The following is a 115343-nucleotide window of genomic DNA, read 5'->3' on the forward strand; positions in this document are numbered from 1 at the left end:
TCAGCATGCCCATCCGCTGTTGGCCGCCTGGGGCAAACAAGGCCGCGACTACATCAGCCTGCTGGACAGCTACGACGACCCAAACAGCTACCGCGCAGCGTTCCGCGATGGCCGTATCGACCTGTTCAGCGACAGTGAACCCACCACGCTGCTCAACCAACTCCAGGACGACATTCTGGAGTTGCGCCCACTCAATGAAACCCGCGACCTATGGCCTGCTGTGGATCTGGAGCATGACACGTCAATCCGCTTCCACATCGCTCACAGCGCCCAACGCGAAGTGGAAATACTCCACGACCAACTGCTTCAGCGTTTCAGTGCCGACCCCACGCTGCGCCCGCGCGACATCATCGTCATGGTTCCCGACGTCGACAGCTACGCGCCGCACATCCGCGCTGTGTTCGGCCAGCTTGAGCGAAATGACCCCCGCTTCATCCCGTTCACCCTCACTGACCAAGGCCAACGCGGCCGTGACCCACTGCTGATCGCCGTCGAACACCTGCTGAAACTCCCGGACAGTCGCTTTCCCGTCAGCGAAATCCTCGACCTGCTCGACGTCCCCGCCTTGCGAGAACGTTTCGCCATCAAAGAGCGCGACCTGCCCACGCTGCACCGCTGGATCGGAGGCGCTGGCATCCGCTGGGGGCTCAACGCTGAACAGCGCGCGGGCCTCGGCCTACCCAGTGAACTCGAACAAAACAGCTGGCGATTCGGCCTGCGCCGCATGTTGCTGGGTTATGCCGTCGGCACCGGTATCGCGTGCGACGGCATCGAGCCCTACGACGAAATCGGCGGCCTCGACGCCGCCCTGATCGGCCCGCTGGTTGCGTTGCTTGATGCGCTAAACGACGCCCATCAGGCGTTGTCCCAACCTGCCACGCCCTTGCAATGGGGCGAGCGCCTGCAACGTCTGATGCAACTGTTCTTCCTGCCCAGCAGCGAACACGACGACTACCTGTTGAGCCAGCTCGAACAACTCAGGGAAACCTGGCTGGAAACCTGCGAGTCCGTTGGTTTGCAGGATGAGTTACCGCTTACCGTAGTCCGTGAAGCCTGGCTCGCCGGCCTGGACCAGGGCCGCCTGTCCCAACGCTTTCTCGCTGGAGCTGTCAATTTCTGCACGTTGATGCCCATGCGCGCTATCCCGTTCAAACTCGTCTGCCTGCTTGGCATGAACGACGGCGACTACCCGCGCGCCCAACCTCCGCTGGACTTTGACCTGATGGGAAGCGACTACCGCCCCGGCGACCGTTCACGCCGTGAAGACGACCGCTACCTGCTGCTCGAAGCCCTGCTGTCCGCCCGCGACCAGCTGTATATCAGTTGGGTGGGCCGCAGCATCCGCGACAACAGTGAGCGCCCGGCGTCTGTGCTGATCGGCCAACTGCGCGACCACCTCGCCAGCGGCTGGCACAATGCACACACCGACGAGCCATTGCTGGGAGCGATGACCCAAGAGCACCCACTCCAGCCGTTCAGCGCACGCTACTTCCACGAAGGCGACCCGCTATTCAGCTACGCCCGCGAATGGCAGTTGCTGCACGAAACGCCTCACGCCCTTGCAGCAGAAGACGAACTGGCGCAGCACCAACAAGAAGAGCCGCTGACCCTCGGCCAATTGCAGGACTTCCTGCGCAACCCGGTCAAACACTTCTTCAGCCAGCGTCTGAAAGTGTTCTTTGAAGCCGCCGAAGTGCCGCTCGCCGATGAAGAGCCCTTCGTCCTCGACGCGCTGCAACGCTACAGCCTCAGCGACAGCCTGCTCAACGCCGCACTGAGCCAGCCCGATCACGCCGACCAGGCCCTCAATGCCCAGGCTCTGCGCCTGCAGGGCAGTGGCCTGCTGCCAATGGTGGGTTTTGGTGAGTGCTTGCGCAACGAGTTGATCGAACCGTTACCCGACCTGCTGCAACGTTATCAACATTTACTCGCACTCTGGCCAACGCCACATCCCACAGCTGAACCGATCAGTTTTGAGCATCAAGGTCTCCAGCTGGAAGGCTGGATCAGCGGCCTGCATCGGCGCAGTGATGGCGGATTGTTAAGCGTCACCACCATTCCCAACAGCATCGGTTCGATCAAGACGCGCAAGTGGCATCGCCTGATCCGCCCTTGGGTCAACCACGTAGTGGCCTGCGCCTGTGGCTTGCAACTCAGCACCGGTTTGGTCGCCAGTGACGACACGTTGTTACTGGCCCCGCTGGATAAATCCGTCGCCCGGGAAATCCTCAGTAACCTGCTCTTGGCCTGGCACACCGGCATGCGCAAACCGCTTCCCGTGGCGGTGAAAACCGCCTTCGCCTGGCTCGGCCAAACCGACCCCGCCAAGGCGCACGCCGCAGCCAGTAAAGCCTACGAAGGTGACGGCATAAATACCGACGGCGAGCGCCGCGAAACCCCGGCGCTCACCCGCCAATTCCCCGAGTTCGCCACGCTCATCGCCAGCGAAGAATTCGAAGGCTGGGCCGAAACCCTGTATCGCCCCCTGATCAACGCCCCTTGGCGATCACTCACCGGCGAGGAGGCCAGCGCATGACCCGCAAACCTTTAGCCCTGGCCTTCCCGCTGAAGGGCAGCCAACTGATTGAAGCCAGTGCTGGCACGGGCAAAACCTTCACTATCTCCGCCCTGTATTTGCGCCTGGTGCTCGGCCATGGTGGCGACGCATCCGGCTTCGGCCGCGAACTGCTGCCGCCGCAAATCCTGGTGGTGACCTTTACCGACGCCGCCACCAAGGAGTTGCGTGAGCGCATTCGGATCCGGCTGGCCGAAGCCGCACGTTTTTTCCGCGACGAGATCGAACAGCCCGACGCCCTGATTGCCAACCTGCGTGATGAATACGCCGCCGAGCAATGGCCCGCCTGCGCCAACCGGCTGGACATCGCCGCGCAATGGATGGACGAAGCGGCTGTTTCCACCATCCACAGTTGGTGCCAGCGCATGCTGCGCGAACACGCGTTCGACAGCGGCAGCCTGTTCACCCAGACCCTGGAAACCGACCACAGCGACCTGCTTGGCGAAGTGCTGCGCGACTACTGGCGCCTGTTCTGCTACCCGCTGCACGACGACGCGCTCAACTGGGTGCGCAACAACTGGGGTGGCCCCGCAGCGTTGATGCCGCGGGTGCGCGCACTGTTCAGCAGCGAACGGCCAACCGATGAAACCCGCGAGCCTGCCGAGCTGATTACGGCTTGCCTGCAAGAGCGCCGCGAAGCGCTGACAACCCTCAAGGCCCCATGGCAACAATGGGCCGCCGAGCTGCGCGACATCTGCCTGCAAGCCGTGGCCGCCAAAGCCGTCGACGGCCGCAAGATGCAGGCCCGCTATTTCGAGCCGTGGTTCGAAAAGATCAGCGCCTGGGCCGCGGACGAAACCCTCGAACAGCTCGACATCGGCACCGGCTTCACCCGCCTCACGCCGGACGGCATGGCCGAAGCCTGGAAAGGCGAGCCGCCGCACCACCCCGGTATCGACGCCATGGCCGGCCTCAAAGCCAGCCTCGACGCCTTGCCGACGCCCGACGCCGCCGTGCTGCAACATGCCGCCGGTTGGGTCGGCAAACGCTTCGAAGAAGAAAAACGCCGTCGCGCCGAAATGGGTTTCGACGACATGCTCATCCGCCTCAACGCAGCCCTGCAGTCAGACGGCGGTGAGCGCCTGGCCAGTGTGATTCGCGAGCAGTTCCCGGTCGCCCTGATCGACGAATTCCAGGACACCGACCCCGTGCAATACAGCATCTTCGACAGCATTTACCGCATCGAAGAAAACCACCTCGACAGTGGCCTGTTTCTGATCGGCGACCCCAAGCAGGCGATCTACGCCTTTCGTGGCGCCGACATCTACACCTACCTGCGTGCGCGCCAGTCCACCGCAGGCCGTCACCACACGCTGGGCACCAACTTCCGCTCCAGCCACGCGATGGTCGAAGCGGTGAACCATGTGTTCCAGCGTGCTGAAAAAGGCCGTGGTGCGTTCCTGTTTCGCGAACCGAATGGCGACAACCCGGTGCCGTTCCACTCGGTGTTGTCCCAAGGCCGAAAAGAGCAATTACAGGTCAACGGCCAGACACTGCCGGCGATGCACCTCTGGCACTTGCCCACCGATCAACCGATTTCCAACGCGGTGTATCGTCAGCAACTGGCCGCCGCCTGCGCCACGCAGATTGTTGAATTGCTCAACGGCGGGCAGCAGGGCGCAGCAGGCTTCCTGCGGCCTGACGCCAGTTTCAAGGGCGTGCTCCCGTCAGACATCGCCATCCTCGTTCGCGACGGCAAAGAAGCCCAAGCCGTGCGCGCTGAACTGGCCGCCCGTGGCGTACGCAGCGTTTACCTGTCCGACAAGGATTCGGTTTTCGCTGCCCAGGAAGCCCATGACCTGCTGGCCTGGCTCAAAGCCTGCGCCGAGCCGGATGTCGAGCGCCCGCTGCGCGCCGCCCTGGCCTGCGTCACCTTGAACCTGTCACTGCCGGAGCTGGAGCGCCTGAATCAGGATGAACTGGCGTGGGAAACCCGCGTCATGCAGTTCCGGGGTTACCGCCAGATCTGGCGAACCCAAGGTGTGCTGCCGATGCTGCGTCGTCTGCTTCACGATTTCAGATTGCCGCAAACCCTGATCGCCCGCAGCGATGGCGAGCGTGTGCTGACCAACCTGCTGCACCTCAGCGAATTGCTGCAGCAAGCCGCGTCGGAACTCGACGGCGAGCAAGCACTGATCCGTCACTTGGCCGAACACCTTGCACTGTCGGGGCAGGCTGGTGAAGAACAAATCCTGCGCCTGGAAAGTGATGAGCAACTGGTCAAGGTCGTGACCATCCACAAGTCCAAAGGCCTCGAATACGACCTGGTATTCCTGCCCTTCATCTGCTCGGCCAAGCCGGTAGACGGCAGCCGCTTGCCGCTTCACTACCATGATGAAAACGGCAAATCCCAGGTCAGCCTGCGTCCGACCGCCGAGTTGATCGCCAGGGCCGACGACGAGCGTCTGGCCGAAGACCTGCGTCTGTTCTATGTCGCACTGACCCGCGCCAAACACGCGTGCTGGCTCGGTATTGCCGACCTCAAGCGCGGCAACAGCAGCAGCTCGGTCTTGCACCTGTCGGCCTTGGGCTATCTGCTTGGCGCCGGAGCACCGCTGGGTGAATCCGCCGGTCTGGCACGCTGGCTGCTGGACGTGCAGGAAGGTTGCCCGGCCATCGATTACGCTACCGTACCCGACGCTCAAGACATCCTGTTCCACCCGCCACGCAACACCGCCACGTTACTCGCGCCCTTGCTGCCCAAACGCAAAGCCGCTGAAAACTGGTGGATTGCTTCCTACAGCGCTCTACGAATCGGCGACAGCATGAGCGCCTCCACGCTTGAAGCGCCGGAAAGCCCACAAGCCCAGAAGCTGTTCGACGACGAACGTCTGGACCCCGACGCACCGCGCGAAGTGGCGGCGTCCGGCGGCGACATTCACCGTTTCCCACGCGGTCCGAACCCCGGCACCTTCCTCCACGGCCTGCTGGAATGGGCGGGCGAAGAAGGCTTCAACGTCACGCCCGAGGGCATCGAAAAAGCCGTGGGCGCGCGCTGTAACCGGCGCAACTGGGAAGGCTGGATCGTCACCCTCAGCGGTTGGCTCGGCCACCTGTTGCAGACCCCATTGCCGGTGGACAACGACGCCGTCACCCTCAGCGGCCTGCAGCAGTATCAGATCGAAATGGAATTCTGGTTCGCCAGCCATAAAGTCGACGTGCTCGCCCTCGACAAGCTGGTGTGCCAATACACCCACAACGGCGTGTCCCGGGTGGCTGCCGAACCGGTATTGCTCAATGGCATGTTCAAGGGTTTTATCGACCTGACCTTCGAGCATGACGGCCGCTATTACGTGGCCGACTACAAATCCAACTGGCTCGGCCCTGACGATTCGGCCTACACCTGGGAGGCCATGGACCAGTCGATCCTCGATCATCGGTACGACCTGCAATACGTCCTTTACCTGCTGGCCCTGCACCGTCAACTGAAGGCACGCCTGCCGGGCTACGACTACGACCGCCACGTCGGTGGCGCGCTGTACCTGTTCCTGCGCGGCACGCAATCCGCGACCCAAGGTGCCTATTTCACCCGGCCACCACGGGAGCTGATCGAAGGTCTGGATTTGTTGTTCCAGGGCAAGCCCATCCCGCCCAAGGTTGAGCCCGCCTGGGAACAAGGAGTGTTGTTATGAGCCTCGCACCGTTACCGCTGGAGGCGCTGCTGCCTCTGAGCCGCGCCGCTGACCTAGTGCAACTGCTGGAACGTTGGGTTGATCGCGGTTGGCTGCGCGCCCTGGACAAAGCCTTTGTCGGCTTCCTGCACGAACTCGATCCGCAGGCCGATCCTCTGGTGCTGTTGGCCGCGGCGTTGACCAGCCATCAACTGGGCCACGGCCATGTGTGTCTCGATCTGTTCGAAACCCTCAAGGCACCCGATTTCGCCCTGTCCTTGCCACCTGAAGGCGACCTGCAAACCGGCGCCATGCTGCTGCCATCGCAACTGCTCGACGGCCTGGATGGCGCTCACTGGTGCCACGCGCTGGCCGCCAGCCATTTGGTCGCGTTGGCCGTCGATGGCAGTGAGTCGGCCCACAGTCGCCCGCTGGTGTTGTCGGGCAAGCGCCTGTACCTGCGCCGCTACTGGACCTATGAACGGCGCATTGACCGTGCTTTGCGTCGGCGCCTGGCAACACAGGAAAACGTCGCCGCCGATTTGCCGCAACGCCTCAACAGCCTGTTCGACCAACCGCCACCGGAGGGTGTGATCGACTGGCAAAAACTCGCCTGTGCCTTGGCGACTCGCGGTGCCTTCAGCATCGTCACCGGCGGCCCCGGCACCGGTAAAACCACCACCGTGGTGCGCCTGCTCGCGTTGCTCCAAGCACCCGCCGTGGACGCGGGCAGCCCATTGCGCATCCGCCTCGCCGCGCCGACCGGTAAAGCGGCTGCGCGCTTGACCGAGTCCATCAGCCAGCAAGTGCAGTCGCTGACAGTGCCCGACAGCGTGCGGGAAAAAATCCCGACCCAGGTCACCACCGTTCACCGCCTGCTGGGCAGCCGCCCGGGCACGCGGCATTTTCGCCATCACATCGCCAACCCCTTGCCTTTGGATGTGCTGGTGGTCGACGAAGCCTCAATGATCGACCTGGAAATGATGGCCAACCTGCTGGACGCCTTGCCGCCCCACGCGCGTTTGGTGCTGCTGGGCGACAAGGACCAACTCGCGTCGGTGGAGGCTGGCGCCGTACTCGGTGATTTGTGCCGCGACGCCGAAGCCGGCTGGTATAACCCGGCTACGCGCCAATGGCTGCAAGCTGTCAGTGGGGAAAACCTCAGCGCCAGTGGCCTGCAAGAAGACCTCGACGGCAGCCATCCGCTCGCGCAACAAGTCGTCATGCTGCGCTACTCGCGGCGTTTCGGCGAAGGCAGCGGCATCGGTCAACTGGCGCGCTGGGTCAACCAGCAAAATGCCGAAGAAGCCCGCAAACTGCTGGCCGCACGCAGCCATGACGACCTGTTTTGCGTCAGCCTCAAAGGCGAACACGACCACGCCCTTGAACGTTTGGTTCTGGACGGGCAGGGCGACGGTGCCCAGGGTTATCGCTTCTACCTGAACCTGCTGCAAAGCGCGCGCCCGGCCTTCGACACCCCGCGTGAAGACCCGGCCTGGACCCACTGGGCGCAGCAACTGCTGCAGGCTTTCGACGCTTTCCAATTGCTCTGCGCCGTGCGCAAAGGCCCGTGGGGCGTAGAAGGGCTGAACCTGCGCATCACCGCCGCGTTGCGCAAAGTAAAGCTGATCGAAGGTGACGACCAATGGTACGAAGGCCGCCCGGTCTTGATGACCCGCAACGATTACGGCCTGGGCCTGATGAACGGTGATATCGGCATCGCCCTCAAACTGCCCGAAAGCGATGGGGGCTCCCACGTGCTGCGTGTGGCCTTCCCACGTAACGATGGCCAGGGTGGCGTGCGCTTTGTACTGCCCAGCCGCCTGAATGACGTGGAAACCGTGTACGCCATGACCGTGCATAAATCCCAGGGCTCGGAGTTCACCCACACTGCGCTGATCCTGCCGGATGCCCTCAACCCGGTGCTGACCAAAGAGCTGATCTACACCGGCATCACCCGCGCCAAACGCTGGTTCAGCCTGATCGAACCGCGTAATGGTGTGTTTGAGGAGGCGGTTCGGCGCAAGGTCAAACGCCTGAGTGGGTTGATGCTGGAATTGGATGTTGTTTCTGAAGAAACTGACTGACGGGTCATGGAATATTTCTGATCCAGTTGCCTGATTTTTCTGAAAAAATGGCGGCCCCCGCGAAACCCTGGCTTCGTGGGGTTTTCCGCCGCTGTGCTATCGTTGCGGCATCACCCTGAAAAACACCTGAGAGTATTGCTGCATGAACGTGGCTGTCTCGCCCACAGAGCGCAGTTTGAGCTGGAGACGCATGTTACTGGTGGCGGTGCTGTGCCTGTTCGCGTCCCGCGCATTAGCCCAGACGCCCAGCCTGGCAGATCACCGTGCGCAGTCGGTGACGCAAGTGGTGCTCGGTATTCTCAGCTACGCGCGTTGGCCGGTTGAGCCCGCACAACTGCGGTTGTGTATCGTCGGCCCGACCCAATACACCGACGATCTGATCAAAGGCACCACCCAGGCCACCGGGCGCCCGGTGGTGGTGCGGCGTTTGCTGGCCGACAATCCCGACATCGTCAGTGCTTGCGACGCCGTGTACATCGGCAAACTCTCCGATGATGAGCGCAGCCGCCTGTTCGCGTCGTTGATCGGCCACCCGGTGTTGAGCATCAGCGAAGGCGGCGACCAATGCACCGTGGGCAGCCTGTTCTGCCTGCGCGTGGCGGATGAACAAGTGTCGTTCGAGGTCAACCTGGATTCCGTCGCCCGCAGCGGCGTGCGCATTCACCCGAGCGTGCTCCAGCTGTCGCGACGTCGAGCGCCTGCGCCATGAGCACTGCAAAAGCGCGGCCGACGCTGCGTTCGGTCATTGGCCGTGGGCACCTGATCCTGGCGTTGGTGGCCGTGACCCTGGCCAGTGTGTCGCTGACCCTGCTCGGCGTGCTGGCGCTGCGGGTGTATGCCGAACACAACCTGCATTTGATCGCGCGCTCCATCAACTACACCGTGGAAGCGGCGGTGGTGTTCGACGACAGCTCAGCGGCCACCGAAGCCCTCAGTTTGATTGCCTCCACCGAGGAAGTGGCCCAGGCCGAAGTGTTCGACGCCAATGGCAAGCTGCTGGCGCAATGGGTACGGCCAGACACCGGAATGTTGTCGCAGGTTGAACTGGCATTGGCGCATACCCTGCTCGAACAGCCAATCAACCAGCCGATCCTGCACCAGGGCAAAACCATCGGCAGTATCCATGTGGTCGGCCACGGCGGCAGCCTGCTGCGCTTTCTGCTCAGCGGCCTGGCCGGTATTCTGATCTGCACCGCCCTCAGCGCCTGGGTGGCCTTGCACCTGGCGCGGCGCCTGCTGCGCGGCATCACCGGCCCGCTGCAAAAGCTCGCCGCCGTGGCCCACGCCGCCCGCAGCGAGCGCGACTTTGACCGGCGCGTGCCACCGGCGCAGATCGCTGAACTCGACAGCCTGGGCAGTGACTTCAACGCCTTGCTTGGCGAGATGGAGGCCTGGCAAAGCCATTTGCAAAGCGAAAACGAAACCCTCGCCCACCAGGCCAGCCACGACAGCCTGACCGGCCTGCCCAACCGCGCATTCTTCGAAGGCCGGCTGATCCGCGCCCTGCGCAGCGCCGCCAAGGTCAATGAGAAAGTGGCCGTGTTGTTTCTCGACAGCGACCGCTTCAAAGACATCAACGACAACTTCGGCCACGCTGCCGGTGATGCCGTGCTGGTCGCCGTCGCCGAGCGTGTGCGCGCGCAACTGCGTGAAGACGACCTGGTGGCGCGTCTGGGCGGCGACGAATTCGCCATCCTGCTGGCGCCGTTGCACAAGGCCGAAGACGCCCGGCGCATCGCCGACAAGATCATTGCCAGCATGGACCTGCCGATCCCGGTGCCCGGCAACACCCAAGTGTTGACCTCCCTCAGTATCGGCATTGCCATCTACCCTGACCATGGTGCCACTCCCGGCACCTTGCTCAACGCCGCCGATGCGGCGATGTACCAGGCCAAGCGGCTGTCTTCGGGCGGCCAGCATACGGCGGAGGCGGAGCCTACCGCTGCCAACGTTCAACACAGGAGTTGACCCCTTGTTCACTAATGCGCGTTTTATGTTTATCACTTTGCTGGTGGCCTTGCTGGCCCTCGGCGGCTGTCAGACCGCGCCGCCCAAGGGCCTGACCCCGGCGCAAGTGGCGGTCCTCAAACAGCAAGGCTTTGAGTTGACCGACGAAGGCTGGGCGTTTGGCCTCTCCGGCAAAGTGCTGTTTGGCAGTGACGTGGAAAGCCTTAACAAAGCCAGTACCGACATCGTTGAGCGCATCGGCAAAGCTTTGGTCAGCGTGGGTATCGAACGGGTGCGCGTGGACGGCCACACCGACGCCTCGGGCAAAGAACCCTACAACAGGCAACTGTCCCTGCGCCGCGCGAAAAGCGTGGGCAAAGTGCTGACGGGTGTGGGGATGAAGGAAGAGAACATCCAGCTGCGCGGCCTGGGCAGCAGCGAACCGGTGGCGCCGAACACCACGGTGGCGGGGCGTACCGAGAATCGGCGGGTGTCGATTGTAGTCATCGCCGACTGAGCAACCCGCCCGCTCCACCGTGAAATGCAATTCAATGTGGGAGCTGGCTTGCCTGCGATAGCGGTCTATCAGCAAAAAATCTGCTGCCTGACCCACCGCCATCGCAGGCAAGCCAGCTCCCACAGTTATTTATGCAAGGCCTGAATTGTGCGGCTTACCCAGTTCAAGTGTGGGAGCGGGCTTGCTCGCGAATGCGGTCATTCAGCCAAGAATTTATTACCTGACCCACCGCCATCGCAGGCAAGCCAGCTCCCACACTTATTGGTGGAAGGCCTGGATTTTGCGGCTTACACAGCTCAACTGTGGGAGCGGGCTTGCTCGCGAATGCGGTTATTCAGCCAAGAATTTATTACCTGACCCACCGCCATCGCAGGCAAGCCAGCTCCCACACTTATTTGTGGAAGGCCTGGATTTTGCGGCTTACAAAGCTCAACTGTGGGAGCGGGCTTGCCCGCGATGGCGGTCGTTCAGTCAAGAATCCATTGCCTGACACGCTGCCATCGCAGGCAAGTCAGCTCCCACAGTTATGTGTGGGAGGCCTGAATGTTGTGCCCGGCGCAGTTCAAGTGTGGGAGCGGTGTTCGCTTAATTGCGCGGCGCCATCGCCTGCGTCAAGTTATCCACCGGTGCCTTGCTCATCTCGCGCTAAAGCGGGCCCTTTAATCCGCAAACCGCATCTCACGCGTCTCCCCCATCAACAACCCCTGATTCTGTTCCGTCACTTCCCTGATGTAGTCCCACAACAACGTAATCCGCTTCAACTTCCTCAGATCCTCCCGGCAATACATCCAAAACTGCCGCGTAATCGAAATCTGCTCCCCCAGCACCGGCAACAACCGCGGGTCCTGCGCCGCCAGAAAGCACGGCAATATCGCCATCGACCGCCCCTGCTGCGCCGCCACGTACTGCGCGATCACGCTGGTACTGCGCAAACTTGCGCTGGCGCCGGGCACTACGTTCGCCAGGTACAGCAACTCCGAGCTGAACGCCAAATCATCCACATAACTGATAAACGGATGCTCGGCCAAATCCGCCGGTTTACGGATCGGCGGATGTTGGTCGAGGTATTCCTGGGTGGCGTACAGCTGCAATTTGTAGTCGCACAGTTTGCAGCACACATACGGCCCGTGTTCCGGGCGTTCCAGGGCGATGACGATGTCGGCTTCGCGTTTGGACAAACTGATGAAGTGGGGCAGGGGCAGGATGTCGACCGAGATCGCCGGGTAGGTATCGACGAAATGGCTCAACTGCGGGGTGACAAAGAAGCTGCCAAACCCCTCGGTGCAGCCCATGCGCACATGCCCGGACAACGCCACGCCGGAGCCGGACACCTGCTCGCAGGCCATGTGCAAAGTGCTTTCGATGGACTCCGCGTACCCCAGCAAACGCTGGCCTTCTGTGGTCAGCACAAAGCCGTTGGTCCGGGATTTTTCGAACAGCAACGTGCCGAGGGACACTTCCAGTGAGCTGATGCGCCGCGACACGGTGGTGTAGTCCACCGCCAGGCGCTTGGCAGCCACGCTGGCCTTGCGGGTGCGGGCCACTTCGAGGAAAAACTTCAGGTCATCCCAGTTCAGGGAGCCCAATGACGTGATGTTTTTTTGCATATTGGACCGGCTTTTATGTGCGTTCTTATTAGAGATTTGCACATCTATACTCGAAAAACAGTCCGAACGCCTCATTTCCAAGGCGATTCACGCGCCTTGTCTCTGCATAACTACAAGATTGGAGACCACATGAACGCTTCTGCCGATATTTCCGTGCAACAGGTCAAGTTGCTGATCAATGGTGAATGGGTCGAATCCAAAACCACTCACTGGCAAGACATCGTCAACCCGGCCACCCAAGAGGTGCTGGCCAAAGTCCCGTTTGCCACCGCCGATGAAGTCAACGCCGCCATCGACGCCGCACACCGCGCCTTCCAGACCTGGAAGCTGACGCCCATCGGCGCGCGCATGCGCATCATGCTCAAGCTGCAAGCCTTGATCCGCGAACATTCCAAGCGCATTGCGGTGGTCCTCAGCGCCGAGCAGGGCAAGACCATTGCGGATGCCGAAGGCGATATTTTCCGTGGCCTGGAAGTGGTTGAACACGCGTGCTCCATCGGCACTTTGCAGATGGGTGAATTCGCTGAAAACGTCGCCGGTGGCGTCGACACCTACACCCTGCGCCAACCGATCGGTGTGTGTGCGGGCATCACCCCGTTCAACTTCCCGGCAATGATTCCGCTGTGGATGTTCCCGATGGCCATCGCCTGCGGCAACACCTTCGTCCTCAAACCGTCCGAACAAGACCCGCTGTCGACCGTGCTGCTGGTGGAGCTGGCGCTGGAAGCCGGCGTACCGCCAGGCGTGTTGAACGTGGTGCACGGCGGCAAAGACGTGGTGGATGCGCTGTGCACCCATAAAGACATCAAGGCTGTGTCGTTCGTCGGTTCGACTGCCGTTGGCACTCACGTGTACGACCTCGCCGGCAAACACGGCAAGCGCGTGCAGTCGATGATGGGCGCCAAGAACCACGCCGTGGTGCTGCCGGACGCCAACCGCGAACACACGCTGAATGCTCTGGTGGGTGCCGGTTTCGGCGCGGCGGGCCAGCGTTGCATGGCCACCTCTGTGGTGGTGCTGGTGGGCGCATCCAAGCAGTGGCTGCCGGACCTGAAAGCGCTGGCGCAGAAACTCAAGGTCAATGCCGGCAGCGAAGCCGGTACCGATGTGGGCCCGGTGATTTCCAAGCGCGCCAAGGCACGCATCCTGGAGCTGATCGAAAGCGGCGTGAAAGAAGGCGCCACGCTGGAGCTGGACGGTCGCGACATCAAGGTGCCGGGTTTCGAGCAAGGCAACTTCGTCGGCCCGACGCTGTTCTCGGGCGTGACCACGGACATGCAGATCTACACCCAGGAAATCTTCGGCCCGGTGCTGGTGGTGCTGGAAGTCGCGACCCTCGACGAGGCCATCGCACTGGTCAACGCCAACCCATTCGGCAACGGCACCGGCCTGTTCACCCAGAGCGGTGCGGCGGCGCGCAAATTCCAGAGCGAAATCGATGTGGGCCAGGTCGGCATCAACATCCCGATTCCGGTACCCGTCCCATTCTTCAGCTTCACCGGTTCGCGCGGCTCCAAACTCGGCGACCTCGGCCCGTACGGCAAGCAAGTGGTGCAGTTCTACACCCAGACCAAAACCGTCACCAGCCGCTGGTTCGACGACGACACGGTCAACGATGGCGTCAACACCACCATCAACCTGCGCTGATTTCGGGAGACGACCATGAAGATTGCATTTATCGGCCTGGGCAACATGGGCGCGCCTATGGCCCGCAACCTGATCAAGGCTGGCCACGCGCTGAACCTGTTTGACCTGAACCAGGCAGTGCTCAAGGAACTCGCCGAGCTGGGCGGCAGTATCAGCGGCTCGCCGCGTGATGCGGCCAGCGGCGCTGAACTGGTGATTACCATGCTGCCCGCCGCCGCCCATGTGCGCAGCGTGTGGCTCAATGAAGACGGCGTGCTGGCAGGCATTGGCCAAGGCGTGCCGGCGGTGGATTGCAGCACCATCGACCCGCAGACCATTCGCGATGTGTCCGCCGCGGCGGCCAAACAAGGTGTGGTCGTAGCCGATGCGCCCGTCTCCGGCGGCACCGGCGGCGCGCAGGCGGGCACGCTGACCTTCATGGTCGGCGCCACCCCGGAACTGTTCGCCACGCTGCAACCGGTGCTGGCGCAAATGGGCCGTAACATCGTGCATTGCGGTGACGTCGGCACCGGCCAGATCGCCAAGATCTGCAACAACCTGCTGCTGGGCATCAGCATGGTCGGCGTCAGCGAAGCCATGGCCTTGGGCGACGCACTGGGCATCGACACTCAGGTGCTGGCGGGGATCATCAACAGCTCCACCGGGCGCTGCTGGAGTTCGGACACTTACAACCCTTGGCCGGGCGTGATTGAAACCGCGCCGTCGTCCCGGGGTTACACAGGCGGCTTCGGTGCCGACCTGATGCTCAAGGATCTGGGGTTGGCTACCGAGGCTGCACGCCAGGTGAAACAACCGGTGATCCTTGGCGCCGTGGCTCAGCAGTTGTACCAATCGATGAGCCAGCGCGGGGAAGGCGGCAAAGACTTCTCGGCCATCATCAACAGCTATCGCAAACCCCAATAGGGGATTTTCCGGGGGCCCGCGTCGGGCGGGTCCCCGGGTTTTTGGTTGATACAGCGCTCCTCCCTCATTCAAGGCCATTCTGCGCCCGCCGCTCGCCCCGTCTTTTTTTGAAAATGACTTCCTCTTCCGCTAATGGCGGAGACATCTTTGCGCCCTGAAATTAATACACCCTATATACCTATATAGGTTTCAGTTATTACTAACCGACTAACTAGTTGGCGTGAACTTTTAGGCGCTGAATGTATTGCTGAAATATGATTTTACAAGTTTGTAATATTGATGAATTGCGCCTGTTTTTTACAACGGTCTCGTCACTCGGTGCGCAGGGGGAGAGTGCGTCGTTATCATGCTGTGATAATGAATTAATACATGATGTGCGATCAATGTGCGGTGAGTGCTTTGTTTAAAGACGCATGTTTAATGTGTGTTTAGTTTTCCCTTTGATGTTGACTATCGCCTCGTTAGTATCGGCCTCGCGGGCGTTGTCGGCGGCGTCATGCCTCGAGAGTTCCCGCTCAATCGCTGTACTTTTTAAAGTTGTGCAGGTGTGTCAGAGATGGCTAACGAAAGGAATCGTACATCGGGTATCCCCGGGCACTCGGCTACATCGGCCGACGCTGCCCGGGAGCTTGAAAAGGCCCGTCTCGCGGCCCGCCATCTCTCCCGATTACTTGATCTCTGGGCTTGCGGGCATACCAGCCCCTCTCCTGAATCCGCGCCAACACGTTGCACGTCTGAGTGGGTCGACGTGCAACCGCGTGAAGAAACCGGCGTGGGTTGATCTGCGCGGATTCTGAACAGCCCTTAAATAACGCAACAACACGTTTAGTGCTCGGCGGTCATGACCGCCGTGGGCATTCGCTCGCGCTGAACTCTGCGTGTCCATCGATAGAAACGGGTGAAAGATGAAAAACATAACAATTGTCGACAAGGCGACGGGGACGGCGACGGAACATGCCTTTGGCAATGCCAGCCTTAAAGGAACCAGTATTGTAAAACTGCCCTTCGGACCGGAAAGCGTTCAAACCTTTCAACAGTCCGGCCAGAATTTGGTGGTCACTCTGAAGTCCGGAGAAACCGTCACTATTCAGAACTTCTTTGTGGTGGGCGCCGACGGCGCGACGAACCAACTGGTTCTGGAGAACGCCGACGGAACACTGTTGCTGGGCAACTATTCCACCCCGTATTCGGGCTTCAACTTTACCCAGATTTCAACCCTTGACGACTTGGGCGTTGCCGCCATCGCCGCCGACAGTTCGATCCCGAGCTGGGTGCTGTGGGGGCTGGGGATTCTTGCTGTGGGCGGTGCCGCAGCGGCCATCGGCGGTGGTGGCGGTGGGGGCGGTCATCATGATGCGCCGCCGCCCGTCACACCGCCCGCGACCCCGCCAGGGGCGGCGAGCGGGTTGTCAGTGAACAGCGCGGGCACGGTCCTCAGTGGTAAGGGCCAGGGTGGCACCACCGTGACGGTCAAGGATGCTGCCGGCAATGTGATCGGCACCGGGACTGTCGGTGCCGACGGTAATTTCCAGGTCAACCTGGGCACGCCGCAAACCAATGGCGAAACCCTGCAAGTCGTCCTTAAGGATGGGCAGGGCAAAGAATCACCAGCGAGCATCGTGGACGCGCCTGATACCACCGCGCCTGCCGCCGCGACTGCGCTGGAAGTCAGCCCCGATGGCACCATTCTCATCGGCAAGGGCGAACCCAATGCCACTGTCACCATCACCGACGCCAACGGCAACGTGATCGGTACCGGCACGGTGGGGGCTGACGGCAACTTCCAGGTCACCCTGACTACGCCACAGACCAACGGCGAAACGCTCAACGTCGTCCTCAAGGATGCCGCCGGCAATGAATCGCCCGCCAGCCCCGTTGTGGCCGGTGACACCACCGCGCCCGCCGCACCAACCGACCTGACGATCAGTGCCGACGGCGCAACGGTCAGCGGTAAAGGTGAGCCCAACACCGCAGTGACCATCAAGGACACCGGCGGCAACGTGATCGGCACCGGGACTGTGGGTGCAGACGGCACCTTCCAGGTGTCACTCAGCACTCCGGCGACCGAGGGCGAGAGCCTGCAAGTCACCCTGACCGATGGCGCCGGCAATCAATCGCTTCCCGGTGGCCTGCTGGTTGCAGACATCGAAATACCGCTGGCGCCCAGAAACCTGTCGATCAGCGAAGCGGGCGACACCCTCAGCGGCGAAGGCTCGGCCAATCACGACGTCACGGTGCTCAACGATGCCGGCGAAGTGGTCGGCACGGGCACCGTGGGGGATGACGGTACCTTCGTACTTCAACTCAATTCATTGCATGTCAACGGCGAGCGCCTGAGGGTTTTCCTCAAAAACTTTTCCGGCAAGGAGTCGCTGCCAGGCACCGCGTTCGCGGGCGACACCATCGCTCCCGACGCCCCGACCAACCTGGCGGTCAGCCCGGAAGGCACCACCGTCAGCGGCAAGGGCGAGCCCGGCGCGACCGTTACCGTCAAGGATGCCGACGGCAACGTCATCGGCACCGGCACCGTGGGTGACGACGCAAACTTCCAGGTCACCCTGGACCCGCCTCAAGTCAACGGCGAAACCCTCAGCGTCACGCTGACGGATGCGTCGGGGAACGAGTCTGTTCCGGCTACCGTGGTTGCGGTTGATATAGACGACAACGACGCTGATGCTGATGCTGATGCTGATGCTGATGCTGATGCTGATGCTGATGCCGATGCTGATGCTGATGCTGATGCCGATGCCGATGCCGATGCCGACGCTGATGCTGATGCTGATGCTGATGCTGATGCCGATGCCGATGCCGATGCCGACGCTGATGCTGATGCTGATGCTGATGCCGATGCGGACGCCGACGCCGACGCTGACGCTGACGCTGACGCTGACGCTGACGCTGACGCCGATGCCGATGCCGATGCCGATGCTGATGCTGATGCTGATGCTGATGCTGATGCTGATGCTGATGCCGATGCGGACGCCGATGCTGACGCTGATGCCGATGCCGATGCCGATGCCGATGCTGATGCTGATGCTGATGCCGATGCCGATGCCGATGCCGATGCCGATGCGGACGCCGATGCTGACGCTGATGCCGATGCCGATGCCGATGCCGACGCTGATGCTGATGCTGATGCTGATGCGGATGCCGATGCCGATGCCGATGCTGATGCGGATGCGGATGCCGATGCCGATGCCGATGCCGATGCTGACGCCGATGCGGATGCGGATGCGGATGCTGACGCCGATGCCGATGCTGACGCTGACGCTGATGCCGATGCTGACGCTGACGCTGATGCTGATGCTGATGCCGATGCTGATGCTGATGCCGATGCTGATGCTGATGCTGATGCTGATGCTGATGCTGATGCTGATGCTGATGCCGACGCCGACGCCGACGCTGATGCCGATGCTGACGCCGACGCCGACGCCGACGCCGACGCCGACGCTGATGCTGATGCTGATGCCGATGCCGATGCCGATGCGGATGCCGACGCCGATGCCGATGCCGACGCTGATGCCGATGCTGATGCCGACGCTGATGCCGATGCTGATGCTGATGCTGATGCTGATGCTGATGCTGATGCTGATGCTGATGCCGACGCCGACGCCGACGCCGACGCCGACGCCGATGCCGATGCTGATGCCGATGCCGATGCCGATGCCGATGCCGATGCGGATGCGGATGCGGATGCCGATGCGGATGCGGATGCGGATGCTGACGCCGATGCCGATGCCGACGCTGATGCTGATGCCGATGCTGATGCTGATGCCGACGCCGACGCTGATGCTGACGCCGACGCCGACGCTGATGCTGATGCTGATGCTGATGCCGATGCCGATGCCGATGCCGATGCGGATGCGGATGCTGATGCCGATGCCGATGCCGATGCCGATGCTGACGCTGATGCCGACGCCGATGCTGACGCCGATGCCGATGCCGATGCCGATGCCGATGCCGACGCTGATGCCGACGCTGATGCCGACGCCGATGCTGACGCCGATGCCGATGCCGACGCCGATGCGGATGCTGACGCTGACGCCGATGCCGACGCTGATGCTGATGCTGATGCTGATGCTGATGCTGATGCTGATGCCGACGCCGACGCCGACGCCGATGCTGATGCCGATGCCGATGCCGATGCCGATGCCGACGCCGATGCTGATGCTGACGCCGATGCCGATGCCGATGCCGATGCCGACGCTGATGCCGACGCTGATGCCGACGCCGACGCCGACGCCGACGCCGATGCCGACGCGGACGCTGATGCTGATGCTGATGCCGACGCCGACGCCGATGCTGATGCCGATGCCGATGCCGATGCCGATGCCGATGCCGATGCCGACGCCGACGCCGACGCCGATGCCGACGCTGATGCCGACGCTGACGCCGATGCCGATGCCGATGCCGATGCCGATGCCGATGCCGACGCTGATGCCGACGCCGACGCCGACCTCGAAGCCTTCGACGACCTCGCCACCAGTGAAGTGACGATCAAACCCGTCACCTCCAATACCAATCTGGCCGATATGCGTGTCTTCACCCTGTTGGGGATCGGCGGGATCATCCTGGGCGATCACACCAAAACGCAGGAATTCTCGGTCTCCGAGGGGTCCACTGGCACGCTGAACCTGCAGTTCGCCCAGGCGGATCTGGTCTCACTGTTGGGCGGTGGTTTCACTGCGATTCTGGAAGTGAGCGACGGGGCCGGTGGCTGGTTGCCGGTTCAACAAGGCAGCAACGGTTCGGGCTTGCTCGACCTGCTGGGCCTGTTCGGCCAAAGCTCCAGCGCCAAGATCGAAGGGCTGGAAGCCGGGCAATACCGCTTCACCCTCAAGCTCGATCCGAACCTGGTGAGCATTGGGGCGGGCGCGACGGCCAACTTGAGTGTCACCCACGAAAGCCTGACTGATTTCACCGGCGAAGCGGGTCCGGAAATTTCCGGCAACGTCATCACCGACCCAGGCGTTGGCGGCCAACCGGATGTGCCGGGCAATGGCGGGCCGGTGAAGGTGCAGGTTGAGGTCGGCGGCGAGTTCGTCGATGCCGATGCCACCACCGGTACGGTGCTGCAAGGTCAATACGGTCAACTGACGATCTTCGCCAACGGCGACTACAAGTACACCCCGAATGGCGATATCGCCAACATCGGCAAGGTGGATGCTTTCGAGTATCACCTGGTCAATGGTGCCGGCGGTTCGGCTTCAGCCACCTTGTATGTGCGCATCGACAGCCCAAGTGTCGACGTGACCTGGAACGATGCCAACCCATCGGCGCCGGGGGTAATCAACACGGTTGCCAACGATGACTTGGGTTCGGCGCAGATCGAGATCGTCAACCTGGTGACCGAGACGACGGCACCGTCCTTGACCTACAACCTGCCGGCACTTGGCACGGGGACGGGAACGGGGCAAGTCATCGTCGTCGCGGCAGATTCCACCGCTGTGTTGAAAGTCGATGTCAGCGCCACCGGCATCACGCTGTTGCCGACCACCACCGTCAACTTGCAAAAGCTGATTGACGGCACGTGGACCACGGTGCAGACCACCACCGAAGCGTCGCATACGTTCACCGGGCTGGACGCCGGTTCGTATCGCGTCACCGGTTCGACCGGGTCGGTGCTGTCGCTGAGTGCAATCACGATTGCCCAGAAACTGACCACCACTTCGCTCACGCAATTTGTGACGGGTGACATGGCCAATGCCACGGGTGATCTGTTGGCTAACAGCCTGTCGGGGCCGGATGTGCTCGGCTCGCCGCTGACGGTGTTGAGTGTGCTGGTGAACGGGGTCTACGTGATTCCCGGGCAGACCGGGGCGAAAGTCGAGGGTGAGCATGGCACGCTGACCGTGTTTGCCGATGGCAAATATGTCTACACGCCGCATGCCGGCCTGACGCTGGATGAGATTGGCCAGGTGGATAAATTCACCTACAAGCTCACCACGCCAACCGGGCAGTCAGACACCGCCGACCTGTACATCCGCATCGACTCGCCAGACCGCGACCTGGTCTGGGACGACGCCAACCCGGGTGCGCCCGCCACTGAAGGCGCTGGCTTTGCCGCCGCCCACAGTGCGGTGGACCAGGCGGCGGATGACGGTGCCAACGCTGACGCAGACCACCACGATGCCGTGGCGGTCGATGACACCGACTTCACCCATGTCGATGCAGGCACGGGTGCGGATGGGTTGCTGTGGGAAGGTGGTGATGCGGCCATCAACCTCACCGACCTGATCGGCAAAGTCAGCGGTGTGCACAGCATCGACCTGAATGACGTCAGCGCGGTTGACCTGACCCTGAGCCTTGAAGACCTGGTGTCCATCACCGGGCCTGAGTCGGATCGTTTGATGATCCAGGGCGACGACCAGGACAGCGTGCACCTGACCGGCGACTGGTCGAGCGGTGTGACCCAGGTAGAGAACGGTCTGGAGTACGTGGTCTACACGAGCCCCGAAGATCAGACCCATCAGCTGTGGGTACAAAGCGGCATCAACGTGGTGTAACGCCACCCCCGACGACCGGGCCGTCTGGCCCGGTTTTCATCACCAACGGTCGAGCAGCAACAGCGCGTGACGGATGTGTGTCACGCGCCGTTGTTGTCCCCATCCGGTTTGACAACAGTCAGGTGAATTGCAGTGAGGCATAAGAGTTTGGCCACCCAACTGTCTGCCGCAGTATTGGCAGGCGCACTGATCGCGCCAGGGATTGAGCCGGTCATGGCCACGTCGCTTCTGGACGACGAAGAACGCGTCAACATCATCAGCCCCAGCAACCTGGGCACGAATTTACCGGGAGGGCCAACGGGCGTCAGCGCACCGGTGGCACCGCAACGCAACATCCCGAACAACCTCGACCTCACACGGGCCATTCAGTTGGCCGTGGAATGGCACCCGGCTATTGCCGAGGCGATCGGGCAGCTTTACCAACAAAACGAGAACGTGAACATCGCCCGTTCCGGCTATTACCCGCAAGTCAGCGGCGGCTTCAATTCGGGTTACGACAGCGGCCTGAGCGGCAATGGCCAGAGCCGTGCGTTTTCCTTGTCGGCCTCGCAGATGCTCTACGACTTCGGCAAGGTTTCAAGTTCGGTGGACAGCGCGCTGGCACGGGTCAGTGGCAGCCAGGCGGCGATCTTGCTGTCGATTGACCAAGTGGCTCGCGACACCTCGTTCGCGATGATCGAACTGCAACGCTCGCAACGTCTGGTGACCCTGGCCCGTGAGCAAATCGACGGCATTTCGGCGATTGCCGAGTTGGCCAAAAAACGCAGCGACATGGGCGCCAGCACCCGTTCCGACCTGATCCAGGCACGCTCGCGGGTTGAGGCTTCCATGGCCACCCAGCAGCAATTCAGCGCGCAATTCAATCGCTGGCGCAGTGCCTTGAGCAGCCTGCTCGGCGCGCAGTCGCCAGTGAGCGTGTCCGGCGCGTTTCCCTCCTCGTTGGAAAAGTCCTGCGTGGGCGTGATGCCCGATGAAGCGGTCACCCCCACGTTGCTGATCGCCCAGGCCCAGCGTGTGGACGCGTTGGCATTGATCGCCCAGGCCCGCGCCGAGGCCTTGCCGACCGTATCGCTGGACCCCTCGATCACGCATTACCTGGACAACAACGACGACAGTAACCTGCCCGGCGGCCGCGATCGCACCCGCTATGGCGTGTTTCTCAACGTGAAGATGCCGCTGTACCAGGGCGGCGCCATCACCGCGCGCAAATCTGCCGCACAACAGGCACTGCGTTCTGCGGACGCGGCCAATGACGCCGCGCGCCTGGCCGTTCGCCAAGGGTTGCTGGAGGCGCGGGACCAGATATCCAGCCTCTCCCAACGTCTTTCGACCCTGGATTTTCGTGAGCGCAGCATCTCCGAAACCCGCGACCTGTACCGCCAGCAGTACCTCGAACTGGGCACGCGGCCGCTGCTCGACTTGCTCAACGCCGAGCAGGAAATCCACCAGGCGCGCATGGACCGCGAAAACACCGCGGCCGACTTGCGGCGCCTGAATATCGACTGCCTGTACAACACCGGCGGGCTGCGCACGGCGTTCCATTTGGACAACAGCACCCTGCAGGGTGTGGAGATTCGGCCATGAATGAAGCCGTGAAACTTGACGATGACCTGAGTGCAATCCAGACGCCTTTCACTGCACCGCCAGCGTTTGATTACGAGGTGTGGCTGGAGGCGATACTTGCGGTTGCCCGGCATTATCGCCTGGAGTGCTCGGCGCAGAGCGTGCGCTTGGCGGCGCAGTGGACCGACAGTGCGTCGGTGGAAGAGGTGGTGCGGCGCATGGCGCGTCAGGCCGGTTTGAATTGTGTGATCGCCGACTTTTCTGCTTCGACCTTGATGCAGCGCCAGTTGCCGTTGGTGTTGCAGTTCGATGACGGCCAGGTCGGCGTGCTGCAAACCCTGGGTGAAGATGACACTCTCGGCATCGCCTACAGCGGCGATGGCGGTTTGCAAAGCCTCCTGGGCCGTCGCGAGTTGCTGGAGCAGGCGCGCAAGGTTGTGATCCTGCGGCCCATGGGCGCGGTGCGCGACACGCGGGTCGACGACTACATCAAGCCGTATCAAAAGAACTGGTTCAGCAGCATCGTGCTGCGTGACCTGCGGCCCTACGGCTACGTGATGCTTGCCTCATTGGTGACCAGCGTGCTCGGCCTGGCCGGGGTGCTGTTTTCAATGCAGGTGTATGACCGCGTCATTCCCGCAGAATCCATGCCCACCCTGTACGTGCTGTTCGGTGGCGTGATGCTGGCGCTGGTCTTCGATTTCATCATGCGCATTACGCGCGTGCGTATCACCGACATGCTCGGCAAACGCGCCGACCTGAGGGTGTCGGACCTGGTGTTCGGTCACGCGATTCGCCTGCGCAACAGTGCGCGGCCCAAGTCCACCGGGTCGTTTATTTCCCAGCTCAAGGAGCTGGAGCAACTGCGTGAATTGATCACCTCCAGCACCGCGACGGCGTTGGCGGACTTGCCGTTTTTCCTGCTGTTTCTGGTGATCTACTGGATGATCGCCGGCCCGCTGGTGACGGTGCCCTTGGTGGCCGTGCTGTTTCTGGTGGTGCCGGGCCTGCTGGCGCAAAAGAAACTCGCGGCGTTGGCCAGCGAATCGATGCGTGAAGCCTCGCTGCGCAGCGCAATGCTGGTGGAAACCGTGCAGGGCCTGGACGACATCAAGGCCCTGCAAGCCGAGCAGCGCTTTCAGCAACAGTGGAACCATTACAACGCGACCTGCGGCGATGCCAGCCTGCGTTTGCGCATGCTCACCAACAAGCTGGTGGCGTGGAGCAACAACGTGCAGGGTTCGGTGTTTGCCGTGGTGGTGGTGTTCGGTGCACCGATGGTCATGGCCAGCGACATGACCACCGGTAGCCTGGTGGCCGCGTCCATCCTGGCCTCGCGGATGATGGCGCCGATGTCGCAGATCACCCAGGTGCTGACCCGTTGGCAGCAGGCCAAGGTGGCCCTGCACAGCCTGAACCGCATCATGGAATTGCCGGTGGACCACGCCGAAGGCAGCAAGCGTGTGCATCTGCCGGTGCTCACCGGGCATTACGTGCTGAACCAGGCGGCATTCCAATATTCCGAGGATGCGCCAGTGCCGGCACTGCGTGTGGCGGATCTGCAGATACAGCCCGGTGAGCGCATCGCCATTCTCGGACGTAACGGCGCGGGCAAGTCCACGTTGTTGCAGGCACTGGCCGGGATGCTTGACCTCAAGGCCGGCAGCATCAGCCTCGATGGCGTCGCCCTCGGGCATATCGACCCCGCGGACGTGCGCCGTGACGTGGGCCTGATGACCCAGAACTCGCGGCTGTTTCACGGCACGCTGCGCGACAACCTGATCATGGGCGCGCCCCATGCGTCAGACCAGGAAATACTCCAGGCCCTGGCCCTGACCGGCGCGGCTGATTTCATCGGCAAATTTGCCGACGGCATGGACCATATGATTCTCGAAGGCGGCCTCGGGCTTTCCGGCGGGCAGCGCCAATCGTTGTTGCTGTCGCGCTTGATCATTCGCCAGCCGCACATCGTGTTGCTCGATGAACCCACCGCCTCCCTCGATGAGGCCACCGAGCGCCAATTGATTCAACACCTCGACCGCTGGGCCGCTGGCCGCACGCTGGTCATCGCGACGCACCGCATGAGTGTGCTGAGCCTGGTGAACCGCATCATCGTGGTCGACAACGGCCAGATCATCGTCGATGACAGCAAGGACAACGCGATTGCCCGGCTGTCCAAACCCAAGGGGAAAACCCAGTGAAAACCCAAGCGCCGAAAAGAATTGCGCTGCTCGCCAGCGAAGACGAAGGCACCGGGCACGGCCATGAGGGGGTGGATGACAGCACGGTGCTGCGCTCCACGCGGGTGGTGCTGTGGGTGCTGGTCATGCTGATGGTGTTTGGCGTTTGGGCCTATGTGTTTGAAGTGGATGAGGTGTCCACCGGCAGCGGCAAGGTCATTCCCACGTCCCGCGAGCAAATCATTCAGTCACTCGAAGGCGGCATTGTCACCGAGTTGAATGTAGGGGAGGGCGATATCGTCAAGCTTGGGCAAACCCTGGCCAGGCTTGACCCGACCAAGACTGAATCCAACTTCGATGAAAGTGCCTCCAAGTACCGTGCGTCCCTGGCCAGCGTGGCGCGGTTGCAGGCGGAAGTGAGCGGCAAGCTGCTGGTGTTCCCGCCCGAGCTGGCGCGCTATCCGGCGCTGATCAGCGCGGAAACCGACCTGTTCAACACCCGGCGCAAAGGCCTGGAGGACTCCCAGGCCGGCGTGCGTTCTTCCCTCGGGTTGGTGCGCAGTGAACTGGAGATCACCGAGAACCTCGCCAAGGTCGGCGCGGCCAGCAATGTCGAGGTGCTGCGCCTCAAACGCCAGAAAGCCGAGCTGGAGTTGAAGCTGACCCAAGCGCGCTCCGATTACATGGTGCGGGCCGGCGAGGACCTGGCCAAGGTCAACGCCGATGTCGAGACGTTGTCGTCGGTGATGCGCGGGCGTTCCGATTCGGTCACCCGCCTGACCCTGCGTTCGCCGGTACGCGGAATCGTCAAGGGCATCGAGGTCACCACCATCGGCGGGATCATCCCACCCAACGGGCGCCTGATGCAGATTGTGCCGCTGGATGAGCAGCTACTGATCGAGGCACGCATCTCGCCAAGGGACATCGCCTTCATCCACCCCGACCAGGTCGCCAAGGTCAAGATCACCGCCTACGACTACGCGATTTATGGCGGGATGGACGGCAAGGTTGTGACCATTTCTCCCGACACCATTCAGGACGAGGTCAAACCCGAGGTGTTCTACTATCGCGTGTTCATCCGCACCGATGCCGACACCTTGAAAAACAAGGCGGGCAAGGCGTTTTCGATTGTGCCGGGCATGATCGCCTCGGTGGACATCAAGACCGGCCAGAAGACTGTGCTCGACTACCTGATCAAACCCATGAACCGTGCGCGCGAGGCACTGCGCGAGCGCTAGGGGAGGGGGCGGCAATGGGCAAAGCTCTTGTGTTCGGGTTGGCCATGGCCTGTGCGTCGTGGGCGCAGGCTTTCGATGACGCTACGGCGCCACTGCCGTGGAACACCCGCGCCGACAGGGCCACCTGCACCGAGCCGGCCTCGGCGTTGTGGGTCGAGTTCGCCGGGGGCACTGCGTGTATGCGTTACTTCGCCGGCGGCACCCTTGAGCGTGCGCCGACGGTGATCGTGATGTTCCATGGCGACCGCACGGCCGAGATGCATCGCGCGCCGGAGGCGATCGCGGGCAATACCCTGGCCGCCAAAGTCGCCCAGGCCCGGGCGATGAGCAAACGCGCGGCGGTGCCGGTGGTCATTGTGGCCCGGCCCGGTACTTATGGGTCCAGCGGCGACCACGGGCAACGGCGTCAGGCGCAGGAATTCATGGCCCTCAATGGGGCGCTGGATGAATTGCGCAAGCGTTATGGCATCGGGCAATTCGTTTTGCTCGGCCACAGCGGCGGGGCCACGGCCGCCGCCGCGCTGTTGACCCTGGGCCGCACCGACGTGAAATGCGCGGTGATGACCTCGGGAGCCTTCTCGCTGGTCCAGCGTGCGCAGATGATTCGCCAGAGCAAGGGCCTGCCGTCAAAGCCCGGGCGTGATACCAACGGGTTGCTGCACCCGTATGACCCGGCTCAACACATCGATGGCATCGCCGTTGCGCCGCAACGGCAGTTGTTTGTGATCGGCAGTGTTGACGACAAGGTCACGCCGTTTGCCCTGCAGGAGGGTTTTTATCAGGCACTCAGGCGGGCCGGGCATCCTGTGCAGTTGATCAAGGCCCAGGGCGTACCGAAGGCCTTTCATCAATTGCGTAATGACATAGGGCTGAAGACCGCTGCCGATTGCGCAGGTCAGGCCTGACGCTTTTCAATCAAGAGAAACACAGTACCTGTGGCGAGGGAGCTTGTCGAAGCGTCGAACCGTCCCGTTGGATTGCGTAGCAGTCCTATCTTTTGGGGCCGCTGCGCAGCCCAGCGGGAGCAAGCTCCCTCGCCACAAGGTTAGGCCGGTACTGTCTGTTCGCGGGTGGCCAGCTGCTCACACAACTGCGACAGCCCCGTCCCGCCTGAGCTTTTCACCATCACCCAATCCCCGGACTGAAACCACTGGCCCGGGTCCTTCGTCAATGCCTGGGTCAGCGCCTTGGCCTGTTCGAACCACTGCACCGACAGTTCACCGCGCAGTGCCAGGTACAGCGCGTGCATCAGAGGGCCACAAAGCACCACATGCCGCGGTGCCACGGCCCGCAGCGCGTCAGCCAGTTCCAGGTGATAGTGCTGGGCGTCGGCGCCGAGTTCGAGCATATCCCCCAGTACCAGCACGCGGTGGCGCGGGGCGATGGGCAGGTCGGCCATGGCACGCAGGGCTGCGCTCATGGAGCCCGGGTTGGCGTTGTAGGCGTCATTGATCAGTTGAAAATGGCCGTCGGCGCATTTGATCGACAGGGTATTGCCACGCCCTTCGACCGGCATGAAGGTACCCAATGCCGCCAATGCTTGCTCGGCCTCAAGGCCGGCCGCAGACAGCGCAGCCAGTACCGCCAGTGCGTTGAGCACCATGTGTCGCCCGCGAGCCTGCAGGCTGAAATCAAGCGGTTTGCCGGCGTAGCGTGCCTTGACGACCACCTGGTTTGCCTCGCTGGTGCAATCGAGCAACCTCAGGTCCGCCTCGGCGTGTTCGCCAAAGCTGATGACGTGCAACCGCGCGGTTTGAGCGGCTTCGGCGAACAGCGCGTAGTGCGGCATGTCACGGCTGAGCACGGCATGCCCGCCGGGGGCCATCGAGCGGAAGATCGCGCTTTTTTTACGCGCCAGGTTTTCCAGGGTGCCGTGATATTCCAGGTGCGCCGGGGCGATCCCGGTGACCACAGCAATGTGCGGCCTGACCAGTTCGGAATTGATTGGCATGCGGCCCACGGCCATTTCCAGTACCCAGAATTTTGCCGGCTGGGTCATGCTCGCCAGGTTCCAGGCAATGCCATGGGGCAGGTTGGCGTTGGCCTCGGTCTGGCCCACGTCGCCCCAATGCTTCAACGCGTGGGCCAGCATCGCGACCACGGTGGTTTTGCCGAAGCTGCCGGTCACGCCGAAGACCTGCCCGGCAAAATGCCGCCGGGCGTGGCGGCCCATTTGCAGCATGGCATCGCTGGTGTCGGCGACTTGCAAGACGGGCAGGCCGCTGCCCAGGTAGGGCGTGGGGTCCACGCACATGAATGCGGACGGGCGGCGTTCGGCGCTGGCCTGGGCCCAGCGTTGCGCCGATTGGGCTTCATTGGGGCCGACCTTGCTGGGGTGGCGACTGAGGATGCGTTGTGGCTTGAAGAACTGCATGGAGGGCGTCAACCCGGTGGCGTGCCAGCCGTTCGGTGGCTGGCTGGCCCAGGTTCCCAGCGTCACTTGGGCCAGGGTGTGGGCGTCCCAGGTCCGGTCCGGGGTGGTTTGCGTTTCGACCCTGCCCACCTGGGGCGCGCCGTCCAGCAGGTAACGGTGATAGGCGATCAGCCCGGAAAGGTAGTGCTCTACATCATCGATGCGGACCCGGAACGCATGATGGCGGATAAAAAAGGCCCCGGCGATGCGCGCCGGGTTGGCAAAGTACATCGCCAGTTCTGGCCAGAAATAGCCGTTGAGCAGGTAGCGGGCGCGATGGTGCAAGGCGCAGTAGAACGCGTGCAGGTCGATCTCGTTAAGCAGGTGGCGCAACTCGGGTTGCCCGGCGATGCGCGCAAGCATCTGTTGCGCGGCCATCATCAATTCCAGCAGGGTCGGGAACGTGGTGATGCGTTGCTGCACAAAGCCCAGATAGCCGACAACGTTGTTCAGGCCAAAGCGAAAATACTTTTCGTCGGGACGGTAGCGGGTCAGTTCGTTCACGCAGTAGCTGAGCCAGTGGTCGTGCTCGCGCCAATGTTCTTTTTCGATGAAATAGTCGAACGCTTTCTCCACCACCGCCAGCCAGCGTTCGTTGCCGGTCAACCCATACAGGCGCATCAGGCCAAAGGCGGCCTCACCGTCGTAGTAGATGATTCGAAACGGCGCTTTGACGCTCAGGTCCTGTGCATGCAAGACGTGCACAAAAGCGCCGCTGGCAGGGTCCTGCATCCAGGCCATGCCGTTGGCGAGCGCTTCGAGCAGCGGCAGGTGGTGACGAGTACCGGTGGCTTCGCTGTACTTGACCAGCGCCAACAGGCACACCGCATTGCCGCCCAGTTTGATCTCATTGCCGGTATCGGTGAGAAACGCCGCCACACTGCCATCGGGGAGCAAATAGGGCTTGATCAGCACCTGGGTGAGATGCTCCAGCGAGCGGTCGATAGCCGCCTTCAAGTGTGGGTCACCGGTCAGTGCCCAGGCCTCGATCATCGAGTAGGTGGTGCTGGCATGGCGCAGGGTGTTGTAGGTGTTGATGGCCCGGTCGAAACACGGGAAGTAGCCGTAGATGAACTGCCCGCTGTCTTGCACTTGTGCGCTCAGGTAGCGGGATGCGTTGTCGATGCAGGCCCGCACGGTGTCGGGGGCAAGGGGGCCCAGGGTGCGCCAGCCGGTTTCCAGCCCGTTGCCATTCAGTGCATGCGCCTCGCCATCTTCGGCGCAGAACACACCTGTGGTGTTGAAAACGAAGACGCAGGTTTCCGGCATCAGGCCAGCGAGGATGTCGGCGGAGGGGGTTCCGGCAAACCGGCGACGCGCGTAAGCGGCGAAGTTTTTCGGGTTGAAGGTGGCGTGGGCAATGTCGCTGCCGCCATACAGGATGGCATTGGCGTTCAGCTCCTGTTCGGTGATGGCCAATCGCAGGTCGCTGTCGAGGGCGATGCCTTGCCTGAAGTAATTGCGCTTGTGACGTTTGAGCCGCTCATTGAGCTTGGCCCACGTGATGGGGGTCACGTTGAATGCACGTTCCACACGAATCCAGAAACGCTCGGGGTGACAGGCCCCTTGGGAAATGGCTTGGTCGTACCGGCGTTGCAGTTCAAGGGCACCCGCTTGCCAGGCGTGCTCGAGGCTTTGCGCCGTAACATGAAAAACCTGTGCACGTTGTGTCGTGTCACTCATTGAAAAAAACAAAGTGCAGGGTTGTGAGGCGTCTGATGAGACAGAAAATCCATGAGTGTCTTTACTCAAAAGCGCATGACAAGCAAGCAATTGCTGTTTCACAGGTACAGATCTCCATGTGTCAATAACGTGGCGACAGGCGATGACTACGTAGAGTTATAAGGGTATATCCGTCTAACGCAGGCCAAGTTATTTGTGATAAAGGCAATAAATCCATTTATATATCAAGAATACAACGAGGCCTCCTCCTGGGCGGGTTCGCGGGCAGGCGAAGTGGTTTGACTTTCATAGTGTTGAAGATGATCACGAATCAGCTTGCGAATGACCTGAGAAATAGTAAGGTCAACTTCCTCGGACAAGGACTCCAGACGCTGCTTGGTCGGTGAGTCGATGAGAATGGTCAGACGCGTTGTTTTATCAGGCATTTTATTTATCCTTTACAGAAAGCGCGGTCTCAACTGCCGCGTGCAGTACGTACTGAAGTAGGTGATTAATCCTTAGAAAAATCCAGTGGAGTTGTAACCCTGTGCGTTGGAAGTCTAATTCAAATCACTGAGTGTTTGCCATGGGGCAGTGGAGAAACTTGCGAGAATGTGAAGTTCTGCACCTTTCGCCACGCCGCTTATTATCATCCCGTTATAATCCTGTGAAACTCGGATATTAACGAGGTGTCCAGAAAATTATACGAAACAATCGGGGCTGTCAAAAGCCAATACTATCTATTACTAAAGTAGTGTTTGTATTGGGTGGTAAGTGTGATCAGGTAGTTTTTTGCATCATGATATGAGTTTTTTTCAAGAAGTTATTCTTCACAATATTCTGTCACAAAATACTAATTGCTTGTTTCGAGTTGTTGGGGGTGATCTTCAGAAGTTGCAACGTAAATGCGGGAGGGGGTCGCTGGGTGCAAAAGCGATGTGCAGCGCTGTAGCGGGCTCAGATCAAAAAGGGGCCAGGGCGACCCCTTTGCGCGGGCGGTCAAGCAAAAACAAAATACTTACGCACGGTCTCTACCACCTCCCACGTCCCCTTCATCCCTGGCTCCACCACAAAAATATCCCCGGCGCGCAGGTGAATCGGCTCCAGGCCTTCGGGGGTGATGATGCAGTAGCCTTCCTGGAAGTGGCAGTATTCCCATTTCACGTAGTTCACGTACCACTTGCCCGGTGTGCAGATCCAGGTGCCCATGATCTTGCTGCCGTCTTCACTGGTGTAGGCGTTGAGGTTGACGGTGTGCGGGTCACCTTCGAGTTTTTCCCATTTGCAGGCATCCAGGACCGGCAAAGGGTGGGTGTCGCGCAATACGGTGATGGGTTGGGTCATGACGGCTCCGAGGCAGAGAATGGAAAGAGCCACCCTAAGGCCTGGGGCGTTGCTTCAGTGGTCTGAACTCGACATCGGGATGCCCAGAAGCGCAAGACAACGCGATTGTTCAGGCGCGGCGCGACCCATGTGGGAGCGGGCTTGCTCGCGAATGCGGTGTATCAGCCCCACATAAGTTGACTGAGCCACCGCATTCGCGAGCAAGCCCGCTCCCACATTGGATCTTCAGTGATAGCTCGACCGTGGCTTGGCGAAATTATCAGGCGTGAATACTCAATTTCCTCGCAGTAAGTGCGAAAGATTTCCCGCATGGCGCCAGAATTCGCAAGAAAATTCGCAACCGGCCCTCGTATCATTCTCCCCAGAACGAGTGAGAGCCTTGAAATGAACTCAATAAAAACGTGGTGGGATATCAGCCCGCCCTTGAGCACGGCGACGCCGACCTGGCCGGGCGATACGCCGTTCCAGGAAGAGCGCGTGTGGCAGTTCGGCCCGCAGTGTCCGGTAAACGTGGGCCGCGTGACCTTCTCGCCGCACACCGGCGCCCATGTGGATGCGCCGCTGCATTACAGCGCGGATGGCGCGCCGATCGGCGAGGTGTCGCTGGATGTGTACATGGGGCCGTGCCGCGTGTTGCATTGCCTGGGCAGCGGCGCGCTGGTCCAACCCCATCAGCTTGAGGGGCGTGTGGATAACTTGCCCGAGCGTGTGCTGCTGCGCACTTATGCACAGGCGCCGCTCACCGAATGGGATTCGAGCTTTACCGCCATCGCGCCGCAAACCATTGAGTTGCTCGCCAGCCTGGGCGTGCGCTTGGTCGGCATCGACACGCCGTCGCTGGACCCGCAACAGTCCAAGACCATGGATGCCCACACGGCGGTGGCCCGCCATGGCATGGCGATTCTCGAAGGCATCGTGCTCGATGACGTACCCGAGGGCGACTACGAACTGATCGCGCTGCCGCTGCGCTTTGCCAACCTGGACGCGAGCCCGGTGCGCGCCATTCTCCGCCCGCTCAAGGAGCCCACGCGATGAGCCAATGTCCCTTCTCTGCCGACTACCAACCCCCGGAAGAATGGCATAACGCCGAACTGAATTTCTCCGAGTCCATGAGCTACGGCGACTACCTGGACCTGGGCAAAGTGCTGAGCGCCCAGCACCCGCTGTCGCCGGACCACAACGAAATGCTCTTCATCATCCAGCACCAGACCTCCGAGCTGTGGATGAAACTGATGCTTCACGAACTCAAGGCCGCCCGCGAACACGTGCGCCTGGGTGAGTTGCCGCCGGCGTTCAAGATGCTGGCGCGGGTGTCGCGCATCTTCGATCAACTGGTGCACGCCTGGGCGGTGCTGGCGACGATGACGCCGTCGGAGTACAAGGCCATCCGCCCGTTTCTGGGGCAGTCGTCGGGGTTCCAGTCGTTTCAGTACCGCGAGATTGAATTTATCCTCGGCAACAAAAGCGCGGCGCTGTTGCGGCCTCACGCCCATCGGCCGGAGTTGTTGAACGAGTTGAAAGTGGCGATTGCCACCCCGTCACTGTATGACGAGGCGATCAACCTGATGGCCAAGGCGGGCCTGGCGATAGATCCGAAACGTGGCGAGCGCGACCCGACGGCGGCCACGGTTCATGATGAGTCCGTGGAGGCGGCGTGGCGCGAGGTGTATCGCGACCCGAGCCGGTATTGGGATTTGTATCAGTTGGCCGAGAAGTTTATCGACCTGGAAGATTCGTTCCGCCAGTGGCGCTTTCGGCACGTGACCACGGTGGAGCGGATTATCGGTTTTCAGCCGGGCACCGGTGGCACGGAAGGGGTGGGGTATTTGCGCAAGATGCTCGACACGGTGTTGTTCCCCGAACTGTGGCGAGTACGCTCCACGCTGTAAACAAAAAGCCCCGGGTTACCGGGGCTTTTCATTTGGAATACGATCAACTGTGGGAGCTCCCTCGCCACACAAGCCCGGCTCCCACAGGGATCACTGTGCGTTCACTACCGCGTTGCTTTTGCGAACCCGCAACCGGTAGGCCACATAGATAATCCCCACCCACACCGGCATCGCGTACACCGATTCGCTGATCCCCGGAATCGCCAGCATCACGCTGACGATCATCACCATGAACGCCAGGCACAGGTAGTTGCTGAACGGGAACCAAAAGGTTTTGAACGACGGCGTCACGCCTTGCACGCCCATGGCCTTGCGGAACTTGATATGGGTGATGCTGATCAGCGCCCAGTTGATCATCAGCGAGGCAACCACCAGCGCGAACAGCAGTTCCAGCGCACTTTGCGGCGCGACGTAATTGACCACCACGCACAACATCGTCACCAGCGCCGAAATCGCCAGGGCGCGGATCGGCACGCCTTGCTTGTTCAGCTTCATCAGTGCCTTGGGCGCATCACCTTGCTCGGCCAGGCCGAACAGCATGCGGCTGTTGCAGTACACGCCGCTGTTGTACACCGACAGCGCTGCGGTCAGCACCACGAAGTTGAGGATGTGGGCGGCGGTGTCGTTGCCGATCAGCGAGAAGATTTGCACAAACGGGCTGCCGCTGTAGGCATCGCCCGAGGCGCCGAGGGTTTGCAGCAGCTGGTCCCATGGGTACAGCGACAGCAGCACGGTCAGGGCGCCGACGTAGAAAATCAGAATCCGGTACACCACCTGGTTGATGGCTTTGGGGATCACCTTGCGCGGCTCGCTGGCCTCGGCGGCAGTGATGCCCACCAGCTCCAGGCCACCGAACGAGAACATGATGAACGCCATGGACATCAACAGCCCCATGCCGCCATTGGGGAAGAACCCGCCGTGGCTCCACAGGTTGCTGACCGAGGCTTGCGGGCCGCCGGTGCCGCTGAACAGCAAGTAGCAGCCGAGCACGATCATGCCGACAATCGCCACCACCTTGATGATCGCGAACCAGAACTCGGCTTCACCGAAGAACTTCACGTTCAGGGTGTTGATCAGGTTCACCGCGACAAAGAACACCAGTGCGCTGACCCACGTCGGAATCTCCGGCCACCAGAACTGGATGTATTTGCCCACCGCCGTCAGTTCGGCCATGCCCACCAGTACGTAGAGCACCCAGTAGTTCCAGCCGGCCAGGAAGCCCGCGTAGCCGCCCCAGTATTTGTGCGCGAAGTGGCTGAAGGAGCCCGCCACGGGTTCCTCGACGATCATTTCGCCAAGCTGGCGCATGATCAGGAACGCGATAAACCCGGCAATCGCGTAGCCGAGGATCATCGACGGCCCCGCCGACTTGAGCACCCCGGCCGAGCCGAGGAACAACCCTGTGCCGATCGCCCCTCCCAAGGCGATCAACTGAATGTGCCGGTTTTTCAGGCCACGCTTGAGGCCCACCGGGTTAACCATGTCATCCGCCATTAACAGTCCCTTCTACTTGTTTTTCTCAGGGTGAATGCACGCCGCACCCGCCCCTCAAAACGTCTGAGGGGTCAGATATTACTCTGCGTGAACTTTTCGTAATACAGCTGAACGCCATCAAGTGCCTGATCTGCCAGCCATTGCCGGACGGATTCGACCATTGGAGGGGGGCCGCACAGGTACATATCTGCCGATCTGTCCCGCAATTCGGCCAGGTCGAAATGCTCGGTGAGGTAGCCGCGTTTGCCGGGCCACTCGGGGGAGGGTGCGCTGAGCACTTCGGTGTAGCGAAAATCAGGGATTTTCGCTGCATAGGCGGCAATGCGACTGGCCTCGCACAAATCCTCGGCGCCACGTACGCCGTAGTACAGGTGCACGGGTTGGTTGCAGCCGTTGGCGGCCAGCTCATCGAGCATGCCGAGCAAGGCTGACAGCCCGGTGCCACCGGCCACCAGCACCAGTGGTCGGGTGACGTGGCGCAGGTAAAACGCGCCCAGCGGCGCCTCTATCAAAAGCTCGTCGCCGACCTGGCAGCGCTCGCGCAGGTAATTGCTCATCACGCCATCGGGCAACAGGCGCACCAGGAACTGCAATTGTTGGCCGGGAAGATTGGCGAAGGAATACGAACGCCAGCTGTCGGTGTCGGGAACCGACAGGCGGGCATATTGGCCGGGCAGAAAGTCCAGGCTTTGTTCCAACTGCACCTGCAGGATCGCCGTGCTGGCCGACACCTGCTGGACCTCCCTGACCGTGCCGCGCACGTGTACTGGGCCTGGCGCGTTGCACAGGCTCGAATCAAAATCGAAGTAAAACGCGGCATCGGAGTTGACCCGCGTCTGGCAACTGAGCATTTTGCGTTGCTGCAGGTCGAGGCTGGAGAGGGCTTCTTCGTCTACATAATCCTGGGTGTAGTCGCCGGATTCGCAACGGCCCTGGCAGGTGCCGCATACGCCTTCACGGCAATCGAGCGGGAGCTTGATGCCATTGCGCAGCGCGGCATCCAGCAGGATTTCATTCGCGCCCACCGGGAAAAAAAGGGTCTTGCCGTCGGCGAAGCTGAAGGCCACTTTGTGATTCATTGATAGATCTCCACGTATTGATGACCTGCGGCAAGCGGGCTTTTTGTGACCAGCGGGCTTGCCCCGCGTTGGGCTGCGAAGCGGCCCCAATAAAGTCACCGCGTTCTTCCAGTCAAACCGCAGTGCCTGGGCCAGGGGCCGCTTCGCGCCCCAACGCGGGGCAAGCCCGCTCGCCACAGGTCTGCGCACCGGCTACAGGTGATAGAAATCCAGCACTGAGTTGATGGTGTCGTTGAGCAGCAACGCGTGCTTGCGGGTGATCAGCCAGCTGTCGCCGTGTGGCTTGAGGCTGTAAGTGGCGTGCCCGTAAAACTGCTCCGACGTGGCCAGCCGATAAAACAGCGTGTGCCAATTCAGCTTCACTTCCAGCGTTCCATCCGCCTGCTCGGCAACCCTTACGTTATTGATCAAGTGCAACGTGCGCGGCATCGGCGTGGCCGACGCGGCCTTGCCCGTGCGCAGGCGGAACACACGGTCTTCCAGGCCCGAGCGGTTGGCGTAATAGATCAGTGACATCTCGCGCTTGGGGTCACGGGTGTAGACATGTTCCGAGTCCCATTGCGGCAGGTGGAACTCACTCTGCGGGTCGAACAGCTGCACATACGCGTCCCAGTCCTGGGCGTCGCACAGCGCGGACTTGCGGTAGAAGAACTGCTCGATCCGGTACTGCAACTGGGCATTCATCATTCCACCTCCCGCAAGGCCAGGGCTTGTCGGTCGAGGCCTTTGAGCAGAAATTGCTGCCAATTACGGTGCTGGTTCACGTACAGCCCTTCGTGGGTAAATTCGGTGCCGGTCATCGCCGGTTGAATGCCGATGGCTTCGCTGTTCGGTGTCGGGCCGGTCTCCCAGCGATGGCTGCCGCGCGAGATATCGCTCCAGCGTTCCAGCCGGCCCTGGAATCCTCGCTGGGCTTCGCGAAATTCCACCAGGTCATCCGGCGTGCCCATGCCGGACACGTTGAAGAAGTCTTCGAATTGGCGAATACGGTTTTCGCGGTCGGCGCCCGACTCGTTCTTCACCCCCAGGCATTGGCTGATGATCTCGGTCTTGTTCCACGCCACCGGGCGGATGATGCGCAGTTGCGAGCTGATCTGGTCGAGAAAGAACAGGCTCGGGTAGATGTTCAGGTTGCGCAGGCGGTGCATCATCCATTCGGCCTTTTGCTGGCCGTGCTCTTCTACCAGGCGCGGCATGATGGTGGCGTAGCCGGAGCGCACCGTCGGGTTGGGCATGTCGCTGAACAACAGGCTGTGGCCATTGTTGAAGGCGAACCAGCCGTCATCGGTATTCGCGTCACCGGCGCCGAGTTTGCTGTAGTCCAGCGTAGTGCCGGAGCCTGTGCCGTTCTCGGTGTTGACCTGTTGGCGATGCTGGACCGTGGCCACGTAGTTGTAGTGCACGGTGCTGACGTGATAACCGTCCAGGCCGTTTTCGTTTTGCAGCTTCCAGTTGCCGTCGTAGGTGTAGGCGGATTTGCCCGGCAGTACTTCCAGTTCGCCGGTGGCGGACTGGGCGACCATCATGTCGAAAAACACGCTGGCGTCGCCGAGGAAGTCTTCCAGGCTGTCGGTGCCGTGCACGTCCAGGCTGATGAACACAAAGCCTTTGTAGCTTTCGATGCGTGCTTTTTTCAGGCCGCGCGTGGCTTTGTCGAAACCTTCCGGGTATTCCCCCGGCGCCTTGACCTTCACCAGCCGGCCATCGCTCTTGTAGCACCAGGCATGGAACGGGCAGGTGAAGGTGGACTGGTTGCCTTTGCCGACGCGGGCCAGCGTGGTGCCGCGATGCTGGCAGGCGTTGATCAGCGCATTGAGTTGGCCCTCGCCGTCGCGGGTGATGATCATCGGCTGGCGCCCGGCGCGCATCGTCACGAAGTCATGGTTATTCGCCAGCTCGCTTTCGTGGCAGGCGTAGATCCAATTCTTCTCGAAGATCAGCTCCATCTCCAGATCGAACAGTTCCGGCTCGGTGAACATGTCCCGCGCAATGCGAAACACTTCATCCACAGGCCGAAAATCCAGGCAGCCTTCGATAAACGTTTTCCACTGCTCGACGCTTTTTGCACCACTCATGGGAGGCACCTTTTTTGACAGGGGCTAATCGGTGGGCCATTAAAGGCAGCAGGGCAGGGCGCGGGCTATCCGCTTAGTGGGGGAACCCGGGCCACATAATTGGGCAGCAAATACCCACCCCGGTGCGGGGTGCGCTACTGTCAGGCAGGCAAAAACCGCCAGGTTATCCACATAGTCGGCGGTTGCTATCCACCCGGTTGCAATCCGGCCGGCGTGGCGTAGAACTTGCTGTTGAACAACAACGACGCGCCGCCAGAGCGCGCAAACCGCCTGACCGCCGTGGGTGCACCCTGATGAGTAGCCATACACGCGAAATCCATATTCAACGCTTCGACTTGGAAGGCGCCTGCAGCTGGATGTCCGGCATCTGCGGCCCGCACCGGCTGGCGACGTCCACGCCCGAGCGCCTGCGCTTTCACCACAGTGCCAACGTGTTCAAGTCCCGCGCCACCACCCTGGGCGTGATCGAATACGGCACCGACGTGACCATCGGCATTGAAGACGCCGAACACTTCAGCAGCTACAGCCTGAGCTTGCCGTTGGTGGGCGAACAGGAGTTGAGCAAGGGCGGTGAGCGGCTGAGTTCCAACCGTGACCAAGGCGTGATCCTCGCTCCCAATGAACATCAGGTGCTGGCGATTTCCGGCGACTGCCGCAAGTTGCAAGTGGTGATCACGCGGGCGGCGATGAGCGAGTCGCTGGAGGGGCTGCTGCAACGCCCCATCGAGGCACCGCTGCGTTTTGAACCGGTGATGGACGCAGTAGACGGTGCTTCGGCGTCGTGGTGGCGCATGGCGCGGTATTTCATTGCAGAGCTGGAGCACGGCAGCGAGCTGTACGAGCAGGCTGCGTTTACCCGCGACCTGGAAAGCTCGCTGATCAAGGGGTTGATCCTTGCCCAGCCGAATAACTATTCAGAAGAATTGCGCGACGTACTCGGCGTGAAACTGCCGCATTACTTAATCCGTGCGCGGCAGTTTATCCACGCCCATGCCCGCGAAGCGGTGCATCTGGAAGACCTGGAAGCCGCCGCCGGTGTGTCGCGGTTCAAGCTGTTTGATGCGTTTCGCAAGTATTTTGCGCTGTCGCCCATGGCTTACTTGAAGAAGTACCGGCTGGGGGCTGTGCGTCAGGAAATGCTGGAGCTCGGCACAACCCGCACCATTTCCGAAATTGCGCTGGGTTGGGGGTTTACTCACCTGGGCCGGTTTTCGGCGGAGTACCGAAAACTGTTTGATGAGACCCCGAGCCAGACACTGCAGCGCAAGCGCCTGCGCAGCCTTTGAAAATGATGAAGATCCAAATGTGGGAGCTGGCTTGCCTGCGATAGCGGTGGGCCAGCCAGCAAAGATGCCAGCTGATCCACCGCCATCGCAGGCAAGCCAGCTCCCACATTGGATAGAGGGTGGCTTTGAAATCTCAGATCAACTCTTCCACCAGTTGCAAACAATGACTGAGCCCCGGCGACTGGTCATTCACGCGTCGGCTCAGAATGATCGGCGAGGTCGCCGTGGCCTCCACAATCGGCGTGTAGCCAATATCCGCCCGGTGCAACACCTGCACCGACGCCGGCACCAACGTCACGCCCATCCCCGCGCCGACCAACCCGATGGCCGTCTGCAACTCGTTGGTCCACTGCGCCACCGTGAGGCTAAAACCGTGGGCGTCAAACAGCGCGATCACATGGTCGGCATAGCTGGGGCGCGGGTTGCCGGGGTAGAGCACAATCGGCTCGGCGGCCAGTTGGGCGAGGGTGGCGGGGGCGCCGAGCAACGGATGGCCGGCGGGCAGCACGGCGACCAATCGGTCTTCCACCAACACGCGTTGGACGATGGCCGGATCGTCGATGCGAATGCGCCCGAAGCCCACATCAATCCGCCCGGCCTTGAGCGCTTCGACCTGCTGCAAAGTGGTCATTTCCGACAAGCCCAGTTCCAATTCCAGCGCGTCATGAGTGCGCAGCCGTCGAATCAATTCCGGCAGCACGCCGTACAGGGTCGACGGCGCAAACCCGATGCCCAGCCAGGTCTTCTCGCCCTGGCCGATGCGCCGCGTGTTGTCGCAGACCTTGCCCAACTGTTCGAGCAGCACATTGCAGTGGTCATAGAAAAACCGTCCGGCTTCGGTCAGCCGCAGCGGCCGGCCGCGCTCCAGCAAAATCACGCCCAACTCGTCTTCCAATTGCTGGATCTGCCGGCTCAATGGCGGCTGGGCGATGTGCAGGCGTTCGGCTGCGCGGGTGAAGTTGAGGGTTTCACCCAGCACCTGGAAATAGCGCAGATGACGCAGTTCCATGACGGCTCCTTTCATACCTTGAGGGTATCGTGCGAGACCCATTCTATATTGGAAGCCTTTAAAAATACGGCACAGAATCGACGCAAACCTATAAAGAACCCAACGGGTATTGCCATGCCGATTTGCGCCATCGAGTCGATCGATACGATCATCGTCGACCTCCCCACCCTCCGCCCGCACAAGCTGGCGATGCACACCATGCAAAACCAGACGCTGGTGATCATCCGCCTGCGGTGCGCCGACGGCATTGAAGGCATCGGCGAAGCCACCACCATCGGCGGCCTGAGCTACGGCAATGAAAGCCCTGACAGCATCAAGGTCAACATCGACCGCCACTTCGCGCCGCTGTTGATCGGCCAGGACGCAAGCAACATCAACGCGGCGATGGTGCGCCTGGAGCGCAGCATTCGCGGCAACACTTTTGCCAAATCCGGTATTGAAAGCGCCTTGCTTGATGCGCTGGGCAAACGCTTGAGCCTGCCGGTCAGCGAACTGCTCGGCGGCCGAGTACGCGATGCCTTGCCGGTGGCCTGGACCCTCGCCAGCGGCAACACTGAACAAGATATTGCCGAGGCGCAAAAGATGCTCGACCTGCGCCGCCACCGCCTCTTCAAATTGAAGATCGGCGCCGGCGAAGTTGGCCGCGACCTGGCCCATGTGATTGCGATCAAAAAAGCCCTGGGCGAGCGCGCCAGTGTGCGCGTCGACGTCAACCAGGCCTGGGATGAAGCCGTGGCGCTGCGCGCGTGCAAGGTACTCGGTGACAACGGCATCGACCTGATCGAGCAGCCTATTTCGCGCAACAACCGTGGCGGCATGGCGCGGCTCAACCTGTCGAGCCCGACGCCGATCATGGCCGATGAATCCATCGAATGTGTGGAAGACGCCTTCAACCTGGCCCGCGAAGGTGCGGCCTCGGTGTTCGCGCTGAAGATCGCCAAGAACGGCGGCCCGCGTGCCGTGCTGCGTACGGCGGCGATTGCCGAAGCGGCGGGCATCGGGCTGTACGGCGGCACCATGCTTGAAGGCGGCATCGGCACGCTGGCCTCGGCCCATGCCTTCCTCACGTTGAACAAACTGGCGTGGGGCACCGAACTGTTCGGCCCGCTGCTGCTGACCGAAGACATCCTCACCGAGCCGCCGCTTTACCGCGATTTCGAGCTGCATGTTTCCACCGCACCGGGCCTGGGCCTGGCCATTGATGAAGAGCGCCTGGCGTTCTTTCGCCGTGACAAACACTAAGAGGCGCCTGCCATGTTGTTCCACGTAAGAATGACCGTGAACCTGCCGCTCGACATGAACCCCGAGCGTGCAGCGGGTTTGAAAGCCGAAGAAAAAGCCCTCGCACAACGCCTGCAACAGGAAGGCAAATGGCGCCACCTGTGGCGCATCGCCGGGCATTACGCCAACTACAGCGTGTTCGACGTAGGCAGCGTGCAGGAACTGCATGACCTGCTGATGCAACTGCCACTGTTCCCCTACATGGCCATCGAAGTGAATGCGCTGTGCCGCCACCCTTCGTCAATCCATGAGGACGACCGCTGAGCCTGTTTCCACTCTAATAACGACAAGATGAGGATTGCACCATGTCCATCCGGATTTCCCAGACTGCCCACGCGCAGCGTTTTCTCGAAGAAGCCAGCGGCAACCTCAACGACGGCGGCAACCCGCGCGCCAAAGCGTTGATTTACCGGATCCTGCGGGACACGGTGAACATCATCGAAGACCTGGAGGTGACCCCGGAGGAGTTCTGGAAGGCGGTCAACTACCTCAATGAGCTGGGCAAAAATCAGGAAGCCGGCTTGCTCGCCGCCGGGTTGGGGCTGGAGCATTATCTGGATTTGCTGATGGACGCCGCTGATGAGGAAGCTGGCAAGTCCGGCGGCACACCGCGCACCATCGAAGGCCCGTTGTATGTGGCCGGGGCGCCGTTGTCGAAATACGAAGCGCGGCTGGATGATGGCACTGACGCAGCGGTGCCGCTGTTCATGCGCGGGCAGGTGCGCGACACCGATGGCAAGCCGTTGGCGGGGGCGATTGTAGATGTGTGGCAGGCCAATACCGGCGGCACCTATTCGTGGTTCGACCCGGCGCAATCCGCGTTCAACTTGCGCCGTCGCATCGAAACCGACGCTCAGGGCAACTACCGCTTTCGCAGCATCGTACCGTCGGGCTACGGCTGCCCGCCGACGGGCCCGACCCAGCAATTGCTGGATCAACTGGGCCGCCACGGGCAGCGGCCGGCGCATATTCACTTCTTCATCTCGGCGCCGGGGCATCGGCACCTGACCACGCAGATCAACCTGTCGGATGACCCGTACCTGCACGATGATTTTGCCTACGCGACGCGGGATGAATTGATTGCTGAAATCCGCTTCAGTGACGATCCGCAATTGGCCCGGGAGTTTGGCGTGGAAGGGCGGCTCGCGCAGATTGATTTTGACTTTGAGTTGCAGCCTGGGGCTGCGCCTGTAGATCAAAAGCGCATGCAGCGAGTACGCGCCCTCGAAGGCTAAACGCAGTTAAAAAATGTGGGAGCGGGCTTGCTCGCGAATGCGGTGGATCAGTCAATACATGTGCTGCCTGATCCACCGCATTCGCGAGCAAGCCCGCTCCCACACAAGCCCGCTCCCACATGGGGTCTGTGGCGTTTCAGTTATTTGCGGATAACCAAATCCAACACCTCATCCCGATCCTTAATCTTCTGCAGCACAATCTCCGAGCGTATATCCACCACCCCCGCCGTGCGGTTGAGGTGGTTCACGATGAAGTCCGAAAAGTGCTTCAAGTTACGCGCCTGCACCCGCAGCACATAGTTGCTGGCGCCGGTGATCACGTAGGCACTCGCCACCTCGGGCCAGCCTTGCACCTTCTTGATAAATGTCTCGTGCCAGTCCTCCACGTCCTGGCGCAGCGACAGGTGCACGATGGCCTCCAGCTCGATCCCCAACTGCTCGGCATTCAACACCGCGCGGTAGCCACTGATGATTCCCTCGCTCTCCAGCAGGCGTAAACGACGCAGGCAGGCGGAGGGCGACAGCGCGACTTTTTCCGCCAGTTCCTGGTTGCTGATACGGCCATCCTGTTGCAGGAAATGCAGGAGGCGCAGGTCGGTGGCGTCGAGAATCATGGTTAGAATAAATCCGCGTGTTTGGAGGTTAAATTCGAATTTCCTACAGCTTAATTAGCCTGATGCCCGGCACTTTGCACGAAAATTCTTTAAATCTTCGTTCATTATTGGGGCCATCGTCACTCATAAAAAGCAGGATCGCTCATGACCACCCGCAGCCATTGCCAAGCCCTCGACGCCCAGGACCCGCTGGCGCCTTTGCGTCACCAGTTCGCGTTGCCCCAAGGCGTGATCTACCTCGACGGCAACTCCCTCGGCGCGCGCCCGCTTGCAGCGTTGGCGCGGGCGCAGCAGGTGATCAGCGATGAGTGGGGCAATGGCCTGATCCGCAGCTGGAACAGCGCCGGCTGGGCGGATTTGTCCCAACGCCTGGGCAATCGCCTGGCGCCGCTGATCGGTGCGCGCGACGGTGAAGTGGTGATCACCGACACCACCTCGATCAACCTGTTCAAGGTGCTCAGCGCCGCGTTGAGTGTGCAGCGCCAACGCCAGCCCAAGCGCAAGGTGATCGTCAGTGAGGCCAGCAACTTTCCCACCGACCTGTACATCGCCGAGGGCCTGGCCGAACTGCTGCAACAGGGGTATTCGTTGCGCCTGGTCAACAGCCCGGACGAGCTGCCGCAAGCGGTCGACACCGACGTGGCGGTGGTGATGCTTACCCACGTCAACTACAAGACCGGCTATATGTACGACATGCAGGCACTCACCGCCCTGAGCCATGAGTGCGGCGCCCTGAGTATCTGGGACCTGGCGCACTCGGCAGGCGCGGTGCCCATCGACCTGCACAAGGCCGGTGCCGACTATGCCATCGGCTGCACCTACAAATACCTCAACGGCGGGCCGGGCTCCCAGGCGTTTGTGTGGGTCAGCCCGGCGTTGGTGGACGTGGTGCGCCAGCCGTTGTCGGGCTGGTTTGGGCACACCCGCCAATTTGCCATGGAGCCTGCCTATGCGCCGAGCGCCGGCATCGCGCGTTACTTGTGCGGCACGCAGCCGATTACCTCGTTGGCCATGGTCGAATGCGGTTTGGAGGTTTTTGCCCAGACGGATATGGCCAGTTTGCGCACGAAATCCCTGGCGTTGACCGACCTGTTTATTGCGCTGGTCGAAGCGCGCTGCGCCGCCCACAAACTGGTATTGATCACACCGCGTGAACACGCCCGGCGGGGCAGCCACGTGAGCTTTGAACACCCTGAAGGGTATGCGGTGATCCAGGCGCTGATCGCCCGTGGCGTGATCGGCGATTACCGCGAACCGCGGATCATGCGGTTCGGGTTTACGCCGTTGTACACCAGCTTCACCGAGGTATTCGATGCGGTGGAAATCCTCGGTGAAATCCTCGACAACGGCACGTGGGACCAACCGCAATTCAAAGTCCGCAACAGCGTGACCTGACACGACGCCGATTAAAATGTGGGAGCTGGCTTGCCTGCGATGGCGGTGGTGAATTCACTGAAGTCATCGCAGGCAAGCCAGCTCCCACAGGGGTTCTGAGTGACTTTCAAAACAGTGCAATCACAATAATAAAGGGGCACACCACGTGACCACGCCAGACACCGGCTTTGCAGAGATTACCCACCGTGAACTGGGCCTGAGGCGCCAGCTCACCTCCGGCCAGATGAGCATGATCGCCATCGGTGGCGCCATCGGCACCGGGCTGTTCATGGGCAGTGCCTATGCCATCGGCTATGCCGGGCCCAGCGTGCTGCTGAGCTACGCCATCGGCGCGTTGATCACGTTGCTGTTGATGGGCTGCCTGGCAGAGATGACGGTAGCGCATTCCACCTCGGGCTCATTTGGGGCCTACGCCGAGTTCTACATCAGCCCGCTGGCCGGGTTTCTGGTGCGTTATGCCTACTGGGCGGCGATTGTGCTGGCGGTGGGCGCCGAGGTCACGGCGGTGGCGATGTACATGAAGTACTGGTTCGCCGGCGTGCCGGAGTGGGTATGGATCGTGTCGTTTTCCAGCGTGCTGATCCTGCTCAATGCGATCAGCGTGAAGACCTTCGGCAATTTCGAATACTGGTTTTCCACGATCAAGATCAGCGCCATCGTCGGCTTCATCATCCTTGCCGTTTACGTGGTGTTCGGCTCCGGCAACCCGGAGTACGGTGTGCAGAATTACACCGCCCACGACGGTTTTTTCCCCCATGGCCTGAGCGGCATGTGGATCGCAGTGATCGTGTCGATCTTCAGCTACTTGAGCGTGGAGATGATCGCGGTGGCCGCCGGTGAAGCGGCCGACCCTGAGCAGGCGGTGAAAAAGGCCTTTCGCGCGACCATCGTACGGTTGGTGGTGTTCTACCTGCTGACCCTGGCACTGATGCTCGCCATCGTGCCGTGGAACCAGGCCGGCCAGACCCAAAGCCCGTTTGTCACAGTGATGCAGACCATCGGCATTCCCGGCGCCACGGGGGTGATGAATTTCGTGATCCTGATCGCGGCGCTGTCGGCGATGAACAGCCAGCTCTACATCACCACGCGCATGATGTTCAGCCTGTCGCGCGCGGGGTTTGCGCCAAAATCCATGGGCGCACTGAGTAAGAGCGGCATCCCGTTGAACGCACTGTTGCTGTCCAGCTCGGGGATTGCCTTGGCGACGCTGCTCAACGTGGTGTACCCGCAAAGCTCATTCACCTTGATGATGGCGATCTCGATGTTCGGCGCAATCTTCACCTGGTTCATGATCTTCCTGACGCATTTCTTCTTCCGCCGCTACCGCAAGCGCCATGGCGGGCCGAAGCTGTCGTTCCAACTGCGCCTGTTTCCCTACAGCACCTTAATGGGGCTGGTGCTGATGGGCGCGGTGATGATTACCACCTATTTCACCGAGGCGTTCAGGATGACGCTGGTATTCGGCGTACCGTTCCTGCTGATTTTGTCGGCGGTGTATTACGCGTTCTTCCGCAAGGGCAGGGCCAAGGCGTCGAACAAGGCTTTGGCGTAACCCGGCAGTTGTTCGAATGAGCGCGCGCACAGCAGCAGCTTTCGGCAAGCCCAGTCTTCGTGTAACGGTTGGGCTTTGAAACGCTGTTTCTGTGGCCAGCGGTCCAGTGCCGCCTGGGGCACAATCCCCAGGCCTGCGCCGCCAGAAACCATGCGAATCAACCCGTCAAACCCCTCGGCGCGGATGCGTGTTTGCAGGCGGAAACCGGCGTGCAAGGCCTGTTCTTCGAGGTAAACCGTCAGGGCGCTGTTGGCGGTCAGGCCGACGAAGTCGTATTGCAGGCTGTCAATAAAGCTCCCACCGGTGAACGGATGATCCAGCGGCGCAATCAGCACCAACGGGTCGTCGCGAAACGGCTGGGTTTGCAAACCGTGGATGTCGACGGCGTCGGAGATAATCCCCAGGTCGGCCGTGCCTTGGCGCAAGGCTGGGGTGATGCGCAGGCTGGGCAGCTCTTGCAGGTCGATATTGAGGTTGGGGTGTTCGCGCAGAAAGCCGGCGAGCAATTCCGGCAGGTATTCGCTGAGCGCCGTGGTGTTGCACAGCAGGCGCACCTGGCCTTTGGCGCCGCTGGCGTATTCGGCGAGGTCCTGTTGCAGGTGCTCGGCTTGTTGCAGCAACAGGCGCGCGTGCCGGGCCAAGGCCTTGCCGGCGGGAGTTGGCGTGACACCTCGGCGGTTGCGTTCAAGGAACTCAATGCCCAGCGAGGCTTCCATCGCCCGGATGCGCGCACTGGCGGCGGCCAGGGATAAGTGGCTGCGGGCCGCGCCGGCGGTGATGTTGCCTGTGTCGAGGATGTGCAGGTAGAGGCGCAGGTCGATCAGGTCAAAGTGCATGGCTTTGTTTCTCGGGTGATATCACTGGCCTTATCGCGGGCAGGCCCGCTCCCACATTTGGATGTGTGAATACATTCAAGTGTGGGAGCTGGCTTGCCTGCGATGGCGATTTCAGCCTCACACAAAACAAGAGGCTGCCTCAGTATATGGCGAATTTCAAACCTCATCTAAATCCCCCACAATCCCCCCATGAATACCTTCCTCGCGTTCTATCAAGACATCGGTCCCGCCCTGACTCTGTTGGTCCTCGGCACCTTCCTGCTCGCCGGTACCGTCAAAGGTGTCATCGGCCTGGGCTTACCGACTGTCGCCATGGGCATGCTCGGCCTGGCTATGCTGCCGGCGCAGGCTGCGGCCTTGCTGATCATCCCGTCCACCGTGACCAACCTCTGGCAACTGGCATTCGGCGGGCACTTGAGTGCGTTGATCAAACGCCTGTGGCCGATGCTGCTGCTGATCTTCCTTGGCACCGGGCTCGGCACGCTGTGGCTGGGCATGGACGGCGGGCATTGGGTGGTGCGCGCCTTGGGCGGGGCGTTGTTGGTGTATGCGTTGAGCGGTTTGTTCTTGCCCACGCTCAAGGTCAAGCCTGCCACCGAACGTTGGCTGGGCCCGTTGTGTGGCGTGATCACCGGCGTGATCACCTCGGCCACTGGTGTATTCGTGATTCCGGCGGTGCCGTATCTGCAAGCCTTGGGTTTGAACCGCGATCAGTTGGTGCAGGCGCTGGGGCTGTCGTTCACGGTTTCTACCCTGGCGCTGGCCGCTGGTCTGGCCTGGCGCGGCACGCTGGGCGGTGGCGAACTCAATGCGTCCGTGCTGGCGCTGGTTCCCGCGTTGCTGGGTATGTGGCTGGGCCAGGCACTGCGCCAACGCATCAGCGCGGTGCTGTTCAAACGGGTGTTTTTTGTTGGCATGGCGCTACTGGGTGGGCATTTGCTGGTGGGCGGTTAAACCGCTCGGTGTAAGCTGCGCTGACCCGATAAAGAGGACAGCCTGTGAAAGCCCGATCCGATGAGTTACAGATCTTCGTCAGCGTGATTGAGTGCGGCTCGATTTCCGCCGCCGCAGAGCAGGCCGGGCAGACGCCGTCGGCGGTCAGCCGCACCTTGTCGCGCCTGGAAGCCAAGCTCGATACCACGCTGATCAACCGCACCACGCGGCGCATGGACCTGACCGAGGAGGGCAAGTATTTCTTCGAGCAGGCCAAGGTGATCCTGGCGCAGATGGACGACCTCGAAGAGCGCCTGTCGTCGCGTCAGAAAAAGCCGGCCGGGCGCCTGCGCATCAACGCTGCCGTACCGTTCATGCTGCACGGGATCGTGCCGTACATCGCCGAGTTTCGCAGCCTCTACCCGCAGATCCAGTTGGAGCTGAACAGCGATGACCTGATCATCGACCTGCTGGAGCAAAGTACCGACATTGCAATTCGCATCGGCACCCTGGCCGACTCGACCCTGCATGCACGCGCCCTCGGCAGCACGCCGCTGCATATCCTTGCCAGCCCCGAATACCTCAAGCAAAACGGTACACCGACGACGGTGGCCGAGCTGGCGGCGCACACGTTGCTCGGCTTTACCCACACTGAAACCCTCAACCACTGGCCGCTGCGTCATGTGGAGGGCGACCGCTGGCTGATCCAGCCAGGCATTGCCGCCTCCAGTGGTGAAACCGTGCGGCATCTGGCGCTGGAAGGGCAGGGCATTTGCTGCTTGTCGAACTTCATGACCATCGCCGACATCGAGGCCGGGCGGCTGGTACCGATTCTGGAGGATTTCAACAGCGGCTACCGCCAGCCGATCCACGCGGTGTTCTACCGCAACTCGCAATTGGCCCTGCGCATCCAGTGTTTCCTGGACTTCATTCAAGCCAAGCTTGTGCGCTATGCCTGCTGATTCGTGATCCTCGCGCAAGAGTGATTTGGGCGGTGGGGGCTTATTCGGCGCAGTACGGGGCTGGATACTGGGCCCATCACTTACCCACGCAGGAGAGTCCTCCATGAACGTATTCGTTACCGGCGCCGCTGGCTTTATCGGCGGCTCCATCGCCACCGGCCTGGTCAAGGCTGGCCACCGCGTCACTGGCCTGGTGCGCAGCGCCGAGCAGGCGGCTGAAATGACCGCGCTGGGCATTACCCCGATTATCGGCACCCTGGATGACGCTGCCGTGTTGACCGAGCAGGCACACAAGGCTGACGCAGTGATCAACGCGGCCAGCAGCGACCATCGCGCCGCCGTGGAAACCTTGCTGGCTGCCTTGAAAGGCTCCAACAAACCTTTCCTGCACACCAGCGGTTCAAGCATTGTCGGTGATGCGTCGGGCGGTAAATCCAGCGACGTTATCTACTTCGAAGACAACCTGCCCGAGCCGACCGTGGACAAGGCCGCCCGCGTGGCCATCGATAACCTGATCCTCGCGGCCGCCAACGACGGCGTGAATTCGGCGGTGATCTGCAACACCCTGATCTACGGCCACAGCCTGGGTGTGAAGCGTGACAGCGTGCAATTGCCTCGCTTGCTCAAACAGGCGCGCAAGAGCGGGGTGGTGCGCCATGTGGGCAGCGGGCAGAACATCTGGTCCAACGTGCACATTGAAGACGTGGTGGCGCTCTACCTGCTGGCGCTTGAGAAGAATGTACCGGGTACTTTCTACTTCGTGGAAAGCAGTGAAGCGGCGTTTATCGACATGACCACCGCCATTGCCGAGGCGCTGAAGCTGGGCAAGCCGCAGGACTGGCCGCTGGCCGAGGCTGAAGCCGAGTGGGGCTATGAAATGGCCAACTATGGCCTGGGCTCCAACAGCCGGGTGCGGGGTAAGCATGCCCGTGAATTGCTGGGCTGGGCGCCGAAGCGGGCTTCGGTGGTGGAGTGGATTCGCAACGAGATGGTGTGATGTTCGCTTAAGACCGAGGCGTTGCCTTCGCGAGCAAGCCCGCTCCCACATTTGACCGAGTTCTAGCTTTGGAATGCAGTCAGTGTGGGAGCGGGCTTGCTCGCGAAGGAGGCGGCGCGGTCTGTGAGGCTAGCCCCATCTTCTGCAATTCCGTACCATCCCCCGCCTTATTCCCCGCATTACCCTGGTACCCCATGAACCTCACCCGTCTGCGCGCCGATGCCCTGGCCGGCCTCACTACGTCTTTTGCGTTGCTCCCCGAATGCATCGCCTTTGCGCTGGTGGCCCACCTCAACCCGCTGATGGGCCTGTATGGCGCGTTCATCATTTGCACGCTCACCGCGCTGTTCGGCGGGCGGCCAGGTATGGTGTCCGGCGCGGCCGGCTCGATGGCGGTGGTGATCGTCGCGTTGGTGGTGCAACACGGCGTCGAGTACCTGCTGGCGACGGTGTTGTTGGGCGGGCTGATCATGATTGCCTTCGGCGTGCTGCGCCTGGGCAAGCTGGTGCGCATGGTGCCGCACCCGGTGATGCTCGGCTTCGTCAACGGCTTGGCGATCATCATTGCCTTGGCCCAACTGGAGCATTTCAAAAGCGGTGACTTCTGGCTCTCGGGCACGCCGCTGTATGTGATGACCGGGCTGGTTGTGCTGACCATGGCCATCGTTTACCTGCTGCCGCGCCTGACCCGTGCCGTGCCGCCTGCGCTGGTGGCAATCCTCGGCGTTGGCCTGGCGGTGTACCTGCTCGGGCTGCCCACGCGCACCCTTGGCGACATGGCGCACATTGCCGGCGGCCTGCCGGCCTTCGCGTTGCCGCAAATCCCCTGGAGCCTGGACACCCTCGGCATCATCGCGCCCTACGCGTTCCTGATGGCGATGGTCGGCCTGCTGGAAACCCTGTTGACCCTCAACCTGACCGACGAAATCACTGAAACCCGTGGCTACCCCGACCGCGAAAGCGTGGCGCTGGGCGCGGCGAATATGGTCTCGGGCCTGTTCGGCGGCATGGGGGGCTGCGCGATGATCGGGCAAACCGTGATCAACCTCAGCTCCGGCGGGCGTGGGCGTTTCTCCGGCGTGTTGGCCGGGGTGATGATCTTGTTGTTCATTCTGTTCCTGTCGCCGCTGATCGAGCGGATTCCGCTGGCAGCGCTGGTGGGGGTGATGTTCGTGGTGTCCCAGCAGACCTTCGCTTGGGCCTCGTTGCGGGTGATCAACAAGGTGCCGCTCAATGACGTGTTGGTGATTCTGGCGGTGACGGTGATCACGGTGTTCACCGACCTGGCCACGGCGGTGTTGTGCGGGATTGTGATTGCGGCGCTGAATTTCGCCTGGCAGCAGGCGCGTGAACTCTACGCGGATGAGTATCTGGAAGCCGACGGCAGCAAGCTGTATCGCCTGCACGGCACCTTGTTCTTTGCCTCGACCACGCCGTTTTTGAATCAATTCGACCCTGCCAACGACCCGGCTCAGGTGACGCTTGATTGCCGCCACCTGAGCTTTGTCGACTATTCAGCGATTGCTGCGCTGATGACCTTGCGCGAACGCTATACCAAGGCCGGCAAGCATTTGCGGGTGCTGCATTTGTCGGAACGCTGCAAGCAGTTGCTCAAGCGGGCGAAGGTTCATCACGACTAACTGAGCTTTTGTGGCGAGGGAGCTTGCTCCCGCTGGACTGCGCAGCAGTCCCATTTTGGGGCCGCTACGCAGCCCAGCGGGAGCAAGCTCCCTCGCCACAGAGGGTTGCTTTATGGCCCGACGAGATCTTCGAGTTCCTGGGCGCGGGTCTGGGTCATGTCCAGCAGGCAGCCGGACCCGTTGACCTGATCGATGGTGCCGCCGGTGGCTGAACCCGCGAAGCCGCAGTTGGCGTCACGGTATTTGATCCACAGGCGCTGTACGTCTTGCAGCTTCTGCTTGCGGTCGCCTTCCTGAGCGGCGAGGGCGGTTTTGTAGGCCTTGTTCAGGCGGTCGTCCTGCACCTTGGCTTCCTTGGCGTTGCAATTGACCATGTCGGCCGTGGTGTTGGCGCCGTCCATGCACTTTTTCAGCGCCGGGTTATCGGTGGCCGAGGCAGTGCCGCAGAGGGCCAGCAGCAGGGCACCGGCGGCGAAAGGGACAAGCAGGGTCTGGCGATTCATTGTTGGTTTTCCTGGTTGTGAATAGGGGCCGCCATGTGAGACTCGGCCCTGGCAGTTGAGTTTCCGCGCGCAAAAAACTTCATGTAAGAACGCCCCCCGAATTTTCATCCGTGGTTGCCGGGCATATCCGCAAGCGACAGTGCTTGTCTGTGGGCGAAAATTACTTTCATTAAAATTGAAAATACTCCCAGGTAATGATTTATGAGTTTCACAACCAACTCGACGTGACCCTTTCCGAGGAGTACCGCATGGCCGCATCACCGGGCTTCGGGCTATTGGCATACGCTGCCATCGCCATCATTGCATTGATCGTGCTGATTGCACGTTACCGGCTCAACCCCTTTATCGTCATTACCCTGGTGTCCATCGGCCTGGCGCTGATGGCCGGGATGCCGGCAGATACCATCATGGGGTCCTATGAGGCGGGTGTCGGTAAAACCCTGGGGCACATCGCCCTGGTCGTGGCGCTGGGCACCATGCTGGGCAAGATGATGGCCGAATCCGGTGGCGCCGAGCAGGTGGCGCGCACGCTGATCAACCGGTTTGGCGAGCGCAATGCGCATTGGGCGATGGTCTGTATCGCATTTCTGGTGGGGTTGCCGCTGTTTTTCGAGGTCGGTTTTGTGTTGCTGGTGCCGATCGCCTTTACCGTGGCGCGGCGTGTAGGCGTGTCGATCCTGATGGTCGGCTTGCCGATGGTCGCCGGCTTGTCGGTGGTGCATGCGCTGGTGCCGCCGCACCCGGCGGCGATGATGGCGGTGCTGGCGTATAACGCATCGGTCGGCCAGACCGTGCTGTATGCGATTCTGATCGGCATTCCCACGGCCATCATCGCCGGCCCCCTGTACGCCAAATTCATCGTGCCGCGCATTCACCTGCCGGCGGAAAACCCGCTGGAACGCCAGTTCATCGACCGCGAGCCACGCACCCGTTTACCGAGTTTTGCCATGACCATGGGCACCATTCTGTTGCCGGTGGTGCTGATGATGATCGGCGGTTGGGCCAATGTGATTTCCACACCGGGCACCGGCTTTAATCAGTTTTTGCTGTTTATCGGCAACTCGGTGATCGCCTTGCTGGTGGCGACCCTGGTGAGTTTTTATACCCTGGGCCTGGCGCAGGGGTTCAACCGCGAGTCGATCCTCAAATTCACCAACGAATGCCTGGCGCCGACCGCCAGTATCACGTTGCTGGTGGGCGCGGGTGGCGGGTTGAACCGCATTCTGGTGGACGCGGGCGTCACCCATGAAATTCTCGGTCTGGCCCACGCTTTCCACCTGTCGCCGCTGGTGATGGGCTGGCTGTTCGCCGCGTTGATGCGCATCGCCACGGGTTCGGCGACGGTGGCCATGACCACCGCCTCCGGCGTGGTGGCGCCGGTCGCCATGGGCCTGGGTTATCCACACCCTGAATTGCTGGTGCTGGCCACCGGCGCGGGCTCGGTGATCTTTTCCCACGTGAATGACGGCGGCTTCTGGCTGATCAAGGAATACTTCAATATGACGGTGATCCAGACCTTCAAGACCTGGACCGTGTTGGAGACGTTGATCTCTGTTGTCGCGTTCGGTCTGACCTATGGTCTGTCCTGCATTTTGTAACCCGGAGCCCCCATGGACATCCTCTACCAGATCCGCGCCCGCCAGGCTTCCTTCAGTGCCGGCGAAGGGCGCATCGCCAAGCTGATGCTGGATGACGTGGGCTTTGCCGCGTCAGCCAGCCTGGAGGCGTTGTCGCAACGGGCCGAGGTCAGCACCGCCACGTTGTCGCGGTTCGCACGCAGCGTGGGGTGCCGGGATTTGCGTGATTTGCGCCTGCAACTGGCGCAGGCCAGCGGCGTGGGCAGCCGTTTCCTGGACCCGGCAGGGTTGCCCGAACAGTCAGCGTTTCATCGGCAGATTCTCGGCGATATTGAAGCGACGTTGCGTCAGCACTTGTCGGGGTTCAATCAAACACGTTTTGCCGATGCAGTCAGCCTGCTGGGCAAGGCGCGGATGATCCATGCGTTCGGCATGGGCGGCCCGTCGAGCCTGTGCAGCGATGAGTTGCAGGTGCGTCTGGTGCGCCTGGGTTACCCAATCGCCGCCAGCCATGACCCGGTGATGATGCGCGTCACGGCGGCGACCCTCGGCCCGGAGCATGCGTTGATCGTGTGCTCGCTCACCGGCCTCACGCCTGAATTACTCGACGTGGTGACGCTGGCCCGCAACTACGACGCGCGCATCATCGCCATCACCCTGGCCGATTCCCCGTTGGCCGAGTTGGCGGACGTCCTACTGCCGCTGCAACCGGCCGAAACCAGTTTTATCTACAAGCCCACCGCGGCGCGCTACGGAATGCTGCTGGCCATCGACCTGCTCGCCACCGAGCTGGCGCTGGCCCTGCCGGACGACAACCAGGAACGCCTGCGCCGGATCAAGCTGGCCCTGGACGATTATCGCGGCGGCCCCGACAGCCTGCCGCTTGGAGACTGATATGAAGTACGACACGCTGATTCGCCAGGCGCTGATCATTGATGGCAGCAACACCCCGGGGTATGTGGCGGATGTGGGGCTTCTGGCCGGGCGCATTGAGACCATCGGTGACTTGGCGACGGCGACGGCCGAGTATGAAGTCGACGCCAACGGCCGCGTGCTGGCGCCGGGTTTTATCGACGTGCACACCCACGACGACACGGTGGTGATCCGCCACCCGCAGATGCTGCCCAAGCTCAGCCAGGGCGTGACCACGGTCATCGTCGGTAACTGCGGCATCAGCGCTTCCCCGGTGAGCTTGCGCAGCGATCCGCCAGACCCGATGAACCTGCTCGGCAAGCGTGAGGCATTCACTTATCCACGGTTTGCCGACTATCGCAGCGCCGTCGAAGCCGCTCATCCGGCCGTCAACGTCGCGGCCTTGATCGGCCATACGGCGCTGCGCAGCAACCATATGGACGATCTGCATCGCACCGCCACGCCAGATGAAATTGCCGCCATGCGCGTGCAATTGCAGGAGAGCCTCGCGGACGGCGCCCTCGGTTTATCCACAGGCCTGGCCTACGCCAGCGCGTTCAATGCCGAGACCGACGAAGTGCTGCAACTCAGTGAGGAACTGACGGCCTTCGGCGCGGTGTACACCACCCATTTGCGCAGCGAATTCGAGCCCGTGCTGGAGGCGATGGACGAGGCGTTTCTGATTGGCCGGCATGCCAAAGCGCCGGTGATCATTTCCCACCTCAAGTGCGCGGGGGCGGGGAACTGGGGGCGCAGTCCGCAGCTGTTGGCGTCGTTGGAATTGGCTGCGAAAACCCATCCGGCGGGGTGTGATTGTTACCCTTACGCGGCGAGTTCTTCGACGCTGGATTTGAAGCAGGTGACCGACGCGTTTCGCATCACCATTACCTGGTCCACGCCACACCCGCAAGTGGGTGGGCGTGACTTGCAGGATATTGCTGCCGAGTGGGACGTTTCGCTGCTGGACGCAGCGCGTCGCCTGCAACCGGCGGGGGCGGTGTATTACGGGATGGATGAGGCAGATGTGCGGCGCATTCTTGCGCATCCGTTGTCGATGGTGGGCTCGGACGGGTTGCCGGAAGACCCGTTTCCACACCCGCGTTTGTGGGGCGCTTTCCCGCGGGTGCTGGGGCATTTCAGCCGGGATGTGGGGTTGTTCCCGCTGCATACGGCGGTGCACAAAATGACGGGCTTGTCCGCCGCCCGTTTTGGCCTGGCCGAGCGCGGCGAAATTCGTGAAGGGCACTGGGCGGACCTGGTGTTGTTCGATCCGCTGCTTGTGCGCGATGTGGCTGACTTCAAAGAGCCGCAACGCGCGGCAGAAGGCATCGACGGGGTGTGGGTCAACGGTGTGTTGAGTTACCGCGACGGGCAGGCGAATGGTCAACGCCCTGGCCGGTTCCTGGCGCGCAGTGGGGATTTGCGGCGTGGATTCGTGGCTGGACGGTAGACCGGGTTATCGTTCATCGCAGGCAAGCCAGCTCCCACAGTTGACTGCATTCCAACGTTGGAACTCGATCAACTGTGGGAGCTGGCTTGCCTGCGATTGCGATCTGTCATTCAGCAGGGGAAACCCTCTATAGTTATGGTTTTCAGGCAAGGAGGCGGCTACATGAACTTGGGTAAAGTTACCCCCATTCTGCGGATTTTCGACGAAGCCAAAGCGCTGGAATTCTACGTCGACTTCCTGGGGTTCAAGGTGGATTGGCAGCATCGCTTCGAGGCGAATTTTCCGTTGTACCTGCAGGTGTCGCTGGGTGAGTGCGTGCTGCATTTATCCGAGCACCATGGCGATGCGTCGCCGGGTTCGGCGGTGCGGATTCAGGCGCAGGGCGTGGACGCCTATCAGCAACAATTGCTGGGCAAGGATTACCGTTACGCCAAGCCCGGGGTTGAAGAAACGCCCTGGGGCTCGCGGGAGATGAGTATCAGCGATCCGTTTGGGAATCGGCTGGTGTTTGTTGAGGAAAGCGAGGGCTGAAGGGTAAATCGCGGGCAATAAAAAACCGCCTCAGTAGGGCGGTTTTTTATTGCAAACCCAGTTAGTGGCTGGGGTTGCTCTCTCAAAGGACGCAATCGACCCGCAGGCCGATACTACCTCTGGTCATTCCATCACGCAAGGCACGGCGATGTCCGGTAAGAATCGCGTTCTGACATTTTTCTCTCGTCTGGCTTTACTGTAAAAGCTTGCAATAAATCTATCTGCGATACTGGATATTTGACCACTGCTTGACACACCTTTGACGAGGATGTTCGTTAGGATCATCCCCGTTCTGCGTTTGTCGCTTTTGGGGTGAGCCGGGTATGCGCGCGAATTCTGGACCGATCGCCACGGGCTAGTAATCCGTGCCGGATTGATGCGGGAGGACCATTAGCCCGGCCGCCTCAAAGGACGCAATCGACTCGCGTCCGAAGGCCCACGTGTTCCGGTAAGTGCGCTGGAGGTAAGGCCCAACTCACGGAGGGCCGAGTATGTCCAAGTTTGCACGACATATGTGGAACCTCGTAGTGAATGCCTCGCGTGCTTATCACGTGTGGATATTCCTGCGGGACAGCTTCGATGACCTGTAAGGTCTGAAAAGTGGAGCCGCCTCGGTTTAGGCCGAGGCGGCTTTTTTTACACCCGGAAATGGCTGACCATCTGCTGCAACTGGCTACCCAGCCGCGCCAGTTCCACACTCGACTTGGCCGTCTCGTCACTCGCTGTTGCGGTCTGCTCCGACACATCACGCACATTCACGATGCTGCGGCTGATCTCTTCCGCCACGGCACTTTGCTGCTCGGCCGCTGCGGCAATCTGTTGGTTCATCGACTGGATATTCGACACCGTGCGGGTAATGTTTTCCAGTGACACACCGGCCTTGCGCGTCAGTTCCACACTGCTGTCGGTGAGGCTGCGGCTGTTGTTCATCACCGCGGCCACTTGTTGGGTACCGTTCTGCAAACCGGCGACCAGGCCTTCGATTTCTTCGGTGGATTTCTGCGTGCGCTGGGCCAGGCCACGCACTTCGTCCGCCACCACGGCAAACCCGCGGCCGGCTTCACCGGCACGTGCCGCTTCGATCGCGGCGTTGAGTGCCAGCAGGTTGGTCTGTTCGGCCACGGCCTTGATCACATCCATCACGCTGCCGATCTTGTTGCTCTCTTGTTGCAAGTGCGTCATGGCGTCGGTAGAACGCGCCACTTCGGCGGCCAGGCGTTCGATTTGGGCGATGGCTTCGGCCACCACTTTGTCGCCTGCGCGGGCTTGGCCATCGGCATCGGCAGCGGCCAGGGACGCTTGCTCGGCGTTGCGCGCCACTTCCTGCACGGTGGCGGTCATCTCATGCATCGCGGTGGCAACCTGATCGGTCTCGATCTTCTGGCTGTTCACCCCGGCACTGGTCTGCTCGGTCACGGCTGAAAGCTCTTCGGCAGCGCTGGCGATTTGCGTCACGCCGTCGCGAATGCCGCTGATCAACTCACGCAGGGTGGTGCCCATGCGCTGGATACCTTGTTGCAACACGCCCAGTTCGTCACGACGGGTGATCTGAATGTTGTGGCTCAGATCGCCCGAGGCAATGCGCTCCACCACGGCCAGGGTGTCCTGGATCGGCCGAGTGATCTGGCGTGTGATGACCAGTGCGGCGATGACGCCAACCAGCAATGCCAGCAGCGTGCTGATCAATTGCAGGCTACGGGCCTGAGCGCTTTCGGCGTCGCGGCGGTCCAGCTGGATATCGTAGAGTTTGTCGCTGATGGTGACGATATCGCCACCCTGGGTGGTCATTTCAGCGCGGGCGGTGACGATGTTGGCGTTCGCCGCCTTGTAGCTCTGCACGGCGCTGCGATAGGCTCCGAGTGCGGTTTCCAGCGAAGCCAATGCGCTTTGCTGGCTGCTGCCGAATGCGGTGTTGAGGCTTTTCAGGCTACCGATGGCTTTCTCGATCTGCGCGGCGGCGCGGGCTTCGGTTTCGGCGTTGACGTTGTTGGTGTAGCCGCGCACTTCGTAACGGGCCAGTTGGAAGTCTTCCTTGGCGTTGCTCACGGCCTGGTACTGGGCGAAACGTTCCGGGCTGTCGGCCATCTGTTGCACGCTTGTTTCCAGCGCGTTGATCTGTGTGTTGGCGATATCGGCCTTGTCGCCCATCACCTGGCGTGCGCCGGCGCCGTTGCGGTAGGCCTCGCGCATTTTGTTCAGGGATTGCTGGTAGGCGGTAATGACGGCCTTCTGCTCGTTGAGCAGCTTGAGGTTTTCCGGGCTCTTGAAGGTGTCGAGCAGCTTCTGTTGCTGGGCGGCGAACGCGTCGAGGCTGGTCTGTACGTTCTGGGCCACGGCTTCGTCGCCATTGGCCAGCATGTATTGCAGGCGCACGATGCGCAGTTTGGTCAGCGAGGCATTGAGCTGAGTGATGTCGCTCATCCAGTTGCTGCGGTCGATCAGGCCTCCCAGGCTGGTCCAGCCGGTGAGGGCCAGGATCGAGGTGAGGACCAATACCAGGCCGAAGCCCAGGCCCAGTTTGAGGTTGACGCTGATGTTACCGAACCAGCTGTTCATCGAATGCTCCCTGAAGGTGATGTCTGTCTGCTGGACGGTGTTGTTGTTTGAGCCAGCCAAAGTATGTAGGTCGGTATCGGCGGCGAGGCGTGAATCTAAAATAAAATTTAGAGTCACCGATGAACGGTGAACCCCGCCCCATCAGCGGGCGAGGTTCAGACGGTGGCGGTGATCAGGTGATTTGGCGCAATCCAAGCCCGCCTGGAGGAGCGGCTTTGAGCACGCCTATCAAGAGCGCTAAATCGTAAAAACGCTCACCCCTGAGTTGTGGCCAATAGCCGATGGCGTATTGGCCTTTGTCATTGATGTCGAGCGGTGTAGTGACGATCTGGCCAGTGCGTGAGCGGTGAACCAGGTTGACCTCGAATTCGCTCGGGTACTCGATGAAAAAGTGCCCGGCTTCAGTGAGGCGGGTACGGTCCGGTGTCGGTGTGGCGAGCGGGGCTGGCTGTTTGAGGTTGCCTACATCAAGCCGGAAGTCACTGCGTATGGCCACGATCTGGCTGTCGCCGACGGAGGCCCAGCCGCCGACGCGCAGCTGTTTTGCCTGGTCCGCGAAGGTGTCGAATACATGCAGGCTGACGGCATCCTGCAGCACGGCGATCCCCGGCACGCCTTGGTGCATGTCGGTGTGGGTGCTGCCCATGAAGGCAACCCATTTATGCGCCCCCTCGGCGAGCTGATCGGCCTTGATCACCTCGTTGGCAAAGTAGCTGAACAGTTCGCCCCGCCCGACATCCCCATTGAGACCTTTGACGTGATAGCTGGCGAGGCAATCCAGCGCACGCACGCGGATTTTGTATTTGTTCGCTGTTTTGACCACGTTGGTATACGTCGAGGTGCCGCTGTACCCCGGCATATGACCTTGATCGAGATACTTCAGGTAGCTTTTCAGGATCGGTGGCATTTTTGCCGTGCGGTGAAACGTGTCGAGGGCTTCCTGATGCAAATCGGTGAGCAGGTGTTCGATGTACAGCGTCTTGACGCCCTGTTTCTTCAGTAACTTCAAGTAGTCGATCAGCAGCTTCTTGGCTGATTTATGCAGGTGGCTTTCGCCGATTACCAGGCCGCGTTTATGCTGGAACAGCTGTTCGATGAAGGCCTGTTCAGTGTGCGTCGCGATGTGAGGCAGGGGCGCACGTGTGGCTGGGGCGAACGCGGCGACGGCGTCTTGCGCGGCGGTTGCCAGTTTGTCCCGGATGTCGACAAAGCGGTGTTGTGCGCCGGTATGATCCGGCCGGTTTGAGGAATATCGGGTGTCGAGCCCCTTGTGTGTCAGCCTCATCTCGTCAAGGGTGCCGTGCAGGTCGCGAGGCATATCGAATTCGGCAAAGTGTGTCACGGGTACCGGCGAGGGAGCAGGCAGGCTTGCGGCTGGCGGCTCCACCGGTATGGCCGGCATCAATAATCTGTAGTCACCCCGGGATTGGGCCAGCGGGGTGGTGTCCGGCGCTACGCCGGTGGGTTGCCCGGGCGTTGCATCGTCGACCCGCAGGGCCAGGGTATTTTCCAGGTCCGCCAGCCCCGAAATCCGTTCATAGGTGCCCAAACGGTCCGCCGTCACCACGGCTACCCAGCCTTCGCCCGGGTTATCGCTCAAGTTGTGCTCAATGATGGTGTGGGAATAGAAGTTGCGTAGCTGACTGCTGCGGGGTGTGAAGCGGGACCCGTCGCGCAGCGCCGCAACGTGTTCAAGGTGGTAGGAGGCGGCGCCGTCCAGGCCATCGATCTGAATGTTGAGACGCTGGGTTTCATCCAGCAACTTGCTGTAGTTGAAAGGCGCCCCGGACAATCCCAGGGCACTGTCAGCTGCCGCCAGTTGCTGCTTGATCTGCCGCAGGGCCTTGGCCCTGTCGCCGGGGAGTTGGAGACTGAGAATTTTCAGTTTGTGATAGAACAAATCTCGGGGCAGGTACTCGATGTAAACGCGCTTGAGGCCCTGTTCGGCCAGGGTGGGCAGTTGTTCTATCAAGAGTTGCAGGCTGGTGGCGGGGTTTTTGGCGGTGCCGATAATCAAGCGCTTATCACGAACGTACAGGGTTTTGACGATCTCGGCGTGGGTGGCGTTGGCGGCCAGCGGTGGCAGCGTTTTTTTTGTGACAGGCGGTCGCGGGGCCTGGAAGAACGTTTCGGCGCGCTGGGTCAAACTGGCCACTTTGCGGGTGTAGGCCTCGCGTAGCGCCGTGGCCTGGTCCTGAAACCTTTGCAGGATGAGATCGTCGAGGTCCGTCTCCATGCCCGCAAGCCTGCCCTGCAGGTGCGGGTCGAGCATGTGGCGCAGGGTCGTGGCGTGTTCGCCCGTCATGTCGAACACTTCCAGCGGGCTGCTTTGCTCGGGCAACAAGGCTTGATAACCATTGTTGCCGCCGCGCACGGTCGGGCGTACCCATTGCCCTGTGGGTTCCTGTTTGACCAGGCGCGCGGTCGAATGGAGCTGACGTGTCTGCGGATCAAGGCGGTACAGCACGTAGAGGCCTTCGGAGGTCGGGTTTTTTGCTGCCCACAGTGCTCGCCCTTCAAACAGCACCGGTTGCATGCCTTCGGGGGTGAGCGTATCGAGCTGGCCGGCCCAGGTGCTTTGTGCCGCTTGCGGGCAGGCTTTCATGACCGGGCGCAGGCGGCGCAACGACTTCAACGTGTTGCTCAGGGCAGGGCGAGCATCAAACAATACGGCGCCAAAAAAATTGGCCACGTAGCCGATGTAGTGCTCCAGGGCCGCCCCCTTGTCGTTCTGATAGTAGGCCGTCAGGGCGAGCATGGCGTCCTTGAAGGCGAGTAACCCGCCGAGGGTCAGGCTGAGGACGGGAAACGGCATGGTGGCGACGGCTGTCACCCATTCGATGCAGGCCCACAGAATGCCGCTGATCATTTGGGTGCGGTTGGCCGTGGTGCCGTGCACGTCGTCGATCTTGCGCTGCAGGCGCATGTTGTAGAACTCATGGCGCAGGTCGCTCAGGGGCGAAATATGCGCTGTTCCATCGTGGCGAGGCGGGCTCGGTGTGGTGCGGTTGATATCCTTCGGCAGGCCTTTTCTGGCGTTTTGCAAAAACTGCCTGACGCGCGCTACGGAGGTCTGCGGCACCCGCTCGCACCAGTAGGTGAGCATGCCGTCGACCGTTTTCAGCAGGTAGTTGAACAGCTTCGCCTCACGAAACGCGATGCCATCCGGTGCATCGGGGGTGTACAGCAGCACCGGGTTGTCGGCGTGGCTGAACAGGTAATTGCCGAGCACCCAATCACCATTGATATACAGGCGGTGGACCTTATAGGTGTTGCGTATCAAGACGGCGCTGTTCCCCAGGCTGTCGATGGCCTTCTCAAGCCACGCCAGGTCAACGCTTGCGATGTGCCCTTGCAGCTGCGACTCCAGCGCGGCACTTTTCATTTGCAATTGCTGGATCGCCAACACGGCGTTGCGCCGCTCGGCGTAGCCTGGGCTGCCACTGTTTTGCAAACGCTGGCGCACTTCATCGATGTAGCGTTGGCCGATCCACACACCGGTGACCGAGCGCGCAACGTTCTGCGGGGTCAGCGGGCTGAGGTCGACCTCGGGAGGGCCGCGAAAGGTCGCGGCACGTGAGAACTTCTCGTCAAGAAAACCGATGCCGTCTTCGTACCCGTCGCGAAACAGCCGGGTATAGGCGATGGGTTCATCTGCGGCACCGACCAGTGGTTTGGGCGAGTAAGCAAAAACGGTATCCGGGTCGACATCGTTGGTGGGGCGCCCCAGCAGTTTATTCAGGCTGAGCCTGGCCTTGTCATGCAGGTAGCTGTCGAAACTAGGGAAATTGGCCTCCGAATCCGGGCGGGCGTTGTACACACGCAAGGCTCCCGTTGCGTCATCTCCCAGGCGGGTCAAGCGCTTGCGGTCTGCCGCGGTCGCCGCGCGGTACCACGCGGGGGTGGCCAGTTCATAGTCGTCCAGCAGTTGTGCCAGACGGTGCTCGGCCATGGCGTCCAGGCAATCGGTGTGGCTGCAGGGAACGCCAAACGTCACTTCCAGATACTCCTGCGTCAGGCCTGAAGCCGATCCGTTGGATCACAGTGCTCATGGTCGGGCGAAAGCGCAGAGGCACTTGCTCCAACAGGTAGTCGGCCATTCCACGGCCCTTTAGCCGGGACTTGTCGTCCAGCCAGCCGAGGATGTGGGTTTGGCATTCGAGGAGGGTGTCGAACCCGTAGAACTGTTGCGCGCGTGGCGCATCGGGTGTGCACAGCAACAAACGCCGGACTTGCCCGCTGGCGTCGTCTTCGCGCAGCAGCCACAGGTCTTTGAGTTGTGCGCCGTGAAACATCACGGTCTGGGCGCAGAGTTGCGGGCGCGGGTTGTCGCGCAGCTGTTCAAACAGCCGAAAATCGGCTTGGCTGAGATGGCCTTGCAGTGTGGCCAGATAAGCCATGGCCAGCAGGCGCTGGTCGAAAAAAGTGCGGGCGGCCTGTTTGACCGCAAGTCTGCCCAGCACGGATTGCTGGACGTTGGCGAAACTCAGGCGCGGTTGCAGTGCCTGCAGCGCAATAAGCAGGTTTGCCGGCGTGAGGTAGGCATGCTCTTCGCCCAGCGGTGCACCGGCATAGCTCAAGGTGGTGTGTTCGAGAAAGTCCGAGCCTGGTGCGTTGTCTTCTGGATGCAGGCCGCGCAAGGTCAGTTCTATCAGAGAGCGTTGCTGATCATAGCTGCCGACCTGCGCAACGGTGCGGCGGGTGGTCATCAGCAGTTGGTCAGGGTCCAGGTCGTGCACATCCCAACGTTCGCCCAGGTATTGCGCCCACTGGAAGCGGGCCAGGGCATGGGGCGTGGAGGCCGGGCCGAATACCTCCATGAACGCCTGGCGTGCCCCGTTGTAGCTGAGCAGATGGTGGTCGAGGGTTTGGCGCTGGGTTTGGCCTGCACTGCGGTACCAGTCGGGCAGGGTGCTGAACAGGTCGCGCTCCAGCAATAGCTGGGCCCTGAAGTCCAGGCGCAGGGTCAAGTCTGGCAGTGCGGCCTTGATGGCGTTGTCGAGGTGCACTTTGAGCTGTGCGGCGTTGAGCTCGCTGTCTTCTGCCAGGCTCAGGGCGTAATTGATGTCTTGGGTGCGTTTGTCGAGCACGGCCTGGTAGACGTGTTCAAACAGCGGTTCACCTTCGATCGGCTGTAAGCCCAGCGGGAGAATACTGATCGCGTCGAGGTGCTGATAGCGCACGGGCCAATGGCGGCTGAATTCTTCTCGACCGGGCTGCGTGGCGATCGCCTGTTGCAGGCTCTGGCCAAGGTCGTGCAGGGAGTCGAAGGCTTCCAGGCCGCGAGAGGGCGTGAACAGCAAGGCCGGGCCCACGGAAACAGTGGTGTCGAGGCTGTCGACGGCAGGGCTCGCCTGGCGCGTCAGCACGAATGCCCCGGCAAACGCCACGGTGTGTTCCTGATAGTCGAAGGTCAGCGCATACATGCCCGGGCGAAAGGTTGGCCCGCGTGAACAATCTTCGACCATGAGCAGATCGGCGGGAGCGCGCAGGTGGTCGCTGACGTTGAGCCGGGTCTCCTGTTCCAGTGCGCTGATACCGGCAGTAAAGGTCAGGTAGGTTTTGCGACTCTGGCCATCGACGGTACTGGTTTCATCGAGCTGCTGCAGTTGCGCCACCAGCGATGTTTTCAAACGGCCCAGCAGTTGTTGCCCGGCAGGCTGTGCGAAATCGGCCTGTTCCAGGCCCGCATACACTGATTGGGCTTGTTGTTCATAGGCCGCGTTGACGCGCTTGAGCATGGCATGGGTGGCTTCCAGCACACGTCGCTCGGCAGGCAGCGTGGCAGGGCGCTTGCTGTACGTGCGCAGCGTAGGGTCGATCTCCAGCAAATGGCTGTGAATCTGTTGCAGCGTGGGGGATGGGTGAAGGTGACTCGGCGTACTCATTGGCACAGCCCCAGTGTGATGAATGGAATCATCAGCATGGCGAGCCAGGTGAACCGCTCGGCTGTAGATAGGTATGGCGGGCGGGGCTCATCAACGCCTGGTGTTGTGTGCTAGTCTGCTGGCCCTTTTAGTTCTGGATGGCACGGAAAACGCGGCACCTTTGCAGCTTTTTCAGGGCCTTCCTACAGCGGAGCACCTTCATGTCCGAAGTTAATCTGTCCACCGACGAAACCCGCGTCAGCTACGGTATTGGCCGTCAACTGGGCGACCAACTGCGCGACAACCCGCCACCGGGCGTTAGCATCGACGCGATCCTGGCGGGCCTGACCGACGCCTTCGCCGGCAAGCCAAGCCGTGTTGACCAGGAGCAAATGGCCGCCAGCTTCAAGGTTATCCGCGAAATCATGCAAGCCGAAGCGGCTGCCAAGGCTGAAGCGGCTGCTGGCGAAGGCCTGGCCTTCCTGGCTGAAAACGCCAAGCGCGATGGCATCACCACTCTGGCTTCCGGCCTGCAATTTGAAGTGCTGACGGCCGGTGACGGCGCCAAGCCAACCCGTGAAGACCAGGTGCGTACCCACTACCACGGCACCCTGATCGACGGCACTGTGTTCGACAGCTCCTACGAGCGCGGCCAGCCTGCAGAATTCCCGGTTGGCGGCGTGATCGCCGGCTGGACTGAAGCCCTGCAACTGATGAATGCCGGCAGCAAATGGCGCCTGTACGTGCCGAGCGAACTGGCTTACGGCGCTCAAGGCGTTGGCAGCATCCCGCCGCACAGCGTTCTGGTGTTCGACGTCGAGCTGCTTGACGTTCTGTAATCCCTGTTGATGGCTATAGGGGGGTTGGGCTTGTGTGGGAGCGGGCTTGCTCGCGAAGAGGGTGGGTCAGTCAGCTAATTGGTAACTGACACTCCGCTTTCGCGAGCAAGCCCGCTCCCACATAAAGCCCAGCACCCACATAGTTGACGGGTTGCTTCATGGATGAAACTTGCCACTGAGCTCCGTCGCCGGGCGCAACGCTCGGGCATAGCAGAACAGAAACAAGTTACGCACCACTTCCTTCAGCACTCCAGGTTCGCTGGAGCTCAGGCCGTTGACGTCCAGGTCGCCCTGATCCTGCAGTTCATTCAGCGCTTCTTCTTCCAGCACTGCACAGACCTCACCGGTTTCCCGATGCAGGATTCGCAGGTAAGGGTGTGGGCGGTCCAGCCAGGCATCTATCAAATACGTCATGGTTCATTCTCCTTGATGGGTTTCAATGAGAATAATTCTTATTCGTGGAATAGCAAGTGCCTATTGGCGGTTTCCTGAGTTTTCTGTGTGGATATTGCGTTCGATCAAAGGAGAGGGCGAAACGCCATCCCGCGACGGGCGCGGGATGGAGGCAGCAGGTTCAGACTTTGCGCACGAACTCGGATTTGAGTTTCATCGGGCCGATACCGTCGATCTTGCAATCGATATCGTGGTCGCCGTCGCACAGGCGGATGTTCTTGACCTTGGTGCCGACCTTCACTACGAGCGAAGTGCCCTTGACCTTGAGGTCTTTGATCACGGTGATGGTGTCGCCGTCCTGCAGGACGTTGCCCACAGAATCTTTCTTTACGGTTTCATCGCCGGCTGCTTCGGCCTCGGCATTGGCGGACCACTCGTGGGCGCATTCCGGGCAGATCAGCTGGGCGCCGTCTTCGTAAGTGAATTCGGAATTGCATTTCGGGCAGGGTGGCAACGTGCTCACTAAGGCTCCTTGAAAGTCAGGGATGGCTAAAGGGCGCACATTATATAGGGTTTTGGCGGTGGGCGGGGTTGGACTCGGTCTAGTGTGGGAGCTGGCTTGCCTGCGATAACAGTAGTGAATTCACTCCAGTCATCGCAGGCAAGCCAGCTCCCACATTAATCAGTGCAGAATCAATGAGTGCGCGCGACCGCAAACTCACTCAGCTCGACCAGGGCGTCCCGGTATTCGCTGGCGGGGAGGGCTTCGAGACACTGGATGGCACGGGCCACGTAGTCACGCGCCAGTTGCGCGGTGTAATCCAGCGAGCCCGACGCTTCCACGGCGGCACGGATGGCCTCCAGGTCTTCGATCCCGCCTTTCTGGATCGCTTTGCGCACCAATGCAGCCTGTTCCGGCGTACCTTCGCGCATGGTGTAGATCAGTGGCAGGGTCGGCTTGCCTTCGGCCAGGTCGTCGCCGACGTTCTTGCCCAGGGTCTCGGCGTCGCCCTTGTAGTCGAGCAGGTCGTCCACCAGTTGGAAGGCCACGCCCAGATGGTCGCCGAACGTGCGCAGGGCCTCGCGTTGCTCAGGCGACGCTTCGCACAGGGCTGCGGCGCTGTGGGTCGACGCTTCGAAGAGCATCGCGGTTTTGCCGCGAATCACTTCCATGTAGGTTTCTTCGGTGGTGCTGGCGTCGCGAACCTTCGACAGCTGCAACACTTCGCCCTCGGCGATGATGCGGGTGGCTTGTGAAAGAATCTTCATCACCGGCATCGAGCCCAGTTCGACCATCATTTCGAACGAGCGCGAGTACAGGAAATCGCCCACCAGTACGCTCGGGGCGTTGCCCCACATGGCATTGGCAGTCTCGCGCCCACGGCGCATGCCGGACATGTCGACCACGTCGTCATGCAGCAGGGTAGCGGTGTGCAGGAATTCGATGGTGGCGGCGAGCAGGCGCAGGTCATCGCCTTCGCGGCCCAGGGCCTTGCCACACAGCAACACTAATAAAGGACGCAGGCGTTTGCCTCCGGCCGACGTAATGTAGTCGCCAATTTTGGAGACCAGCGGCACTTTAGAAGTCAGCTGCTTCTTGATGATGACGTCGACGGCGCTAAAATCGTCCGCGACCGCGCGGTAGAAGGCTTGGGGTTGCATCAGCGACAGTCGCTCCAGAAGGGTTGCGCGGCATGCTAGGACCCACGCCCTGCACTGTCAAGGCGCGATAGACGGCCCCTTGCAAGGCTTCTTTACCTTGCGTACAATCGCGCACCCTGAACTTCCTGGGCAGCACCTGCCTTACGCAATTGCATTCGGGACGTCCATCCCATGCAGCCATGCCAGCCAATACCTCTTCTTATAAAGAGCTGGGTGAGCAGGATTATCGGAGAAATACCATGTCGTACGCAGTAATTGTTACTGGTGGCAAGCAATACAAGGTCGCCCCAGGTGAATACCTGAAGATCGAGAAACTGGAAATCGCTACCGGCGAATCCGTTACCTTTGATCGCGTTCTGTTGGTCGCCAATGGCGATGACGTGAACATCGGCGCTCCAGTTGTTGCTGGCGCTACCGTTGTGGCTGAAGTGATCTCCCAAGGTCGTCACGATAAAGTCCGCATCATCAAGTTCCGTCGTCGTAAGCACCACATGAAGCGTATGGGCCACCGCCAGTGGTACACCGAGATCAAAATCACCGGTATTCAGGCTTAATTTCAGCCTAATTCCTCACTAGGAGAATTGACTCATGGCACACAAAAAAGCTGGTGGTAGTACCCGTAACGGTCGCGACTCAGAAGCCAAACGCCTTGGCGTGAAGATGTATGGCGGCCAGAAAATCATTCCGGGCAACATCATCGTGCGTCAGCGCGGCACCCAATTCCACGCCGGTTACGGTGTTGGCATGGGTAAAGATCACACCCTCTTCGCTAAAATCGAAGGCGTGATCAAGTTTGAAGTAAAAGGCGCTTTCAACCGCCGTTACGTGAGCGTTGTCGCCGCTTAATTGCGCGATCGCTGGAAAAGCCCTGTCTCGCGACGGGGCTTTTTCGTTTGTGGAGTGAGTCTCTTGCAAAGCTGTTTGTGATGGGCTCAGGCGCTGGATACGCGGTCATTGTTTGAGGTCGCTGCGCTCATTTTTGCAAGAGTCTTATGTCTTGGTTTCTTAAGCTCGTCCGTGCGACGAGAGGCGTTTTGTTATGAAGTTCGTTGATGAAGTTTCCATCCGAGTAAAAGCAGGCGACGGCGGTAACGGTTGCATGAGTTTCCGTCGCGAAAAATTCATCGAAAACGGTGGCCCCAACGGCGGTGACGGTGGTGACGGCGGTTCCATCTACATGATGGCCGACGAAAACCTCAACACCCTGGTCGACTACCGTTACACCCGGCACTTCGATGCCGAGCGTGGCTCCAACGGCGGCAGCACCGACTGCACCGGCAAGAAAGGCGAAGACCTGGTACTGCGCGTACCGGTCGGCACCACGATCATCGACTCCGCCACCCAGGAAGTCATCGGCGACCTGACCAAGGCCGGCCAGAAGCTGATGGTTGTGCAGGGCGGCTGGCACGGTCTGGGTAACACCCGATTCAAGTCCAGTACCAACCGTGCGCCGCGCCAGACTACGCCGGGCAAGCCGGGCGAGCAGCGTGACCTCAAGCTGGAAATGAAAGTACTGGCCGACGTAGGCCTGCTGGGTTTGCCGAACGCCGGCAAAAGTACCTTCATCCGCTCGGTCTCGGCCGCCAAGCCGAAAGTGGCTGACTACCCGTTCACCACCCTGGTGCCAAACCTGGGCGTGGTCAGCGTAGACCGCTGGAAAAGCTTCGTGATCGCCGACATTCCTGGCTTGATCGAAGGCGCTTCCGACGGCGCAGGCTTGGGCATTCGTTTCCTCAAGCACTTGTCGCGTACCCGTTTGCTGTTGCACCTCGTGGACATGGCGCCGCTGGATGACACCAGCGCACCGGACGCTGCCGAAGTGATCGTCAGCGAGCTGACCAAGTTCAGCCCGGCCCTGGCCGAGCGTGACCGTTGGTTGGTGCTGAACAAGTGCGACCAGATCCTTGAGGAAGAGCACGAAGCGCGCGTCAAGGAAATCGTCGACCGCCTGGAGTGGGAAGGTCCGGTCTACGTGATCTCGGCCATCGCCAAAGAAGGCACCGAGCGCCTGACCCGCGACATCATGCGCTACCTTGAAGACCGTGCTGACCGCTTGGCGGCTGACCCGGTATTCAAGGCCGAACTGGCCGAACTCGATCAGCAGATCGAAGACGAAGCCCGCGCCCAGTTGCAGGCACTGGATGACCAGCGTGCCCTGCGTCGCAGCGGCGTGAAGTCGGTCCATGACATCGGCGACGACGATTGGGACGAAGAAGACGTGGATGATGAAGACGGTCCGGAAATCATTTACGTGCGCGACTGATTCGTTGCAGTAAACTTAAGCGCCGCTCCCTGGAGCGGCGTTTTGGTATCTGGGAATCGGTAGCCACGAATAACGTTTTGGGCGGCGCTGGGTCGCGCAGCCCTCACTCTAAGGTTGAAGATGATGCGGAGCAAAGTGACAGGTGCGCAGCGCTGGGTCGTAAAGATCGGAAGTGCGCTGCTGACGGCGGATGGCAAAGGTCTGGATCGCGCAGCCATGAGCGTCTGGGTCGAGCAGATGGTGGCCTTGCATGAGGCGGGCGTGGAATTGGTGCTGGTATCGTCCGGGGCCGTTGCCGCCGGGATGAGCCGCCTCGGCTGGACCGCGCGACCCAGCGCGATGCACGAGCTGCAAGCCGCCGCCGCCATCGGCCAGATGGGCCTGGTGCAAGCCTGGGAATCCAGCTTTGCCGAGCACGGCCGCCACACGGCGCAGATCCTGCTGACCCACGACGACCTGTCCGACCGCAAACGCTACCTCAACGCCCGCAGCACCTTGCGCGCGCTGGTGGAGCTGAAAGTCATCCCGGTGATCAACGAAAATGACACCGTGGTCACCGATGAAATCCGTTTCGGCGACAACGACACCCTGGCCGCGCTGGTGGCCAACCTGGTGGAAGCCGACCTCTTGGTGATCCTCACCGACCGCGACGGCATGTTCGACGCCGACCCGCGCAATAACCCCGAAGCTCAGCTGATCTATGAAGCCCGCGCCGATGACCCGGCGCTGGATGCGGTTGCCGGCAGTGTCGGCGGCGCCCTGGGCCGCGGCGGCATGCAGACCAAGCTGCGCGCCGCACGCCTGGCGGCGCGCTCCGGTGCCCACACCATCATCGTCGGCGGGCGCATCGAGCGCGTGCTGGACCGTCTCAAGGCCGGCGAGCGCATCGGTACGCTGTTGTCGCCGGAACGCGGCATGCTCGCGGCGCGCAAACAATGGCTGGCCGGTCATCTGCAAACCCGTGGCACCCTGGTGCTGGATGCTGGCGCGGTGTCTGCGTTGTCTCAAGGCAACAAGAGCCTGCTGCCGGTGGGTGTCAAACTGGTGCAGGGCAGCTTTCGCCGCGGCGAGATGGTGGTGTGCGTGGCGCCCGACGGGCGGGAGATCGCCCGTGGCCTGGCCAACTACAGCGCCCTTGAGGCGCAGAAGATTATTGGACAATCGTCTGATGCGATTGTCGGACTCTTGGGTTACATGGCCGAACCGGAGCTGGTTCACCGCGATAACCTGATCCTGGTCTAAACAAAAGGAATACACGATGCGTGTCATGAAGGGATTGCTCGGCCTGCTGCTGGCATTGCCGTTACTGGCCTCGGCCGAAGAAATCGGCCAGGTGTCGACGGTCTTCAAGTTTGTCGGCCCCAACGACCGCATTGTGGTCGAGGCGTTTGATGACCCCAAGGTTGACGGTGTGACCTGCTACCTGTCGCGCGCCAAGACCGGTGGCGTGAAAGGTGGCCTGGGCCTGGCTGAAGACCGCGCCGAAGCGTCGATTGCCTGCCGTCAGGTGGGCCCGATCCACTTCAAGGGCGAGCTCAAGGATGGCGACGAAGTGTTCAAGGAGCGCACCTCGCTGGTGTTCAAGACCATGCAGGTGGTGCGCTTCCTCGACAAGAAGCGCAACACTCTGGTTTACCTGGTCTACAGCGACCGCTTGATCGAAGGCAGCCCGCAGAATGCGGTCACGGCCATCCCTATTTTGCCTTGGCCGACCGCACAGTAACCGGCGGGCGAGTTTTTCAACCGGCGTCTATGATTGCAGGCTTGTGGCCTGTAATCTCGAAAAGCCGCAATGCGAAGAACATGGGATATCTGGAGTTCGTCATGAGTGCTTTCCACGACCTGAAACTCAAAGCTTTAGACGGTCATGAGCTGCCGCTGGCGCCCTTCAAGGGGCAAGTTGTGCTGGTGGTCAACGTGGCCTCCAAATGTGGCTTGACCCCGCAATACGCGGCGTTGGAAAACCTCTATCAGCAGTACAAGAGCCAGGGCTTCACCGTGCTGGGCCTGCCGTGCAACCAGTTTGCGGGCCAGGAGCCGGGCACCGAGGAAGAAATCCGGGAATTCTGTAGCCTGAACTATGGCGTTACCTTTCCGCTCGGTAGCAAGCTCGATGTCAATGGGCCTGATCGTCACCAGCTGTACCGCTTGTTGGCGGGCGAAGGTGCCGAGTTTCCTGGGGATATCACCTGGAATTTCGAGAAGTTCCTGCTGGGCAAGGACGGGCGTGTGCTGGCGCGCTTCTCGCCGCGTACCGCGCCGGATGATCCGAGCATCCTCCAGGCCATCGAAAAAGCCCTTAGCTAACCCGGCCCGCCCTGTGGCGAGGGAGCTTGCTCCCGCTGGGCTGCGTAGCGGCCCCAAATGCTTGGGAGCGCTTCGCACTGGAGCGCCAGCCGGGTCCAGCGGGAGCAAGCTCCCTCGCCACAGGTAAGCGTCAACCTTCCATCCTTGCTTTTGTCCTTTAATCACTCAGATCAATAGTGCTGTTCAGGCCTGTGTAAGACCAATATTATCCACGTCATAAACCAGCCTTACGTGGAGCATACCCATGCCTGTCCAAGCCCTGTTCAAACCTTTCCAGCTCGGCGCTCTGCAACTGTCAACCCGCGTGGTCATGGCGCCAATGACCCGCTCGTTTTCTCCAGGTGGTGTACCCAATTCGAAAGTGATCGAATACTACCGCCGCCGTGCTGCCGCCGGTGTGGGCTTGATCATCACCGAAGGCACCGTGGTCGGTCACCAGGCCTCCAACGGCTATCCCAACGTCCCGCATTTTTACGGTGAAGCCGCTTTAGCTGGCTGGAAGAAAGTGGTCGACGCGGTACACGCCGAAGGCGGCAAGATTGTCCCGCAGCTGTGGCACGTGGGCAGCGTTCGTCGCATCGGCACCGAGCCGGATGCCAGCGTGCCAGCCTACGGCCCGATGGAAAAACTCAAGGATGGCGTTGAAGTCGTCCACGGCATGACCACGCAGGACATCAAAGACGTGATCAACGCGTTCGCCCAGGCCGCCAAAGATGCGCAAAGCATCGGCATGGACGGCGTTGAAATCCACGGCGCCCACGGCTATTTGGTCGACCAGTTCTTCTGGGAGGGCAGCAACCAGCGTACCGATGAATACGGCGGCAGCCCTGCCAACCGTTCGCGTTTTGCCATCGAGCTGATCCAGGCCACACGCGCCGCCGTGGGCCCCGACTTCCCGATCATCTTGCGCTTCTCCCAGTGGAAGCAGCAGGACTACACCGCGCGCCTGGTGCAAACCCCGGAGGCCTTGGGTGAATTCCTCAAGCCGTTGTCCGACGCCGGTGTGGACATTTTCCACTGCTCCACCCGCCGTTTCTGGGAGCCGGAATTCGAAGGTTCCGACCTCAACCTGGCCGGCTGGACGCGCAAGCTCAGCGGCAAGCCGACCATCACCGTGGGCAGTGTCGGCCTGGACGGCGAGTTCCTGCAGTTCATGGTCAACACCGACAAGGTCGCGCAACCGGCCAGCCTGGAAAAACTGCTGGAGCGCCTGAACAACGACGAGTTCGACCTGGTTGCCGTGGGCCGCGCCCTGCTGGTGGACCCGGATTGGGCCGTGAAGGTGCGCGAAGGTCGCGAAGGCGACATCCTGCCGTTCAGTCGTGAGGCGTTGACGAGCCTGGTGTAAGCGGCGACAGGCGCTGACGCCATCGCGGGCAAGCCCGGCTCCCACAGTGGAATGCATGTCCTTGTGGGAGCCGGGCTTGCCCGCGATGGCGATCTGACGGCCAACAACTGCGTCAGATCAAGCGCGACTGCCCTGCAATCACCGGCTGCTCGCCGCACACACCGCGCAACTGCCGTTCAAACTGCTCGATAATCGCCGGCCAGCCCTGGCGGCTCGCGTGTTGCCGGGCATTCAGGCGCATGCGGCGCAGACTTTCCGCATCCTCCAGCAGCCAGTTGGCCGCATCGCAAAACGCCTCCTCATCCCCCGGCATCGCCAGCACGCCGTTGTAGCCATGACGAATGTGTTGGGTCGCGGCCGCTTGATCGTATGCGACCACACCCAACCCCGAAGCCATGGCTTCCAGCACGACATTGCCGAAGGTTTCAGTCAGGCTGGGGAACAGAAACACATCGCCCGATGCGTAATGGCGTGCCAGTTCTTCACCGCGCAGAGTGCCGCAGAAAATGGCTTCCGACAGCTCCTTTTCCAGCACGCCCCGTTGCGGGCCGTCGCCGACGATGATCAGTTTCATCTGGCGCAACGGGTAGGTGTCCTGCAACGTCTCGAAACAGCGCTTGAGCAGTCCCAGATTCTTTTCCTGTGCCAAGCGGCCCACATACAGCACGGCGATTTGCTCGTCGTTCAGCGCCCAGCTTTCCCGCAGCGCGCTGTCGCGTCTGGCCGGGTGGAACAATTGGCTATCGACCCCGCGCGACAACATGCCCAGGCGCTCGAAACTGCGACGCTCCAACTCCAGACGCTGGCTGGCGCTGGGCACCAGGGTCAAGGTCGAGCGGTTGTGAAACCAGCGCAAGTAGTGGGTGACCATGCGGCTCAGCAGGCTCAAGCCATACTGATTCGAATACTGCTGGAAATTCGTGTGAAACCCGCTGACCACGCCTATCCCCAGGCGGCGCGCCGCGCGCAACGCGGACAGCCCCAGCGGCCCCTCGGTGGCGATGTACAGCACATCCGGGCGTTGGCGGGTCCAGCGGCGCAGCAACTTGTGCATGGACGACTGGCCCCACTGCAGGCCCGGATAGCCCGGCAGAGGCCAGCCACGGCACAGCAACAGTTCATCGTCGCTGGGGCGGGTTTGGTCAGCGCCTTGGCGCGGGCGCACCAGTTCAACTTGATGGCCGCGTGCGCGCAAACCGTCGCACAGGCGGCCAAGGGTATTGGCCACCCCGTTGATCTCCGGCGGGAAGGTTTCGGTTATCAGGGTGATGTGAAGCGAAGCTGTCGTCATGACCCACAGTGTCACCGTGGGCCATGTCGTCATTGTGTCATCGGCATGATGGATTTATGACTTGGTCACTTTTTGCTGCTGTTCCATCGCTTCTGCCCCTTGTTCACGCACCCAGAACAAGGTGGCCCCGGCCACCGCTGCGGGCATCATCAGCAGGTTGACCACCGGTACCAGCAACACCAGGTAAACGATCCCGCCAAAACTCATGCTCTGCCAGCGTTTCTGGCGCAGCCAGGCGAGCATTTCGTTCCAGCCCAGCTTGTGGTTGTCGGCCGGGTAGTCGATGTACTGGATCGCCATCATCCACACGCCGAACAGCAGCCACAACGGGGCGGCGACCAGGTTGACCACCGGAATGAACGACAGGATAAACAGGCCGATGGCCCGCGGCAGGAAATAGCCCAGCTTGCGCATTTCCCGCGCCAGGGTGCGTGGCACCATGGCGATCAGCTCGGCCCAGCTGAAGGCAGGAAAATCATCGGTGCCGCGCACCACGACTTCCACTTTCTCCGAGAGAAACCCGTTGAACGGTGCGGCGATGATATTGGCCAGCATGGTGAAGGTAAAAAACACCATCAACACCACTAGCACCACGAACAGTGGCCACAGGATATAGCTGAGGAAACTCAGCCAGCTCGGCAGCGTCGGCATCAAGTGGTCGACCCACAGGCTGAACTGATGGCCAGCGAAATAGATCAGGCCGACGAACAGCACCAGGTTGATCGCCAGCGGCAGCAGCACAAACAGGCGCAGGCCAGGGCTCAACACCAGTTTGAGGCCTTCGCGCAGGTATTGCGGGCCGGAAAGAGCAGGGGCGGGCATGGAGAACTCCGAGCAAAGGGACGAACGCGCCGACCTTACCGGCTTTGCATCGCTGGCGAAAGCCGCGACATCAGCAGTAACAAACACGTCGATCAACCGGGTCGACTGCATAGAGACCACCTATGAGCTGGATTGTTATTCCGTATTTCCTTAATCTTGCCCCCCTCTATACGCTGCACCCATTATTTTCAGGACGTGCGAGTTCAAGCCTTCCCCAAGTGCTTCGCGGTCCTTTTTTATTCCAGCCGCCTTGTTGTCCGGGCGGTCGACAGGAGTGAGTCATGTCTGATACCCGTCATTCGCGAGTGATTATTCTCGGTTCCGGCCCTGCCGGTTACAGCGCTGCCGTCTATGCTGCCCGGGCCAACCTCAAGCCGCTGCTGATCACCGGCATGCAGGCGGGCGGTCAATTGACCACCACCACTGAAGTCGACAACTGGCCGGGCGACGTCCACGGCCTGACCGGCCCGGTGCTGATGGAACGCATGAAAGAGCACGCCGAGCGCTTTGAAACCGAGATCGTTTTCGACCATATCAACCAAGTCGATTTCTCGAAAAAGCCTTACAGCCTGACCGGCGACAGCGGCGTCTACACCTGTGACGCACTGATCATCGCCACCGGCGCCAGTGCCCGTTACCTGGGCCTGCCGTCGGAAGAAGCGTTCATGGGCAAAGGCGTTTCTGCCTGCGCGACCTGCGACGGATTCTTCTACCGCAACAAGCCAGTGGCTGTTGTCGGCGGCGGCAACACAGCCGTGGAAGAGGCGCTGTACCTGGCCAACATCGCCAGCACCGTGACCCTGGTTCACCGCCGCGAGACCTTCCGCGCCGAGAAGATCCTGATCGACAAGCTGCACGCCCGTGTGGCGGAAGGCAAGATCATCCTCAAGCTCAACGCCACCCTGGATGAAGTCCTGGGCGACAACATGGGCGTGACCGGTGCCCGCCTGAAAAACAACGACGGCAGCTTCGACGAGCTGAAAGTCGACGGCGTGTTCATCGCCATCGGCCACACCCCGAACACTTCGCTGTTCGAAGGCGTGCTGGAAGCCAAAGACGGCTACCTGGTGGTGCAAGGCGGCCGTGAAGGTAACGCCACCGCCACCAACATCGAGGGCATCTTCGCCGCCGGTGACGTGGCTGATCACGTTTACCGTCAGGCCATTACCTCGGCTGGCGCCGGCTGCATGGCGGCCCTGGATGCCGAGCGTTACCTCGACGGGTTGAAGGACGCTGCGTTCTAAACCCTGGAAATGAAAAAACCGGCTGAGAGGCCGGTTTTTTTATGCGCGATTCAAACAACACCGCAGAACCAATGTGGGAGCGGGCTTGCTCGCGAATACGGAGTGTCAGTCATCCAATAAGCTGACTGACACACCGCCTTCGCGAGCAAGCCCGCTCCCACATTTTGATTTGTGTTTGACTCAGAATTTGCGGGTCAGGGGCTGGGCGCTGAACTTCACACCCGCCAACCCCTGCGCAATCAGCGCACGAATATTGCCGTGATCGCTGCCCTCAGGCGTCGCCACCACCGAGCGGTAATGCTCACCAAACGCCAGCAGCGCTTCCTGATCGCTCAAACCTTCCAGCAGTGCCAAACCCAAGGTCTTGCACGAACCCTCGTTCTGGCCGGCGGCATTTTCCACGTCGCCGTTGGTAAAGGCTTGCGGCTGGTAGTCGTAACCGGCGGCAACAAACGCCAGGGTATCGGCAAACACGTGTTCGCCGCTGTTGAGGCTGGCACGCAGGGCATTCAAATCAGTCATGGGTTTTTCCTTTGGCGAACGCCGCTTGTTGGTCGGCGCTGGCTTCTTTCTGGTATTGGGCTTTCCACTCGGCGTACGGCATGCCGTACACCACTTCACGGGCGTCATCGAGGCTCAGTTCGATCTGGCGCTCGTCGGCCTCGGCCTTGTACCACTTGGACAAGCAGTTGCGGCAGAAACCGGAGAGGTTCATCAGGTCGATGTTCTGCACATCCTTGCGGCTGTCCAGGTGCGCCACCAGCCGGCGGAAGGCGGCGGCTTCGAGTTCGAGGCGTTGTTGGTCGTTCATAGGGTTCACGCAAATCTCAAGGGTTAGCGGCTGGCTGCCAGGGTAATAGACACCGACTCGGCAAACCGCAGCGCGTGGGGTTTATCCACTTCGACTTCGGCGTACAGCACCGATTCATTGGTCATCACCAGGTCGAGCAATTCCTGGGTCAGGCGCTCCAGCAAGGCGAAGCGGTTGCCTTCGACGTGGGCGATGATCGCCTTGGTGATGGTGCGGTAGTTCAGCGCGTGGTCGATGTCATTGTCGCGCACGGCTTCCTGGGCGGCATACAGGATGGTCAGGTTGATCAGCACGTCCTGCTTGTTGAGGATCTCGTCCTCGTTGATGCCGATAAAAGTGCGCAGGCACAGGTCCTTGACCCGGATGCGCGCCATGCCTGGTTGAAGTTGTGGCATTGCTACTTGCTCCGTCCGATCAGTTGCAGGAACTCCATGCGCGTGGTGTTCGACTCGCGGAACGCGCCGAGCATCACCGAGGTGTTCATGGTTGAATTCTGTTTTTCCACGCCGCGCATCATCATGCACATGTGCTTGGCTTCGATCACCACCGCCACGCCGGCCGCCTGGGTGACCTGCTGGATGGCGTCGGCAATTTGCCGCGTGAGGTTTTCCTGGATCTGCAGGCGTCGCGCGTACATATCCACAATGCGCGCCAGCTTCGACAGGCCCAGCACCTTGCCGGTCGGAATATAGGCCACGTGGGCCTTGCCGATAAAGGGCAGCAAGTGATGCTCGCACAGCGAGTACAACTCGATGTCCTTGAGGATCACCATCTCGTCATTGTCGGAGGCAAAGAGCGCACCGTTGACGATGGTGTCCAGGTCCTGCTCATAGCCATGACACAGGTACTGCATGGCCTTGGCGGCGCGCTTGGGGGTGTCGAGCAGGCCTTCGCGCTCCGGGTCTTCGCCCAGGCCTTTGAGGATCTCGCGGTAGTGTTGGGGCAGGGACAAGGTCATACAACATCCTCACAAACGGCTTACTTGATATGCCGCCCGCCGTTGACGGTCAGGGTGGTACCGGTGACATAGGGGTTATCCAGCAGGTAACGCACGCTCTGGTAGATCACCTCGGGCCCGGGCTCGATGCCCAGCGCTGCCTTGGCCAGGACCTTGGCGCGGTAGGCCGCGTCGTCGCCCTCGTTGAACATCACCATGGCCGGCGCAATGCCGTTGACCTTGATCTGCGGCGCGAACTGCGCGGCAAACGACAACGTGAGGCTGTCGAGCCCGGCCTTGGTGGCGCAATAGGCGATGTGCTGGCGGCTGCCCTTGCGCACCACGTCATCGCTGATGTGCACGATATCGGCAGGTGCGCAGCGTTGCAGCAAAGCTGAACAATGCAGGTTGATCAGGTACGGCGCAAGCATGTGCACGCTGAACATGTCGCTGAATGCGCGGCTTTCGTCGCCAGGCGTTTCCGCGACCCACGCCGAAGCGTTGTGAATGATCGCGCGCAGGCTGTCGGTATGGGTTTTCAGCTCGGCGATGAAGGCGAGAATTCCCGCTTCACTGGAGAAGTCGGCAAACACGCCAACCGCGCCACGTTCGCGCAAGGCTTCGACACCCGGGCGTTTGCTGCGGTAGCTGAAGATCACAGGTTGGCCCTCGTCCAGCAAGCGCTCGGCGCAATGCAGGCCAACGCGCTGGCCGGCACCGGTGATCAGGATCGGGGCGTCTGTTGCAGTCATGGGAGGCTCACGTCGCTGGCAGGTGGAAACTATACCAGTGAGCGGCCGCCCCTGTACTCAAGCGGCGGCTTCGGTGGCCTTGGCCCTTGGCGCGCTCGGGTGAAGCCAGTTCGCCAGCAGATGTGTCGACAGCGGGATGAACCAATAAACCATCAACGGCGTGAGCGCCATGGTGCTGACCAGCACGCGCGGGACCAGGTCCAGTTCGCCCAGCAGCGGCCCCAGAACAAAGTTGAACAGCAGCGATACCGGGAAAAACGCCAGCCAGATCGCCACCGCCTGTTTCCAGCGCGGCGGGCGTGCGCCCACGGCGCCAAACCAGCCGTCAATGCCACTCACACGATGTTCGGACGGATCGGCAAACAGCTCGCTGCCACGGCTCAGCCACGCGCTGCGCGAGGCGGAGAACTCCCAGGCATGCAGGGTTTTTTCATCGGCGAAGCGGAAAATAATCTGGAATTCATCGTCATGGGGCGGTGGTGCCAGCACGCCGGAACCCAGATAACCGGGGAAGTCGGTGGCCAATTGCTCGCCTTCGCGCAGCCAGGCCATCAGTTCTTCATAGCGCCCTTTGGCCACGCGGCGCGCAACCATCAAGGTGACGGGGGAGGTAGACATTGTGTATCTCCAAGTAAACGGGTGCGCTGAACCGGGTAGGTGGCGCACGAACGACGCTGCGGGGTGTTGCAACGACGTGAAAAAAACAGGCAAGGATTATTCCTGTTTTGGCCAAATACGCCAGAAACTTCGGACGGGCCGCAGCGGACCTTGTATCGGTCAACGCACGGGCGTTAAATAGGATCCAAATTCACAGAAGTGTTTCCGACCTCTGATGCCTGAAACCATTGCTCCCCAGCGCGAAGCTGCGCACGACCATCCTGTTGATTCTGAGGCGCTGGTTCCTATTCGCGAAGTGTCACGGCTGACCGGTGTCAACCCGGTGACCTTGCGCGCTTGGGAACGTCGTTACGGTTTGATTCAGCCCACTCGCACCGAAAGCGGGCACCGGCTGTATTCGAGCGGCGATGTCGACACCGTGCACCGCATTCTTGACTGGATCGAACGCGGCGTTGCCGTCAGTAAAGTCGGCAAGATTCTTGCGCGCGATGATTTGCGCGGCATGCCGGCCACGGCATCACGGGTTGATACCGAATTGGAATGGCAGCAGTGGCAAACGCAATTGCGCCTGGCTATCAACGCATTCGATGACCGTCAATTGGACCGGTTGTATGGCCAGATTTTCTCCGCGTACTCAACGGCAGTGGTGTTTCAGGACATTCTGATGCCCTTGTGGCAACAGCTGTTACGGCATCACGGCAGCTTTGGGCAGGCCAGCGAATGGCTGTTCTTCGACAACTTCCTGCGTTCGCGCGCCGCTCAACGCTTGCAAATGTTGTGCGCTTCGCCGGCGCCCAGGGTGCTCCTGTCTGCCATTGCCGGGGAGTGTCGTGAGCTTGAGCTACTGGTGGCAGGCTTGATGATTTCCAGCGAAAAACTCGCGGTGAAGGTTTTGGGGGTTGGCCAGCCGTTCGATGAGTTGACGCTGATTTGCGACAAGACCCGGCCGCAAGCCCTTGTACTGTTTTCCAACCGCTCGCCCGGCAGCGAGTTGCCGTCGCGGCTCAAGCGTCTGGCCATGACGCTTGACTGCCCGCTGTTATTGGCCGGTGATGCCTCTGACCTGGCCGATCAAAGCCTCGCGGGTTCACCGATCGGTTGCCTGGGCAACGACGCACGCTTAATGCAGCGCCGCCTGCAGCAATTTCTCAGCGGCCAGCTGGATACCTGATTTCAGGCGTGGACATGCGGGTGCACCAAGCGGTGCTGATGCAGTATGAACTGGCGCAAGCGCTCGATTTCATCGGCATCACTCTGGTTCAGGCGGTAGGCGAACAAGCCCCGCGCGGTTTCCCGCTCGAGGGTACCACGCAGGGCAATGCGCTCGTAACCCGACGGGCTGAACCATAGCGAAAAGGTTTTCGGCGCCTTGACCCGGCCACGAATCTCTATCAGTACGCCCTTGAATGACACTTCGTGCACCCACAGTGCCGCCGGGTTACCCCGCACGTTCTCCAGTGCCACCGGCGTTTGCAGCGCCAGGCGCCAGGGCCGGATCATCGGTCCGTCTTCAAAAATACTCGGCACCCCCAAACGCAGATGCACCGCATGAAACTCGTCTTCGACCAAGTGCAGGGGAAAGGTAAGTTGCTGGTTGTCGAACTGCGCCTGGATAGTGACTTGGTCATGGGCGGCGAGCCGTGTGAGCAAATCACGAATCTGCGCACCGCCGTTGACGGTCAGGCTCGACCACGCATCCCGCAGGTTGAGCTGCGGGTTGTGCTGCATGTCCTGGATGAAATCCAGTTCGTCCTGCGTCAAGAGAGTGTCGCGGTGCATTGATGTAGCTCAAGGGTGAGACATTAAAAAGCCATTATCGCTCTAAATGCCGCGTTTTCTACAACTTGTTCACTCCGCCCGTCGCCTTGAGCGCCGCCACCTGCGCTTTCAGCTCGGCCACCTGCGCTTCCAGCTGCGCCACACGCTGCTGCGCCTTGACTTGGGCGGTGACGTCTTTCTGCACGCCGACGAAATAGGTTTGCTTGTCGGCCTCGTTATAAACCGTCGATAGCGACAGCTCATTCCAGAAATGACTACCGTCCTTGCGGTAGTTACGCAGGATTTCGCGGCAGGAACCGCCGCTGTCGAGCGCTGCACGAATAGCCATCAGGGCCGGCTGGTCGCGGTCACCCGACTGCAGGAAGCGGCAGTCCTGATACAGGATGTCGTCCAGGGCGTAGCCGGTCATCCGCTCGAAGGCTGAGTTGACGTAGATCAGCGGTTTGTCCTCGCCTTCCCGTTCGGCGACGACGATGCCGTCGTTGGAGGCGTTGATCACCATTTGCATCAGGTTGGCGTTGATCATTGAGCGGTCCATGGCTTGTATTTGGAAGCTTGAGTTTATGGCAAGTCTTGAATGTTACGCCGGGTGCGCTGAAATATTTGCGTCAGCTGCTAATATCCCACGCTTTCGCTCAACCACAGGATCAGATTGATGAAAGTCGCCATCCTTTCCGGCTCGGTTTACGGCACGGCTGAAGAAGTCGCCCGCCACGCCGCCGACATTCTCAAGTCAGCCGGTTTTGAGGCCTGGCACAACCCGCGTGCCACCTTGGCCGATGTGCAGGCCTTTGCGCCCGAGGCATTTCTGGCGGTGACCTCGACCACCGGCATGGGTGAATTGCCCGACAACCTGCAACCCCTGTATTCGACCATTCGGGACCAATTGCCTGCCGCCTGGCGTGGCCTGCCGGGCGCCGTTATTGGCCTGGGTGATGCGAGCTACGGCGACACCTTCTGCGGCGGCGGCGAGCAAATGCGCGAGCTGTTCGGCGAGTTGGGCGTGCGTGAGGTGCTGCCGATGCTGCGGCTGGACGCCAGCGAAAGCGTCACCCCGGAAGCCGACGCCGAGCCGTGGCTGGCCGAACTGGTCACTGCACTGCGCGGTTGACCGGAAACTCGCGCAGTAACGCCAGCCAGGCCTGGGCGGCTTTCGACAGATAGGCGCCCTCACGCCAAATAAAAGCAATGTCCCAGCGCAGGTAGTCGGGCGCCTTGAGGGTCAGGCGCACCACGCCGGGTCGTACCAGAGCGCGCGCGACCACGCTGGGCAGCAGCACTACGCCTTGCCCGGCCGCGACCAGCGCAGCCAGAAAATCCGCCTGGCCGCTGCGCCCGATTTCCTTCGGCGTAAAACCCAATTGCTGACAGGCCTGCATCAGGCGATCGTTCAGTACGAAGCTGCGCTGGTACATCAGGAAGGGCGTGTCCGCCAACTCCTCCAGGCGCACCTGGGCGTTTTGCGCCAGCGGGTGGTCCATCGGCAGCAATGCATCCAAAGGCTCGTCGCAGAAGGCTTGCCAGGCGAAGGCCGGGTCGCTGGGCATCAGGCTACCGCCCACATCCAGCTCGCCGTTCAAAATCGCGCGTTCGATATTCCTGCTGCCGTCTTCCAGCAACTGGATGGTCACGTTGGGGTAGCGCCTGCGGTACTCGGCGTACAAACCGGCAAACAAGGAATCGCCCGCCAGCAGCGGCAGGCCCAGGCGCAGTTCGCCACGGGTCAATTGCTGCATGTCGTCCAGCTCGCTGAGCAGTTCCGATTGCAGGCGCAGCATGGCTTCGGCGCGCTGCAGCACCACCTCGCCGGTGGCGGTCAGGCGGATCTGTGAGCCGGTGCGTTCCAGCAACGGCGTGCCGAGGCTTTGCTCCAGCTGCGCCACTTGTTTGCTGACCGCGGACTGGCTGATGTGCAGGGTTTTGCCCGCTTGGGTAAAACCTCCGCGGTGGATGACTTCGACAAAGCTGCGTAGCTGTTTGAATTCCATGGGCCTGATTCCAATCTGGAATAGTTGGCAGTCTAACAATTCGCTGTGGGGATGGGAGTGGCCTCTTTAAAATGAGTGCCTGCAAGGACCCAAAGCCCATGAAACGTTTCACCCGTTTGCTGACCGAACTGGTCATATTGCTGGCCATCTACCTGCTTGGCTGCCAATTGGTTGCGTGGCTTGCATGGCCGATCCCCGGCGGCGTGGTGGGGCTGGGCCTGTTGCTGGCAACCTTCGCCAGTGGCTTGGTCAAGCCTGCGGCACTGGAATTGGGCGCGGGTGCGTTAATGGCCGAGATGCTGCTGTTTTTCATCCCGGCACTGATGAGCCTGCTCGACTACGGTGGCCTGCTGCGCAGTGAGGGCTGGAGGATTCTGTTGGTGATTGGCTTCAGCACGCTGTCGGTGATGCTGGTCACCGCATTTACCGTGGAAATGGTCTGCCGCTGGAGGCTGCGCCGTGAAGCTTGAGCTGATGCCGGTGTTCTGGCTCGCCTTGACCTTGGGCGCCTATGTCTTCAGCCGCTGGATCTACCGGCGTACCGGGCGTTACCTGCTGTCTCCCTTGATTCTGGTTCCGGCACTGCTGCTCGCGGTCGCCGTGCCGATGAAAACCGCCTACGCCGAATATTCCGCCGACACCCATTGGCTGATGCTGGTGCTGGGCCCGGTCACCGTGGCATTTGCCGTGCCGATCTGGCAACAGCGGCGCTTGCTGGCGCGCCACTGGTCGGCATTGTTGCTGGGCATGGTGGCGGGCAGCGCGGCGTCTATCGCCACCTCCTTCGGCTTGGCCAAGGCGTTGGCACTGGACAGTTCGGTCACGATGTCTTTGGTGCCGCGCTCGATCACCACGCCGTTTGCCATGCCGGTGTCGTCTGACCTCGGCGGCGTGCCGGAGCTTACGGCAGTGTTTGTGATGTTCACCGGGGTGTTTGGCGCCATGCTCGGCGGTATTTTGCTCAAGTGGTTGCCGTTGCGCACGCCTCTGGCGCGTGGCGCCTTGTTTGGCGTGGGCGCACACGGCGCGGGCGTCAGCCGCGCGCGGGAAGTGGGCGGCGAAGAGGGCTCGGTGGCGGGCCTGGTGATGGTATTGACGGGCTTGCTCAACCTGTTCGCCGTGCCTTTATTGGCGGCGCTTCTCTGACACCGCTTGTACAAAATTAAACTATTCTTTGTGCTGACTCGCACGGTCATCAAGCTGGCTGCGAAGGCAACTCCTTGCGCCACGCTGTCTGACTAGACTGGCCCCTCACTCAAAAAAACAATAAGAACGTGCACCAAGGAGGTCATTGCCGTGAGCCTAGCCCCCGTTCAGTCGTCACCGAATGTCAAAGATCAGGTCAGCGCTGCCGAGTGGCAAGCCCGTGTCGACCTCGCCGCCTGCTATCGCCTCGTGGCGCTGCACGGCTGGGACGACCTGATCTTCACTCATATCTCGGCCAAGGTGCCTGGCACCGATGATTTCCTGATCAACCCTTACGGGCTGATGTTTCACGAGATTACTGCGTCGAGCCTGGTGAAGGTCGACCAGGCCGGCAACAAGCTGATGGACAGCCCCTACGAGATCAACCCCGCCGGCTACACCATCCACAGTGCCATCCATGAAGTACGCCACGACGTCACCTGCGTGTTGCACACCCACACTGCCGCTGGTGTAGCGGTGGCGGCGCAGAAGCAGGGTGTGTTGCCCATCAGTCAGCAATCGATCTTTGTGCTGTCGAGCCTGGCCTATCACGCTTACGAAGGCGTAGCGCTGAACCCTGAAGAAAAGGCGCGTTTGCAGGCCGACCTGGGCGAAAACAGCTTCCTGATGTTGCACAACCACGGCTTGCTCACGTGTGGCAGCACCATCGCTGACACCTTCCTGATGATGTTCACCTTTCAGCGGGCCTGCGAAATTCAGGTGCTGGCGCAAAACGGCGGGGCCGAGTTGATTGCCATCGGGCCGCAGATCCTGGCCGGGGCCAAGGCGATGGTGGCAGCTGTCACAAAGAGCGCCCAAGGTATGGGAGGCGCGCTGGCCTGGCCGGCGCTGCTGCGTAAACTCGACAGCCAAGACCCCGGGTATAAAAGCTGATGCCACTCGCCGAAATCCCGCTCAGAGCCTGGCGTAAACGCAGCCAGACGTTCGTCTTTCGTGGCCGCACCCTTCGTTATTGGGTGGCCGGGCAGGGCGAGCCGCTGCTGTTGATCCATGGTTTTCCCACCGCCAGTTGGGACTGGCATTACCTGTGGCAACCCCTGGTCCAGCGTAACCTGGTGATCGCCTGCGACATGCTCGGGTTTGGCGAGTCGGACAAACCGCTGGATCACGACTATTGCCTGCTGGAACAGGCGGACCTGCAACAGGCGCTGCTCGACCACCTGCGTGTGGAGCAGCCGGTGCACGTGTTGGCCCATGACTACGGCGACAGCGTCGCCCAGGAATTATTGGCCCGCCATTACGAAGGCCGGTTTCAGATGGCCAGCTGTGTATTCCTCAACGGCGGTCTGTTCCCCGAAACCCACCGCCCGGCGCTGGTGCAAAAACTCTTGCTGAGCCCACTGGGCTGGATGATTGGCCGGGCTTTCGGGCGCAATGCCCTGTCCAACAGCTTCAGCCAGATTTTCGGCCCGAATACCCGCCCCAGCGAAAGCGCGCTGGACGATTTCTGGAGCCTGATCAACTGCAATGACGGTACGCGCATCCTGCATAAACTCATCGCCTACATCCCGCAGCGGCGTCGCCTGCGCGAGCGCTGGGTGGACGCGATGCAGCGCGATGAAGTGCCATTGCGGGTGATCGACGGCGAGGTCGACCCGATCTCCGGCGCGCACATGGTGGAGCGTTATCACCAACTGGTGCCGCACGCCGACACCGTGCTGCTGGCCAATATCGGGCATTACCCGCAGATCGAAGCGCCGGTGCAGGTGCTCAAGCATTATTTGGCGTTTCGCGAGCGGATTGCCGGGCCCGTGTTGGACTTGGCTTGCCAGGGATAGCCTCATCGCGGTGTTCCAGAAAGATCATGGTGCCTTTATCGCAGGCAAGCCAGCTCCCACATTTGGCCGCATTTCAAAGGATGGACTCGGTTCCCTGTGGGAGCTGTCGAGCTTTAGCGAGGCTGCGAAAGCGGTGGGTCAGGCGGCATCTTTGTTGGCCATGCCACCGCCTTCGCAGGCAAGCCAGCTCCCACACTAGCCAGCACACACACAATCATCCCTCTGCCTTATTGAGCACCATTCAGCCTCGGCCGACTTTATTGTGACCCGAGGCTGTGTGCCCGACACTCGACCTATTCCCATTTTCGCCAGCGGAGTTCGGTATGAGTGAGTCAGTACAGTTCCAGGATAAGGTCGTGATCGTCACCGGCGCCGGCGGCGGGTTGGGCCGGGCCCATGCGCTGCTCTTCGCCCGGCACGGGGCCAAAGTGCTGGTCAACGACCTGGGTGGCTCGACCCAGGGGGAGGGCGCCAATGCCTCGGCCGCTGACCGCGTAGTGGCTGAAATCCGCGAGGCCGGTGGCATTGCCGAAGCCAACCACGACTCCGTGACCGACGGCGACAAGATCGTACAACACGCCCTCGATGTGTTCGGCCGCATCGACGTGGTGGTCAACAACGCTGGCATTCTGCGCGACAAGACCTTCCACAAAATGGAAGACAGCGACTGGGACCTGGTTTACCGGGTGCATGTCGAAGGCGCCTATAAAGTCACCCGCGCCGCCTGGCCACACCTGCGCGAGCAGGGTTATGGCCGGGTGATCTTCACGGCGTCCACCTCGGGCATCTACGGCAATTTCGGCCAGTCCAACTACGGCATGGCCAAGCTTGGGCTCTATGGTTTGACCCGCACCCTGGCGCTGGAAGGGCGCAAGAACAATATCCTGGTCAATGCCATCGCCCCCACCGGCGGCACGCGCATGACGGAAGGCCTGATTCCGCCGCAAGTGTTCGAGCGGCTCAAGCCGGAGTTGGTCAGCCCGTTGGTGGTGTACCTGGGCAGCGAAGCCTGCCAGGAAACCTCGGGGTTGTTTGAAGTGGGCGGCGGCTGGATCGGCAAAACCCGCTGGGAGCGCAGCCTGGGCGTGGGCTTTGACCCCGAGGCTGGCTTCTCGCCGGATGACGTGGCGGCGCATTGGGCACAGATCTGTGACTTTGAAGGCGCAGCCCACCCCAAGGACAATATCGAGGCCTTGAAGGAGATGATGGCCAATTTGCAGAAGTTCAGCCTCTGATCGTTGCTTGAACTTCACTCAATCCTGCGGGGCGCCTAGGGCGCCCCGTTTTATTGCCGGCATAAAAAAGGCCGCTGCAAAGGCAGCGGCCGAAGTAAGACGTTGGATCAAGGAGCGACAAATCAACGTCAGTGAACAGCGGTAATAGATTGAAAAATGGGCCAATCTATAGAATTCAGACTTTTCTTGCCGTTGGGCAAGCGGGCCATTTGCCCTGAAAGTGCGTTAAGAATAGTCGGTTGTAACAAAATGAGTAATAGCAGTTCGGGACAAGGACTGTTACAGATAAAGCAACAGTCGCAAGGGCCATCCATTCCCCTGATAACCGCCCATCTACCGGATCCATGGCCTTGCCCAAACCCCGGCCAGAGCGGCTGTTAATCCTTTCGAGCGACAACACGAATACCTCCTTGGTGCGCTTATCCCTCCTGACAGGCGGCAGTAGGGTGAGGCCTTCTGTCACTCACCGGGGAAGACGCATGACAAAAACAACAATGCGCGCCATCTTCACGCCACAGGCGCTCGCCGCGGCGGTTGCACTGGGCTGCTGTGCCCAGGCGCAGGCTGTTTCGTTCAACATTGGCGAGATCGAAGGGCAATTCGACTCTTCGCTGTCGGTCGGCGCCAGCTGGGGCATGCGCGATGCCGACAAGAAGTTGGTGGGCACGCCCAACGGCGGCACGGGGCAGGCGTCCACCGGGGATGACGGGCGGCTGAACTTCAAGAAGGGCGAGACCTTCTCCAAGATCTTCAAAGGCATTCACGACCTGGAGCTCAAGTACGGCGACAGCGGCGTCTTCGTGCGCGGCAAATACTGGTACGACTTCGAACTGCAGGACGAAGACCGCGAGTTCAAGCAGATCAGCAACCACCATCGCGATGAGGGCGCGCGCTCCTCGGGTTATGAGCTGCTCGACGCCTTCGTCTACCACAACTACTCCATCGGCGATTTGCCGGGCAACGTGCGCGTGGGCAAGCAGGTGGTGAGCTGGGGCGAGAGTACGTTTATCGGTAACTCGATCAACAGCATCAACCCCATCGACGTCTCGGCCTTTCGCCGGCCAGGCGCTGAAATCAAGGAAGGCCTGATTCCGGTGAACATGCTGTTCGCCTCCCAAAGCCTGACCAACCAGCTGTCGATGGAAGGTTTCTACCAGTTGAACTGGGAAAACACCGTGGTGGATAACTGCGGCACCTTCTTCGGCAACGACGTGGTCGCCCACGGCTGCAACGGCAACTACACCGTCGGCAACCCGGCGATTGCGCCGTTGCAACCGGTGGCGGCGGCGTTTGGCCAGGGCTTCCAGGTGACGCGTGAAGGCGTGGTGGTACAGCGGGCCAAGGACCGCGACGCACGCGACGGCGGCCAGTTCGGCGCGGCCTTGCGCTGGCTTGGCGATGACACCGAATACGGCCTGTATTTCATGAATTACCACAGCCGCACGCCCACGGTGGGCACGATCACCGCCAACACCAACCTGGCCACCATCGGCCGTATTGTCAGCACCGCCAACGCCATCGCGCCGGGCACCGGGTCAGGCCTGGCCCAGAGCACCATGCTCGGCCGCGGCCAGTATTACCTCGATTACCCGGAAGACATCCGCCTGTACGGCGCGAGCTTCTCCACCACCTTGCCCACCGGCACGGCGTGGACCGGCGAGATCAGCTACCGGCCAAACGCCCCGGTGCAACTCAACACCACCGACCTCACGCTGGCGCTGGTCAACCCGATTGCAGGCAACACCGCCTCGCCGATCCGCAGCTCCTTCGGCGCGGATAATGCGGGTTACCGCCGCAAGGAAATCACCCAGATCCAGAGCACCATGACCCAGTTCTTCGACCAGGTGCTGGGCGCTGAACGCCTGACCCTGGTGGGCGAAGCGGCCTTTGTGCACGTCGGCGGCCTGGAAGCCAAAACCAAACTGCGCTATGGCCGCGATTCGGTGTACGGCGCCTACGGGTTCCAGGGCGATACCGACGGTTTCGTCACGGCCAACTCCTGGGGTTACCGCGCGCGGGCGATCCTGGACTACAACAACGTGTTTGCCGGGGTGAACCTCAAGCCCAACCTGTCCTGGTCCCATGACGTCAGCGGCTACGGGCCCAACGGCATCTTCAACGAAGGCGCCAAGGCGATCAGCGTCGGTGTGGATGCGGACTACCGCAATACCTACACCGCGAGCCTGAGCTACACCGACTTTTTTGGCGGCGACTACAACACCCTGACCGACCGCGACTTTATCGCCCTCAGCTTCGGCGTGAACTTCTGACTTGGTTTAAAGAAGGACAAGAACCTATGCACAAGATGATTGCAGTGATGGCCCTGAGTTTGCTGGCCGCCAACGTGATGGCGGCGGTGTCGCCGGAAGAGGCGGCCAAGCTCGGCACCACCTTGACCCCGGTCGGCGCCGAAAAGGCCGGCAACACTGACGGCTCGATCCCGGCCTGGACCGGCGGCATCCCGAAAAACGCCGGCGCGGTGGACAGCAAGGGCTTCCTGGCCGACCCGTTCGGCACTGAAAAGCCGTTGTTCGTGATTACCGCCGCCACGGTGGACAAGTACAAGGACAAACTGTCCGACGGCCAGGTGGCGATGTTCAAGCGCTACCCCGAAACCTACAAGATCCCGGTGTACCCGACCCACCGCACGGTCAACCTGCCGCCGGACATCTACGAGTCGATCAAGCGCAGCGCCTTGAATGTGCACACGATCAACGACGGCAACGGCCTGGAAAACTTCACCGGCAACCGTTACTACGCCTTCCCGATTCCGAAAAATGGCGTGGAAGTGCTGTGGAACCACATCACCCGTTACCACGGCGGCAACCTGAAACGCATCATCACCCAGGCCACTCCGCAGACCAACGGCAGCTACACGCCGATCCGCTTTGAAGAAGAAGTGGCGGTGCCCCAGGCCATTCCGGATATCGACCAGGCCAAGGCGGCCAACGTGCTGAGTTACTTCAAGCAGTCGGTCACGGCCCCGGCACGTCTGGCCGGCAACGTGTTGCTGGTGCACGAAACCCTCGACCAGGTGAAGGAGCCGCGCCTGGCGTGGATCTACAACGCCGGCCAGCGCCGCGTACGCCGGGCGCCGCAAGTGTCGTATGACGGCCCGGGCACCGCGTCCGATGGCCTGCGCACCACCGACAACTTCGACATGTTCTCCGGCGCCCCCGACCGCTATGACTGGAAACTCGTTGGCAAAAAAGAAATGTACATCCCCTACAACAGCTACAAGCTCGATTCGCCGACGCTCAAGTACGACGACATCATCAAGGCGGGGCACATCAACCAGGACCTCACCCGGTATGAGCTGCACCGCGTGTGGGAAGTGGTCGGCACCGTCAAGCCGAGCGAGCGGCACATCTACGCCAAGCGCCACATGTATATCGACGAAGACAGCTGGCAGGTGGCGCTGGTCGACCACTACGACGGGCGCGGCCAACTGTGGCGTGTTGCCGAAGGGCATGCGCAGTTCTACTACGACCACCAGGTGCCGGCCTACACCGTGGAAACCCTGTACGACATCATTGCCGGGCGCTACATCGCCCTGGGCATGAAAAACGAAGAGAAAAGCAGCTTCGTGTTCGGCTTTGCCGCGAAGGCGGCGGATTACACCCCGGCGGCGCTGAGGTCCGAAGGCGTTCGCTGATCCTCATTTAAAATGCAATCAACCTGTGGGAGCTGGCTTGTGTGGGAGCTGGCTTGCCTGCGATAGCATCACCTCGGCTCAGATGAAATACCGAGTCGTCTGCATCGCGGGCAAGCCCGGCTCCCACACAAGCCCGCTTCCACATTTGGTTTTGTGCATGCCTTTAAATCACCCCGCTGAATACTCCTTCAACAACCGCCAACCACAGGACTAGGGTAGGCGTCAGGTTGCATAACAATAAAAAAGCAGGATGCAGCAATGACCGCCATGACACGCCTCCTGGACCGTCCTGGGTTCATGCCCCGGCTGTCCGCCCACCACCTGTTGCGGCCCCATCTCACCGAGCCTTTGCTCGCCGCACCCGCCCGGGTGAAGTTGTTGTGCGCGCCCGGTGGCAGTGGCAAGAGTGCGTTACTCGCCGAATGTGCCTTGCAGGCGCCCTCCGACTGCCAGGTTTACTGGCTGCCATTAAACGGCGCCTTGCTCAGCCCAGCCGATTTCTGCTCGCGGCTGGCACAGAACCTCGGCTTGGCCTATGTCGATGAAGCCACTTTGCTGATGGACTTGGGCCGTTGGCAAAACACCGGGTGGATTTTCCTTGATGACTTCTGCCGCCAGCCTGCTCCCGAGCTGGATGCCTTGCTCGACCGTTTACTCACAGCCAGCAGCCCGGCGCTCACCTGGTGGCTGGGTGCACGACGGCGGCCGGTGTGCAATTGGCCGCGGCTGTTGCTCGACGACGAGCTGTTCGAGTGCGGCGAGTTGTCGTTCCGCCCGGCCGAGATTCAGCAGCGGCTGAACGCCGGGCAAACCGTCGACAGCGTCATGCAGTTCAGCGCCGGCTGGTGCGCCGGGGTGCGCATCGCGCTGCTCGGCGACGGCCACCCCGACAAAACCCTGCTCGACTACCTGCAACACGAACTGTTCACTACCTTGCCCGCCGAGTTGGCCGAAGCCTGGCGCGTGCTGGCCCATCTGCCGCGTTTCAACCCGAGCCTGTGCGAGCACTTGTTTGGTGCCGGCGAGGGGGATCAATACCTGCGGGACTTGCAGGCCCTCGGCGCGTTTATCCAGCCGTGGGAAGACACCAGCGATTGGTTGCACATCTTCCCGCCGCTGGCGCGCTTGCTGCGCGATGAGCCCTGGCCGGCCAAGCGTGCGTGGCACCGGCGCGCCTGCCAGTGGTTCACCGCCGAGCGAGACTGGCAGGCGGCGTTCGAGCAGGCGTTGCTCGCCGAAGCCTACGAAGTGGCCGTGAGCCTGTTGCAGCACTTCAGTTTCGAAGACCTGTTTCGCCAGCAGAACGCCGTGCTGTTGTTACGGCTGCATGAAGAACACGGTGATGAATTGATGCTGGGCTCGGCGCAGCTTGTGGGGCTGGTGGCGGCGGCCCTGTTGTTTGCCGGGCGCTTTGATCAGGCGGGTGTGTGCATCGACCAGTTGGCGCGGTTTGCCCCGCAACCCACGGCGGCGCAACAGCGCCATCTGTTGGCGCGCTGGCAGGCGCAGTGGGGCTGGCTGTTGCATTTGAATGGCGATGCCGAGCGCTCCCGCGCGCACTTTCTCGAAGCCTTGCAGGCCTTGCCGGACAGCGCCTGGACGTCACGGCTGATGTGTTTGTCGGGCCTGACCCAGCAAGCCTTGTTGCGCGGTGAGCTGGACGTGGCCCAGGCGTTGAGCCGCGAAGCCCTGTGCCTGGCCCGCGCCCATGGCTCGCTGGTGCTGGAAGCCTTGCTCGAGTTGGATCACGCGCAACTGCTGGAGCAGCGCGGCGCACCGTACCGCGCACAAAGCCTGCTGGAACATGTGCAGGCGATGCTGGAGCAGCAGCGCCTCAAGGCCGGGCCTTTGGTGGGGCGCATTGTCTTGCGGCGCGGGCATCTGGCGTTGCGTCAGGGGCAGGACGCGCTGGCCGCCGAATGCTTTGGCGCGGGCCTGAAGATGTGCCTGCACAGCCAGGACAAACGCGTGCTCTACGGCTTCCTCGGCCTGGCGCTGCTCGCCGCCAACAGGGGCGACTACGCACAGGCGTTTATTCAATTGCGTGAGGCCGAGCGGTTGATGCAGCAACGGCATGTACCGGACACGGTGTACCGCGCGGTGCTGCTGTTGGTCAGCGGGCACCTCTGGCTGCAACAGGGGCGTGCCGAGTTGACGGTGGAAGCGGTGCGCCGGGTATTGCGTCACTTTCGCGGGCCACTGGCCCGGCAGGCGCCGCCGGCTACATCGGAGCTGATCCCGCGCCTGGAATATTTGCTGGTGTTGGCTGAGGTGAAACTGGGCTGCGCCGAGCAGCCCATCGCACGCCTCAATGCCTTGCTCGAAACCACGCAACAACGCGGCATGCTGTGCCTGGAAACCGAGTTGCAGTTAGTGAGGGGGGAGGTGGCGTGGCAATTGGGTGATTTGGCCCAGGCCCGTGTTTCGTTGCAGGCGGGCCTGGCGCTGGCGGCGCGCTGCCAGGTGCAGCAGGCCGTGCGCGAGTTGCGCCTGCGCTCGCCGGGGCTGTTGAGTGAGTTGGGCCTGGAAACGCAGGCGTCGCCTACCGGCGTGGTCGATAACCCCTTGAGCCAACGCGAGCTGGAAGTGCTGCAATTGATCGCGCTGGGCAACTCCAACCTGGAAATCGCCGACCGGTTGTTTATCTCACTGCATACCGTGAAAACCCACGCGCGGCGCATCCATAGCAAGCTGGGTGTGGAGCGGCGCACTCAGGCGGTGGCCAAAGCCAAGACGTTGGGCCTGATGGCCTAGGTAGTGTGGCGAGCAGGCCTGTCTGCCACACAGTGGGCTTAGCCGCAGAAGGCCTGGCGGTATTCGCCGGGAGTAGCGCCCATGGCCTGGCGAAAGCGATGGGTGAAGTGGCTGGCGCTGGAGAACCCGCACATCCACGCAATCTCACCCAAGGGCAGGGCGCCGCCGCGCAGCAGGCTTTGCGCACGGGCCAGGCGGCGCGCCAGCAGGTACTGATGGGGTGGCAAACCGAAGCTTTGGCGGAACATCCGCGCAAAATGGTATTCGGACAGCGCGCACAACCCGGCCAATTGGCCCAGGCTGATCGGGTTTTCCAGATGGTGGTCGATGTAGTCCACCAGCAACCGCCGCTGGTGCGCGGCCAGCCCGCCTTTCAGGCGCAAGCCTTCGCGCGCGCCCACCTGGCTGAGCAGGGTGTGGCTGAGCATTTCATGGGCCAGGCTGCTGGTCAGCAAGCGTTCGGCGGGCTCGTGCCAGTTGAGCGCGATCAACTGGTGAAAGCGCCGCGCCTGAACGGCGTCTTCCAGAAAGGTGCTTTCGCGCAACTGTAATTCACGGGGCTCGCGGTCGAGCAGGGTGACGCAGCCAAGGGCAAATTGCTCCGGGCTGAAATACACGTGGGCCAGGCGGATTTCGCCGTTGATCACCCAGGCCGACTGGTGTTCGGCCGGCAGGATGCACAGCTTGTCGGGGCCGCCCTTGGTACCCGGCCTGTCGCGGCGAAAGGTGCCAGTACCGCCGCCGATGTAGCACGACAAGGTGTGATGGCCGGGCGCCTGGTAATCCTGGGAGTCGTGGTGGTTGCTCCACAACGCCGCAGACAAGCCGTCACCGAGCTCGGCGCAGGCTTCAAGGCGTGCGTGGGGCGAGCGGTTAAGGGCTTGAAAGACTTGCAGGGTTTCCAGATCAGGCATGGCTGTGTTCTCCGACGCCTTGCATCCTACTCCCGGTGGCGGCTGCTGTGATCCCGCCAGCCGACAAAAGCGCAAGAATGTGCAAGAGATCAGGCTCGAAGGCGGGGGACACTGTGGCTCAATCGACGGAGCCCGCTATGAACCTTTTCCTGTATTTACTCACCGTGCTGATCTGGGGCACCACCTGGATTGCGCTGAAATGGCAGCTGGGTGTGGTGGCGATTCCCGTGTCGATCGTCTATCGCTTCGGCCTCGCGGCGCTGGTGCTGTTCGCGCTGTTGCTGCTCAGCCGCAAGTTGCAGGTGATGAACCGGCGCGGGCACCTGATCTGTCTGGCCCAGGGGCTGTGCCTGTTTTGCGTGAACTTCATGTGTTTCCTCACGGCCAGCCAGTGGATCCCCAGCGGCCTGGTGGCGGTGGTGTTTTCCACGGCCACGTTGTGGAACGCCTTGAATGCGCGGGTGTTCTTCGGCCAGCGCGTGGCGCGCAACGTGTTGATGGGCGGCGCGCTGGGGCTGATGGGGTTGGGCTTTTTGTTCTGGCCGGAATTGGTGGGGCACACCGCCAGCCCGCAAACCTTGATGGGCCTGGGCTTGGCGCTGCTGGGGACGATGTGCTTCTCGGCGGGCAACATGCTGTCGAGCCTGCAACAGAAGGCCGGGCTGCGGCCATTGACCACCAATGCCTGGGGCATGGCGTATGGCTCGGCGATGCTGGCGACGTACTGCGCGGTGCGCGGTATTCCGTTTGATATGGACTGGAGCCCGCGCTACATCGGCGCGCTGTGGTACCTGGTGATTCCCGGGTCGGTGATTGGTTTTACCGCATACCTCACGCTGGTCGGCCGCATGGGGCCGGAGCGTGCGGCGTATTGCACGGTGCTGTTCCCGGTGGTGGCGTTGAATGTGTCGGCGTTTGCCGAGGGCTATCAGTGGACGGCGCCAGCGCTGGTGGGGTTGGTGTTGGTGATGCTGGGCAATGTGTTGGTGTTTCGTAAGCCTAAGCCGCTGAGCCCAATCTTGAAGGCGAAGGCTATCTAATGTGGGAGCTGGCTTGTGTGGGAGCGGGCTTGCTCGCGAATGCGGTGTATCAGTCAGCACATGTATTGACTGGTCTACCGCTTTCGCGAGCAAGCCCGCTCCCACATTTGTGCTGTGGTGGCCTTCTATTTGAGGCCCAAACGCTTGGCCATGCGCCCGAGGTTGGCGCGGTCCAGGCCCAGTTCGCGGGCGGCGCTGGCCCAGTTGTGCTGGTGACGTTCCAGGCAGGCGCTGATGACCTGGCGCTGATAATGCTCGGTGGCCTGGCGCAGGTCACCTGTGACGAGAGGGGCTGGCTCGGCCGGTGCTTCAATCACCGGCGGCGCGCTTACATCAGGCAAGTCCAGGTCCTGCGCACTCAAGCTCAAAATCTTCGGACGTTCGCGACAGTTTCCCAGGGCTTTCAGCGCGCTGCGTCCGATCAAATGTTCCAGCTCGCGCACATTGCCGGGCCAGTTGTAGGCCAGCAGCGCCGATTGCGCGTCGCTTGTCAGGCGCAAGCTGCCCAACCCCATGCGTGAGCGGTTCTGCTCCAGGAAAAACCCGGCCAGCAGCAACACATCGCGCCCGCGTTCGCGCAGTGCCGGTACTTGCAACGGGTACACGCTGAGGCGGTGGTAGAAGTCCGCGCGGTAGCGGCCGTTGCGCACTTCTTCGGCGAGGTCGCGGTTGGTGGCGGCGATCAGGCGCACATCCACCTGATGTTCCTTGTCCGAGCCCAGGCGCTGCAGTTGGCCACTTTGCAACACACGCAACAGCTTGGCCTGTACGGTCAGCGACAACTCGCCGACCTCGTCCAGAAACAAGGTGCCGCCATTGGCCAACTCGAACTTGCCCCGGCGCTCATTCAGCGCGCCGGTAAAGGCGCCGCGCACGTGGCCGAACAGCTCGCTTTCCACCAGGGTTTCCGGCAGGGCGGCGCAGTTGAGGCTGATCAGCGGTTTATCGGCGCGTGATGACGCGGCGTGGATGGCTTGGGCAACCAGCTCCTTGCCCACCCCGGTTTCGCCGGTGATCAGCACGGTCAGGTCGCTGCTGCCCACCAGCTTGATTTCCTCCACAAGACGCTTGTGTGCCTTGCTTTGGCCGATCATTTCCTTGTGCTGCTGGCCGCTGGCCTGGCGGTAAATTTCGGCGCGTTGGTGCTCATCTTCGGCGCGCAGGGCCAGGCGCTCGATACGTTCGGCAACGTTGACCGTGGCTGCTGCAAGGCTGGCGAAGGCTTGCAAGGCGTCCAGTTCGACACGCTCGAAACGCTCGGTGTCGAGTGCATCGAGGGTCAGCAGGCCCCAGGGTTTGTCGTCGATAAACAGCGGGCAGCCCATACAGTCATGGACCTCGAGATGGCCGTGCAGGCCATCGACCAGGCCGTCGTAGGGGTCGGGCAATTCGCTGTCGCTGTCGAAGCGGGTAGGGCCGGGGCCTTCGAGCAATACCTCAAAGCGCGGATGTTCGCTGACCTTGAAGCGCCGGCCAAGCGTGTCGGGGCTCAAACCATCCACCGCCAGCGGCACCAGCCATTCGCCATCCAGGCGCAATAAGGCGGCGGCGTCGCACGGCAGCAGGGCGCGCATGGCGTGCAGCAGGCGGCGGTAGCGCTCGCCTTCGGGCAGTTCGCGGGACAGGTCGGCGACCAGGGGCAGCAGGGTGGTGAGCAGCGATTGCGCAGTCATAATGACTCCTTGTAGTCCTTATGACTATAAGGTGTGGGAAGTCATACTGACTACACAATGTTTAAGCTGTTGAAAAATAAAGACTTATAAGTTGGCATGAATACTGAGTCACTCAAGGCAATCAGTAAATAGACTCAGGAGTCTGCCATGCTTAGTGCCCAAGACCGTGCCATCGTCAAATCCACTGTGCCCCTGCTGGAAAGCGGCGGCGAAGCGCTGATCACTCATTTTTACCGGATGATGCTTTCTGAGTACCCGCAAGTTCGCCCGCTGTTCAACCAGGCGCACCAGGCCAGCGGCGACCAGCCCCGCGCCTTGGCCAACGGCGTGCTGATGTACGCGCGGCACATCGACCAGCTCGACCAGTTGGGCGACCTGGTGGCCAAGATCATCAACAAACACGTGGCGCTGCAGATTCTGCCGGAGCACTACCCGATCGTCGGTGCCTGCCTGCTGCGCGCCATTTCCGAAGTGCTGGGTGACGAGATCGCCACGCCTGAAGTGATGAGTGCCTGGGGCGCCGCCTATGGCCAACTGGCGGACATTCTGATCGGTGCCGAAGCTGCCATCTACGACGAGAAAGCCCAGGCACCGGGCGGCTGGCGCGGGGCGCGGCCGTTCATTCTGGTCAAGCGCGTGGAGGAGAGTGACGAAATCATCTCCTTCTATTTTGCCCCGGTGGACAACGGCCCGATCCTGGCCGCCGCGCCGGGCCAGTACATCGGCATGAAGCTGGTGCTCGATGGCGAAGAAGTGCGCCGCAACTATTCCTTGTCGGCCCTGAGCGATGCCGGGCTGTACCGCATCAGTGTCAAGCGCGAAGCCGGTGGGCGGGTGTCCAACTACCTGCACGACCAGATGCACGTCGGCGCGACTATCGACCTGTTCCCGCCATCGGGCGAGTTCACCCTGGCTGCCAGCGACAAGCCGTTGGTGCTGATCAGCGGCGGGGTGGGCATTACGCCAACATTGCCTATGCTTGAAGCCGCCCTGGCTAGCCAGCGCCCGGTGCACTTTATTCACTGCGCGAGAAATGGCGGGGTGCATGCGTTTCGTGATTGGGTGGACGGATTGGCCGCCAAGCACCCGCAGCTCAAGCGCTTCTACTGCTATGCCGAGGATGATGGCGTGAGCCCTGCGGCGGATAAGGTCGGCATGCTCAGCCAGGAGCAACTGGCCGAGTGGTTGCCTGAGCAGCGTGACCTGGACGCTTATTTCCTGGGGCCTAAAGGTTTCATGGCGGCGGTCAAGCGCCACCTCAAGGCGTTGGGCGTCCCGGACAAACAGGCCCGCTATGAGTTCTTCGGCCCGGCTTCGGCATTGGAATAACGCGGTCAAGAATGTGGGAGCGGGCTTGCTCGCGAAAGCGGTGGATCAGTCACTTATAAGTCGACTGACACGCCGCCTTCGCGAGCAAGCCCGCTCCCACATTTGCTTATCTATTCCTCCAGATTAATCCTCATTTAACCCCCTTCTGTTTTAACCATGCTCTGTGTGTAAACTTGCCGGCATTGGCACAATGACAAAGGGATACGGGGATGAGTGACGAATTGCGTTTGGGCAGGGAGCGGCGCTTTCTGGTGTTGCTGGGCATCATCTGCCTGGCGCTGATCGGCGGGGCGCTGTACATGCAGGTGGTGTTGGGCGAGGCGCCTTGCCCGCTGTGCATCCTGCAACGCTATGCCTTGCTGCTGATCGCGATCTTTGCGTTTATCGGCGCCGCCATGCGTAAAAAAGGCGCGGTCACCCTGTTTGAAGGGTTGGTAGTGCTCAGCGCCCTGGGGGGCGTGGCTGCGGCCGGCCACCACGTTTACACCCAGTTCTTCCCCGAAGTCAGCTGCGGCATCGACGTGCTGCAACCGATTGTTGATGACCTGCCACTGGCCAAGGTCTTCCCTCTGGGCTTCCAGGTCGATGGCTTCTGCAGCACGCCTTACCCGCCGATCCTGGGCCTGTCCCTGGCGCAATGGGCGCTGGTGGCGTTCGTGCTGACGGTGATCCTGGTGCCGCTGGGTATTTACCGTAACCGCCAACGCAACGCCTGAGACGATTCAACGAAACGCCCCGGTCCTTCTTGATGGAAGGCCGGGGCGTTTTGCATTGTGGGGATTTGTGAAAGGGCTGTGACGAGGGGCAACTTCAGGTGCGCGCAGCGTGCGACATGTTGTCACACGGACACTGCCGCAGGACGTTTCTGACGCGCCGAAACGGCCCATAAATTTGCATCAACCGGCCAAATTGTGCTGTCAGTTCGTGGTTTGAAAGACAACGCAAAGCGCACAGGGTTCCAGCACTTGGCTGATGTCCGAATGCCTTGTTTTATGGGGACTTGGATCCGTTTGCGATGCCCTTACAGCGTGTAAGGGAAGGAGCCTGGCCGCTAATAACACGGCAATTTTTGTGGTTTTTGTTGCGAATCCAACGCGATAAGATCGCAAACCTTTGCGGGAATGGTGAAGGATTATTGCTGTAATCGATAAAAATTATTTCTTTATAAGACATGGTTTATACATCGCTAGCTAACTACAATCGCCCGCACTGAATGTCCGGTGCTGTTCAATATTTGAGCATTGGAGCGGTCGAGGGGCAGATGGATGGCTCTGTGCGACCCCAGGTTCCGGCAGCCTTTCAACTTTCCGCACCAAATGGAATTGGTCTGTAACAAGGCCTTTAACCACGAAATCGAATAAGAACTCACCGCAGGTCCGTGAAACGTATAGATATGGCGTGACGGGCAGGCTCTTATTCAATCGAAGAGAAATGCCAACCCTTGGCAGGGTGAAGTGTTGGCGATCAAAACCCAACTGCATTGCGCAAGCTGCTTTAGAGGTCGTGAGATGAGTAAAAACAGGTACCCCCGATTACTAGGCTTTTTGCCGCTGATTGGCATGCTGTTAATGCTGGGAGGCTGCAAGTGGACCTTGATGGACCCAAAAGGACAGATCGGTCTGGATCAACGAAACCTGATCATCACCGCTACCCTGCTGATGCTGCTGGTCGTGGTCCCTGTGATCATCATGACCTTCGCCTTCGCCTGGAAATACCGCGCGTCGAACACCAGCGCTACCTATGCGCCGAAGTGGTCGCACTCCACCAAGATTGAAATCGCGGTGTGGCTGGTCCCGGTCCTCATCATCATCGCCCTGGGTTACATCACCTATAAATCGACCCACGAGCTGGACCCGTACCGTCCGCTGGAATCCGACGTCAAGCCGATCAACATCGAAGTGGTCGCGCTGGACTGGAAGTGGCTGTTCATCTACCCGGACCTGGGTATCGCCACCGTCAACGAGATCCAGTTCCCGGAAAACACCCCGCTTAACTTCCGGATCACCTCCGACGCCGTGATGAACTCGTTCTTCATCCCTGCTCTGGGCGGCCAGATCTATGCGATGGCAGGCATGCAGACCCGCCTGCACCTGATCGCCAACGAAAAAGCTGAAATGGAAGGCATCTCCGCTAACTACAGCGGCGCTGGCTTCACCGGCATGAAATTCAAAGCGATCTCGACGAGCCAGGAAGATTTCAACGCCTGGGTAGCCGCAGTCAAGGCCGCACCTAAACAGCTTGATCAAGCTGAATACGACGCCCTGACCAAACCAAGCCAGAACAACCCGGTCGCCCTGTACTCCGCGTTTGAGCCGGACCTGTTTCAGAAAATCGTCGACAAGTACGAAGGTATGAAGCCAGGCAAGCCGATCGAGCACGAGAAGAAAGAAGTGGCCGCGGTTGAAGGTTCTGACACGGGCTCGCATTCAACTGCTGGGGCAGAGGAGTAAACGATGTTTGGTAAATTAAGTTGGGATGCGGTCCCGTTCCACGAGCCGATCGTGATGGTGACCATCGCCATGATCGCGCTGGGTGGTCTGGCACTGTTTGCTGCAATCACGTATTTCAAGAAATGGACCTACCTGTGGACCGAGTGGCTGACGTCTGTCGACCACAAGAAAATCGGTGTCATGTACGTCATCGTTGCCATGGTCATGCTGCTGCGTGGTTTTGCCGACGCCATCATGATGCGTACCCAGTTGGCCATGGCCACCGAGGGTTCGCCTGGCTACCTGCCGCCTGAACACTATGACCAGATCTTCACCGCTCACGGTGTGATCATGATCATCTTCATGGCGATGCCATTCTTCACCGGCCTGATGAACCTTGCCTTGCCGCTGCAGATCGGTGCGCGTGACGTTGCCTACCCGTTCCTGAACTCCCTGAGCTTCTGGCTGCTGGTGTCCGGCGTTGTGCTGATCAACCTGTCCCTGGGCGTCGGCGAATTCGCCAAGACCGGCTGGGTTGCGTATCCGCCGTTGTCGGGTATCCAGTACAGCCCTGGCGTGGGTGTGGACTACTACATCTGGGCGCTACAGTTATCAGGGCTCGGGACGACATTGACGGGGGTCAACTTCCTGGCCACCGTCCTTAAAATGCGCGCCCCTGGCATGAAACTGATGGACATGCCGATCTTCACCTGGACCTGCACCTGGGCCAACGTCCTGATCGTGGCTTCGTTCCCGATCCTGGCCGCTACCATGGCGCTGCTGTCGCTTGACCGTTACCTGGATTTCCACATTTTCACCAACGAACTTGGTGGCAATCCAATGATGTACGTGAACCTGTTCTGGGCATGGGGGCACCCTGAGGTGTACATCCTGATCCTGCCAGCGTTCGGTATCTTCTCTGAAGTGATCTCGACCTTTACCGGCAAACGCCTGTTCGGTCACCACTCGATGGTTTACGCATCGGGCGCAATCTCTGTACTGGGCTTCATGGTGTGGCTGCACCACTTCTTCACCATGGGCTCGGGGGCCAGCGTCAACGCCTTCTTCGGCCTGGCGACAATGCTCATTTCCATCCCGACGGGGGTGAAGCTATTCAACTGGCTATTCACCATCTACCACGGCCGTTTGCGCATCACCAGCCAGGTTCTGTGGACCCTGGGCTTCATGGTGACCTTCGCCATCGGCGGCATGACTGGCGTACTGCTGGCCATCCCGGGTGCTGACTTCGTACTGCACAACAGCCTGTTCGTGATCGCTCACTTCCACAACGTGATCATCGGTGGTGCTGTATTCGGCTACATCGCCGGTTTCAGCTTCTACTTCCCGAAAGCGTTCGGCTTCAAGCTGCACGAAGGTTGGGGTAAAGCAGCGTTCTGGTTCTGGATCTCGGGCTTCTTCGTCGCGTTCATGCCGCTCTATGCACTGGGCTTCATGGGCATGACCCGTCGTCTGAACGCTACCACCAACCCTGAGTGGGTGCCGTACCTGTACGTCGCCATGTTCGGTGCGTTGATGATCGCTGCCGGTATCGCCTGCCAGCTGATCCAGCTGTACGTGAGTGTCCGTGACCGTAAGCAGAACGCTTGCGACTCCGGCGACCCATGGAATGGCCACACCCTGGAATGGTCGACTTCCTCGCCACCGCCGTTCTACAACTTCGCCGTGATCCCTACCGCGAACACGATCGATGCCTTCACCGAAGCCAAGGAAGACGGTACTGCGTACCAGAAACCGAAGCACTACGAGCCGATCCACATGCCGAACAACACCGCCACTGGCGTGGTGATGGGTGCGCTGTTGACCGTGTTCGGTTTCGCGATGATCTGGCACATCTGGTGGCTGGCAATCGTGGGCCTGGTGGGCACCATCGGTTACTTCATCATTCACGCTGCCCGTGATGATCAAGGCTACATGGTGCCGGTCGAGACGATCGAACGCATCGAAGCCGAGCAACACGCTCGCCTGGTAGCCGAGAAGAAGATTCCGGCCAACCGTGTAGAAACCTCGTTGGAACAGGCTTAAACCATGTCGAACTTAGTGACCAATGCTGGACACGCCCATGTCGATGACCATGGGCACGATGACCATCACCACGACTCGGGGCCAATGACCGTCTTCGGTTTCTGGCTCTACCTGATGACCGACTGCATCTTGTTTGCGTCGATCTTCGCGGTGTACGCGGTACTGGTAAACAACGTAGCGGGTGGCCCGTCGGGCCACGACATCTTCGAACTGCCTTACGTGCTCGGCGAAACCGCCTTGCTGTTGTTCAGTTCGATCACCTACGGCTTCGCCATGCTGGCCTTCTACAAGGGCAGCAAGAAAGGCGTACTGAGCTGGTTGGCACTGACCTTCCTGTTCGGCCTGGGCTTCATCGGCATGGAGATCAACGAGTTCCACCTGCTGATCTCCGAAGGCTACGGCCCGCACCGTTCCGGCTTCCTGTCCGCGTTCTTCACGCTGGTAGGCACCCACGGTCTGCACGTTTCTGCCGGCCTGCTGTGGATGGCGGTGATGATGTATCAGGTCAATAAACACGGCCTGACCAACACCAACAAGACTCGCCTGAGCTGCCTGAGCCTGTTCTGGCACTTCCTGGACGTGGTCTGGATCTGCGTATTCACCGTCGTTTACTTGATGGGGACTCTGTAATGGCTAATGCACACTCCCATGACCATGACAGCCATGATGCGAGCCACGGCAGCGTAAAGTCTTACGCTATCGGCTTCATCCTGTCGGTCATCCTGACCCTGATCCCGTTCGGCCTGGTGATGTACCCGACCCTGCCGAAGTCGATCACCTTGATGATCGTGCTGGCCTTCGCGGTGATTCAGGTTCTGGTTCACCTGGTGTACTTCCTGCACCTGGACCGTTCCAAAGAGCAACGCGATAACGTGATTGCGTTCGTGTTCGCAGGTCTTGTGATCCTGCTGCTGGTTGGCCTGTCGATATGGATCATGTTCAGCATCCATACGTTCATGATGGCGAAGTGAGGTAAGACCCGATGTCGCTTAAGCACTTTATCCAAATCACCAAACCGGGGATCATTTTCGGTAACGTGCTTTCTGTGGCAGGCGGTTTCTTCCTGGCCTCCAAGGGACATGTCGATCTGGCCATTTTCCTGGCTGCGATGATCGGCACCTCCCTGGTGGTAGCTTCCGGTTGTGTCTTCAACAACTGCATCGACCGCGACATTGACATCAAGATGGAACGCACCAAGAACCGCGTGCTGGTGCAGGGCCTTATCTCCCTGAAACTCGCACTGCTGTTCGCGACCGTCCTGGGTGTTGCCGGTGTAGCCCTGTTGTACAAGGTGGCCAACCCGTTGGCGGCGCTGTTTGCCGTGATCGGCTTTGTCATCTACGTCGGCCTTTACAGCCTGTACCTCAAGCGCAAGTCGGTTCACGGCACGCTGGTGGGCAGCCTGTCGGGGGCGATGCCGCCGGTGATTGGTTATGTGGCTGTAACCAATAGCTTCGACATGGCCGCGCTGGTGCTGCTGGTGATGTTCAGCCTGTGGCAGATGCCGCACTCGTATGCCATCGCGATCTTCCGCTTCAATGACTACCTGGCGGCCTCGATTCCGGTTCTGCCGGTTAAACGTGGCATTCAAGTGGCCAAGAAACACATCCTGCTCTACATCTTGGCCTTCCTCGTGGCGACCTTGATGTTGACCTTCAGTGGCTACGCCGGCATGAGCTACCTCGCCGTCGCGGCGGCCATGGGCATGTACTGGTTGTACATGGCCTGGACCGGCTACAAGGCGGTGGATGACACCGTCTGGGCGCGCAAGCTGTTCGTGTTCTCGATCTTCACCATCACCGCGCTGAGCGTGATGATGTCTCTGGATTTCCAGGTACCCAAAGAGCTGTTGCTGACCTACGCACACTGAGTCACTGAGTATTAAAAAACCCCGCCTTCGAAAGAAGCGCGGGGTTTTTTATGGCCGGGCCTTTAAACTATTCCCACATTTTTCAACTGCAGGAAGCAACGCAATGACCAAAAAAGCCGTGATGGTGTTCAGTGGCGGGCAGGATTCGACGACCTGCCTGATCCAGGCACTGGCGCTGTATGACGAAGTGCACTGCATCACCTTTGATTATGGCCAGCGCCATGTGGCGGAAGTAGAAGTCGCGCAGCAGCTCGCCAAACAATTGGGTGCCACCGTGCACAAAGTGATGGATGTGTCCTTGCTCAACGAGCTGGCCATCAGCAGCCTGACCCGCGACAACATCCCCGTGCCGACGGTGAACAGCTCAGGCGACAGCCTGCCAAGCACCTTTGTGCCGGGCCGCAATATCCTGTTTCTGACCCTGGCGTCGATCTACGCCTATCAGGTAAAGGCTGAAGCCGTCATCACCGGCGTGTGCGAAACCGACTTCTCGGGTTACCCGGATTGCCGCGACGAGTTCGTCAAAGCCCTGAACAAGGCGCTGGAACTGGGCATGGAATACACGCTGCGCCTGGACACACCGCTGATGTGGCTGAACAAGGCCGAGACCTGGGCACTGGCCGACTACCACAACAGCCTCGACCTGGTACGCGAACAGACCCTGACTTGCTACAACGGCATCATCGGCACCGGCTGCGGCAATTGCGACGCGTGCAACCTGCGTGCGCGCGGTTTGAATGAGTATTTGCAGGACAAGGCGGCTGTGATGCAGAGCCTGAAGGGTAAGTTGCAGCTGAGCTAGCGTGTAGGGGCGTAAGCTGTACTCGGTCAAAATGTGGGAGCGGGCTTGCTCGCGAATGCGGTGTGTCAGTTACAGATGAATTGACTGACCTACCGCATTCGCGAGCAAGCCCGCTCCCACATTTAGATCACATTAACCAACCTATTAACGGTCAGGCAGCAGTACCGGTAATCCAGCGCTTGAACAACGCACGCGCGCCATAGGCGGGCAGGATGTTGAAGAACGCAAAACCGACTTTGATCGCGATCTGCACGTAGATCATGCTCAGGATGTCGCTGGTCTGCATCGCGCCGTAAAAGGCGATAAAGCAGAACAGGAAACTGTCGATGATCACCGCGAAGAACGTACTGAGGAAAATACGCAGGTACAGGTATTTGGAGTTGGTCAGTTCCTTGATCTTGCACAGCAAGTAGGAGTTGATGTTCTCGGACACCAAAAACGACACCGAAGACGCCACCAGTACCGACGACACTTGAATGATCACGTCATTGTAAGGCCCGTCGAGTTTCCAGCCTGGCAGCCCCGGCAGGAAGGTCGAGCCGTAGAGCAGGATGATGATCATCGCGTTACTGGCAAACGCAAACAGAATGGCCCTTCTGGCCAGGCGCAGGCCGAATTGCTCGTTGAGCAAGTCCACGATCAAAAAGGTCAGCGGGTAGAGAAACGTGCCCGGCGTGACGATGATGCCCATCGACTCCAGGTAAATCGGTTTGGTCGCGGCAATGCTGGTGAAGATATAAAACGTGAACAGCAACAGGTTCAGGATGATGTAGATCATCCAGGAGTTTTCATTACGGTCGTTTATGTCATAGGCCGTGAGTGTCCCTCCCTGTGAATAAAACTTTTTGTACATGCTCTTAACTTCCATTTTATTGAGGTTGTCCATTATTTCGCTGTTGATGACTTCACTCAGCTTGATCTTGATGACCTTGCCGGTGGCAATCACCATGATCACCGCCAGGCTTTTTTCATTCTCAAAACCCAGCAGTTTGTATTTGCTGTTTTCCAGGCCCGCTTCATACGTGGTCATTGAAGCGCTCCTCGATGATATCGCCGACCACACACAGGCGGTCTGAGCTGGCGCATGCTTCAAGGGTGATGAACATCTTCTTGGTGGCCCGGTCGTACACCAGCTTTTCTTTGCCGGGGCTCGACACGCCTTTTTGCACGATCAACAAATCGCCGGGCTCATTGATGCCGGGAATCGCGCGCTCCAGGCGCACGCCGATCAGGTTGTGGGAGGCGCCGAAGTAGTAGGTCAGCGGGTACAGCGTGGCCAGCTCGCCAATGCGCTTGTCCAGGTTCTGGATAACCAGGCTTTCCTTGAGGACCGGCACGGCCGCCGGGTTCATGTTGCCTTGGGGGGAAACACTGCTTTCGATGATTTCCTTGGCTTCAAAATCGATGGTCTCGATTTCGTCATAAGACACGCCAAAGAAGTCGGAGATCTTGCGGATGGTCGACTGTTGTACGTTGACGACCTTGCCTTCCAGGATGTTGTAGATGGTGGTCCTGGTCAGGCCGGCGGCACTGCACAGCGACAGCTGCGTTTCGCCACGGCTTTTGATCAAGTACTTGATGTTGCTCTTCAAGTGCTCGGTTTTTTCCCGTCTGTGTATCACGTGCTCACCACTTCCTTTTAGTCATCACCGTCCGTTTACACGCAGCTGCACGAGGGGAGCGCCACTCCTCGGGCTTCGCGGCGGCGGGAGTGTTGCATGCGTGGGGCCCAAGAATAAAGTCCCGAATGCGTTGGCCTGGCCCTGGGGCTGAGCCACGGGCGCGCAAAAAAGAACATTTAATTTGGAAAGTGTTTAATTTCCTGTTTAATTAAACGCAGCGGTTCAGGACGAACCAACACGCAACACCAGGGAGGGGAAGCGCACCGATGGCAGCCAACACCGCACCACTCAAAGACCAGGCCGACCTGCTGCGTCGTGGCCTGGCCGATCTGCGCGCCGAAGACCCGGAGCTCGCGAGCCTCCTGGATGCTGAAGTCTTCCGGCAGCACAACACCCTGTCTCTGGTGTCGTCGTCCAGTACCGTCAAGCCAAGCACGTTGGTTGCCTGTGCTTCGGTGTTGGTCAACGTGACGGCCGAAGGCATGCCGGGCAAACGCCACCGCCCCGGCTGCGAGCAGGTCGATCGGGTCGAAGCCCTGGCCATCCGCCGGGCGCGCGAGCTGTTCGACGCTCACTACGCCAGCGTGCAGTCGCATTCGGCTTCCAATGCAATCGCCCAAGTACTCTCGGCGCTGCTTGAACCCGGTGACACCTTGCTCGGCATGGCCCATGACCATGGTGGCGATCTCACCCTCGGCAGCCCTGCGGTGTTCACCGGCGCTTATTACAAGGCCATTCGCTACGGCACCACGCCTGAAGGCCTGATCGACTATGAGCAGGTGCGCAGCCTGGCGCTGGCCCATCGCCCGCGCATCATCCTGTGCGGCGCTTCAGCCTATTCGCGGGTGGTGGATTTCGAACGCTTGCGTGCGATTGCCGATGAGGCGGGCGCGATCCTGCTTGCCGACATTTCCCACATCGCCGGGCTGGTGGCGACCGGGCGGCATCCGAACCCGATCAACGCAGCCCACGTCACGGTGACCTGCACCCACAAGCAGTTGGGCGGGCCCCGAGGCGGGCTGATTCTGTCCGGCCGCGAGGCTGATACCAAGGTGCCTGGCTTGCGCTCGACGTTCAGCCGCGTCCTTGATCAAGCCGTGTTCCCCCGCATGCAGGGCGCGCCGGCGGTGAACCTGATCGCAGCCAAGGCGGCGGCGTTGGGTTACGCGAAATCAGCCGAGTTCGACGCCTGTATGGGCCGGGTTCGCACGCTGGCCGACGAAATGGCCCACGGGTTTCAAACCCATGGTTATGAGGTGGTGGGCGGGCGCAGCGAGAATCACACGGTGCTGATCCGCCTGAGTGGCGCCATGACCGGCGCCATTGCCGAGGCGGCACTCGAACGTTGCGGTATCGTGGTGAGCAAGCGCAGTGTGCCGGGGGAGATGCGCCCGGCGGCTGTCACCAGCGGCCTGTGCATGGGCAGTGGCTCGATGGCGCAACGCCGGATCGACCGCGACGGCTGCCGCCAGGTAGTCGAGTTGGTGTGCCTGGTACTCGACAGCGTGACACCCCTGGGCGAGCAGGATTACCACCTGGAACCTGCGGTGCGCGAGCAACTGCGTGCCGAGGTGCAAGCCCTGTGCGCCCGTTACCCCATCGCCGACTACCTTGAGGGCTGATTGAATCCGTGGTGGGTGTGCCTGGGCTGTCTGGACAGGCCCGCCGGGCATGCTTCATGCTCGCCTCTGTTGAAGGATCAAGGACGAGACCCATGCGCCGCGATGGCCAACCCGACAAAAACGCGCCCCTGTTGCCCGACGACGTGCGCCAACTGCTCGATACCGAGCTGAGCCGCCGTGGCTTGGGGCATTTCGAGGTCTACCAGTGCGGGCCGCCGCTGGAAGAAGCGCAGATTATTTCCAACTACCCCGACGCGCTGGAGCCCTCCGACAGCGCCGATGATTTCTACCGGCGCGGCGAACTGGTGTCGCTGACCCGCAAGCGCATCAAACCGTTCTTCTGGAGTGACGAAAACCTCTTGGCTGACGAGGCGGTGCCGGTGCCTGGCCCATGCAAGCCGGTGGGCGAGGGCGCGAGTTTCATCGTGCATGGCAATCAGGGGTTTTATTCGGTGCTCAACCTGTGCAGCTTCGGTGAAGACCAACAGTTTCGTGAGACGGTGCTGGCCCACCAGAGTGAACTGCAGATGCTGCTGGTGTCGGTCTACGACGAGGCGCTGGAAACGCGTGCACCCGCCGAACCCCCCAGCGTTCTGACGCCGCGCGAAACCGAGGTGCTGTCCTGGGCCAGCCTTGGCAAAACCTACAATGAAGTGGCGCTGTTGACCTCGATGACCTCGCACACGGTCAAGTTTCACATGAAAAATATCTTCGCCAAACTGGAGGTCAGCAACGGCAAGTCGGCGATCCGCAAGGCCCTGCAATTGGGCTATATCCGCCACCCGTCCTAGGTGTACCTGTCCTTTTGGGCAGCTTGTTGGTCGGTCGGTGGTGCTTTAGGTTCCGCAGCTATTGAGTTCGACGCCGGATACGCCGGGGTCGCCATTGCGAAGGGACTTCCCCATGACACATCACCGCCACCGCGAGCCCCGCTGATGGGCACCTTCCACGCCCTGCGCAGCCTGAATACCCGGTTGCAATCGCTGTTCATGATCACACTGGTGTTCCGCATGGGCACCCTGGCATTTCCCTTTTACGCGGCGTACCTGATCCATCAACACGCGATATCGCCGGGCACCGCCGGGCTGCTGGTGGGGGTGTACGGTGCAGGGGCGTTGTGCACTGACCTGATCATCGGCCCTGTGATCAGACGTTTCTCGGCCAACCGCGTGATTCTCGGCTCCCTGTTGTTCAATGCTGTGTTGCTGCTGGTCATCCCGGCGGTGGGCAACCCCTTCGCACTCTGTGTGTTGTCGTTTCTCTGGGGCGCCTGCTACGAAGCGTTCACACCGGCGACGTTTTCCGAGACGGTGGCGAACAGCACGCTTGAGACGCGCAAAGTGGCGTTTTCCTGCAACCGGCTGGCGATCAATATCGGCATGGCCATCGGGCCACTGCTGGGCAGCCTGGTGTTCCTGCATCACGCTGATGCAGTGTTTTATATCAACGCGGCCTTGTCGCTGATGGCCTTTGCAGCGTGCCTGCGCTTCGGGCGCTCACGAACGGTGCCGCAAGACGTGCCTGCCGCGGGCAAGGGCGCTGGCTTGCCTGAGGCGGCGCCCCACGAGCGCTCGAGGCTGCTGGTGATCCTGCTGGCGGCCCTGCCGGTGCACATTGCGTATGCGTTGCCGCCGACCTTTCTGTCGGCCTACATCATCAACTACACCCAACTGCCGACGTACTACGTGGGCGTGCTGTTTTTCATCAACGCGGCGCTGGTGATCCTGTTTGAAGTGCCGATCAACCTGCGCATGGCACACCTGTCGAGCAGCCGCTCGCTGGTGGCGGGCTTCCTGTTGGCCGGCGTGGGGTTCTTTTTGATGGGCTTCGGCGAGGTGGGCGCGTTGCTGATGCTGGCGACGGTGCTGTGGAGCCTGGGCGAGATGATCGTGTTCCCGGGCATCACCCACTACGTCAGCAGTATTTCCAGCCGCGCCACGGTGGACCGCAACCTGGGTTACTACTCGGCGGGCGTGAATATTGGCGTGATGCTCGCGCCGTCGCTGGCGTTCATGTTGATGGCCCGGCCGGCGCTGCCGTCGCCGTGGTGGCTGGCGGGGTTTGTATTGCTGCTGTTCGCGGTCGCCGTGGGCGTGATGAAAAGCTCGGCGGTGTTATGGAACAAGGAGGCGTGAAGGCAGCAAGGCGTGCGCCTTGCTGCCTCAGGCGCTTACTGCGCGGCGATGGCGTAACCGTCAAAGGCACTCTGCTGCTGCAGGGCGGTGACGATGGTCTTGCGTGAAACCGGCTGCTCGACGCCGCTGTTGTCGACGAAAGTTTCGCTTTCCAGCTCGGCTTCGCTGCCTTCGCCCACAAAGGTAAACCCGAGGAATTCCAGCGCTTCACGGTCAACGTTCAGCTTGGAGCGCGGCGTGCGCAGCGGCAGGGTGACGCTGATGCCATCCTTGCTGATCACGAACACTTCGGTTTCTTTCTTGGGGCGCGAGGCTTTGGCTTTACCGGCGCTTGGGTTACTGATGGCCTGGTGGCTCTGGTTCAGCACCTTCAGGGCCAGGCCGTAGACCAGCTCCTGGAACTCGGGGTCGTCCTTGAAGCTGGAAAGGATGCGGCTGATGGAGAATTTGCTGCTGAGGTCTTCCAGGGCAGCGTTGTCAGCCGTCTCGGCGTCCTTCAACTGCTTGAGCTGGCCCATCAGGTCGTAGGCCTTGTCGTCGTCGAACGCGTCGTGGGCCTGGCGGATGGCCACGCGCAGCTCGCGGATCTGGTCGCTTTCCCTGGAGGTGTGGAACGCGTCCAGCACCATCTCGCTGATGATCTTGGCCGCTGGCACATGCTGTGAAAGATTGATGGCGTTTTCGTATTCAGCTTTGGATTGCAAGGCGGCTACGGATTCTTCGGCTGTTGGTTCGGTGTAAGAATCGGACATTGAAATTTCACTACTTCAGTAAACGGGAGACAAAAAAGCGTCGCGCATTTTCAAGGGGGGAGGGGGATCAGGTCAAGGCAGCACAATGCCCTTATCCCGGCGCAAGGCACTCAGCGCCCGTTGCAGCCGCACGGCGCGGCCGCAGAACAGACCAACGGTAAACCCCGAAACGCCGCCCACTGCGATCAGCATTTCGGGGGTGCTCAACAGCAGCGGGTGCACTGCCTGCTGATAGCCGAAGTAGTACTTCACTGCAAAGAACAGCTGCGAGATCAACAGGGTCTTCCAGGTGCCCGGAAGCACCAGGGTTTCACCATTGGCGTCCAGCCGGGCGCCGTCAGCGTTGAACAGCCACAGGCCCAGCACGCTGCCGAGCAACGCACCGCCGACCCAGGCGCTGCTCGACAGAATCGAAGGCGCCAGCGACAGCAGCGACCACACCACCAGCACCACCGGCAGAATCATCAGCGACCGGCGATTCTCACGGCCGCCCAGGCACGCCTTGATGCCGTAGTAACAAATCAGCAGGTAGACGGCGTACACCCACAGGGGCGTGCCTTGGAGGATGTCGAGCATGGCGAGCTTCCTTGCACAAAGACGTTGTTTATTATTGGGTAGGGATCGTGTCAGTAGTGATAGCGGCACATCAGGATCTGTACTTCATCATCCTCTATGCCATAAACGAGGCGATGCTCTGCGGTGATTCGCCGTGACCAGAAACCGCTCAGGTTATGCTTGAGCGGTTCAGGCTTTCCAACACCTTCAAAAGGATCTCTCTGGATGGCTTTGATCAGCAGGTTGATACGCTTTAACCCCGCCTTGTCGTTCTGTTGAAACCAGAGATAGTCGTCCCAGCCCTCAGGGGTAAAGAGTATTTTCATTCCTCGATCAGCCCCCTTGGCTTGGCTTTACCGGCTCGCAAGCTGTTGACGGAGTTGATCAGACGTTCGGCATTTTTAGGTGAGCGCAGCAGGTAGGCTGTCTCTTCAAGGGCATTGAATTCAGATAACGAGATCATCACCACGGGCTCACCTTTTTGGCGCGTAAGTAACAGTGGGATGTGATCTTCGTTGACGCGGTCCATCGTTTCAGCCAGATGAGCGCGGGCGTTGGTGTAGTTGATGGTTTCCATGATGCTGTCCTCGTGTAATGGCTTGAACGTACAGAAATACGTACAGGTCTTCAAGGGGCAGCTTATGAACGGTCACTGAGTGGCAATAACCATGGCGGATACGCATCACTACTCAAGCTGCCTCAAGCACGCCTCCAGAATATCCAGCCCTTCCTCCAGCACCGCAGGCTCAATGGTCAGCGGTGCCAGCAGGCGGATGATGTGCCGCGACTTGCCGCTGGGCATCAGCAGCAAGCCGGCCTCGCGCGCCAGGCTCAGCAATTGGGTGAGTTGTTTGGACGCGGGCGTGCCGTCGGCATTGGCCAGCTCGATGCCCCGCATGGCACCCACGCCGGTCAAGCGCCCAAGGAAAGGCGACAAACCTTGCGCACGCCAGGCTTGATAGCGACTGACGATGGCCTCTTCCTGTTGCGCGCCCCAGGTGCTCAGGTGGGCGTCGGTCATTGCGTCCAGCGTGGCCAGGGCTGCCGCGCAGGCAATCGGGTTACCGGAATAGGTGCCGCCCAGGCCGCCTTTGGGCAGGTTGTCGAGCAGGGTTTTGCGCCCGACCACCGCGCCCAGCGGCACGCCGCCTGCGATGCTTTTGCCGAGCAGGATCAGGTCCGGCTCGATGCCCAGGCGCGAGAAGGCAAAGCGTTGGCCGGTACGGCCGAAGCCGGACTGGATTTCATCGGCAATCAACAGGATGTTCTTTTCATTGCAGAAGCGGCGCAGGGCCTGGGCGAACTCGATGTCCAGGGCGAGAAAACCGCCTTCGCCCTGGACCGGTTCGATGATGAAGCAGGCGACGTCTTCTACATCGATTTCCACGCTGAACAGGCGCTC

General features: G+C 60.9%; 99 protein-coding genes and 1 pseudogene (2 of these 100 only partly in view). 60 read left to right on the top strand and 40 right to left on the bottom strand.

The genetic code is table 11. From position 1 onward, the window contains the following. From recC to AB4P94_RS11075, 6 genes are all read left to right on the top strand, one after another. Positions 1 to 2536, top strand: the 3' portion of a protein-coding gene (gene recC, locus AB4P94_RS11050; protein ID WP_395610544.1) for an exodeoxyribonuclease V subunit gamma. It extends 917 nt beyond the left edge of the window; only the last 2536 of its 3453 coding nucleotides appear in the window; its start codon lies beyond the left edge, outside the window; it ends in the stop codon at positions 2534 to 2536. Next, complete coding sequence (recB, locus tag AB4P94_RS11055; protein ID WP_395610545.1) at positions 2533 to 6207, top strand: exodeoxyribonuclease V subunit beta; 3675 nt, start codon at positions 2533 to 2535, stop codon at positions 6205 to 6207. Before recC ends, recB begins: the two co-directional genes overlap by 4 nt. Beyond that, positions 6204 to 8273, top strand: coding sequence for an exodeoxyribonuclease V subunit alpha (recD, locus tag AB4P94_RS11060; RefSeq protein WP_395610546.1), 2070 nt, complete (start codon positions 6204 to 6206; stop codon positions 8271 to 8273). The genes recB and recD overlap by 4 nt, the downstream gene beginning before the upstream one ends. A 142-nt stretch (positions 8274 to 8415) precedes the next feature. Continuing rightward, positions 8416 to 8982, top strand: coding sequence for a YfiR family protein (locus AB4P94_RS11065; RefSeq protein ID WP_395610547.1), 567 nt, complete (start codon positions 8416 to 8418; stop codon positions 8980 to 8982). Beyond that, positions 8979 to 10241: a diguanylate cyclase domain-containing protein gene (locus AB4P94_RS11070; RefSeq protein ID WP_395610548.1), complete on the top strand. Its 1263-nt coding sequence runs from the start codon at positions 8979 to 8981 to the stop codon at positions 10239 to 10241. The genes AB4P94_RS11065 and AB4P94_RS11070 overlap by 4 nt, the downstream gene beginning before the upstream one ends. A 4-nt stretch (positions 10242 to 10245) precedes the next feature. Beyond that, positions 10246 to 10737 (top strand): OmpA family protein, encoded by a 492-nt coding sequence (locus AB4P94_RS11075; RefSeq protein ID WP_395610549.1) that lies wholly within the window; start codon positions 10246 to 10248, stop codon positions 10735 to 10737. Positions 10738 to 11396: 659 nt separating this feature from the next. On the opposite strand, the gene AB4P94_RS11080 is transcribed toward AB4P94_RS11075, so the two are convergent. After that, complete coding sequence (locus AB4P94_RS11080) at positions 11397 to 12344, bottom strand: LysR family transcriptional regulator (protein WP_395610550.1); 948 nt, start codon at positions 12342 to 12344, stop codon at positions 11397 to 11399. A 129-nt stretch (positions 12345 to 12473) separates the two neighbouring features. On the opposite strand from AB4P94_RS11080, the gene AB4P94_RS11085 reads away from it, so the two are divergent. From AB4P94_RS11085 to AB4P94_RS11115, 7 genes are all read left to right on the top strand, one after another. Continuing rightward, complete coding sequence (locus AB4P94_RS11085) at positions 12474 to 13991, top strand: CoA-acylating methylmalonate-semialdehyde dehydrogenase (protein ID WP_395610551.1); 1518 nt, start codon at positions 12474 to 12476, stop codon at positions 13989 to 13991. A 15-nt stretch (positions 13992 to 14006) separates the two neighbouring features. Beyond that, positions 14007 to 14894 carry a 3-hydroxyisobutyrate dehydrogenase gene (gene mmsB / locus AB4P94_RS11090; protein WP_395610552.1) on the top strand — a complete coding sequence of 296 codons (888 nt, stop codon included), beginning with the start codon at positions 14007 to 14009 and terminating at the stop codon, positions 14892 to 14894. A 905-nt stretch (positions 14895 to 15799) separates the two neighbouring features. Continuing rightward, positions 15800 to 21400 (top strand): BapA/Bap/LapF family large adhesin, encoded by a 5601-nt coding sequence (locus AB4P94_RS11095; RefSeq protein WP_395610553.1) that lies wholly within the window; start codon positions 15800 to 15802, stop codon positions 21398 to 21400. A 213-nt stretch (positions 21401 to 21613) separates the two neighbouring features. After that, complete coding sequence (locus AB4P94_RS11100) at positions 21614 to 22984, top strand: TolC family outer membrane protein (protein WP_100217175.1); 1371 nt, start codon at positions 21614 to 21616, stop codon at positions 22982 to 22984. After that, entirely contained in the window at positions 22981 to 25164 is a 2184-nt protein-coding gene (locus AB4P94_RS11105) for a type I secretion system permease/ATPase (RefSeq protein WP_395610554.1), read from the top strand. The genes AB4P94_RS11100 and AB4P94_RS11105 overlap by 4 nt, the downstream gene beginning before the upstream one ends. A gap of 26 nt (positions 25165 to 25190) precedes the next feature. Beyond that, positions 25191 to 26381 (top strand): HlyD family efflux transporter periplasmic adaptor subunit, encoded by a 1191-nt coding sequence (locus tag AB4P94_RS11110; RefSeq protein WP_395611317.1) that lies wholly within the window; start codon positions 25191 to 25193, stop codon positions 26379 to 26381. Positions 26382 to 26395: 14 nt separating this feature from the next. Then, complete coding sequence (locus AB4P94_RS11115) at positions 26396 to 27286, top strand: alpha/beta hydrolase family protein (protein ID WP_395610555.1); 891 nt, start codon at positions 26396 to 26398, stop codon at positions 27284 to 27286. A gap of 140 nt (positions 27287 to 27426) precedes the next feature. Here AB4P94_RS11115 and AB4P94_RS11120 read toward each other — a convergent pair whose 3' ends face one another. From AB4P94_RS11120 to AB4P94_RS11130, 3 genes are all read right to left on the bottom strand, one after another. After that, positions 27427 to 30477 (bottom strand): Mur ligase family protein, encoded by a 3051-nt coding sequence (locus AB4P94_RS11120; RefSeq protein WP_395610556.1) that lies wholly within the window; start codon positions 30475 to 30477, stop codon positions 27427 to 27429. Positions 30478 to 30701: 224 nt separating this feature from the next. Further along, positions 30702 to 30902: a hypothetical protein gene (locus AB4P94_RS11125; protein ID WP_016971017.1), complete on the bottom strand. Its 201-nt coding sequence runs from the start codon at positions 30900 to 30902 to the stop codon at positions 30702 to 30704. A gap of 553 nt (positions 30903 to 31455) precedes the next feature. Further along, on the bottom strand, positions 31456 to 31800 hold the full coding sequence (locus AB4P94_RS11130) for a cupin domain-containing protein (protein ID WP_016971018.1): 345 nt from the start codon (positions 31798 to 31800) through the stop codon (positions 31456 to 31458). A 384-nt stretch (positions 31801 to 32184) separates the two neighbouring features. Between AB4P94_RS11130 and kynB the strand changes: the two genes are divergently transcribed. Both kynB and kynA read left to right on the top strand, forming a co-directional pair. Beyond that, positions 32185 to 32835 carry an arylformamidase gene (gene kynB, locus AB4P94_RS11135; RefSeq protein WP_395610557.1) on the top strand — a complete coding sequence of 217 codons (651 nt, stop codon included), beginning with the start codon at positions 32185 to 32187 and terminating at the stop codon, positions 32833 to 32835. Then, positions 32832 to 33689, top strand: a complete 858-nt coding sequence (gene kynA / locus AB4P94_RS11140) for a tryptophan 2,3-dioxygenase (RefSeq protein WP_395610558.1) — start codon at positions 32832 to 32834, stop codon at positions 33687 to 33689. Before kynB ends, kynA begins: the two co-directional genes overlap by 4 nt. 90 nt (positions 33690 to 33779) lie before the next feature. Here the strand turns inward: kynA and AB4P94_RS11145 are convergent, their stop codons facing one another. From AB4P94_RS11145 to antA, 4 genes are all read right to left on the bottom strand, one after another. Further along, positions 33780 to 35183: an amino acid permease gene (locus AB4P94_RS11145; protein WP_395610559.1), complete on the bottom strand. Its 1404-nt coding sequence runs from the start codon at positions 35181 to 35183 to the stop codon at positions 33780 to 33782. 71 nt (positions 35184 to 35254) lie between these two features. Then, positions 35255 to 36262: an anthranilate 1,2-dioxygenase electron transfer component AntC gene (antC, locus tag AB4P94_RS11150; protein ID WP_395610560.1), complete on the bottom strand. Its 1008-nt coding sequence runs from the start codon at positions 36260 to 36262 to the stop codon at positions 35255 to 35257. A gap of 192 nt (positions 36263 to 36454) precedes the next feature. Beyond that, positions 36455 to 36946 carry an anthranilate 1,2-dioxygenase small subunit gene (gene antB / locus AB4P94_RS11155; RefSeq protein ID WP_395610561.1) on the bottom strand — a complete coding sequence of 164 codons (492 nt, stop codon included), beginning with the start codon at positions 36944 to 36946 and terminating at the stop codon, positions 36455 to 36457. Then, complete coding sequence (gene antA, locus AB4P94_RS11160) at positions 36946 to 38337, bottom strand: anthranilate 1,2-dioxygenase large subunit (protein WP_395610562.1); 1392 nt, start codon at positions 38335 to 38337, stop codon at positions 36946 to 36948. Before antA ends, antB begins: the two co-directional genes overlap by 1 nt. 293 nt (positions 38338 to 38630) lie before the next feature. Here antA and AB4P94_RS11165 point away from each other — a divergent pair, with 293 nt between their 5' ends. Then, entirely contained in the window at positions 38631 to 39623 is a 993-nt protein-coding gene (locus AB4P94_RS11165; protein WP_395610563.1) for an AraC family transcriptional regulator, read from the top strand. 133 nt (positions 39624 to 39756) lie between these two features. Here the strand turns inward: AB4P94_RS11165 and AB4P94_RS11170 are convergent, their stop codons facing one another. Continuing rightward, on the bottom strand, positions 39757 to 40632 hold the full coding sequence (locus AB4P94_RS11170; RefSeq protein ID WP_395610564.1) for a LysR family transcriptional regulator: 876 nt from the start codon (positions 40630 to 40632) through the stop codon (positions 39757 to 39759). Positions 40633 to 40746: 114 nt separating this feature from the next. Between AB4P94_RS11170 and AB4P94_RS11175 the strand changes: the two genes are divergently transcribed. The 3 genes from AB4P94_RS11175 to catA are packed head-to-tail and all read left to right on the top strand — an operon-like array spanning position 40747 to position 43148. After that, the gene (locus tag AB4P94_RS11175) at positions 40747 to 41874 is read left to right on the top strand and encodes a muconate cycloisomerase family protein (protein ID WP_395610565.1); all 1128 of its coding nucleotides are present in this window, start codon (positions 40747 to 40749) and stop codon (positions 41872 to 41874) included. A gap of 12 nt (positions 41875 to 41886) precedes the next feature. Next, positions 41887 to 42177 (top strand): muconolactone Delta-isomerase, encoded by a 291-nt coding sequence (gene catC, locus AB4P94_RS11180; RefSeq protein ID WP_395610566.1) that lies wholly within the window; start codon positions 41887 to 41889, stop codon positions 42175 to 42177. A gap of 41 nt (positions 42178 to 42218) precedes the next feature. Further along, on the top strand, positions 42219 to 43148 hold the full coding sequence (gene catA, locus AB4P94_RS11185) for a catechol 1,2-dioxygenase (protein ID WP_395610567.1): 930 nt from the start codon (positions 42219 to 42221) through the stop codon (positions 43146 to 43148). Positions 43149 to 43288: 140 nt separating this feature from the next. On the opposite strand, the gene AB4P94_RS11190 is transcribed toward catA, so the two are convergent. Continuing rightward, the gene (locus AB4P94_RS11190) at positions 43289 to 43762 is read right to left on the bottom strand and encodes an Lrp/AsnC family transcriptional regulator (protein WP_016971030.1); all 474 of its coding nucleotides are present in this window, start codon (positions 43760 to 43762) and stop codon (positions 43289 to 43291) included. A gap of 144 nt (positions 43763 to 43906) precedes the next feature. Between AB4P94_RS11190 and kynU the strand changes: the two genes are divergently transcribed. Together kynU and AB4P94_RS11200 are read left to right on the top strand one after the other, a co-directional pair. After that, positions 43907 to 45157, top strand: coding sequence for a kynureninase (gene kynU / locus AB4P94_RS11195; RefSeq protein WP_395610568.1), 1251 nt, complete (start codon positions 43907 to 43909; stop codon positions 45155 to 45157). Positions 45158 to 45302: 145 nt separating this feature from the next. Continuing rightward, on the top strand, positions 45303 to 46709 hold the full coding sequence (locus AB4P94_RS11200) for an amino acid permease (protein ID WP_395610569.1): 1407 nt from the start codon (positions 45303 to 45305) through the stop codon (positions 46707 to 46709). Here AB4P94_RS11200 and AB4P94_RS11205 read toward each other — a convergent pair. Beyond that, the gene (locus AB4P94_RS11205; protein ID WP_395610570.1) at positions 46655 to 47545 is read right to left on the bottom strand and encodes a LysR substrate-binding domain-containing protein; all 891 of its coding nucleotides are present in this window, start codon (positions 47543 to 47545) and stop codon (positions 46655 to 46657) included. The genes AB4P94_RS11200 and AB4P94_RS11205 overlap by 55 nt on opposite strands. A gap of 189 nt (positions 47546 to 47734) precedes the next feature. Between AB4P94_RS11205 and AB4P94_RS11210 the strand changes: the two genes are divergently transcribed. The 4 genes from AB4P94_RS11210 (at position 47735) to AB4P94_RS11225 (ending at position 52077) form a co-directional block, all read left to right on the top strand. Next, complete coding sequence (locus AB4P94_RS11210; RefSeq protein WP_395610571.1) at positions 47735 to 48499, top strand: sulfite exporter TauE/SafE family protein; 765 nt, start codon at positions 47735 to 47737, stop codon at positions 48497 to 48499. 44 nt (positions 48500 to 48543) lie between these two features. Next, on the top strand, positions 48544 to 49440 hold the full coding sequence (locus AB4P94_RS11215) for a LysR substrate-binding domain-containing protein (protein ID WP_395610572.1): 897 nt from the start codon (positions 48544 to 48546) through the stop codon (positions 49438 to 49440). Positions 49441 to 49543: 103 nt separating this feature from the next. Next, positions 49544 to 50437 (top strand): NAD-dependent epimerase/dehydratase family protein, encoded by an 894-nt coding sequence (locus tag AB4P94_RS11220; protein WP_395610573.1) that lies wholly within the window; start codon positions 49544 to 49546, stop codon positions 50435 to 50437. 194 nt (positions 50438 to 50631) lie between these two features. Continuing rightward, on the top strand, positions 50632 to 52077 hold the full coding sequence (locus tag AB4P94_RS11225; RefSeq protein WP_395610574.1) for a SulP family inorganic anion transporter: 1446 nt from the start codon (positions 50632 to 50634) through the stop codon (positions 52075 to 52077). Positions 52078 to 52187: 110 nt separating this feature from the next. Here AB4P94_RS11225 and AB4P94_RS11230 read toward each other — a convergent pair whose 3' ends face one another. Continuing rightward, the gene (locus AB4P94_RS11230; protein WP_395610575.1) at positions 52188 to 52580 is read right to left on the bottom strand and encodes a lysozyme inhibitor LprI family protein; all 393 of its coding nucleotides are present in this window, start codon (positions 52578 to 52580) and stop codon (positions 52188 to 52190) included. Between the two features lie 248 nt (positions 52581 to 52828). Between AB4P94_RS11230 and AB4P94_RS11235 the strand changes: the two genes are divergently transcribed. The 4 genes from AB4P94_RS11235 to AB4P94_RS11250 all read left to right on the top strand — a co-directional run bounded on the left by AB4P94_RS11235 (position 52829) and on the right by AB4P94_RS11250 (position 57050). After that, positions 52829 to 54178 (top strand): gluconate:H+ symporter, encoded by a 1350-nt coding sequence (locus AB4P94_RS11235; protein WP_395610576.1) that lies wholly within the window; start codon positions 52829 to 52831, stop codon positions 54176 to 54178. A 12-nt stretch (positions 54179 to 54190) separates the two neighbouring features. Continuing rightward, a complete protein-coding gene (locus tag AB4P94_RS11240) occupies positions 54191 to 55051 on the top strand; it encodes a MurR/RpiR family transcriptional regulator (RefSeq protein ID WP_395610577.1) in 861 nt (286 codons plus the stop codon). Between the two features lies 1 nt (position 55052). Then, a complete protein-coding gene (locus AB4P94_RS11245; protein WP_395610578.1) occupies positions 55053 to 56519 on the top strand; it encodes an amidohydrolase family protein in 1467 nt (488 codons plus the stop codon). 162 nt (positions 56520 to 56681) lie between these two features. Continuing rightward, positions 56682 to 57050, top strand: coding sequence for a glyoxalase superfamily protein (locus AB4P94_RS11250; protein WP_395610579.1), 369 nt, complete (start codon positions 56682 to 56684; stop codon positions 57048 to 57050). A gap of 636 nt (positions 57051 to 57686) precedes the next feature. On the opposite strand, the gene AB4P94_RS11255 is transcribed toward AB4P94_RS11250, so the two are convergent. The 4 genes and pseudogenes from AB4P94_RS11255 to AB4P94_RS11270 form a co-directional block, all read right to left on the bottom strand. Further along, positions 57687 to 58550, bottom strand: coding sequence for a methyl-accepting chemotaxis protein (locus AB4P94_RS11255; RefSeq protein WP_395611318.1), 864 nt, complete (start codon positions 58548 to 58550; stop codon positions 57687 to 57689). Positions 58551 to 58589: 39 nt separating this feature from the next. Next, positions 58590 to 59606: pseudogene (locus AB4P94_RS11260) on the bottom strand (methyl-accepting chemotaxis protein); the annotation flags it as partial. A 172-nt stretch (positions 59607 to 59778) separates the two neighbouring features. Then, the gene (locus AB4P94_RS11265; protein WP_395610580.1) at positions 59779 to 63603 is read right to left on the bottom strand and encodes a membrane-targeted effector domain-containing toxin; all 3825 of its coding nucleotides are present in this window, start codon (positions 63601 to 63603) and stop codon (positions 59779 to 59781) included. Further along, positions 63518 to 65494 carry a dermonecrotic toxin domain-containing protein gene (locus tag AB4P94_RS11270; protein WP_395610581.1) on the bottom strand — a complete coding sequence of 659 codons (1977 nt, stop codon included), beginning with the start codon at positions 65492 to 65494 and terminating at the stop codon, positions 63518 to 63520. The genes AB4P94_RS11265 and AB4P94_RS11270 overlap by 86 nt, the downstream gene beginning before the upstream one ends. Before the next feature lie 200 nt (positions 65495 to 65694). Here AB4P94_RS11270 and AB4P94_RS11275 point away from each other — a divergent pair, with 200 nt between their 5' ends. Continuing rightward, positions 65695 to 66312 (top strand): FKBP-type peptidyl-prolyl cis-trans isomerase, encoded by a 618-nt coding sequence (locus AB4P94_RS11275; protein ID WP_395610582.1) that lies wholly within the window; start codon positions 65695 to 65697, stop codon positions 66310 to 66312. Between the two features lie 156 nt (positions 66313 to 66468). Here AB4P94_RS11275 and AB4P94_RS11280 read toward each other — a convergent pair whose 3' ends face one another. The 3 genes from AB4P94_RS11280 to AB4P94_RS11290 all read right to left on the bottom strand — a co-directional run bounded on the left by AB4P94_RS11280 (position 66469) and on the right by AB4P94_RS11290 (position 68367). Beyond that, the gene (locus tag AB4P94_RS11280; protein ID WP_057724031.1) at positions 66469 to 66726 is read right to left on the bottom strand and encodes a hypothetical protein; all 258 of its coding nucleotides are present in this window, start codon (positions 66724 to 66726) and stop codon (positions 66469 to 66471) included. 160 nt (positions 66727 to 66886) lie between these two features. Continuing rightward, complete coding sequence (locus tag AB4P94_RS11285) at positions 66887 to 67228, bottom strand: zinc ribbon domain-containing protein YjdM (protein WP_395610583.1); 342 nt, start codon at positions 67226 to 67228, stop codon at positions 66887 to 66889. Positions 67229 to 67398: 170 nt separating this feature from the next. Continuing rightward, entirely contained in the window at positions 67399 to 68367 is a 969-nt protein-coding gene (locus AB4P94_RS11290; protein ID WP_395610584.1) for a polyprenyl synthetase family protein, read from the bottom strand. Between the two features lie 239 nt (positions 68368 to 68606). Here AB4P94_RS11290 and rplU point away from each other — a divergent pair, with 239 nt between their 5' ends. The 7 genes from rplU to AB4P94_RS11325 all read left to right on the top strand — a co-directional run bounded on the left by rplU (position 68607) and on the right by AB4P94_RS11325 (position 74285). After that, entirely contained in the window at positions 68607 to 68921 is a 315-nt protein-coding gene (rplU, locus tag AB4P94_RS11295; RefSeq protein ID WP_003176051.1) for a 50S ribosomal protein L21, read from the top strand. A 34-nt stretch (positions 68922 to 68955) separates the two neighbouring features. Continuing rightward, entirely contained in the window at positions 68956 to 69213 is a 258-nt protein-coding gene (gene rpmA, locus AB4P94_RS11300; protein WP_003176049.1) for a 50S ribosomal protein L27, read from the top strand. Positions 69214 to 69406: 193 nt separating this feature from the next. Continuing rightward, on the top strand, positions 69407 to 70630 hold the full coding sequence (gene cgtA / locus AB4P94_RS11305; protein WP_078739070.1) for an Obg family GTPase CgtA: 1224 nt from the start codon (positions 69407 to 69409) through the stop codon (positions 70628 to 70630). Positions 70631 to 70753: 123 nt separating this feature from the next. Continuing rightward, the gene (gene proB / locus AB4P94_RS11310; protein ID WP_033896188.1) at positions 70754 to 71872 is read left to right on the top strand and encodes a glutamate 5-kinase; all 1119 of its coding nucleotides are present in this window, start codon (positions 70754 to 70756) and stop codon (positions 71870 to 71872) included. Between the two features lie 16 nt (positions 71873 to 71888). Continuing rightward, on the top strand, positions 71889 to 72353 hold the full coding sequence (locus AB4P94_RS11315; protein ID WP_016971050.1) for a CreA family protein: 465 nt from the start codon (positions 71889 to 71891) through the stop codon (positions 72351 to 72353). Between the two features lie 101 nt (positions 72354 to 72454). Next, a complete protein-coding gene (locus AB4P94_RS11320) occupies positions 72455 to 72937 on the top strand; it encodes a glutathione peroxidase (RefSeq protein ID WP_395610585.1) in 483 nt (160 codons plus the stop codon). A gap of 238 nt (positions 72938 to 73175) precedes the next feature. Then, entirely contained in the window at positions 73176 to 74285 is a 1110-nt protein-coding gene (locus tag AB4P94_RS11325) for an NADH:flavin oxidoreductase (protein WP_395611319.1), read from the top strand. Between the two features lie 112 nt (positions 74286 to 74397). On the opposite strand, the gene AB4P94_RS11330 is transcribed toward AB4P94_RS11325, so the two are convergent. Further along, positions 74398 to 75576 carry a glycosyltransferase family 4 protein gene (locus AB4P94_RS11330; RefSeq protein ID WP_395610586.1) on the bottom strand — a complete coding sequence of 393 codons (1179 nt, stop codon included), beginning with the start codon at positions 75574 to 75576 and terminating at the stop codon, positions 74398 to 74400. Positions 75577 to 75630: 54 nt separating this feature from the next. Next, positions 75631 to 76398 carry a sulfate transporter CysZ gene (gene cysZ, locus AB4P94_RS11335; RefSeq protein ID WP_395610587.1) on the bottom strand — a complete coding sequence of 256 codons (768 nt, stop codon included), beginning with the start codon at positions 76396 to 76398 and terminating at the stop codon, positions 75631 to 75633. A gap of 281 nt (positions 76399 to 76679) precedes the next feature. Here cysZ and trxB point away from each other — a divergent pair, with 281 nt between their 5' ends. Next, the gene (gene trxB, locus AB4P94_RS11340; RefSeq protein WP_017137935.1) at positions 76680 to 77642 is read left to right on the top strand and encodes a thioredoxin-disulfide reductase; all 963 of its coding nucleotides are present in this window, start codon (positions 76680 to 76682) and stop codon (positions 77640 to 77642) included. Positions 77643 to 77822: 180 nt separating this feature from the next. Here the strand turns inward: trxB and AB4P94_RS11345 are convergent, their stop codons facing one another. The 6 genes from AB4P94_RS11345 to AB4P94_RS11370 are packed head-to-tail and all read right to left on the bottom strand — an operon-like array spanning position 77823 to position 80760. Beyond that, positions 77823 to 78164: a HopJ type III effector protein gene (locus AB4P94_RS11345; protein ID WP_395610588.1), complete on the bottom strand. Its 342-nt coding sequence runs from the start codon at positions 78162 to 78164 to the stop codon at positions 77823 to 77825. After that, on the bottom strand, positions 78157 to 78453 hold the full coding sequence (locus AB4P94_RS11350; protein WP_010206472.1) for a DUF1244 domain-containing protein: 297 nt from the start codon (positions 78451 to 78453) through the stop codon (positions 78157 to 78159). Before AB4P94_RS11350 ends, AB4P94_RS11345 begins: the two co-directional genes overlap by 8 nt. Positions 78454 to 78476: 23 nt before the next feature. Continuing rightward, entirely contained in the window at positions 78477 to 78848 is a 372-nt protein-coding gene (folX, locus tag AB4P94_RS11355; protein ID WP_395610589.1) for a dihydroneopterin triphosphate 2'-epimerase, read from the bottom strand. Between the two features lie 2 nt (positions 78849 to 78850). Further along, the gene (folE, locus tag AB4P94_RS11360) at positions 78851 to 79411 is read right to left on the bottom strand and encodes a GTP cyclohydrolase I FolE (protein ID WP_395610590.1); all 561 of its coding nucleotides are present in this window, start codon (positions 79409 to 79411) and stop codon (positions 78851 to 78853) included. A gap of 20 nt (positions 79412 to 79431) precedes the next feature. Beyond that, positions 79432 to 80142: a dihydromonapterin reductase gene (gene folM / locus AB4P94_RS11365; protein WP_395610591.1), complete on the bottom strand. Its 711-nt coding sequence runs from the start codon at positions 80140 to 80142 to the stop codon at positions 79432 to 79434. Positions 80143 to 80199: 57 nt separating this feature from the next. Beyond that, complete coding sequence (locus tag AB4P94_RS11370) at positions 80200 to 80760, bottom strand: antibiotic biosynthesis monooxygenase (protein ID WP_395610592.1); 561 nt, start codon at positions 80758 to 80760, stop codon at positions 80200 to 80202. 214 nt (positions 80761 to 80974) lie between these two features. On the opposite strand from AB4P94_RS11370, the gene AB4P94_RS11375 reads away from it, so the two are divergent. Further along, entirely contained in the window at positions 80975 to 81931 is a 957-nt protein-coding gene (locus AB4P94_RS11375; RefSeq protein WP_395610593.1) for a MerR family transcriptional regulator, read from the top strand. A gap of 2 nt (positions 81932 to 81933) precedes the next feature. On the opposite strand, the gene AB4P94_RS11380 is transcribed toward AB4P94_RS11375, so the two are convergent. Both AB4P94_RS11380 and AB4P94_RS11385 read right to left on the bottom strand, forming a co-directional pair. After that, entirely contained in the window at positions 81934 to 82539 is a 606-nt protein-coding gene (locus AB4P94_RS11380; RefSeq protein ID WP_395610594.1) for a hypothetical protein, read from the bottom strand. Between the two features lie 58 nt (positions 82540 to 82597). Further along, on the bottom strand, positions 82598 to 83065 hold the full coding sequence (locus AB4P94_RS11385; protein ID WP_395611320.1) for a PAS domain-containing protein: 468 nt from the start codon (positions 83063 to 83065) through the stop codon (positions 82598 to 82600). 129 nt (positions 83066 to 83194) lie between these two features. Here AB4P94_RS11385 and AB4P94_RS11390 point away from each other — a divergent pair, with 129 nt between their 5' ends. Next, positions 83195 to 83650, top strand: coding sequence for a flavodoxin (locus AB4P94_RS11390; RefSeq protein WP_395610595.1), 456 nt, complete (start codon positions 83195 to 83197; stop codon positions 83648 to 83650). Here AB4P94_RS11390 and AB4P94_RS11395 read toward each other — a convergent pair. Beyond that, positions 83631 to 84527 carry a LysR family transcriptional regulator gene (locus tag AB4P94_RS11395; RefSeq protein WP_395610596.1) on the bottom strand — a complete coding sequence of 299 codons (897 nt, stop codon included), beginning with the start codon at positions 84525 to 84527 and terminating at the stop codon, positions 83631 to 83633. The two genes, AB4P94_RS11390 and AB4P94_RS11395, sit on opposite strands and share 20 nt — an antisense overlap. Before the next feature lie 98 nt (positions 84528 to 84625). Here AB4P94_RS11395 and AB4P94_RS11400 point away from each other — a divergent pair, with 98 nt between their 5' ends. The 8 genes from AB4P94_RS11400 (at position 84626) to AB4P94_RS11435 (ending at position 95155) form a co-directional block, all read left to right on the top strand. Continuing rightward, positions 84626 to 84997 carry a CidA/LrgA family protein gene (locus AB4P94_RS11400; RefSeq protein WP_395610597.1) on the top strand — a complete coding sequence of 124 codons (372 nt, stop codon included), beginning with the start codon at positions 84626 to 84628 and terminating at the stop codon, positions 84995 to 84997. Further along, complete coding sequence (locus AB4P94_RS11405) at positions 84987 to 85673, top strand: LrgB family protein (protein ID WP_395610598.1); 687 nt, start codon at positions 84987 to 84989, stop codon at positions 85671 to 85673. The genes AB4P94_RS11400 and AB4P94_RS11405 overlap by 11 nt, the downstream gene beginning before the upstream one ends. A gap of 150 nt (positions 85674 to 85823) precedes the next feature. Next, complete coding sequence (locus AB4P94_RS11410; protein WP_395610599.1) at positions 85824 to 86606, top strand: class II aldolase/adducin family protein; 783 nt, start codon at positions 85824 to 85826, stop codon at positions 86604 to 86606. Next, on the top strand, positions 86606 to 87511 hold the full coding sequence (locus AB4P94_RS11415; RefSeq protein WP_395610600.1) for an alpha/beta fold hydrolase: 906 nt from the start codon (positions 86606 to 86608) through the stop codon (positions 87509 to 87511). The genes AB4P94_RS11410 and AB4P94_RS11415 overlap by 1 nt, the downstream gene beginning before the upstream one ends. A gap of 323 nt (positions 87512 to 87834) precedes the next feature. Further along, positions 87835 to 88746, top strand: coding sequence for an SDR family oxidoreductase (locus AB4P94_RS11420; RefSeq protein WP_395610601.1), 912 nt, complete (start codon positions 87835 to 87837; stop codon positions 88744 to 88746). A 479-nt stretch (positions 88747 to 89225) separates the two neighbouring features. Continuing rightward, positions 89226 to 91016 carry a DUF1302 domain-containing protein gene (locus AB4P94_RS11425; RefSeq protein ID WP_395610602.1) on the top strand — a complete coding sequence of 597 codons (1791 nt, stop codon included), beginning with the start codon at positions 89226 to 89228 and terminating at the stop codon, positions 91014 to 91016. 26 nt (positions 91017 to 91042) lie between these two features. Beyond that, positions 91043 to 92401: a DUF1329 domain-containing protein gene (locus tag AB4P94_RS11430; protein WP_395610603.1), complete on the top strand. Its 1359-nt coding sequence runs from the start codon at positions 91043 to 91045 to the stop codon at positions 92399 to 92401. A gap of 258 nt (positions 92402 to 92659) precedes the next feature. Continuing rightward, positions 92660 to 95155: a LuxR C-terminal-related transcriptional regulator gene (locus AB4P94_RS11435; RefSeq protein ID WP_395610604.1), complete on the top strand. Its 2496-nt coding sequence runs from the start codon at positions 92660 to 92662 to the stop codon at positions 95153 to 95155. A gap of 38 nt (positions 95156 to 95193) precedes the next feature. Here AB4P94_RS11435 and AB4P94_RS11440 read toward each other — a convergent pair whose 3' ends face one another. After that, positions 95194 to 96069 carry a helix-turn-helix domain-containing protein gene (locus AB4P94_RS11440; RefSeq protein ID WP_395610605.1) on the bottom strand — a complete coding sequence of 292 codons (876 nt, stop codon included), beginning with the start codon at positions 96067 to 96069 and terminating at the stop codon, positions 95194 to 95196. 137 nt (positions 96070 to 96206) lie between these two features. Between AB4P94_RS11440 and AB4P94_RS11445 the strand changes: the two genes are divergently transcribed. Further along, positions 96207 to 97109: a DMT family transporter gene (locus AB4P94_RS11445; protein WP_395610606.1), complete on the top strand. Its 903-nt coding sequence runs from the start codon at positions 96207 to 96209 to the stop codon at positions 97107 to 97109. A 125-nt stretch (positions 97110 to 97234) separates the two neighbouring features. On the opposite strand, the gene norR is transcribed toward AB4P94_RS11445, so the two are convergent. After that, the gene (gene norR / locus AB4P94_RS11450) at positions 97235 to 98782 is read right to left on the bottom strand and encodes a nitric oxide reductase transcriptional regulator NorR (RefSeq protein ID WP_395610607.1); all 1548 of its coding nucleotides are present in this window, start codon (positions 98780 to 98782) and stop codon (positions 97235 to 97237) included. A 147-nt stretch (positions 98783 to 98929) separates the two neighbouring features. Between norR and hmpA the strand changes: the two genes are divergently transcribed. Both hmpA and AB4P94_RS11460 read left to right on the top strand, forming a co-directional pair. Beyond that, positions 98930 to 100111: an NO-inducible flavohemoprotein gene (gene hmpA, locus AB4P94_RS11455; RefSeq protein WP_395610608.1), complete on the top strand. Its 1182-nt coding sequence runs from the start codon at positions 98930 to 98932 to the stop codon at positions 100109 to 100111. A gap of 209 nt (positions 100112 to 100320) precedes the next feature. Next, positions 100321 to 100827: a disulfide bond formation protein B gene (locus AB4P94_RS11460; RefSeq protein ID WP_395610609.1), complete on the top strand. Its 507-nt coding sequence runs from the start codon at positions 100321 to 100323 to the stop codon at positions 100825 to 100827. A 474-nt stretch (positions 100828 to 101301) separates the two neighbouring features. Here AB4P94_RS11460 and AB4P94_RS11465 read toward each other — a convergent pair whose 3' ends face one another. Then, a complete protein-coding gene (locus tag AB4P94_RS11465; protein WP_395610610.1) occupies positions 101302 to 101592 on the bottom strand; it encodes a hypothetical protein in 291 nt (96 codons plus the stop codon). Positions 101593 to 101619: 27 nt separating this feature from the next. Between AB4P94_RS11465 and cyoA the strand changes: the two genes are divergently transcribed. The 6 genes from cyoA (at position 101620) to queC (ending at position 107255) form a co-directional block, all read left to right on the top strand. Further along, entirely contained in the window at positions 101620 to 102561 is a 942-nt protein-coding gene (gene cyoA, locus AB4P94_RS11470) for a ubiquinol oxidase subunit II (protein WP_395611321.1), read from the top strand. 3 nt (positions 102562 to 102564) lie between these two features. Beyond that, on the top strand, positions 102565 to 104583 hold the full coding sequence (gene cyoB / locus AB4P94_RS11475; RefSeq protein WP_395610611.1) for a cytochrome o ubiquinol oxidase subunit I: 2019 nt from the start codon (positions 102565 to 102567) through the stop codon (positions 104581 to 104583). 3 nt (positions 104584 to 104586) lie between these two features. After that, on the top strand, positions 104587 to 105213 hold the full coding sequence (locus tag AB4P94_RS11480) for a cytochrome o ubiquinol oxidase subunit III (RefSeq protein WP_056858318.1): 627 nt from the start codon (positions 104587 to 104589) through the stop codon (positions 105211 to 105213). Further along, positions 105213 to 105554, top strand: a complete 342-nt coding sequence (gene cyoD, locus AB4P94_RS11485; protein ID WP_010206434.1) for a cytochrome o ubiquinol oxidase subunit IV — start codon at positions 105213 to 105215, stop codon at positions 105552 to 105554. Before AB4P94_RS11480 ends, cyoD begins: the two co-directional genes overlap by 1 nt. Positions 105555 to 105565: 11 nt before the next feature. Beyond that, positions 105566 to 106453: a heme o synthase gene (cyoE, locus tag AB4P94_RS11490; protein ID WP_016971085.1), complete on the top strand. Its 888-nt coding sequence runs from the start codon at positions 105566 to 105568 to the stop codon at positions 106451 to 106453. 103 nt (positions 106454 to 106556) lie between these two features. Further along, positions 106557 to 107255 carry a 7-cyano-7-deazaguanine synthase QueC gene (queC, locus tag AB4P94_RS11495; RefSeq protein WP_395610612.1) on the top strand — a complete coding sequence of 233 codons (699 nt, stop codon included), beginning with the start codon at positions 106557 to 106559 and terminating at the stop codon, positions 107253 to 107255. A gap of 151 nt (positions 107256 to 107406) precedes the next feature. Here queC and AB4P94_RS11500 read toward each other — a convergent pair whose 3' ends face one another. Together AB4P94_RS11500 and AB4P94_RS11505 are read right to left on the bottom strand one after the other, a co-directional pair. Further along, complete coding sequence (locus tag AB4P94_RS11500) at positions 107407 to 108285, bottom strand: queuosine precursor transporter (RefSeq protein WP_395610613.1); 879 nt, start codon at positions 108283 to 108285, stop codon at positions 107407 to 107409. Further along, positions 108272 to 108877, bottom strand: a complete 606-nt coding sequence (locus AB4P94_RS11505) for a helix-turn-helix transcriptional regulator (protein WP_395610614.1) — start codon at positions 108875 to 108877, stop codon at positions 108272 to 108274. Before AB4P94_RS11505 ends, AB4P94_RS11500 begins: the two co-directional genes overlap by 14 nt. Before the next feature lie 266 nt (positions 108878 to 109143). Here AB4P94_RS11505 and glyA point away from each other — a divergent pair, with 266 nt between their 5' ends. From glyA to AB4P94_RS11520, 3 genes are all read left to right on the top strand, one after another. Beyond that, the gene (gene glyA, locus AB4P94_RS11510) at positions 109144 to 110499 is read left to right on the top strand and encodes a serine hydroxymethyltransferase (RefSeq protein ID WP_395610615.1); all 1356 of its coding nucleotides are present in this window, start codon (positions 109144 to 109146) and stop codon (positions 110497 to 110499) included. A gap of 92 nt (positions 110500 to 110591) precedes the next feature. Then, positions 110592 to 111290: a LuxR C-terminal-related transcriptional regulator gene (locus tag AB4P94_RS11515; RefSeq protein WP_395610616.1), complete on the top strand. Its 699-nt coding sequence runs from the start codon at positions 110592 to 110594 to the stop codon at positions 111288 to 111290. 144 nt (positions 111291 to 111434) lie between these two features. Then, a complete protein-coding gene (locus AB4P94_RS11520; protein ID WP_395610617.1) occupies positions 111435 to 112634 on the top strand; it encodes an MFS transporter in 1200 nt (399 codons plus the stop codon). A 35-nt stretch (positions 112635 to 112669) separates the two neighbouring features. On the opposite strand, the gene AB4P94_RS11525 is transcribed toward AB4P94_RS11520, so the two are convergent. From AB4P94_RS11525 to AB4P94_RS11545, 5 genes are all read right to left on the bottom strand, one after another. Beyond that, the gene (locus AB4P94_RS11525; protein ID WP_395610618.1) at positions 112670 to 113386 is read right to left on the bottom strand and encodes a hypothetical protein; all 717 of its coding nucleotides are present in this window, start codon (positions 113384 to 113386) and stop codon (positions 112670 to 112672) included. Positions 113387 to 113458: 72 nt separating this feature from the next. Next, complete coding sequence (locus AB4P94_RS11530) at positions 113459 to 113962, bottom strand: DUF6622 family protein (protein WP_395610619.1); 504 nt, start codon at positions 113960 to 113962, stop codon at positions 113459 to 113461. A 50-nt stretch (positions 113963 to 114012) separates the two neighbouring features. Further along, positions 114013 to 114267, bottom strand: a complete 255-nt coding sequence (locus AB4P94_RS11535; RefSeq protein ID WP_033896222.1) for a Txe/YoeB family addiction module toxin — start codon at positions 114265 to 114267, stop codon at positions 114013 to 114015. Continuing rightward, complete coding sequence (locus AB4P94_RS11540; RefSeq protein ID WP_395610620.1) at positions 114264 to 114518, bottom strand: type II toxin-antitoxin system prevent-host-death family antitoxin; 255 nt, start codon at positions 114516 to 114518, stop codon at positions 114264 to 114266. Before AB4P94_RS11540 ends, AB4P94_RS11535 begins: the two co-directional genes overlap by 4 nt. Positions 114519 to 114626: 108 nt before the next feature. Then, a protein-coding gene (locus AB4P94_RS11545; RefSeq protein ID WP_395610621.1) for an aspartate aminotransferase family protein crosses the window boundary here: on the bottom strand, positions 114627 to 115343 show its 3' portion. It continues 534 nt past the right edge of the window; only the last 717 of its 1251 coding nucleotides appear in the window; its start codon lies off the right edge, out of view — the gene reads right to left on this strand; the stop codon is at positions 114627 to 114629.

The sequence above is a fragment of the Pseudomonas sp. B22129 genome (assembly GCF_044218875.1).
Taxonomy (GTDB): domain Bacteria; phylum Pseudomonadota; class Gammaproteobacteria; order Pseudomonadales; family Pseudomonadaceae; genus Aquipseudomonas.

What these genes read in the sequence shown, in the direction of transcription:
- recB (WP_395610545.1), top strand. Translation starts at nt 2,533, where the DNA reads ATGACCCGCAAACCTTTAGCCCTGGCCTTCCCGCTGAAGGGCAGCCAA.
- recD (WP_395610546.1), top strand. Translation starts at nt 6,204, where the DNA reads ATGAGCCTCGCACCGTTACCGCTGGAGGCGCTGCTGCCTCTGAGCCGC.
- AB4P94_RS11065 (WP_395610547.1), top strand. Translation starts at nt 8,416, where the DNA reads ATGAACGTGGCTGTCTCGCCCACAGAGCGCAGTTTGAGCTGGAGACGC.
- AB4P94_RS11070 (WP_395610548.1), top strand. Translation starts at nt 8,979, where the DNA reads ATGAGCACTGCAAAAGCGCGGCCGACGCTGCGTTCGGTCATTGGCCGT.
- AB4P94_RS11080 (WP_395610550.1), bottom strand. Translation starts at nt 12,344, where the DNA reads ATGCAAAAAAACATCACGTCATTGGGCTCCCTGAACTGGGATGACCTG.
- AB4P94_RS11085 (WP_395610551.1), top strand. Translation starts at nt 12,474, where the DNA reads ATGAACGCTTCTGCCGATATTTCCGTGCAACAGGTCAAGTTGCTGATC.
- mmsB (WP_395610552.1), top strand. Translation starts at nt 14,007, where the DNA reads ATGAAGATTGCATTTATCGGCCTGGGCAACATGGGCGCGCCTATGGCC.
- AB4P94_RS11095 (WP_395610553.1), top strand. Translation starts at nt 15,800, where the DNA reads ATGAAAAACATAACAATTGTCGACAAGGCGACGGGGACGGCGACGGAA.
- AB4P94_RS11100 (WP_100217175.1), top strand. Translation starts at nt 21,614, where the DNA reads ATGGCCACGTCGCTTCTGGACGACGAAGAACGCGTCAACATCATCAGC.
- AB4P94_RS11105 (WP_395610554.1), top strand. Translation starts at nt 22,981, where the DNA reads ATGAATGAAGCCGTGAAACTTGACGATGACCTGAGTGCAATCCAGACG.
- AB4P94_RS11115 (WP_395610555.1), top strand. Translation starts at nt 26,396, where the DNA reads ATGGGCAAAGCTCTTGTGTTCGGGTTGGCCATGGCCTGTGCGTCGTGG.
- AB4P94_RS11120 (WP_395610556.1), bottom strand. Translation starts at nt 30,477, where the DNA reads ATGAGTGACACGACACAACGTGCACAGGTTTTTCATGTTACGGCGCAA.
- AB4P94_RS11125 (WP_016971017.1), bottom strand. Translation starts at nt 30,902, where the DNA reads ATGCCTGATAAAACAACGCGTCTGACCATTCTCATCGACTCACCGACC.
- AB4P94_RS11130 (WP_016971018.1), bottom strand. Translation starts at nt 31,800, where the DNA reads ATGACCCAACCCATCACCGTATTGCGCGACACCCACCCTTTGCCGGTC.
- kynB (WP_395610557.1), top strand. Translation starts at nt 32,185, where the DNA reads ATGAACTCAATAAAAACGTGGTGGGATATCAGCCCGCCCTTGAGCACG.
- kynA (WP_395610558.1), top strand. Translation starts at nt 32,832, where the DNA reads ATGAGCCAATGTCCCTTCTCTGCCGACTACCAACCCCCGGAAGAATGG.
- AB4P94_RS11145 (WP_395610559.1), bottom strand. Translation starts at nt 35,183, where the DNA reads ATGGCGGATGACATGGTTAACCCGGTGGGCCTCAAGCGTGGCCTGAAA.
- antC (WP_395610560.1), bottom strand. Translation starts at nt 36,262, where the DNA reads ATGAATCACAAAGTGGCCTTCAGCTTCGCCGACGGCAAGACCCTTTTT.
- antB (WP_395610561.1), bottom strand. Translation starts at nt 36,946, where the DNA reads ATGAATGCCCAGTTGCAGTACCGGATCGAGCAGTTCTTCTACCGCAAG.
- antA (WP_395610562.1), bottom strand. Translation starts at nt 38,337, where the DNA reads ATGAGTGGTGCAAAAAGCGTCGAGCAGTGGAAAACGTTTATCGAAGGC.
- AB4P94_RS11165 (WP_395610563.1), top strand. Translation starts at nt 38,631, where the DNA reads ATGAGTAGCCATACACGCGAAATCCATATTCAACGCTTCGACTTGGAA.
- AB4P94_RS11170 (WP_395610564.1), bottom strand. Translation starts at nt 40,632, where the DNA reads ATGGAACTGCGTCATCTGCGCTATTTCCAGGTGCTGGGTGAAACCCTC.
- AB4P94_RS11175 (WP_395610565.1), top strand. Translation starts at nt 40,747, where the DNA reads ATGCCGATTTGCGCCATCGAGTCGATCGATACGATCATCGTCGACCTC.
- catC (WP_395610566.1), top strand. Translation starts at nt 41,887, where the DNA reads ATGTTGTTCCACGTAAGAATGACCGTGAACCTGCCGCTCGACATGAAC.
- catA (WP_395610567.1), top strand. Translation starts at nt 42,219, where the DNA reads ATGTCCATCCGGATTTCCCAGACTGCCCACGCGCAGCGTTTTCTCGAA.
- AB4P94_RS11190 (WP_016971030.1), bottom strand. Translation starts at nt 43,762, where the DNA reads ATGATTCTCGACGCCACCGACCTGCGCCTCCTGCATTTCCTGCAACAG.
- kynU (WP_395610568.1), top strand. Translation starts at nt 43,907, where the DNA reads ATGACCACCCGCAGCCATTGCCAAGCCCTCGACGCCCAGGACCCGCTG.
- AB4P94_RS11205 (WP_395610570.1), bottom strand. Translation starts at nt 47,545, where the DNA reads ATGCACTTTGACCTGATCGACCTGCGCCTCTACCTGCACATCCTCGAC.
- AB4P94_RS11210 (WP_395610571.1), top strand. Translation starts at nt 47,735, where the DNA reads ATGAATACCTTCCTCGCGTTCTATCAAGACATCGGTCCCGCCCTGACT.
- AB4P94_RS11220 (WP_395610573.1), top strand. Translation starts at nt 49,544, where the DNA reads ATGAACGTATTCGTTACCGGCGCCGCTGGCTTTATCGGCGGCTCCATC.
- AB4P94_RS11225 (WP_395610574.1), top strand. Translation starts at nt 50,632, where the DNA reads ATGAACCTCACCCGTCTGCGCGCCGATGCCCTGGCCGGCCTCACTACG.
- AB4P94_RS11230 (WP_395610575.1), bottom strand. Translation starts at nt 52,580, where the DNA reads ATGAATCGCCAGACCCTGCTTGTCCCTTTCGCCGCCGGTGCCCTGCTG.
- AB4P94_RS11235 (WP_395610576.1), top strand. Translation starts at nt 52,829, where the DNA reads ATGGCCGCATCACCGGGCTTCGGGCTATTGGCATACGCTGCCATCGCC.
- AB4P94_RS11240 (WP_395610577.1), top strand. Translation starts at nt 54,191, where the DNA reads ATGGACATCCTCTACCAGATCCGCGCCCGCCAGGCTTCCTTCAGTGCC.
- AB4P94_RS11245 (WP_395610578.1), top strand. Translation starts at nt 55,053, where the DNA reads ATGAAGTACGACACGCTGATTCGCCAGGCGCTGATCATTGATGGCAGC.
- AB4P94_RS11250 (WP_395610579.1), top strand. Translation starts at nt 56,682, where the DNA reads ATGAACTTGGGTAAAGTTACCCCCATTCTGCGGATTTTCGACGAAGCC.
- AB4P94_RS11255 (WP_395611318.1), bottom strand. Translation starts at nt 58,550, where the DNA reads ATGGGCACCACCCTGCGTGAGTTGATCAGCGGCATTCGCGACGGCGTG.
- AB4P94_RS11270 (WP_395610581.1), bottom strand. Translation starts at nt 65,494, where the DNA reads ATGAGTACGCCGAGTCACCTTCACCCATCCCCCACGCTGCAACAGATT.
- AB4P94_RS11275 (WP_395610582.1), top strand. Translation starts at nt 65,695, where the DNA reads ATGTCCGAAGTTAATCTGTCCACCGACGAAACCCGCGTCAGCTACGGT.
- AB4P94_RS11280 (WP_057724031.1), bottom strand. Translation starts at nt 66,726, where the DNA reads ATGACGTATTTGATAGATGCCTGGCTGGACCGCCCACACCCTTACCTG.
- AB4P94_RS11290 (WP_395610584.1), bottom strand. Translation starts at nt 68,367, where the DNA reads ATGCAACCCCAAGCCTTCTACCGCGCGGTCGCGGACGATTTTAGCGCC.
- rplU (WP_003176051.1), top strand. Translation starts at nt 68,607, where the DNA reads ATGTCGTACGCAGTAATTGTTACTGGTGGCAAGCAATACAAGGTCGCC.
- rpmA (WP_003176049.1), top strand. Translation starts at nt 68,956, where the DNA reads ATGGCACACAAAAAAGCTGGTGGTAGTACCCGTAACGGTCGCGACTCA.
- cgtA (WP_078739070.1), top strand. Translation starts at nt 69,407, where the DNA reads ATGAAGTTCGTTGATGAAGTTTCCATCCGAGTAAAAGCAGGCGACGGC.
- proB (WP_033896188.1), top strand. Translation starts at nt 70,754, where the DNA reads ATGCGGAGCAAAGTGACAGGTGCGCAGCGCTGGGTCGTAAAGATCGGA.
- AB4P94_RS11315 (WP_016971050.1), top strand. Translation starts at nt 71,889, where the DNA reads ATGCGTGTCATGAAGGGATTGCTCGGCCTGCTGCTGGCATTGCCGTTA.
- AB4P94_RS11320 (WP_395610585.1), top strand. Translation starts at nt 72,455, where the DNA reads ATGAGTGCTTTCCACGACCTGAAACTCAAAGCTTTAGACGGTCATGAG.
- AB4P94_RS11330 (WP_395610586.1), bottom strand. Translation starts at nt 75,576, where the DNA reads ATGACGACAGCTTCGCTTCACATCACCCTGATAACCGAAACCTTCCCG.
- cysZ (WP_395610587.1), bottom strand. Translation starts at nt 76,398, where the DNA reads ATGCCCGCCCCTGCTCTTTCCGGCCCGCAATACCTGCGCGAAGGCCTC.
- trxB (WP_017137935.1), top strand. Translation starts at nt 76,680, where the DNA reads ATGTCTGATACCCGTCATTCGCGAGTGATTATTCTCGGTTCCGGCCCT.
- AB4P94_RS11345 (WP_395610588.1), bottom strand. Translation starts at nt 78,164, where the DNA reads ATGACTGATTTGAATGCCCTGCGTGCCAGCCTCAACAGCGGCGAACAC.
- AB4P94_RS11350 (WP_010206472.1), bottom strand. Translation starts at nt 78,453, where the DNA reads ATGAACGACCAACAACGCCTCGAACTCGAAGCCGCCGCCTTCCGCCGG.
- folX (WP_395610589.1), bottom strand. Translation starts at nt 78,848, where the DNA reads ATGCCACAACTTCAACCAGGCATGGCGCGCATCCGGGTCAAGGACCTG.
- folE (WP_395610590.1), bottom strand. Translation starts at nt 79,411, where the DNA reads ATGACCTTGTCCCTGCCCCAACACTACCGCGAGATCCTCAAAGGCCTG.
- folM (WP_395610591.1), bottom strand. Translation starts at nt 80,142, where the DNA reads ATGACTGCAACAGACGCCCCGATCCTGATCACCGGTGCCGGCCAGCGC.
- AB4P94_RS11370 (WP_395610592.1), bottom strand. Translation starts at nt 80,760, where the DNA reads ATGTCTACCTCCCCCGTCACCTTGATGGTTGCGCGCCGCGTGGCCAAA.
- AB4P94_RS11375 (WP_395610593.1), top strand. Translation starts at nt 80,975, where the DNA reads ATGCCTGAAACCATTGCTCCCCAGCGCGAAGCTGCGCACGACCATCCT.
- AB4P94_RS11380 (WP_395610594.1), bottom strand. Translation starts at nt 82,539, where the DNA reads ATGCACCGCGACACTCTCTTGACGCAGGACGAACTGGATTTCATCCAG.
- AB4P94_RS11385 (WP_395611320.1), bottom strand. Translation starts at nt 83,065, where the DNA reads ATGATCAACGCCAACCTGATGCAAATGGTGATCAACGCCTCCAACGAC.
- AB4P94_RS11390 (WP_395610595.1), top strand. Translation starts at nt 83,195, where the DNA reads ATGAAAGTCGCCATCCTTTCCGGCTCGGTTTACGGCACGGCTGAAGAA.
- AB4P94_RS11395 (WP_395610596.1), bottom strand. Translation starts at nt 84,527, where the DNA reads ATGGAATTCAAACAGCTACGCAGCTTTGTCGAAGTCATCCACCGCGGA.
- AB4P94_RS11400 (WP_395610597.1), top strand. Translation starts at nt 84,626, where the DNA reads ATGAAACGTTTCACCCGTTTGCTGACCGAACTGGTCATATTGCTGGCC.
- AB4P94_RS11415 (WP_395610600.1), top strand. Translation starts at nt 86,606, where the DNA reads ATGCCACTCGCCGAAATCCCGCTCAGAGCCTGGCGTAAACGCAGCCAG.
- AB4P94_RS11420 (WP_395610601.1), top strand. Translation starts at nt 87,835, where the DNA reads ATGAGTGAGTCAGTACAGTTCCAGGATAAGGTCGTGATCGTCACCGGC.
- AB4P94_RS11425 (WP_395610602.1), top strand. Translation starts at nt 89,226, where the DNA reads ATGACAAAAACAACAATGCGCGCCATCTTCACGCCACAGGCGCTCGCC.
- AB4P94_RS11430 (WP_395610603.1), top strand. Translation starts at nt 91,043, where the DNA reads ATGCACAAGATGATTGCAGTGATGGCCCTGAGTTTGCTGGCCGCCAAC.
- AB4P94_RS11435 (WP_395610604.1), top strand. Translation starts at nt 92,660, where the DNA reads ATGACCGCCATGACACGCCTCCTGGACCGTCCTGGGTTCATGCCCCGG.
- AB4P94_RS11440 (WP_395610605.1), bottom strand. Translation starts at nt 96,069, where the DNA reads ATGCCTGATCTGGAAACCCTGCAAGTCTTTCAAGCCCTTAACCGCTCG.
- AB4P94_RS11445 (WP_395610606.1), top strand. Translation starts at nt 96,207, where the DNA reads ATGAACCTTTTCCTGTATTTACTCACCGTGCTGATCTGGGGCACCACC.
- norR (WP_395610607.1), bottom strand. Translation starts at nt 98,782, where the DNA reads ATGACTGCGCAATCGCTGCTCACCACCCTGCTGCCCCTGGTCGCCGAC.
- hmpA (WP_395610608.1), top strand. Translation starts at nt 98,930, where the DNA reads ATGCTTAGTGCCCAAGACCGTGCCATCGTCAAATCCACTGTGCCCCTG.
- AB4P94_RS11460 (WP_395610609.1), top strand. Translation starts at nt 100,321, where the DNA reads ATGAGTGACGAATTGCGTTTGGGCAGGGAGCGGCGCTTTCTGGTGTTG.
- AB4P94_RS11465 (WP_395610610.1), bottom strand. Translation starts at nt 101,592, where the DNA reads ATGCAGTTGGGTTTTGATCGCCAACACTTCACCCTGCCAAGGGTTGGC.
- cyoA (WP_395611321.1), top strand. Translation starts at nt 101,620, where the DNA reads ATGAGTAAAAACAGGTACCCCCGATTACTAGGCTTTTTGCCGCTGATT.
- cyoB (WP_395610611.1), top strand. Translation starts at nt 102,565, where the DNA reads ATGTTTGGTAAATTAAGTTGGGATGCGGTCCCGTTCCACGAGCCGATC.
- AB4P94_RS11480 (WP_056858318.1), top strand. Translation starts at nt 104,587, where the DNA reads ATGTCGAACTTAGTGACCAATGCTGGACACGCCCATGTCGATGACCAT.
- cyoD (WP_010206434.1), top strand. Translation starts at nt 105,213, where the DNA reads ATGGCTAATGCACACTCCCATGACCATGACAGCCATGATGCGAGCCAC.
- cyoE (WP_016971085.1), top strand. Translation starts at nt 105,566, where the DNA reads ATGTCGCTTAAGCACTTTATCCAAATCACCAAACCGGGGATCATTTTC.
- queC (WP_395610612.1), top strand. Translation starts at nt 106,557, where the DNA reads ATGACCAAAAAAGCCGTGATGGTGTTCAGTGGCGGGCAGGATTCGACG.
- AB4P94_RS11500 (WP_395610613.1), bottom strand. Translation starts at nt 108,285, where the DNA reads ATGACCACGTATGAAGCGGGCCTGGAAAACAGCAAATACAAACTGCTG.
- glyA (WP_395610615.1), top strand. Translation starts at nt 109,144, where the DNA reads ATGGCAGCCAACACCGCACCACTCAAAGACCAGGCCGACCTGCTGCGT.
- AB4P94_RS11515 (WP_395610616.1), top strand. Translation starts at nt 110,592, where the DNA reads ATGCGCCGCGATGGCCAACCCGACAAAAACGCGCCCCTGTTGCCCGAC.
- AB4P94_RS11520 (WP_395610617.1), top strand. Translation starts at nt 111,435, where the DNA reads ATGGGCACCTTCCACGCCCTGCGCAGCCTGAATACCCGGTTGCAATCG.
- AB4P94_RS11525 (WP_395610618.1), bottom strand. Translation starts at nt 113,386, where the DNA reads ATGTCCGATTCTTACACCGAACCAACAGCCGAAGAATCCGTAGCCGCC.
- AB4P94_RS11530 (WP_395610619.1), bottom strand. Translation starts at nt 113,962, where the DNA reads ATGCTCGACATCCTCCAAGGCACGCCCCTGTGGGTGTACGCCGTCTAC.
- AB4P94_RS11535 (WP_033896222.1), bottom strand. Translation starts at nt 114,267, where the DNA reads ATGAAAATACTCTTTACCCCTGAGGGCTGGGACGACTATCTCTGGTTT.
- AB4P94_RS11540 (WP_395610620.1), bottom strand. Translation starts at nt 114,518, where the DNA reads ATGGAAACCATCAACTACACCAACGCCCGCGCTCATCTGGCTGAAACG.